The organism is Psychrobacter sp. ANT_H56B, from assembly GCF_008369245.1.
GTDB lineage: Bacteria > Pseudomonadota > Gammaproteobacteria > Pseudomonadales > Moraxellaceae > Psychrobacter > Psychrobacter cryohalolentis.
Genome location: NZ_VOBF01000011.1, coordinates 1 through 89,092, shown reverse-complemented (window position 1 = coordinate 89,092; position 89,092 = coordinate 1). Strand labels below are relative to the sequence as shown.

79 protein-coding genes are annotated in these 89,092 nt (G+C 42.3%); 36 read left to right on the top strand and 43 right to left on the bottom strand.

Annotated features, from left to right (window positions below; all coding sequences use genetic code 11):
* The 5 genes from FQ082_RS11940 to FQ082_RS11920 form a co-directional block, all read right to left on the bottom strand.
* On the bottom strand, positions 1-106 hold a 106-nt coding region (locus FQ082_RS11940), incomplete at its 3' end, for a GTP-binding protein (RefSeq protein ID WP_262498216.1).
* A gap of 220 nt (positions 107-326) precedes the next feature.
* Positions 327-2,453, bottom strand: coding sequence for an elongation factor G (fusA, locus tag FQ082_RS11935; RefSeq protein ID WP_133104816.1), 2,127 nt, complete (start codon positions 2,451-2,453; stop codon positions 327-329).
* Between the two features lie 388 nt (positions 2,454-2,841).
* Complete coding sequence (gene rpsG / locus FQ082_RS11930) at positions 2,842-3,315, bottom strand: 30S ribosomal protein S7 (protein WP_011514497.1); 474 nt, start codon at positions 3,313-3,315, stop codon at positions 2,842-2,844.
* Positions 3,316-3,523: 208 nt separating this feature from the next.
* Positions 3,524-3,898 (bottom strand): 30S ribosomal protein S12, encoded by a 375-nt coding sequence (rpsL, locus tag FQ082_RS11925; RefSeq protein WP_011281154.1) that lies wholly within the window; start codon positions 3,896-3,898, stop codon positions 3,524-3,526.
* A gap of 440 nt (positions 3,899-4,338) precedes the next feature.
* Positions 4,339-5,574, bottom strand: a complete 1,236-nt coding sequence (locus FQ082_RS11920; protein ID WP_149493244.1) for an EcsC family protein — start codon at positions 5,572-5,574, stop codon at positions 4,339-4,341.
* A gap of 642 nt (positions 5,575-6,216) precedes the next feature.
* Between FQ082_RS11920 and FQ082_RS11915 the strand changes: the two genes are divergently transcribed.
* Both FQ082_RS11915 and FQ082_RS11910 read left to right on the top strand, forming a co-directional pair.
* Complete coding sequence (locus FQ082_RS11915; RefSeq protein ID WP_149493243.1) at positions 6,217-7,452, top strand: beta-ketoacyl-ACP synthase II; 1,236 nt, start codon at positions 6,217-6,219, stop codon at positions 7,450-7,452.
* Between the two features lie 3 nt (positions 7,453-7,455).
* Positions 7,456-9,144 (top strand): anthranilate synthase component I family protein, encoded by a 1,689-nt coding sequence (locus FQ082_RS11910; protein WP_149493242.1) that lies wholly within the window; start codon positions 7,456-7,458, stop codon positions 9,142-9,144.
* Positions 9,145-9,258: 114 nt separating this feature from the next.
* Here FQ082_RS11910 and hisC read toward each other — a convergent pair whose 3' ends face one another.
* From hisC to FQ082_RS11870, 8 genes are all read right to left on the bottom strand, one after another.
* Positions 9,259-10,392, bottom strand: coding sequence for a histidinol-phosphate transaminase (gene hisC / locus FQ082_RS11905; RefSeq protein ID WP_149493241.1), 1,134 nt, complete (start codon positions 10,390-10,392; stop codon positions 9,259-9,261).
* 102 nt (positions 10,393-10,494) lie between these two features.
* Entirely contained in the window at positions 10,495-11,793 is a 1,299-nt protein-coding gene (gene hisD / locus FQ082_RS11900; RefSeq protein WP_149493240.1) for a histidinol dehydrogenase, read from the bottom strand.
* A gap of 239 nt (positions 11,794-12,032) precedes the next feature.
* A complete protein-coding gene (gene hisG, locus FQ082_RS11895) occupies positions 12,033-12,728 on the bottom strand; it encodes an ATP phosphoribosyltransferase (RefSeq protein ID WP_149493239.1) in 696 nt (231 codons plus the stop codon).
* Between the two features lie 141 nt (positions 12,729-12,869).
* Complete coding sequence (murA, locus tag FQ082_RS11890; protein ID WP_020444326.1) at positions 12,870-14,138, bottom strand: UDP-N-acetylglucosamine 1-carboxyvinyltransferase; 1,269 nt, start codon at positions 14,136-14,138, stop codon at positions 12,870-12,872.
* A 117-nt stretch (positions 14,139-14,255) separates the two neighbouring features.
* A complete protein-coding gene (locus tag FQ082_RS11885; protein WP_011514505.1) occupies positions 14,256-14,507 on the bottom strand; it encodes a BolA family protein in 252 nt (83 codons plus the stop codon).
* Between the two features lie 161 nt (positions 14,508-14,668).
* On the bottom strand, positions 14,669-15,619 hold the full coding sequence (locus tag FQ082_RS11880; protein ID WP_149493238.1) for an alpha/beta hydrolase: 951 nt from the start codon (positions 15,617-15,619) through the stop codon (positions 14,669-14,671).
* Between the two features lie 245 nt (positions 15,620-15,864).
* A complete protein-coding gene (locus FQ082_RS11875; RefSeq protein WP_149493237.1) occupies positions 15,865-16,710 on the bottom strand; it encodes a BON domain-containing protein in 846 nt (281 codons plus the stop codon).
* A gap of 226 nt (positions 16,711-16,936) precedes the next feature.
* Positions 16,937-17,455 carry a YraN family protein gene (locus FQ082_RS11870; protein WP_149493236.1) on the bottom strand — a complete coding sequence of 173 codons (519 nt, stop codon included), beginning with the start codon at positions 17,453-17,455 and terminating at the stop codon, positions 16,937-16,939.
* A gap of 166 nt (positions 17,456-17,621) precedes the next feature.
* Between FQ082_RS11870 and rsmI the strand changes: the two genes are divergently transcribed.
* Together rsmI and FQ082_RS11860 are read left to right on the top strand one after the other, a co-directional pair.
* Positions 17,622-18,578: a 16S rRNA (cytidine(1402)-2'-O)-methyltransferase gene (gene rsmI / locus FQ082_RS11865; RefSeq protein ID WP_149493235.1), complete on the top strand. Its 957-nt coding sequence runs from the start codon at positions 17,622-17,624 to the stop codon at positions 18,576-18,578.
* A 61-nt stretch (positions 18,579-18,639) separates the two neighbouring features.
* A complete protein-coding gene (locus tag FQ082_RS11860) occupies positions 18,640-19,659 on the top strand; it encodes an adenosine kinase (protein ID WP_149493234.1) in 1,020 nt (339 codons plus the stop codon).
* A 114-nt stretch (positions 19,660-19,773) separates the two neighbouring features.
* Here FQ082_RS11860 and FQ082_RS11855 read toward each other — a convergent pair whose 3' ends face one another.
* Both FQ082_RS11855 and nfuA read right to left on the bottom strand, forming a co-directional pair.
* Positions 19,774-21,078 carry an O-acetylhomoserine aminocarboxypropyltransferase/cysteine synthase family protein gene (locus FQ082_RS11855; protein WP_149493233.1) on the bottom strand — a complete coding sequence of 435 codons (1,305 nt, stop codon included), beginning with the start codon at positions 21,076-21,078 and terminating at the stop codon, positions 19,774-19,776.
* A 224-nt stretch (positions 21,079-21,302) separates the two neighbouring features.
* Positions 21,303-21,986, bottom strand: a complete 684-nt coding sequence (gene nfuA / locus FQ082_RS11850; RefSeq protein ID WP_041753256.1) for a Fe-S biogenesis protein NfuA — start codon at positions 21,984-21,986, stop codon at positions 21,303-21,305.
* Positions 21,987-22,352: 366 nt separating this feature from the next.
* On the opposite strand from nfuA, the gene FQ082_RS11845 reads away from it, so the two are divergent.
* The 4 genes from FQ082_RS11845 (at position 22,353) to FQ082_RS11830 (ending at position 26,934) form a co-directional block, all read left to right on the top strand.
* Positions 22,353-23,312, top strand: coding sequence for an alpha/beta fold hydrolase (locus tag FQ082_RS11845; protein WP_149493232.1), 960 nt, complete (start codon positions 22,353-22,355; stop codon positions 23,310-23,312).
* 206 nt (positions 23,313-23,518) lie between these two features.
* Positions 23,519-24,568, top strand: coding sequence for a bifunctional nicotinamide-nucleotide adenylyltransferase/Nudix hydroxylase (locus FQ082_RS11840; protein WP_149493231.1), 1,050 nt, complete (start codon positions 23,519-23,521; stop codon positions 24,566-24,568).
* A gap of 133 nt (positions 24,569-24,701) precedes the next feature.
* Positions 24,702-26,099, top strand: coding sequence for a nicotinate phosphoribosyltransferase (locus tag FQ082_RS11835; protein ID WP_149493230.1), 1,398 nt, complete (start codon positions 24,702-24,704; stop codon positions 26,097-26,099).
* 4 nt (positions 26,100-26,103) lie between these two features.
* On the top strand, positions 26,104-26,934 hold the full coding sequence (locus tag FQ082_RS11830; protein ID WP_149493229.1) for an SGNH/GDSL hydrolase family protein: 831 nt from the start codon (positions 26,104-26,106) through the stop codon (positions 26,932-26,934).
* A gap of 118 nt (positions 26,935-27,052) precedes the next feature.
* Here the strand turns inward: FQ082_RS11830 and FQ082_RS11825 are convergent, their stop codons facing one another.
* On the bottom strand, positions 27,053-27,334 hold the full coding sequence (locus tag FQ082_RS11825) for a type B 50S ribosomal protein L31 (RefSeq protein WP_011514517.1): 282 nt from the start codon (positions 27,332-27,334) through the stop codon (positions 27,053-27,055).
* A 437-nt stretch (positions 27,335-27,771) separates the two neighbouring features.
* On the opposite strand from FQ082_RS11825, the gene FQ082_RS11820 reads away from it, so the two are divergent.
* A complete protein-coding gene (locus FQ082_RS11820) occupies positions 27,772-28,395 on the top strand; it encodes a YceI family protein (protein WP_149493228.1) in 624 nt (207 codons plus the stop codon).
* 120 nt (positions 28,396-28,515) lie between these two features.
* Here FQ082_RS11820 and FQ082_RS11815 read toward each other — a convergent pair whose 3' ends face one another.
* Complete coding sequence (locus tag FQ082_RS11815; RefSeq protein WP_149493227.1) at positions 28,516-28,950, bottom strand: hypothetical protein; 435 nt, start codon at positions 28,948-28,950, stop codon at positions 28,516-28,518.
* A 610-nt stretch (positions 28,951-29,560) separates the two neighbouring features.
* On the opposite strand from FQ082_RS11815, the gene FQ082_RS11810 reads away from it, so the two are divergent.
* Complete coding sequence (locus FQ082_RS11810; RefSeq protein ID WP_149493226.1) at positions 29,561-31,153, top strand: FAD-dependent oxidoreductase; 1,593 nt, start codon at positions 29,561-29,563, stop codon at positions 31,151-31,153.
* Positions 31,154-31,247: 94 nt separating this feature from the next.
* Here FQ082_RS11810 and FQ082_RS11805 read toward each other — a convergent pair whose 3' ends face one another.
* Positions 31,248-31,925, bottom strand: a complete 678-nt coding sequence (locus tag FQ082_RS11805; RefSeq protein ID WP_133104836.1) for a TIGR00730 family Rossman fold protein — start codon at positions 31,923-31,925, stop codon at positions 31,248-31,250.
* A gap of 343 nt (positions 31,926-32,268) precedes the next feature.
* Here FQ082_RS11805 and FQ082_RS11800 point away from each other — a divergent pair, with 343 nt between their 5' ends.
* Positions 32,269-33,162 carry an alpha/beta fold hydrolase gene (locus FQ082_RS11800; protein ID WP_149493225.1) on the top strand — a complete coding sequence of 298 codons (894 nt, stop codon included), beginning with the start codon at positions 32,269-32,271 and terminating at the stop codon, positions 33,160-33,162.
* Positions 33,163-33,196: 34 nt separating this feature from the next.
* Here FQ082_RS11800 and FQ082_RS11795 read toward each other — a convergent pair whose 3' ends face one another.
* A complete protein-coding gene (locus FQ082_RS11795) occupies positions 33,197-33,901 on the bottom strand; it encodes a putative quorum-sensing-regulated virulence factor (protein ID WP_149493224.1) in 705 nt (234 codons plus the stop codon).
* Between the two features lie 341 nt (positions 33,902-34,242).
* Between FQ082_RS11795 and FQ082_RS11790 the strand changes: the two genes are divergently transcribed.
* Positions 34,243-34,833: a M23 family metallopeptidase gene (locus tag FQ082_RS11790; RefSeq protein ID WP_020444344.1), complete on the top strand. Its 591-nt coding sequence runs from the start codon at positions 34,243-34,245 to the stop codon at positions 34,831-34,833.
* Positions 34,834-34,846: 13 nt separating this feature from the next.
* Here FQ082_RS11790 and phoR read toward each other — a convergent pair whose 3' ends face one another.
* The 3 genes from phoR to dtd all read right to left on the bottom strand — a co-directional run bounded on the left by phoR (position 34,847) and on the right by dtd (position 37,330).
* Positions 34,847-35,917 (bottom strand): phosphate regulon sensor histidine kinase PhoR, encoded by a 1,071-nt coding sequence (gene phoR / locus FQ082_RS11785; RefSeq protein ID WP_149493223.1) that lies wholly within the window; start codon positions 35,915-35,917, stop codon positions 34,847-34,849.
* A gap of 105 nt (positions 35,918-36,022) precedes the next feature.
* Entirely contained in the window at positions 36,023-36,727 is a 705-nt protein-coding gene (phoB, locus tag FQ082_RS11780; RefSeq protein ID WP_011514526.1) for a phosphate regulon transcriptional regulator PhoB, read from the bottom strand.
* A gap of 147 nt (positions 36,728-36,874) precedes the next feature.
* Positions 36,875-37,330, bottom strand: coding sequence for a D-aminoacyl-tRNA deacylase (gene dtd, locus FQ082_RS11775; RefSeq protein ID WP_149493222.1), 456 nt, complete (start codon positions 37,328-37,330; stop codon positions 36,875-36,877).
* 186 nt (positions 37,331-37,516) lie between these two features.
* Between dtd and asd the strand changes: the two genes are divergently transcribed.
* The 6 genes from asd to phoU all read left to right on the top strand — a co-directional run bounded on the left by asd (position 37,517) and on the right by phoU (position 43,918).
* A complete protein-coding gene (asd, locus tag FQ082_RS11770) occupies positions 37,517-38,350 on the top strand; it encodes an archaetidylserine decarboxylase (protein ID WP_149493221.1) in 834 nt (277 codons plus the stop codon).
* Between the two features lie 300 nt (positions 38,351-38,650).
* A complete protein-coding gene (gene pstS, locus FQ082_RS11765; protein WP_011514529.1) occupies positions 38,651-39,805 on the top strand; it encodes a phosphate ABC transporter substrate-binding protein PstS in 1,155 nt (384 codons plus the stop codon).
* 172 nt (positions 39,806-39,977) lie between these two features.
* A complete protein-coding gene (pstC, locus tag FQ082_RS11760; RefSeq protein WP_011514530.1) occupies positions 39,978-40,928 on the top strand; it encodes a phosphate ABC transporter permease subunit PstC in 951 nt (316 codons plus the stop codon).
* Between the two features lie 83 nt (positions 40,929-41,011).
* On the top strand, positions 41,012-41,926 hold the full coding sequence (gene pstA, locus FQ082_RS11755) for a phosphate ABC transporter permease PstA (protein WP_149409983.1): 915 nt from the start codon (positions 41,012-41,014) through the stop codon (positions 41,924-41,926).
* 286 nt (positions 41,927-42,212) lie between these two features.
* Entirely contained in the window at positions 42,213-42,971 is a 759-nt protein-coding gene (gene pstB, locus FQ082_RS11750; protein WP_223145362.1) for a phosphate ABC transporter ATP-binding protein PstB, read from the top strand.
* A 215-nt stretch (positions 42,972-43,186) separates the two neighbouring features.
* Positions 43,187-43,918, top strand: coding sequence for a phosphate signaling complex protein PhoU (gene phoU, locus FQ082_RS11745; RefSeq protein ID WP_133104844.1), 732 nt, complete (start codon positions 43,187-43,189; stop codon positions 43,916-43,918).
* Between the two features lie 104 nt (positions 43,919-44,022).
* On the opposite strand, the gene FQ082_RS11740 is transcribed toward phoU, so the two are convergent.
* The 4 genes from FQ082_RS11740 to fadB form a co-directional block, all read right to left on the bottom strand.
* Positions 44,023-44,652, bottom strand: a complete 630-nt coding sequence (locus tag FQ082_RS11740) for an HD domain-containing protein (RefSeq protein ID WP_149493220.1) — start codon at positions 44,650-44,652, stop codon at positions 44,023-44,025.
* Positions 44,653-44,837: 185 nt separating this feature from the next.
* Positions 44,838-45,413, bottom strand: a complete 576-nt coding sequence (locus FQ082_RS11735; protein WP_011514535.1) for an isochorismatase family protein — start codon at positions 45,411-45,413, stop codon at positions 44,838-44,840.
* 264 nt (positions 45,414-45,677) lie between these two features.
* Complete coding sequence (fadA, locus tag FQ082_RS11730; RefSeq protein WP_149493219.1) at positions 45,678-46,850, bottom strand: acetyl-CoA C-acyltransferase FadA; 1,173 nt, start codon at positions 46,848-46,850, stop codon at positions 45,678-45,680.
* Between the two features lie 143 nt (positions 46,851-46,993).
* The gene (gene fadB / locus FQ082_RS11725) at positions 46,994-49,153 is read right to left on the bottom strand and encodes a fatty acid oxidation complex subunit alpha FadB (RefSeq protein WP_149493218.1); all 2,160 of its coding nucleotides are present in this window, start codon (positions 49,151-49,153) and stop codon (positions 46,994-46,996) included.
* Between the two features lie 725 nt (positions 49,154-49,878).
* On the opposite strand from fadB, the gene FQ082_RS11720 reads away from it, so the two are divergent.
* The 4 genes from FQ082_RS11720 to FQ082_RS11705 all read left to right on the top strand — a co-directional run bounded on the left by FQ082_RS11720 (position 49,879) and on the right by FQ082_RS11705 (position 53,352).
* Entirely contained in the window at positions 49,879-50,916 is a 1,038-nt protein-coding gene (locus tag FQ082_RS11720; protein ID WP_149493217.1) for a polyprenyl synthetase family protein, read from the top strand.
* A gap of 71 nt (positions 50,917-50,987) precedes the next feature.
* Positions 50,988-51,806, top strand: coding sequence for a DUF72 domain-containing protein (locus tag FQ082_RS11715; RefSeq protein ID WP_149493216.1), 819 nt, complete (start codon positions 50,988-50,990; stop codon positions 51,804-51,806).
* Positions 51,807-51,869: 63 nt separating this feature from the next.
* Positions 51,870-52,760: a hypothetical protein gene (locus FQ082_RS11710; RefSeq protein WP_149493215.1), complete on the top strand. Its 891-nt coding sequence runs from the start codon at positions 51,870-51,872 to the stop codon at positions 52,758-52,760.
* The gene (locus FQ082_RS11705) at positions 52,750-53,352 is read left to right on the top strand and encodes a hypothetical protein (RefSeq protein WP_149493214.1); all 603 of its coding nucleotides are present in this window, start codon (positions 52,750-52,752) and stop codon (positions 53,350-53,352) included. The genes FQ082_RS11710 and FQ082_RS11705 overlap by 11 nt, the downstream gene beginning before the upstream one ends.
* Positions 53,353-53,437: 85 nt before the next feature.
* Here FQ082_RS11705 and FQ082_RS11700 read toward each other — a convergent pair whose 3' ends face one another.
* The gene (locus FQ082_RS11700) at positions 53,438-54,067 is read right to left on the bottom strand and encodes a superoxide dismutase (RefSeq protein ID WP_149493213.1); all 630 of its coding nucleotides are present in this window, start codon (positions 54,065-54,067) and stop codon (positions 53,438-53,440) included.
* Positions 54,068-54,524: 457 nt separating this feature from the next.
* On the opposite strand from FQ082_RS11700, the gene rdgB reads away from it, so the two are divergent.
* The 5 genes from rdgB (at position 54,525) to FQ082_RS11675 (ending at position 60,914) form a co-directional block, all read left to right on the top strand.
* Complete coding sequence (gene rdgB / locus FQ082_RS11695) at positions 54,525-55,178, top strand: RdgB/HAM1 family non-canonical purine NTP pyrophosphatase (RefSeq protein ID WP_149493212.1); 654 nt, start codon at positions 54,525-54,527, stop codon at positions 55,176-55,178.
* 446 nt (positions 55,179-55,624) lie between these two features.
* Entirely contained in the window at positions 55,625-56,968 is a 1,344-nt protein-coding gene (gene tig / locus FQ082_RS11690) for a trigger factor (protein ID WP_011514543.1), read from the top strand.
* A gap of 407 nt (positions 56,969-57,375) precedes the next feature.
* A complete protein-coding gene (clpP, locus tag FQ082_RS11685; RefSeq protein WP_133104853.1) occupies positions 57,376-58,071 on the top strand; it encodes an ATP-dependent Clp endopeptidase proteolytic subunit ClpP in 696 nt (231 codons plus the stop codon).
* Between the two features lie 133 nt (positions 58,072-58,204).
* Positions 58,205-59,479, top strand: a complete 1,275-nt coding sequence (gene clpX, locus FQ082_RS11680; protein WP_020444354.1) for an ATP-dependent protease ATP-binding subunit ClpX — start codon at positions 58,205-58,207, stop codon at positions 59,477-59,479.
* Positions 59,480-59,930: 451 nt separating this feature from the next.
* A complete protein-coding gene (locus FQ082_RS11675) occupies positions 59,931-60,914 on the top strand; it encodes a c-type cytochrome (protein WP_149493211.1) in 984 nt (327 codons plus the stop codon).
* Between the two features lie 128 nt (positions 60,915-61,042).
* Here FQ082_RS11675 and FQ082_RS11670 read toward each other — a convergent pair whose 3' ends face one another.
* The 3 genes from FQ082_RS11670 to argS form a co-directional block, all read right to left on the bottom strand.
* On the bottom strand, positions 61,043-62,137 hold the full coding sequence (locus FQ082_RS11670; protein WP_149493210.1) for a PTS transporter subunit IIC: 1,095 nt from the start codon (positions 62,135-62,137) through the stop codon (positions 61,043-61,045).
* Between the two features lie 145 nt (positions 62,138-62,282).
* Complete coding sequence (locus FQ082_RS11665; RefSeq protein WP_149493209.1) at positions 62,283-63,074, bottom strand: SPOR domain-containing protein; 792 nt, start codon at positions 63,072-63,074, stop codon at positions 62,283-62,285.
* A 66-nt stretch (positions 63,075-63,140) separates the two neighbouring features.
* Positions 63,141-64,970, bottom strand: a complete 1,830-nt coding sequence (gene argS / locus FQ082_RS11660; protein WP_149493208.1) for an arginine--tRNA ligase — start codon at positions 64,968-64,970, stop codon at positions 63,141-63,143.
* Between the two features lie 415 nt (positions 64,971-65,385).
* Between argS and FQ082_RS11655 the strand changes: the two genes are divergently transcribed.
* Complete coding sequence (locus FQ082_RS11655) at positions 65,386-65,604, top strand: DUF2788 domain-containing protein (RefSeq protein WP_020444359.1); 219 nt, start codon at positions 65,386-65,388, stop codon at positions 65,602-65,604.
* 29 nt (positions 65,605-65,633) lie between these two features.
* Here FQ082_RS11655 and cmoB read toward each other — a convergent pair whose 3' ends face one another.
* Positions 65,634-66,722, bottom strand: a complete 1,089-nt coding sequence (cmoB, locus tag FQ082_RS11650) for a tRNA 5-methoxyuridine(34)/uridine 5-oxyacetic acid(34) synthase CmoB (RefSeq protein WP_149493207.1) — start codon at positions 66,720-66,722, stop codon at positions 65,634-65,636.
* A gap of 60 nt (positions 66,723-66,782) precedes the next feature.
* On the bottom strand, positions 66,783-67,571 hold the full coding sequence (gene cmoA / locus FQ082_RS11645; protein WP_149493206.1) for a carboxy-S-adenosyl-L-methionine synthase CmoA: 789 nt from the start codon (positions 67,569-67,571) through the stop codon (positions 66,783-66,785).
* A 232-nt stretch (positions 67,572-67,803) separates the two neighbouring features.
* Here cmoA and msrA point away from each other — a divergent pair, with 232 nt between their 5' ends.
* From msrA to FQ082_RS11625, 4 genes are all read left to right on the top strand, one after another.
* On the top strand, positions 67,804-68,325 hold the full coding sequence (gene msrA / locus FQ082_RS11640) for a peptide-methionine (S)-S-oxide reductase MsrA (protein WP_149493205.1): 522 nt from the start codon (positions 67,804-67,806) through the stop codon (positions 68,323-68,325).
* A gap of 216 nt (positions 68,326-68,541) precedes the next feature.
* On the top strand, positions 68,542-69,201 hold the full coding sequence (gene tmpT / locus FQ082_RS11635; RefSeq protein ID WP_149493204.1) for a thiopurine S-methyltransferase: 660 nt from the start codon (positions 68,542-68,544) through the stop codon (positions 69,199-69,201).
* A 12-nt stretch (positions 69,202-69,213) separates the two neighbouring features.
* Positions 69,214-69,927, top strand: coding sequence for a DUF1499 domain-containing protein (locus tag FQ082_RS11630; RefSeq protein WP_149493203.1), 714 nt, complete (start codon positions 69,214-69,216; stop codon positions 69,925-69,927).
* Between the two features lie 268 nt (positions 69,928-70,195).
* Positions 70,196-71,668: a lytic murein transglycosylase gene (locus FQ082_RS11625; protein WP_149493202.1), complete on the top strand. Its 1,473-nt coding sequence runs from the start codon at positions 70,196-70,198 to the stop codon at positions 71,666-71,668.
* A gap of 112 nt (positions 71,669-71,780) precedes the next feature.
* On the opposite strand, the gene FQ082_RS11620 is transcribed toward FQ082_RS11625, so the two are convergent.
* The 4 genes from FQ082_RS11620 to FQ082_RS11605 all read right to left on the bottom strand — a co-directional run bounded on the left by FQ082_RS11620 (position 71,781) and on the right by FQ082_RS11605 (position 75,586).
* On the bottom strand, positions 71,781-72,080 hold the full coding sequence (locus tag FQ082_RS11620; RefSeq protein ID WP_011514557.1) for a hypothetical protein: 300 nt from the start codon (positions 72,078-72,080) through the stop codon (positions 71,781-71,783).
* Between the two features lie 204 nt (positions 72,081-72,284).
* Complete coding sequence (locus tag FQ082_RS11615) at positions 72,285-73,313, bottom strand: DUF4062 domain-containing protein (RefSeq protein ID WP_262498217.1); 1,029 nt, start codon at positions 73,311-73,313, stop codon at positions 72,285-72,287.
* Between the two features lie 200 nt (positions 73,314-73,513).
* The gene (murI, locus tag FQ082_RS11610; protein ID WP_149493200.1) at positions 73,514-74,515 is read right to left on the bottom strand and encodes a glutamate racemase; all 1,002 of its coding nucleotides are present in this window, start codon (positions 74,513-74,515) and stop codon (positions 73,514-73,516) included.
* Between the two features lie 315 nt (positions 74,516-74,830).
* On the bottom strand, positions 74,831-75,586 hold the full coding sequence (locus tag FQ082_RS11605; protein WP_011514560.1) for a DUF1285 domain-containing protein: 756 nt from the start codon (positions 75,584-75,586) through the stop codon (positions 74,831-74,833).
* 640 nt (positions 75,587-76,226) lie between these two features.
* Between FQ082_RS11605 and FQ082_RS11600 the strand changes: the two genes are divergently transcribed.
* Complete coding sequence (locus tag FQ082_RS11600; protein ID WP_011514561.1) at positions 76,227-77,864, top strand: electron transfer flavoprotein-ubiquinone oxidoreductase; 1,638 nt, start codon at positions 76,227-76,229, stop codon at positions 77,862-77,864.
* Positions 77,865-77,982: 118 nt separating this feature from the next.
* Here the strand turns inward: FQ082_RS11600 and FQ082_RS11595 are convergent, their stop codons facing one another.
* The gene (locus FQ082_RS11595; protein ID WP_011514562.1) at positions 77,983-79,479 is read right to left on the bottom strand and encodes an alanine/glycine:cation symporter family protein; all 1,497 of its coding nucleotides are present in this window, start codon (positions 79,477-79,479) and stop codon (positions 77,983-77,985) included.
* Positions 79,480-80,552: 1,073 nt separating this feature from the next.
* Here FQ082_RS11595 and FQ082_RS11590 point away from each other — a divergent pair.
* From FQ082_RS11590 to FQ082_RS11580, 3 genes are all read left to right on the top strand, one after another.
* Entirely contained in the window at positions 80,553-80,813 is a 261-nt protein-coding gene (locus FQ082_RS11590; RefSeq protein ID WP_011514563.1) for a DUF4212 domain-containing protein, read from the top strand.
* Positions 80,814-80,817: 4 nt separating this feature from the next.
* Positions 80,818-82,686: a sodium:solute symporter family protein gene (locus tag FQ082_RS11585; RefSeq protein ID WP_133104866.1), complete on the top strand. Its 1,869-nt coding sequence runs from the start codon at positions 80,818-80,820 to the stop codon at positions 82,684-82,686.
* A 282-nt stretch (positions 82,687-82,968) separates the two neighbouring features.
* Positions 82,969-83,514 carry a hypothetical protein gene (locus FQ082_RS11580; protein WP_149493199.1) on the top strand — a complete coding sequence of 182 codons (546 nt, stop codon included), beginning with the start codon at positions 82,969-82,971 and terminating at the stop codon, positions 83,512-83,514.
* Positions 83,515-83,604: 90 nt separating this feature from the next.
* Here the strand turns inward: FQ082_RS11580 and FQ082_RS11575 are convergent, their stop codons facing one another.
* The 6 genes from FQ082_RS11575 to FQ082_RS11550 all read right to left on the bottom strand — a co-directional run bounded on the left by FQ082_RS11575 (position 83,605) and on the right by FQ082_RS11550 (position 88,716).
* On the bottom strand, positions 83,605-84,210 hold the full coding sequence (locus FQ082_RS11575; RefSeq protein WP_133104868.1) for a rhomboid family intramembrane serine protease: 606 nt from the start codon (positions 84,208-84,210) through the stop codon (positions 83,605-83,607).
* 36 nt (positions 84,211-84,246) lie between these two features.
* Positions 84,247-85,299 (bottom strand): 5'-nucleotidase, encoded by a 1,053-nt coding sequence (locus FQ082_RS11570; protein WP_020444372.1) that lies wholly within the window; start codon positions 85,297-85,299, stop codon positions 84,247-84,249.
* A gap of 165 nt (positions 85,300-85,464) precedes the next feature.
* Positions 85,465-85,683: a dodecin family protein gene (locus tag FQ082_RS11565; RefSeq protein WP_020444373.1), complete on the bottom strand. Its 219-nt coding sequence runs from the start codon at positions 85,681-85,683 to the stop codon at positions 85,465-85,467.
* 144 nt (positions 85,684-85,827) lie between these two features.
* Positions 85,828-87,117, bottom strand: coding sequence for a TRAP transporter large permease (locus FQ082_RS11560; protein ID WP_011514569.1), 1,290 nt, complete (start codon positions 87,115-87,117; stop codon positions 85,828-85,830).
* Complete coding sequence (locus FQ082_RS11555) at positions 87,114-87,641, bottom strand: TRAP transporter small permease (protein ID WP_020444374.1); 528 nt, start codon at positions 87,639-87,641, stop codon at positions 87,114-87,116. The genes FQ082_RS11560 and FQ082_RS11555 overlap by 4 nt, the downstream gene beginning before the upstream one ends.
* Positions 87,642-87,657: 16 nt before the next feature.
* Positions 87,658-88,716 carry a TRAP transporter substrate-binding protein gene (locus FQ082_RS11550; protein ID WP_020444375.1) on the bottom strand — a complete coding sequence of 353 codons (1,059 nt, stop codon included), beginning with the start codon at positions 88,714-88,716 and terminating at the stop codon, positions 87,658-87,660.
* Positions 88,717-89,092: the final 376 nt, after the last annotated feature.

Sequence of the window (89,092 nt, the reverse complement as noted above, 5' to 3'; positions counted from 1 at the left end):
CTACGGTTGCGATTGCAGCGGTAAGGGTGGTTTTACCGTGGTCAACGTGTCCGATGGTACCGACGTTAACATGTGGTTTTAGACGTTCAAACTTGGCCTTTGCCATGGGTATTTCCTCTTTTTTTGGGGTCAACTGCTTAATTTATATAAAGTAATTAAGTGAATACTGACCACATTAAGATAACTGTTAAAAGGGTGCACATACTAATGTGCAGATATTATAAGAAAATCACGAGCAATAACAAGTCTTTTAACCAATTATTGCTCGATTATCTACTGACAATATAAAGATATGTCCTATATTGCCATTATCGATAGATTTTTGCTTATTCGTCATCATCTTTATTGTTGAATTTAGAGATGATAGCTTCTGCAACTGATTTTGGAATTTCAGCGTACTTTTGGAATTCCATAGAGTAAGTTGCACGGCCCTGTGACATTGAACGCATTTGTGTGGCATAGCCAAACATTTCCGCTAATGGTACTTCAGCACGAATCTGCTTAGTGCCGCCAGGTAAGTCTTCCATACCTTGAACCATACCACGACGACGGTTAAGATCGCCCATGATATCGCCCATATAGTCTTCAGGTGTTTCAACTTCTACTTTCATCACTGGCTCAAGTAGCGTTGGGTTTGCAGCCATGAAGCCTTTACGGAATGCGATAGAACCAGCCATTTTAAATGATAACTCATCCGAGTCAACATCATGGTAAGAACCATCATACAAGGTCGCTTTTACGCCAACGATTGGGTAACCTGCAAGTACGCCGTTTTTCATGCGCTCTTGAATACCTTTATCAACCGCACCGTGGAATTCTTTTGGTACCGTACCACCAACAACTTCTTCTTTAAATTCATAAAGAACATCGCCAGCTGGATCCATAGGCTCAAGACGTAACCAAACGTGACCGAATTTACCACGACCACCAGTCTGACGTACGAATTTGCCTTCTTGCTCAACCGTGTTACGAATCGTTTCGCGATAAGCAACCTGAGGTGCACCGATGTTAGCTTCAACACCAAACTCACGCTTCATACGGTCAACAAGAATCTCAAGATGCAGCTCACCCATACCACTGATGATAGTCTGACCAGATTCTTCGTCAGTATGTACACGGAACGATGGATCTTCTTTCGCCAAACGACCTAAAGCGATTGACATTTTTTCTTGGTCAGCTTTGGTTTTAGGTTCAACCGCTAGACTGATAACTGGATCTGGGAATTCCATACGCTCAAGCGTAATAACATTTTGCTCATCACACAACGTATCACCAGTGGTTACATCTTTCATGCCAACCAAGGCTGCGATATCACCAGTACGGATTTCTTGCAACTCTTCTTGAGAGTTTGCCATCATCTGTACGATACGGCCAACGCGCTCACGTTTCATTTTAACTGGGTTGTAAACGCTGCTACCTTGCTTTAGAACACCTGAATAAACACGAACGAAGGTTAAGTTACCAACGAACTTGTCATTCATGATTTTGAATGCTAAAGCTGAGAACGGTGCTTCGTCTGACGCTTCACGAGTGCCTTCAGATTCATCTTTATCATCAAGGATACCTTTAATAGCAGGTACATCCATTGGTGCAGGAAGATACTGAATAACAGCGTCCAACATCTTCTGTACACCTTTGTTTTTAAAGGCAGTACCACAAAGAAGTGGAATGATTTCGTTATCAATAGTCAACTGGCGAATAGCAGAGTTAATTTGTTCAACAGTTAATTCACCGTTCTCAAGATACTCATTCATCAATTCTTCAGTCGCTTCAGCAGCGCTTTCTACTAGATACTCACGATATTCTTCCGCTTTTTCTTGTAGTTCTGCTGGGATTTCACGCTCATCATATTCCATACCTTGAGACGCTTCGTCCCAATAGATGGCTTTCATCGTTACTAGATCTACAACGCCTTCAAAGTCGTCTTCTTTACCAATTGGGATAACCAATGGTACTGGCTTGCCGCCTAGACGAGTTTTAATCTGTTCTACTACGCGGTAGAAATCAGCGCCAACGCGATCCATTTTGTTAATGAATGCAAGACGTGGAACTTTATATTTGTTTGCCTGACGCCATACGGTTTCAGACTGTGGCTGAACGCCGCCTACTGCACAGTAAACCATGCAAGCGCCATCAAGAACACGCATAGAACGTTCAACTTCAATCGTGAAGTCAACGTGACCTGGGGTGTCAATGATATTGATACGGTGTTCGTCAAACTGTTTTGCCATACCTGACCAAAAACAAGTTGTCGCCGCTGAGGTGATAGTAATACCACGCTCTTGTTCTTGCTCCATCCAGTCCATAGTGGCTGCGCCATCATGTACTTCACCAATCTTGTGGCTAACACCGGTATAGAACAAAACACGTTCAGTAGTGGTCGTTTTACCAGCATCAATGTGCGCAGAGATACCAATATTGCGATAGCGCTTTAGGGGAGTTTTACGAGCCATAGTGTTTTCCTAGGGAAATTCGTGTATATATTAATGTGTTGTGTCTCTACCTCTACTCTATGACAAAGCCATTCAGCCCTGCAATATTACTAATCATTGAACCTAATACGGGCAAAAAAGAGTAACTACTAAGAATAGTGCGGCATCAAACTCAGGAGACTTTCTTTACAGAATAGCATCCCTTTTCAGAACAGCATCTTGACAGATGTCCGCCATCTGAAATGAGTGTGTCTGTTATTATCTTTCAATAATTACAAGCAAATCATTTATTAACAATGGCGACAATCAATAGAATAAATAAATTATATCTAGATGACTGGCATACACCAGTCATCCAAAACTACTTTTAAAAAGCTATATTTAAAAGAACAGCTTAATTAAGAGTAGCTTAGAAACGGTAATGAGAGAATGCTTTGTTAGCATCTGCCATGCGGTGAACTTCGTCACGCTTCTTCATAGCATTACCTTTGCCATCAGCAGCATCATTCAATTCGCCAGCTAAACGCAAAGCCATTGATTTCTCAGAACGCTTTGCAGCAGCTTCAGCTAACCAACGCATAGCCAAGGCGGTACGACGGGAGGGGCGTACTTCCATTGGCACTTGGTAGGTTGCACCACCAACACGGCGAGCTTTTACTTCAACCATTGGGCGAACATTTTCCAATACTTCTTCAAAGAAAGAAACTGGATCTTCGATGTTACGCTTTTGGCTTACTGTCTCAAGTGCACCGTAAACGATACGCTCAGCAGTAGATTTTTTACCATGACTCATGACATGGTTGATGAATTTTGCAACAGTTTGGCTACCAAACTTAGGATCCGGTAGGATCTCACGGGTAGCAACGACGCGACGTCTTGGCATAATAAATATCCTTTTCTTCAGGAGTGTCTGACATTCACAATCTCGCACCAATTAATATTGGATGGCGTTATATCGAGTTGTCAGTCAGCCTTACTGCATGGCGGTGTGTGATAAAGGTTAATGACTCATTTGGTCAAAAATTACTCACATCAGACCCATGCACAGTTAATGTTTGATACAAAGAAACTCATTTAATAACGGTTAGTTATTAAACTTTAGGTTTCTTAGCACCATATTTAGAACGACCTTGCTTACGGTCTTTAACGCCTGCGCAATCTAGTGCACCACGAACGGTGTGATAACGTACACCTGGTAGATCTTTTACACGACCACCGCGGATAAGAACAACACTGTGCTCTTGTAGGTTATGACCTTCGCCGCCGATGTAGCTTGATACTTCATAACCTGAAGTCAAACGTACACGACATACTTTACGCATGGCTGAGTTAGGTTTTTTAGGGGTAGTAGTATATACGCGAGTACATACACCACGGCGTTGTGGGCACGCTTCCAACGCAGGAACTTTTGACTTTTCCTTGATGGTTTTGCGACCTTTACGAATCAATTGGTTAGTTGTTGCCATGAGGCATCCTTCTCCCGTTTGGTAAAAAACAAAAAAATAGGGAAACGCACCATCCATCTGACTTTAAAGACAGATTTTGGCACACCCATTTTTAGGACAGTGTATTATAAAGACTTGTTGCTGCTATTTCAACCACTTATGAGCAGTTGGACTTTACAGCAGCGGATAGATATGTATTCAGTCTACTACTATACCACTTTATCTATTTTTAACGGCATAACCGAAAAAACAGCTAACTAAATACGGTATCAAAAGTAGATGCTTACATCATTTAGATAAGATATTTAGAGATAAAAAACAGTCATTTACCTGAGCTATATGGCGATATCGGTTTAATTTTCAATAGAAGTAAGCCTATATCGCCAACATTAAAGATAAATAGCAAATATGTAGAGCTTCAGTATTCTAAAACGAAGTAATCAATAAACCTTAATGGCTTATCATTTACTCGACTTAGCAGCGGCTTTTTTTGTTTTGCTGTCAGAAGATTTATCTGCACTATTCTGCTTATCATTCTTAGTGCTGTCGACTTTCTTTTCACTAGTCTTCTTTTCGTCAGCTATAGCATCAACATCGTTTTCTTTATCGTCAGCTTTTTTCTGAGTATCTTTTGCATCCTCTTTTGCAGCATTAGCGTCTGACTTTATGTTCTTTGATGCTGCATCTTGAGCTTTGTCTTCTTTCTGCTCAGTGCTGCCCGTTGCCTTACTAACCTTTACTTCGCTGCTACTGTCATCAGTAATAGCGCGATTGGCAAGCTTAGCTTCTGGCGCAAAAGTTGCTTGAGCAACGCCAATGACCTCATCAATCAGCTGACTGTTATAGCGCATACCAACGATAACGGCAGTGGCTGGCAGGAATCGACGTATCCATGTTAAGTTAATTTGATCCAAATCAACACCGACCTGACTAGCAATACTGTCCACTTGCTCTGCGTAAAAATTAACTTTTTTATTCTGCAAGCCTAAGTTTTTGAGCTCATTGTGCAAACCACTGCTTTGGGCACTATCCAGTAAACCTTTACCAATACCAATACCTGCCAGCAATGCTTGCTTCTCTTGCATTTTGCTGAGATCTGCATTGGCAAGTAACTCATATGCCATTTTGACGCCTTGCTTACCAGTTAACGGCTTATTATAAACAGCGCCCAATTGATAAACTGTACGCAAAGACACCAATAATAACCATAAGGTATCAGCCAATAAGCCCGGCAAACCTGCCAAACCTGTAACACCGCCAAGCGTGGCCAGCGCACGGTTTTGGTTGGCGATATCGGTCGCTAACGCGTAACGCTGCTCGTCGTCTAAGCTCACAATATTGGCAAAGCGATGCTGATTCGGTAAATCAATTTGACTCCAGTTGTCGGCAAGCTTAGCAATTTGAGCAAAAGCGCCATCAACGGTCGATTCAAAAAAGCTGTTCGGTACCACTTTTTTGGCATATTTACCATAAGCAGTAAAGCGTGTGCCCAATAACTGCTGAGTGGCTTTTAACGTTTGCTCACGGAACAAATCTTGTTGGTAATCTTCATCGCCTAAGTTCACCGCTTTAAATTGACGCGGTTTGCCAGTTTTTGCATTCGCGCTATCAATCATGGCACCCATACGCTCTAGATTGCCACGCGTAAAAGAGCCAACCGTACTAATACCTTTCGATAAAGTGCTACGCTTTCCCATCTTGATATCCTTAATATGATGTTTGTTATAAAGTAATATGGTTAAAGTACTAAGTGTTAAGTGTTAAATCACTATTGTTAAAATGCTGCTCTAACACTCTTTTTATAATAATACGCTGTTTGCCATTCTAGCGAACCCCTATTGTGAGTGTCAGTGCGAACAATGTTATCGCTATCAGCCCTTTTGTATCTAAAAGTGTCATTTATCGATGACAACTTAACCCTCATAGTATATCTATTACATCGGCTCATATTAAAGAAGCTTGTACCATGGCATGCATCGCCCTCATTGTTTGCTTCTTAATAACAAACTGCATAAAACTATAGAATAACCATTGTTGCTGATAAGCCCTATTTTATTATTATTTTGCATTTACTCAAACATTTTGCCACCTCGATACGGTATCATATGCCATAATTCAAAGTACACTTGTACCATTATTTACCTGCACTCTATTTCTCTCAACTCTCTATGAATCCATGATAGCGTTAGAGTCCGCTTCTAGGACTTAAATGCCTTGATATAACAACACATTATATTATCAAAGACAGATAGAGATGAAGTGATATGGTAGAAGTAGATATTTTAAAACGATGATTAAAAGTAATTATCAAAAAAATCGTTACTAATAAGGAATATTGTATGCGCCGCGTTGTTATCACTGGAGCAGGGATTGTCTCTTGTATCGGACATGATTTGGCTACTGTCACAGAAGCTCTTAAACAAGGGCGCTCTGGCATCACATTCAACGAATCTTATGCTGAGCACGAGTTCAAATCACACGTCAGCGGCAGTATTGATCACTCACAGCTTGATACCTCAGCTATTGACCGGAAACTAAAACGGTTTTTTAGTGACGCAAGCCTATATGCTTATGTCAGTGCGTTAAGTGCAATTAAGCACGCTGGACTCTCTTTAGAAACCATCAATAACAATCCGCGTGTGGGCGTGGTCGCCAGCTCAGGCGGCGCGTCAACAGAAAATATCGCCAATGCAATAGATGCCATGCGAGAAAAAGGGTTACGCGGCGTTGGTGCGATGGCTGTACCAAAAACAATGGGCAGCTCAGTATCGGCGGCGCTCGCTACTGGTCTAAAAATCCAAGGTATCTCATACTCATTAACCTCGGCTTGTGCCACGTCAACGCATTGTATCGGTCATGCTGCCGAGCTTATTCAATTGGGTAAAGCAGATGTGATACTCGCTGGTGGTAGTGAAGCAGAACATTGGACTCAGTCTTGTATGTTTGATGCCATGGGCGCAGTCAGCACTCAATACAACGCTACCCCAGAGCTTGCCTCAAGAGCTTATGATAAAGACCGTGACGGTTTTGTTATCGCGGCAGGTGGCGCGATGGTAGTCGTTGAAAGTCTTGAGCATGCCCAAGCACGCGGTGCCAATATTTTGGCTGAAATTGTCGGTTATGGTGCCAGCTCTGATGGCGCAGAAATGGTTGCGCCAAGCGGTGAAGGCGCAGTACGCTGTATGAAGCTAGCACTTGCTGAAGCGAGTTTAGAAAGCGTGGATTATATCAATAGCCATGGTACTAGTACGCCACTTGGTGACATCACTGAGCTTAAAGCCATTGCCAAAGTATTTGATAACGATATCAGTAAAGTGCCTGCCATTAGCTCGACTAAGTCTATGACAGGTCATAGCTTAGGTGCGGTTGGTGCACAAGAGCTGATTTATTGCTTACTGATGTTACAAGACAACTTTATTGCACCAAGTATCAATATTACAGAATTAGATCCAGCTGCCAAAGGCTTTGATATCGTCACTGAAAAACGCGATGTTGAGCTTGAAACCCTTATGAGCAATAGCTTTGGCTTTGGCGGTACCAATGCAACACTAATCATCAAAAAGTTTGACGCTTAAACTATGGTTGTAATAGATACTCATACCACTGTGCAGACAGATTCTGCCCTACCGCCAGCTAGCAAAACTAGCTGGCGTTTTGGTGACTTATCTGCTGCCGAATTAATGCCGCACCTGCAACGACATTTGTTAGAACAAAATAGCAAAGCAAACTGGCAATTGGTTTGGCTCAATAATGATGGGCGACCTGTGATTGGCTTATTACCAAAGACGAGCTGGTGCGTTTATCCTGTGACTAATGACACGCTGCATGCTACTAAACAGGCAAGCCTTTATAAAGTCGAGAAAACACGGCGTGGGCATGTTCACCTTTATAGTAATTCCAGTGATAGTGCTATTACAAGCTATATGAGTTATAGCGACTGGCAAGAGGAATTAATTGCTTATAGTCAGGCTCATGAAAATAACAGTGCTAGCTCACTCTTAATAAGTCAGGATAATCAGTCGCCGAATTATCAGCATGGCTTGATAGGTTTTATCAGTTATGACATTGGCGCTCATGAATTAAGTCCAACTGCCAATATTGAGATGGCAGCACAGCCGTGCGCGTTATTGGGGCATTATGATATTTACCTAACCGCTGATTCAGACAGTCAAAGCAGTTGGCAGCTAAAGGTAAAAAATGATAACAATAATAACTCTGACAGCAGCTCAGTCCAGCAGGATACAAATGCACTAATCAGAGTGCTGACATCTTATTTAGATAGTTTGGATAATCAACTATCGAATGAGAATGTCACTGAAAAATACTCCTGTAAAACGCCGCCTTTATTACTAGAAGCTCAATGGAGCAAACGACACTATCAGCAGGCGTTCCATCAAACGCAAAATTATTTGCAACAAGGCGATTGTTATCAGATTAATTTAACCCAAGCATGGAGTGGCTATTTAAGCACTTATGAAGATAATTCAGTCACAAGCCTCATTGACTATTTACCTGCTTTGCACGCTAATACCCAAGCGCCTTTTGCAGGATATATAGCCATTGATAGCTATAATCATGAAGGTAAAGTAAATACCTCAAACCATCAGTTTGAATTATTAAGCTGTTCGCCGGAATTGTTTTTTACCTTTAGCAAAGATATTGAGACTGGCAAGCATCATATACGTACCAAGCCAATCAAAGGAACGATGCCGCGCGGCTTAACAATCGAACAAGATAATGACTACAAGCAGCAGTTAATCAACAGCGAAAAAGACCGTGCAGAAAACGTTATGATTGTGGATTTGTTACGTAATGACTTGGGTAAATACGCCAAAATCGGTAGCGTAAAAGTGCCTCAGCTATTTGCGATTGAGAGCTTTAGTAATGTACATCATATGGTCAGCACCATTACCGCCGAGCTCAAGACAGATACTCATCCGTTAAGCGTCTTATTTGGCAGTTTGCCTGCAGGATCAATTACTGGCACGCCAAAGAAACGGGCGGTGGAGATTATTGCAGAATTGGAAGCGGCACCACGTAGTGCTTATTGTGGCACTATGGGCTATATGAACTTTGATGGTAGCGGTCAGTGGAATGTACTGATTCGCACACTACAGACAACCAGCACAACAGACAACACTAAACAAGTCAGTTTATGGGCGGGCGGAGGTATTACCGTTGCCTCCGACTGCGATGCTGAATATCAGGAGTGCCTAGATAAAGTCGGTAACCTATTATCTGTCCTTGCTAATACAGCCAACCACTGAGCTTTATATTGAAAAACAGCTTAAAGCGGCGCAAAAGAGCCTGCTAACATCATGTGAGCAGGCTCTTTTTATTACTTATGAAACATTCTTTTAGTACTATAGTTGAGCTAGGTATTAATTTGCCTCGACATCCGCTACAGCCTGTAGCGCTTTTAACGCATCAATTAAACGCTCGTTCTGGGCAGCGGTGCCAATCGTAATGCGCAGATACTCATTAATACGCGGCTTATCAAAATGACGAATAATGATACCTTGCTCACGTAATACTTCTGCTACTTGACTGGCAGCACCATCATGAGGGCGCGCAAAGACAAAGTTGGCATGTGATGGCAGTACGTCATAACCTAAGGCCGTCAACTCAACCGTCAACGATGTACGCAAATCAATGACCTGCTGGCGAATTTTCTCAAAATATTCAACATCTAAGACGCTAGCTGTTGCACCAGCTTGTGCCAACTTATCAAGTGGATAGCTATTAAAGCTGTTTTTCATACGCGTTAATGCTTCAATCAAAGAGGCATTACCAAATGCCATACCGACACGCAGTCCGGCAAGCGAACGCGATTTTGAAAAGGTCTGGGTAACTAGCAAGTTATCAAATTCATTAATAAGGCTAACCGCTGATACTTCTACGTCTGGACTACTCTCTTCTAGCTGAGCAAAATCAATATACGCCTCATCAATCACAATCACTGAGTTTGAGTGCTCGCCTGCAAGCTTACGGATATCAGCAAGCGACAATAATAAACCGGTTGGCGCATTTGGATTGGCAATAATGATACCACTGCAAGGTCGACGATAGGCATCAGGACTGATACTAAAATCTGCTTCTAATGGGATTTGCACAAGCTCTATACCAAAGGTATTGGCATAAACGGGATAAAAGCTGTAGCTAATATCAGGCGCTAAAATTGGACGTTCTTTTAAGAAGAAGCTGGCAAATACCAATGCCAATACTTCATCTGAGCCATTACCAACGAACACTTGATTGATATCAAGATCATAAAGCGTGGCCAATGCGCCGCGCAATTCTTCAGACTCAGGTGCAGGATACAAACGCAAATCATCCGCTTGCTGCGCTAAGACTTTAATAATCGCCTCAGCCACTTTTGGTGAAGGTGGAAATGGATTTTCATTGGTGTTCAACTTGCACAAGTCGTCATGCTGGGGCTGCTCGCCAGGAACATACGGCGATAAATTACGCGCTTTAGATGACCAAAGTCTGTTATCTATCTTTGATTCACTCATAAGTTATCCTACTATTAATCACAGAAATGGTTATTTCCAAAACTATTATTCCAATCATTGTTATCCAAAGACCTGTTATTCCAATCATTGTTTTTGAGAAAATTAGGACTGGTAACGATAACGGGCTGAACGCGCATGGGCTTCTAAGTCCTCATGCTGCGCTAAAATATCTGCCGTCTCAGCCAAAGGCTTACTGCCCGCTTCACTACAATAAATAATGGATGACTTCTTTTGAAAATCATAGACGCCAAGCGGTGACGAAAAGCGTGCTGTACCCGATGTCGGTAGCACATGGTTCGGTCCTGCACAGTAGTCACCGATTGCCTCTGGCGTATGACGTCCCATAAAGATAGCACCTGCATGACGAATACTACCAAGCAACGCGTCTGGATTATCAACAGACAGCTCCAAATGCTCAGGCGCAACGCGATTGATCACCGCTATGCCTTCTGCACGGTCTTTAACCAAGATAAGCGCGCCACGATTTTTTAGCGAATCACGAGCGATATCTGCCTTGGGTAATTCAGCCAAGGCTTTTTCAATTTCAATGGCGACTTCTTTAAGCTGTTTTTCACTTGTGGTCACAAAAATCGCTTGGGCAATACGGTCATGCTCTGCCTGTGATAATAAATCCATCGCTAACCAATCAGCACGGTCTGCTGCTTCGCCTTCTGCATAAACCAGAACCTCAGAAGGTCCGGCAATCATATCGATACCGACTTGACCGAATACCGCGCGTTTGGCGGCTGCAACATATTTATTGCCCGGTCCAGTGATTTTATCTACTGCCGGAATCGTTTCAGTACCATAAGCCAATGCCGCTACTGCTTGTGCACCGCCAATAGTAAAAACGCGATCAACTTGTGCCAAATGCGCCGCCGCTAATACCAAGGGATTGAGCACACCTTTTGGCGCTGGCACAACCATAATGACTTCTTTGACGCCAGCAACTTTGGCAGGGATAGCATTCATTAATACTGAAGAAGGATAAGATGCCAGACCGCCCGGCACATAAATACCGACACGGTCAAGCGGCGTGACCTTTTGACCTAAACGATTGCCGAATTCATCTTCATACTGCCATGACTCTTGTACTTGGCGCTCATGAAAGCTCTGCACACGCGTCGCTGCTGTGGTCAGAGCTCTTTTCACGGTATCATCAAGATTGGCAAATGCTTCAGCGAGTGCCTCTTTGGATAATTCTAAAGCCTGCATCGTCGTTGCTGGATGTTGATCAAACTGCTGCGTCAATTCTAGCACCACACTATCCCCGCCATGACGCACTTTACTAATAATGTCATCTACCGTTTTGAGTAAATCGGCATCATTAACGGTTTCAAAAGCAAGCAGTTCTGTCAACTGACTGTCAAAATCGGCGTCTTGCGTACTTAATTGGCGCATGGCTTTGTCCTATATTTGAGCATGAATACGGCGGTAAAAAGGATGATATGAGGGCTTAAATGCCAGCTTATTTATAACAATCACATTCAGACTATACGGTGCTTCTATTAGCTGAGATGCAAATACAATAAAACCAGTTTAGCACGCTATGTTCTCCTTAGAGCGCTAAACTGGTTTGGAATTTTGTATAACCATGCTTGATATTATCAATCTACGATACGCTTTTATCATGTACTGATTTATGAAGTACTGCTGATACTGTTTTTAAAACTATCCAATATCGGCTCAAGCAATGAAAACTTGCGCTTATAACTGACTTGGTTGACGATAAGACGGGAAGAGACATCACAGATATGATCGCGCGCTTCGAGTCCATTGGCACGTAAGGTATTGCCCGTATCAACGACGTCGACTATCAAATCACCTAAACCAACCAAGGGCGCAAGTTCCATCGAGCCGTACAGCTTGATCACATCAACTTGCTGTCCTTGACTTGCAAAATAAGCACGGGCAACATTCACGTATTTGGTGGCAATACGTAGGCGACGGTTTGGCAAAGGTGTATCTTTTACGCCAGCGGTCATGAGCTTACACTGAGCAATCTTCAGATCTAATAATTCATAAACATGATTGGCGCCATGCTCAAGCAAAACATCTTTACCTGCCACACCAAAGTCCGCTGCACCGTGTTCAACATACGTTGGCACATCGCTTGCGCGTAAAATTAATACTCGGACATTGGGATTTGAGGTTGGAAAAATAAGCTTGCGTGAGGCTTCAGGATCTTCCAATAATTCAACGCCAGCGGCACGCAAAAGTGGCATCGTCTCTTCTAAGATACGACCCTTGGATAACGCCAGTGTTAAGCCTGAAAACTCATCATTTACTTCGTTTAATAAACCACTGGTTGGTAAGCTGTTGGTTACTTCAGTCATAGTGACGCTGGTCCGTGTGCTGATGGTGCTGAAAGTTGTCGCCGTCAAAGGGCATTTTTAATAAAATTACACTAGGCTTAAAATTTATTTTGATTATAACGCCAGTGTTAATACTAGCGTTGTAACTTTTAGCAAGCTCTATTAATCGTTGCTATTAATACGCTCGATATTGACACCAAGCGCACGCAATTTGTCTTCAACGTGCTCATAGCCACGGTCGATATGGTAAATGCGGTCAATTAAACTCTCACCTTCTGCTGTTGCGGCAGCCATTACCAATGACATCGAAGCACGCAAATCAGTCGCCATCACAGGCGCGGCTGTAAAACATTCAACCCCTTTTACCACAGCCGTATGACCGTCTACTTGGATAGAGGCACCCAAACGATTAAGCTCAGGGACATGCATATAACGGTTCTCAAAAATATTTTCGATAAAGGTACTGGTGCCATCAGCCAAACAAGCAATCGCCATCACCTGTGCCTGCATATCCGTTGGAAAACCTGGATGCGGCTGGGTACGAATATCGACCGCTTTTGGTCGACCTTTCATTTGTGCGCGAATCCAATCATCACCCGTAGTGATAATTGCACCCATGTCTTCAAACTTTTCTAGCACAGGTGTTAATAGTAGCGCAGAAGTATTCTTAGTCAATACATCACCGCGTGTCATCAAAGCACCTGCAAGGTAAGAGCCTGTTTCGATACGATCTGGCACGACCGAGTACTCACAACCATGCAAGCGCTCAACGCCTTCAATCGTCATGGTTGCTGTACCAATACCACTGATTTTAGCACCCATTGCGACCAGCATATTAGCCAAATCAACCACTTCTGGCTCAAGCGCACAGTTGCCCAAAACAGTCGTGCCTTTAGCAAGTGCTGCTGCCATGATGACGTTTTCAGTACCGCCTACCGTCACCATGTCAAAGGAGAACTTACAACCTAACAGCTTACCGCCTTTTGGTGCTTGCGCAATTACATAGCCGTTTTCCACTGTAATACTAGCACCCATTGCTTCAAAGGCTTTAAGATGCTGATCAACGGGGCGCGAACCAATCGCACAACCACCCGGCAAGGATACTTCTGCCTCACCGAAACGTGCCAACAATGGACCCAGTACTAAGATTGAGGCGCGCATGGTTTTAACCAAATCATAAGGCGCATAAAAATTATCGATACTCTTGGTATCGCAAGTGACGGTATCACCCTGCTTTTGTATTTTGATACCCATGCCACCGATCAATTCAATCAAAGTGCGCACATCTTGTAGCGATGGCACATTGTGCAATGTCGTCGGCGTCTCAGCCAATATCATAGCCGCAAGCAACGGCAACGCGGCATTTTTAGCGCCTGAAATGGTGACTTCCCCTGCGATACGACTACTACCAGTGATTAAAAATTGATCCATAAAGGTGACAACCTAACGATAAGTATAAAAACAATGAAAAACCGAATCAATTATCAATGGCAAAAATACTTGCTCGTAATAAACAATCCAGTCGTAAATAAAAAGCTTTAACCTAATCTAGCCTTGCGATTGAACATCCCATTCAGCAGGCGTTAACGCTTGAATATTGAGCGCATGAATATCACCACTGGCGATTTTATCATTGACCAAAGCATAAACAGCTTGCTGACGTTGAACGGCGCGTTTGCCCTCAAAACTGGCATCAACCACACGCACATCAAATTTAGTTCCTTGATTGGCAGCTTGAATAAAGGCATCTGGAAAATGCGTTTGTAAAAATGCAATCAAATCATCAGCGTTCATGCTCATAGAATATTCTGCCTTAAGGTTTTAGATAGGGTATAGAGGTAAAGTGACGACATTATAACAAGAGTTTGACCATCTTACAGCACTGTCTTACACAACGATGCTTAACCATTATTAGCCTAAAATAGAATCAATACCCATGTCGGACTTATTAATTGCAACCCTTATTTAAGGGTTTTATCCAAATAACTTAATACTTGTGCGCGTACATCATTGACCCAGCGTAGAGGTGGTGCCATCGCGCCAATACTGGTGGCATGACTGGCACCCGCAATTTCACTTGTCTGCACGGTAACACCTGCCGCTTTTAAAGCCTGTGTCATTTTGATGGTATTGGTCGCATAAACAACTTTGTCTTTTTCAGCTGTCAATAATAAATACGGCGGCTGCTGCCCTTTGATCTGACGATCTGGCATTACCTCATCAGGTGTCGCGTCGGTAGCAAAAGCGGTGACGCTACTAAATTTACGAAAGTCATAACTATAAGGACCTGCAATACCAATCACTGCAGTGATATCTTTTGGCTTAATACCATAAGGCTTTAAAAAATCCTCATTGGCGACCGCAGCAACAGCGTTAAACGCTCCGGCAGAATGACCAACGACTGCAAAACGCTCTGGATTGGCATGGAAACGCTTGGCATTTTTATAGCTCCACGCAATCGCTTGCGCCGTATCTTCGACATAATCAGGATAGACATGCTCAGGGGCTTTACGATAATTAATCACTGCGGTCACATAACCTGCTTGCGCCAAACTCTGCCCGACAAAAGCATATTCTTCCTTACTTCCACTCTCCCAAGAGCCACCATGGACGAATACCACCATCGGATAATCTTGTTTGATGGTGGTATTCGTTTTCATAGCCTGCGCTAAAGGTTTTGGATAGTAAATATCCAAATCTTGTAATGGCTCGTCACCATACAGGATGTCTTTACTAACCCCAATGCCGCCATTTGAAGTAATACCATTAACGATAGCCAGCGCTGATAACGCTTGTGCTTGCTGCGTCGCTAGCGCAATACTGCCCACTGCTAACGCAGTAGTAACCCCTACACGTACGAGTTTGGACATTCCTACCTTAGGTCGCTGTACATCATTATTTAAAGCCTTCATAGCAGTATTCCTGTTATATGTCAGTCAGTTGTAGATTTATAATCTTACCTACACTGCATTAACTATATTTGCGATTAATATTTTTTGACTGTACATATTTTACGGAATAACAGGGAATTTATCGTGCTTCTACTGTTATGGGTATTTAGTGTTCTTGTGAGTGATATTTGGGCTACTTTAAGATAAAACTAGCATTAGATAACAATATCTTATCAAGATTAATCACTCATCTAATTCACTACAATCTATGGGTTTCGATACAGGTCAATGTAAGGGCTGGATGAAGGCTCGGTAACTGGCGAGCCATCTTCGGTCACTATAATAGGTGTGGCACTGATAGTCGCATCCGCTGCGACAGAACCACTGGTATTAGGTATTGCTCTGTTATTCACGACTGCAACTCTAGTTGGATGGGCTAAATTTGCAGCATTAGCCTCATACATGATGTCATCGTTACCCAGCTTTACGCCTCGATCATCGACGACAGTAGTCAGTAGTACCAATTCTGTAACACCAACTGTGCTATTGGCAATATCAATCAGGTGGCTTTGCTGCGTCGGTGTCATACGACCCATGATATAAACCACGCCATTATTGGTCACTGCTCTAATTTGTGATGCTTTCACCCCATCAGCAGCGGCTGTTTTTGCCATCAGCTTTGAGGTGATATAACCGTCATGGACAGTTTGGCTATAGCCTTTTGAAGCACCAACTGTCAACTCATTATAGACTTGACGAACATCTGGCATAGAGCCTACGACTTTACTGACTTCTGCCTTAATTGTTTCAGTCGGCACTTCACCGGTCAGTAATACAATACTATTAAAGCTATCAATACTCATGCGACTGGTTTGCTGCAAATTTTCCTGCAAACCATAAACGTTAATCTTGACGGTATGCTCAATACTACGATCAAGCAGACGCTGCGGAATAGTACGCTCAGTCATGGGCACGCCATAAGTACCTTCCGTACTATTGGTCAAATAATTGGTGGTACAGCCAGTCGTGACAATGCTCGACATTAATATAATGCCTATCGCGTTACGACGGGGTGAGCCAAAAATAGCAGTGCGCAGATTCATCTGTGTCATGATTTACCTCTTTAGTACATGAGTATTCATAATAAATAATAGCAACAGTCAATGGTTGTAATTTTAACAAATATGACAAAAACCTGATTTAATAAAATTATTTTAGTGCCGCTACTCTACTGAATTTTTACTGCTTACAGTTAGGCTTTTGGTAACGACAACTTCATTTAATTTGCTTTGACATTATAAAATTAGCCACGCTTAAATAAATCATAAACAAGTTTTATTACCAAGCTGACGCGATAAATGCGCCTTGTAGCCATTCAGGCTGATTAATTTCTAACCGTTGATTTGGTTGATTGTCCAACATGATATTGGCTTCATTTTTATTTTTTTTATTCATTGTATTATAAGCAATCACATCAAACCGGCATTCATATTTATGATATTGAGGGTTTTGCTGTAAAAAATGACGCGCTGCTTTGATAATTTTACGTTGCTTGGCTGCTGTGACGCTGAATACCGCATCACCAAAATGTGATTGCTGTCTTTGCCGCACTTCCACAAATACCAGTGTCGACCACGCTTGTCCTTTTTCTAACATCACCAAATCAAGCTCACCAACTTTGGGCTGCTGCCAGTTTTGCGCAATCAATATCAGCCCTTGTCCTTGCAAAAATTCACACGCCTGCTGCTCAAAATAACTACCTTGGCGCTGCTTTGGGGAGGTTAACATTAAAGGTTTATCATTTGCCATGACGTCTATAAGTCTGCTCAACATTTCAGAATTATCATAGCACATCATGCTAAACTAACCACTTTCGCGTGCAGATACTGATGTGGTTTTTTAGGCTGTGCTTAAACTTTATTTGATAAGGCAGTTTTGCCTTTAATGTTGAATATTGTTAGCCAGTTTTATCAGTCAGTGCGCCATATCCCTTTACTTATTATCTTAATGACCCGAGGTTTTCATGTCTAGCCCTACCGCGATGCCAGCTTGTCTATATATCGTTGCCACGCCGATTGGCAATCTGAGCGACATGACACCGCATGCCATTGACGTCTTAAAGCAAGTCGCTATCATTGCCTGTGAAGATACGCGCACCTCAGGTAAGCTGTTGTCACACTTTGGCATTAACACCAAAGGTAATAAGGATGATGATACTGAAGAGGTAACCGTACACAATAATAAGAATGATGGCGAAAAAGACTCTGATAGCACGGCTAAACAAAAAGGTCATAATAAGCTTTGGGCTTATCATGAACACAACAGCGCCATTCAAACACCCAAAATTATTGAGATGATTGAACAAGGTCATTCTGTTGCGTTGATTAGTGATGCTGGCACGCCACTTATTAGTGACCCAGGTTATCAATTGGTACAAGCAGCACATGCTGCTGGCGTTCGCGTATCCCCTATTATTGGCGCCTCTGCTGCTATTGCCGCACTGTCTGTTGCAGGATTGCCCTCAGACCGCTTTAGCTTTATTGGTTTTCTACCAGCAAAAACCCATGGTCGTCAAAAGCAGCTGGCAGCATTGCACTCTCGCACTGAAACCTTAATATTTTACGAAGCGCCGCACCGTATTATTGCCAGTTTAGAAGATATGGCGACTGTATTTGGTGCTGAGCGCGAAGTCACGTTTTGCCGTGAATTGACCAAAACCTTTGAGACCGTAAATAAAAGTACGCTTGGCGCTTTGGTTGAATTTGTTAAAGCGGATGACAGTCAGCAGCGCGGCGAAATAGTGGTGGTGGTCGCAGGAGCCAATGTTGCGCAAGACGATGATGACATCAGTATTCATGATAAATTGCTGCAACGGCTACTAGAGGATTTGTCAGTTAAAAAAGCTGCCGCTTTAGGTGCTGACATCACCGGTGTCAAAAAGAATGCGCTCTATCAGCGCTTACTTGAGCTACAAGCATAATAATTTTTGGATATTATAACCAAACAGACGCAGTTATAAATTCTTTGAGGAGAGATAAGCAATGTACGATGTGATGGCGATAGGTAATGCTTTGGTTGACCACGAATATCTGTTATCAGATGCTGCACTAGAAGAAACTGACCTGACTAAAGGTAATATGACGCTGGCAGGTATTGAAGAACAACAGCAATTATTGGCATATTTTAAGCTGGCAGAAATAGAACCATCAAAACAAGCGGGTGGCGGTTCAGCTGCCAATGCCATGTACACGTTTTCAAGTTTGGGCGGTAAACCTTTTTATGCCTGCCGCGTCGGCAACGATAAGCAAGGTGAATTTTATTTAAAAGACTTACATGAAGCAGGTGTTGCCACCTCACCTCAGTCCATTCATGTAGGCGGTGTAACTGGCTCATGTGTGGTTGCAGTAACTGAAGATGGCGAGCGTACTATGCAGACGTTCCTAGGTACTTCAAGCGATATAACCGCTGATAACGTTGACTTTGACGCGTTAACTCAAGCTGAGTGGTTGTATTTGGAAGGCTACCTTGCAATGTCTGCAGGTATTCAGCCAGCGATGGATCAATTGCGTCAGCAAGCGACTGTAAACGGTGCCAAGATTGCCGTTAGTTTTGCTGATCCAGCCGTTGTGAAATTCGCTAAAGAGGGTTTGCTAAATATGCTCGGCAATAAAGTTGCGGTGATATTCTGCAATAGTGAAGAGGCACGTTTATTTACAGATGAAAATGAATACAATTCAGCGGCGCGTGCGCTACTTGAATACTGCCAAATTGCAGTAGTCACTGATGGTGCTAATGGTGCGGTGATTGCACATCAGCCAAATGATGAGTCCGACATTGAGATTTATGATATCCCTACGCCAGCAGTCGATAGTGTCATCGATACCAATGGTGCCGGTGATAACTATGCAGGCGCATTTCTATATGCTTTGTCGCAGCAATATAGTTTGCCAGAATGTGGTCGTCTTGCCAGCGCAGTTGCCGCGCAAGTGATTCAACAGCTCGGTCCACGTTTAGCGTCAGAAGATTATCAGAGTATTGCCAAACGTGTACTGACTGCTTAAAAAATTAAGCCTAATACTTAGCAGTGTTTAGATAGCTTAGAAAATATAGTTTAGAAAATAAAAAAGCCCATATCGATTTGATATGGGCTTTCTGATTTATAAACTATTATTTGATTAAGCCGCTGCCAATGCTTGCTCTAAATCGGCTTTGATATCTTCGATATGCTCAATACCAATTGATAAACGAACCATATCAATGCTGACGCCTGCCTTTTCGAGCTCTTGCTCATTGAGCTGGCGATGGGTGGTCGTTGCTGGATGACAAGCTAGTGATTTGGCATCACCGATATTCACCAAGCGTGTAATCAGCTGCAAAGCATCAATAAAGCGCGAGCCTGCTTCAAGCCCACCTTTTACCCCAAAAGTCAAAATAGCAGATGGCGTCCCTTTCATGTATTTTTTGGCAAGTTCATGCTCAGGATGGTCAGGCAGACCAGCATATTTTACCCAAGCAACTTTATCATGATCACGTAGATACTCTGCAACCGCTTGTGCGTTTTGAACATGACGATCCATACGTAAACCTAGCGTCTGTAAACCTTGCAAAATACTAAAGGCATTGAGCGGGCTTAACGCTGCGCCAGTATTTCGCAGCGGTGCCACACGAGCACGGGCGATAAATGCCGCAGCGCCAACGTCTTTGACGAAGTTTACGCCATGATAGCTGGCATCTGGGGTATTTAATAATGGAAAACGTTCAGGATAATCGCCCCAAGGGAAAGTACCACTATCGACAATAGCGCCACCAATCGAGGTGCCGGTACCGCTCATATATTTGGTCAATGAATGAATGACAATATCAGCACCAAACTCAAATGGACGACATAATGCAGGTGTCGCAACGGTGCTATCAATCACGACTGGCACGCCATATTCATGCGCGATATCACTGAGTGCTTGGATATCAATAATATTGCCGAGTGGATTACCAATACTTTCCGCAAAGACCATCTTGGTCTTATCATCGATTAAATCACGAATCGCTTCAGGATTTTTGTGGTCAAAAAAGCGCACCTCGATACCTTGGCGCGGCAGCGCATGAGCGAATAAATTATAAGTACCACCATATAGCGTCGATACCGCAACGATATTGTCGCCTGCTTCACAAATGGTTTGAATCGCATAAGTGATGGCAGCCATACCAGAAGCCACAGCAAGCGCGCCGATACCGCCCTCAAGCGCAGCAACGCGCTCTTCTAGTACCGCATTGGTCGGGTTCATGATACGAGTATAAATGTTGCCAGCGACTTTTAAATCAAACAAGTCTGCACCATGCTGAGTATTATCAAAGGCATATGAGCTGGTATGATAAATGGGTACGGCGACTGCTTTGGTAGTCGGTTCTACAGTATATCCGGCATGAATCGCCAAGGTTTCAAGGCGTTGATTATTTTGCTTAGCTGGTTGTCCGTCACTCATGTTGTGCTCCTATATATTTATTCGCTATCAAAAAATACTTGTTGATTAAAATAGCTATCGCTAAACGATAGGCATAAAAAAGCTGAGTTAATCATAACTCAACTTCTTTATGAAAAGAATAGCAAATTATCCATCGCTTAATGACAAAAATTCATAAGCAATAAAAAACAAGCATCCTATTCGTACTTATAATCACCGATTAGGTTTTATTAATCAAAGCATTCTTATTTATAATACGCGTTTTCAGTACGAGTATGATCGGTCTCATCAATCACTTGAGTAAGCTCTGGTATTTGCTGTTTTAGTTGCACTTCAACACCTTGACGCAAAGTCATATCAACTGCTGAACAGCCTTGGCAACCACCACCAAATTTTAATACAGCAGTCAAGCCAACGCCTTCTTCATCAATCAATTCAAGCAATTGCACATCACCACCATGCGCCGCCAGACTTGGATTAATCTCAGACTGCAACACATAGTTGATACGCTCTTCCACACTGGCATCAGCGCCCACTTTTGGCACTTTGGAGTTTGGTGCACGGAAGGTCAACTGACCACCAAAACGGTCTTTATTATAGTCAATCACCGCATCTTCTAAATAAGGTACTGATGCCGCTTCAATAAAAGCAGAGAAATTATCGTAGCTGAATTTCAGGTCAGCACTATCCTCTTCGCCTGGCTGGTTATAAGCCATACAGCACTCAGCACGTGGTGTACCCGGATGTTCAACAAAAATACGTACGCCAATACCGTCGGTGTCTTGCTTCGATAACAAATCCGCTAAGTAACCTTGCGCCGCTTCCGTGATGGTAATATTGCTTTTAGCTTCGGTTTGCTCAGTATCAAGCGCTGACTCGTAATCGGCAGCAGGTTCTACTTGAGTATCCGTTGGGTTATGTTCACTCATAATGCGTCCTATCTGTGTTATGACACCAGCGTGCTGTGTACCCGCTTCTTGTGTCGTCAATGCAAGGGAATATGTGTCAGTGACTATCATGCTTATCGTTTGTTGCTTTGACCATGACAGCTATCTATTTATACGGCTCATTATAGCGCACTTAGTCGACTATTCCGACTGCAGCGGTGTGAATTAGCAGTGGCTATCTGTAATGATACTCACTTATAGTGAGCTGACCGTATCTTCATTGTATATAAAGACAGTAAGCTGACTTATCAAGTCTATGATACATTCAGTGTAGTTAAAAGCTGTTACAAGCAATGAGAGCAGCTAAAGAAATTTGCTCAGAAAACCTAAGTCTTAAGAGAGCCCTGTATGTTGACTGAAAATCTAAAATTTGTGAGCACAAGAGATAATGTACAAATCGCTATTTGGCATATTTTTGATAGTAAAAAACAGCATCATTTATCTGATAGCTCTACTCATAAAGCCCAAAATATCTTTTTAACTCATGGTACATTTTCAGACAAAAAAACCTGCTTGAGAATCGCTGAATACTTAGCAATACTCGGACATCACTGTTATATCATGGAATGGCGCGGTCATGGTGCAAGCTCAGCATCAAAAGATAAATTTAATTTTGAAACCATTGCCACTTATGATTTTTCTGCGACGTTTGACTATTTATATCATCAATTAGACCTCGATAATCTGCACTGCGTCACTCATAGCGGCGGCGGTATCGGCTTAACCATGTTTCTCATTCAAAACCCAGACTATATCGACAAAATAAACAGTATCAGCCTATTTGCCTGCCAAGCCTATGGCGCCGCCTTGCACCTTATTAACCGTGTCAAAATATTTATCGCCAAATATCTCAATCGCTTATCGGGCTATATTCCTGCGCAAAAACTCAAACTGGGTCCTGTCAATGAAAGCTACCATACAATGAAGCAGTGGTACGACTGGAACTTACAGCAAAACTTTCACAGCAGCTCTATCAAACAAAGTGATATGACTAAAAGCGATATGAATAATAATGGGGTGCCATATATACTTGCTGATCCTGAGCCTTTTGATTACCGACAGCATATGCCAAAGATTACCATACCCATATATGCTATTAGCGCCAAAGGTGACCAGTTTATCTCCCCCACTTTGGGTTGTCGCGCACTGTTTAATGATTTTAACAATCATGCGAATACCTTTCGTGAGTACTCGCTTAGCAATGGCAATTTAGACGACTATACGCATAGTCGCATTTTAAATAGCCGCTATGCTGCCAAAGAGGTTTGGCCAACAGTTGCGGCGTGGATTGATAAGCATAGCGACTAACTTTATATATTTACCTCTAGCTTGATTGCTCAATAATATAGATACAGCCTTAAACATCTTTACACTTGCCAGCCAGTTGCAGCCTGTGTCAGTATTGATGTCTTTAAATTATTTTGAATTGATAATATTTTGAATCCTAGTTAACAACCAATAATTAAAAAATCCCCATTAATAATTGATAGCAGTACGGCAGGAGCTGGGCGTTTATGAGTGAAGCATCAGAGCAAACTTCAAATAAAAACAATACACACTATCGCTATTTGGTGTTTATCGGGCGTTTTCAGCCCTTTCATTGTGGTCATAAAGCAGTTATTGATGAGGCACTCAAGCGGGCTGACAATGTGATTATGCTCATCGGTTCTGCTAATCTGCCACGTAGTTTGCGAAATCCTTTTAGTGTTGCTGAGCGCGCGGCTATGATTAAGGGTGCCTATTCAGCAGAGGAAGCTGCGCGTATCCACTGCGTTGGACTCGATGATGCACTCTACAATGACACGCGTTGGCTACAATATGTACAAGCTGGCGTCAAATCCGTCACTGGCGACTTACAGACTGATATCGGTCTGATTGGTCACTCAAAAGACAGCTCATCGTATTATTTATCTTTGTTCCCCAACTGGGCATCTGTCTCCGTACCGAGCTATCACAACCTATCCGCTACCCCGATTCGCGATAGCTATCTAATGGGTGCGACCCCGACTCCTGAACGCACGCCTGAGTCGACGCGCAAGGTTCTAAATGATTTCAAAAAGACAGACGAATATCAAAATCTGCACGAAGAAGCGGACTTTATTGATAAATATAAAAGACAGTGGGAATCAGCGCCTTATCCACCAACCTTTATGACAGCAGATGCTCTGATTGTCCAGTCAGGACATATTCTATTGGTTGAGCGCCGCAGCATGCCAGGGCGCGGACTGTGGGCATTACCAGGCGGATTTTTGAATCCAAAAGAGACCTTATTCGATGCCTGTATCCGTGAGCTACGTGAGGAGACTCGCCTAAAAGTCCCTGAGCCAGTATTGCGCGGCTCTTGTCATAGTCAGCATACCTTTGATGACCCATATCGCTCAGCACGTGGTCGTACAATTACTCAAGCCTTTTATTTTCAACTTAAAAATGACCCAAAAGGCTTGCCAAAAGTAAAAGGCGGCGACGATGCAGCCACAGCTTTTTGGCTACCACTCGCTGAGCTTGACGCCACCATGATGTTTGAAGACCATTATGCAATTATCACTAAAATGGTTGGTTTATAGAATTTTATCAGACGATTATCCGATTTTTCATTAACAATTTTCCACGCCCAAGCTGATAGACAGCAAGGGCTAGCCGCCGTAACTGTTCTTTCATTAACGCAGCTACGGCATCTCAAAGCAGAGGAGTTCTGTGATGTATACCAGCAATTTAAACAATTTAATTCTAAATAGCGACAGCTACAAAACCTCACATTGGGTGCAATACCCAAAAGGTAGTGAGTATCTGTCCAGCTACATTGAGGCGCGTAAAGGTGACTACGATGTGGTGTTCTTTGGCTTGCAAGCCTTTATTAAAGAATACCTGAGCACGCCAATCACTCATCAAGACATTGATGAAGCCGAAATGGTCATTCAAGCACATGGTTTGACCTTTAACCGTGCTGGCTGGGAGCGTTTGGTTGATAAACATGGTGGTTATTTACCACTACGTATCGAAGCCATCCCTGAAGGCAGCATCGTGCCAGTATCCAATGTCGTTTGCCAAATTATCAACACTGATCCTGAGTTTTATTGGCTACCAAGCTATATCGAGACTGCCTTGCTTCGTGCCATCTGGTATCCATCAACCGTCGCTAGTGTCTCGCATTATTGCAAAGGCATCATTCGCCAAGCGTTAGAAAAATCAGCAGACAATACCGAATCGCTCACTTTTCGTTTGCACGATTTCGGCTCGCGCGGGGCATCTAGTCAAGAGTCTGTCGCGCTCGGCAGCTTAGCGCATTTAGTGAACTTTGCTGGAACCGATTCGATGACAGCGTTGGTGGCTGCCAGCCGCTGGTACCACATGGATAAAGACATGCCCGCGTTTTCTATTCCTGCCGCTGAGCATAGCACCATGACCGCGTGGGGTCGTGATGGCGAAACCGCTGCTTTTGCCAATATGATTGAGCAGTTTGGCGGCGCTGGTAAGAGTTTTTCAGTGGTCTCTGACAGCTATGACTTATGGAACGCCATTGATAATATTTGGGGCGGCAGCTTAAAAGATGATGTGAAAAATATGGGCGGGACTTTGGTTATCCGACCCGATAGTGGTGAGCCTGCCAAAGTGGTTCGCGAAGCCTTAGAGCGCTTGGCAGTAAAATTTGGAACAACGATTAATAGTAAAGGCTATAAAGTGCTGCCTGATTATGTACGTGTCATCCAAGGGGATGGCATCAGCCCACAAAGCTTAACTAAGATCATTGAGGTGATCATGAAAGCGGGCTTTAGCGCAGATAACGTGACCTTTGGTATGGGCGGTGGTCTATTACAACAAGTCAACCGCGACACCATGAGCTGGGCGATGAAAGCCAGCGCTATCTCTATCGATGGCACATGGACAGACATCTATAAAGACCCGATTACCAGCCGCTCTAAACGCTCAAAGAAGGGACGTTTGGCGCTGGTCAAAAACAGCAATGGACAGCTAAAAACCATCAAGGCTGAAGACCTATCTGCAGACGCAGATAACCTACTGCGTGATATTTATGTCGATGGTAAATTATTAATTGAAGACAATCTCACCACTATTCGGGAGCGTGCAGGATGGTAGCAATATGATAAATAGCAATAAAATCGCCTCGGTGGCAAGAGATGTACTGCTTGCTCCTATTTATCTTTATCAAGGGCGCAAAATTAAGCGTGATACGGTACGTCTACCTGAGCCAAATGGTGAAAGGCACGGGCAAGTTCAATTAAATGACGCGATTGAGTCGCTAAAGGAAGCGCACAAGCGGACATTAAATCTAATGGTCGTTGGCGATTCGGCGGCGGCTGGCGTCGGTAGTGAGACGCAGCAAGAGGCGCTTGTCGGTAACTTAATTCCTGTTTTGACGCAGCAGTCTGCTATCCAAAACCAGTTTGATATACTGAACTGGTCATTGCAAGCAACGACGGGGCATACTAGCTTTGATATCTTGCGTAGGCTTTATGTTCTACCCGCACCTAGCCAGCCTGTTGATGTGATGGTGCTGAGTGTCGGCGTTAACGACACCACATCCAAAGTCTCGGTGGATAAATGGCACCAGCAAATTGAAAGTATCATCGCTATCGCTCAGCGTAAATTTGGCGTGCGAGAGTTGATTTTTTTAAGCCTGCCGCCGATGGCACAAATGCCAGCAATACCTGCTCCGCTAAATAATTTTGTTGGCGCAAAAGCGTCTATTCTTGACGGAATATTGCAGCAAATCTGCATGGCTCATGATAACGTCACCTATATGGCAACGGATTTCCCACGCATGATCGCTGAGCACTCTAACGGTACGCCGATCGATATCAAGGTAATGTTTGCGAGCGATGGCTTTCATCCAAGTAGCCTGATGTATGGCTATTGGGCACAGCAATTGTCAGAGCTGATTGTAGATTTACTTGATTCATCAACCCATTAGCCAAAAGCTAGCACAAAAAAACCGCTGAATAGTCAGCGGTTTTTTATATTCTTAATACCATCACTGTGCATGCTTGAGAGAATACATGCTCAAAATAATATCACACAATACGTGTGAATTATTCTGCAGCGTCAGCATCAGCAGCTTTCTTACGGCCACCAAACGCACCAAAACGTTTGTTGAAGCTTGCAACACGACCTTCAGTAGAAGTTTTACGTTGCTCACCAGTATAGAATGGATGCGACGCACTTGAGATATCAAGTGGGTAGTATGGATATTCTGAACCTTCGTATTCACGAGTGGTTTTGGTTTTAACAGTTGAACGAGTCAAGAAGAACACGTCAGCGTTAGTGTCGTGGAATAAAACTTCTTGGTAATTAGGATGGATATCTTTACGCATAATAAACTCTCTATGTCCGATGTATGTATAACGACTTTGCAAAACAGCATTTTTAACGATGCGTTCAGCAAACGATGACATACGTAACTGAGGCACTAAGGACATTGATAAGTATGGCAGCTGCGTCACTGGCTTATTCCAGCACCCAACACCATTCCTCTGCTCGCTTAGCCTTTCCCCAGCGGGAAAATCAAACCGCGATTTTACCGGTTTTTGGGGTTTGATGCAAGCAGCAGTTGTGAGGGTTATCAGTGCTAATTTGTCACTGCAACATCGATAGTATTGAGGCAGATAGACAAGCTGCGTATAATAATACGTTAGATAATATAATCAATAACTATTAATTTTTAAGATTAATTTAATAATAATATTCAATTAATATTTGTGATTTAATTATCAATATTGGTTGAATACTAACATTTAATGAGGATAAGACAATGAAAGATACAATCGTGAAAAACAGTATAAAAGCTGTTCTATTTGGCTCAGCAATTGCTATGACAACACTGGCAAGTGCGGCGCTGCCAACTCAATGGCAGCTAGATGACGCACATACCCGTGTCGGATTTTCAGTCAATCACTTAGGGTTTTCGACCACCATGGGTCACTTTAATGATGTCAAAGGCATGGTCAATTACAATATTAAAGCACCTAATAAAGCCAATATGAATTTCACTATTGTTACTGACAGTATCGATACCAATTGGGATGCTCGCGATACTCATCTAAAAAAAGATGAGTTTTTTAATGTGGCAAAATATCCAACCATGACTTTTAAATCGACTAACATCACCTTTAAAAATCCACAACAAGCCACGGTCACAGGTGACTTCACTCTACTGGGTCAAACCAAGCCACTGACCCTAGATGTGACTTTGAATAAAATAGCCAATAGCCCGATGACCAAAGAGCCAGTTATTGGTTTTCGTGCCACCGGTATTATTGACCGCGCTGCTTACGGCATGACCGCTTTTGCAAGTGGTATTACGACTGAAGTACCCATTCAAATAGATGGTGAGCTGATTGAGAAAAAAGCGGCGACGAAGAATAAAGCAAAATAGCTTTATACATATCAATGTTATGCTTTTATGAAGTAAGTTTGTAGTTAAAAATATTGCAATAAAAAGCAGCCATTAGATGGCTGCTTTTTTATGGTAAAACTTAGTCTTTATATTCAGACCTTACTTGGTTCTAACGATATGCCAAACACCAAGTTTATTGTCGCCATCTTTATCCCCAACATTGGTGTCATTGGCATAGAAATACAGCGGCTTACCGTTCATGGCCCATTGATACTTGCCGTCTTCACGTTGGAAGGCAGCAAACTGCCCTGAGGCTTTGGCATTGCTAGGTGCCATAAATGCCGGCCAAACTAGCATACAAGCGCTACCACACTCTGATCTATTCATCGAATCTTTATCAAAAGTATACAAAGTCATATGGTTACGAGAATCAACCAACATGCCGTTTTTACTCATGACAGGCGCAGTATTTTTATTGGTTGCTTGCACGTCATGCATACCAGAGTCGTCATTACCGACCATATTGTTTAGCGTTGAACAACCGCTAAGAGCCAACATACCACTAAGAGCGGATAAAACTAAAATATGTTTCATAATAACTTCCTTGTCATTGTCATCATAGATTGTTAATTGTTATTAGATCGTTCTTATCACTCTAGGATTTAAGCCATAATAAATTGCAAGCAAATATCTTAAACCCATTATTGAGATTTTAAATATAGCATAGGATTTATAGCTGTTATTCTTGTCCTCATATAAATTTACAAAAGCCCATAAACATTACAATTTCGCCAAACAAAAATACTTAATACCATCAGTAATTAGCGGTTTTAAGAGAAAGTAAATCTGCTCGTCCCTATGGTAATAATAGGATAACGCTTTTAAATTGAATTAAAGATATTATCTTGATTGAGTAAGTTTATGCCCAATAGAATTGTGGGTTAAACGTTGACAAAAATCATGTATGCACTTACCAATTTGCCATTCTATTCCCCAACGTTTTTTGTAGAATAGCGCTATAGAAATTAAGCATGACTACACAATGGCGAATGTGACCATTGAGATTTATGATCACTGTTGAACTTGACTGCCTCTGCACGCATATCAATATCCATAAGCCACCTCATGCCTATGCCAAGTACCCCTTTAAGTACTGATTTAAGTACCACTTGATGCAAATGCTATTAAGGATATAACCTCGACAATGACTCACTCTCTCATGAATAATCAAGTAATTGCTACTCAACGTGTCGGTATCCTCGGTGGTGGTACGGCGGGGGCAACCATTGCCATTCGATTGGCAGCGTTAGGGCTTGAAACTTATGTGTTCGAAAAAAACAAATCGCTGATTGATGGTCCGCCTATGTGCCATTTGCATGCCGGTGGCAATCTCTATCGCGAAATCCCTGACGAGGACTGCGTCGCCCTTCTCAAACAGTGCATCGATATTTTACGGCTTTATCCTTATACCATTGATGTACGCCCGACCGTATTTGCGGTGCCGACTCGTGATGACGGCTTGCCCGAAGACTTGCTACCGCGGCTTGAGATATTGACCGATGCGTATCGTGAGCTGATTTCTCAAGATGCCAATAACAAAGTACTGGGCGAACCAGAAGATTATTATCAGCTCTACAGCCATGAACAACTGATTGCATTGTCTGAGCGTGAGCAAGTGACTGTGCCAACTACCGTTGATGAATGGATGATACCGGTTGCTAAGTATTTAGATTTAAATAAAGTTAAATTTCCGCTGATTGTGGTACAAGAATATGGCTGGAATATCTTTCGCTTGGCAGCATCGGCGCAATTGGCATTAGATGGTTATGAGCATGCGCATGTCTTTACTGATACTCAAGTAAAGCAGGTCATGCCAGTTGATTGTGAAAACTGCTCAAACGCTGATCATCATGTGACCAAATGGCGTATTGATTATCAGCAAGGCGCTGGTTTAGATCCTGAAGCGCAATCTAATAGCAAAATCGAGTCCATCGAAGTCGATTACCTCGTCAATGCCTGTGGTTTTCGTACAGGGGTTATTGATGATATGGTCGGTGTCAAAGTCACGCGTATGGTAGAATTTAAATCTTCTTATATTACTCATTGGGAAGATACCGGTGGACAGATACCAGAGATTATTGTCTATGGTAATCGCGGTACACCTGAAGGGATGGCACAACTAACCCCTTATCCAGGTGGTTATTTTCAGATACATGGCATGAGTAATTTTATCACGCTATTTAATGATGGCTTGGTGGCTTCAAGCAAAGACAGCGCCCAACCAAAATTGCCGCCGCAATATGTGCACTATATCGAAGATGGTTGGGACAAAGCACCATTACAAGCGCGTAGCCAACAAGCGATCGATTATGTGGCAGAATTTGTACCGACCTTCCATAGTGCCCGTACTGTTGGCAATGCTTTATACGGTGGGCAGCAAATTCCTGGTGAGGATGACACACTGCGGGTCGCTGATGTGAGCTTATACTCTAATATTCGCTATGCCCGTGCTGAAAACGTCAAAGCATCTTCAACTCTAATTGCAGCAGATCAAATCGTTGACGAATTGAGTGAGCTTGGTTTGATTGAACTTGATACGCCCGTGAACCGCAATCGCTATGCTCATGAGTGGGCGTATCTGGCGCACAACGACAGTCTGGCTATTGAGACAGTCGCCCGTGATTTGGCAAAAGAGCGTGGCTTTCCGCTGGCAATGGCAGGCGTCAATCGTGGTATTCGCGAAAAAGCGTTAGAGGATTTAAATATTAATAATAGTTCAGATAATTATAGGACTTAAGAAAGACGTTTTTAATTAACGGACAAAAAAAGGGAAAGAATTGCTTTTTTTAGCCATTCTCTCCCTTTTTTCATATTTGCTTATATATCTGCCTTTAGTTGCCAGCCATCTTTTCTGTATTGACAGCAGCATCTATTTTGACCATCGTCTGCAGTAAATCAATGGCATCACCAATCGTGTTACATACTACCAAGCGCTCAAGATCTTCTTGCTTCATAAAGCCTTGCTCAGTGGTATATTTTAAATGCTCAATCATACGATCATAAAAACCATTAATATTCAAAATAATCATTGGCTTTTCGTGTTGATATAGCTGGCGCCATGTGGCAATTTCCATGATTTCCTCTAAAGTACCAAGTCCACCCGGTAAAGTAATAAAGGCATCAGCATATTCTGCCATCACTGTTTTACGCGTGTGCATGGTATCTGTGAGATGTAAACGGGTCAGCTGCTCATGAGCAATTTCGTGTTTGAGCATAAAGGTTGGAATCACACCGACTGCTTCTGCACCACCTCGAATCACTTCATCAGCCACTGCGCCCATCAGCCCGATACTCGCGCCGCCGTATACCAAACCCATGCCATTGTCTGCTAATGCCACACCAAGCTCTCGTGCGGCTTGCTCATATATGACATCATTACCCAAACGCGACCCACAATAGACCGCAACTAGCGGCATAGTTAACGCTGATTTATCCACGGCTTTTTCGATATTAGTAATATCTTGACTGGTAATCACTTCATACGTGTCATTGTTAATTTTCATTTGCATATAGCTTCCTTAACTTTTATATCAATTGTTTTTATTAAGAACTTGTTTGTTAAAGCATTTTTATCCGTGCATGTTGAATAGTCAAGATAGTTATTCAGTCCAGTCTTAATGGATCATATCATGCAAGGTAAATTGGGATAGAACTTAGAAGTCATATTTGAGCGCCTTCCCTACTGAAATTTATTTTAACATAAGCAATGCTATCACGCGGTCACAACCATTTATCACTACGCAATTACTACATTTTTAAGGCTACACATTGGCAGCTTATTGCAAATTAACACTCTATATTTACTAGCAAAGCTCATTCATAAAAACGATAACAATATAATGAGGTTCAACCATGGAAAAAAGCCCTACTATTACTCAAACAGAGGCTTATTCATTAAGCATTATGACCGATCGCAATCAGGCATTGGCCGCGACTGTCTATCGTCCCAAAACGCCTGTAAAGACGGCCATCATGATAGCGCCAGCGACGGGTATCAAACGTCAGTTTTATCATAACTTTGCCATTTACTTAGCCGAGCATGGCTTTGGCGTACTAACCTTTGACAATGAAGGTATCGGTGAGTCACTCTCAACTGACTTGGCAAAATGTGACGCATCTCTAATCAGCTGGGGTCGCCATGACATGCCAGCCGTCCTTGATACCTTGCAAGATGAATTTACCGATGCCACTTATCATTTGATTGGTCATAGCGCTGGCGGTCAGCTCATTGGTTTGATGCCAAATTCCCAGTCTATTGCTTCAGTATTTAATGTCGCCTGCTCATCGGGTCGCATCAAAAACATGGACATGCCTTATAAGCTTAAGGCCATAGGTTTTATGGAAGCATTTATTCCTCTCACTAACTTGACGCTAGGCTACACGCCATCGGATAAAATCGGCATGGGCGAGCCGCTGCCGCGCGGCGTCGCTCGTCAATGGCGTGAGTGGTGTAATGGCGCAGGTTATATCAAGACCGCCTTTGGGGAAAGTATACACACGCATTTTTATGATGAGATCGATATGCCAGCGTTATGGCTAGGGTTTAGTGATGATGAGATTGCCAATAGCAAAAATATGGATGATATGATTCGCGTTTTTACCAAAATGCCAGTAGAAAAACGCTTTTTAGATCCCAAAGATTTTGGTGTTAGTAGCATCGGTCACATGCGTTATTTTAGCAGCAGGACGAATGCTAAAGCGCCTAAGCTGTGGCAAATGGCGATTGATTGGTTACATAATCAATAGACTTCAGCGCTTATCTAGCAAAGAAGCCGTCTATTTATTCTTTTGCATTGTCTGCCGCTTCTGCCTTGATGCGTTTGGTCAATGCAGAATAAAGCGACGGCTGCATGTTATGGATATTACCCAGCATCCATTTTACATAGCTAATAGGCACCTCTTTAATCACTTTCCCTTTATATTTACCAAAGGGCATTTTACTGACTGGATTGGCTTTATTGGCAATAGCATGCGCTGCTGCAAAATCAGTTGGTGCAATCGCTAAGCGCTCGCAGCAAGCCTGATACAGCAGATAACACATACGAGCATCACCGAGCGCATCATGAGCGGCAATCGTCATCCTACTAGCCTCACCCTTGCCCAATAACTGCTCGATACACTTGGACTGACCATAGGCGCTCCATTCAGGAAACGCGACGCGCGCCAGCCTAACGGTGCAAATTAGCTTAGCGGAAGGACTGCCAATCACCCGCCAATCAAAGCGTACATTATGCCCAATAAGATACTCAGGCAATTCAAACTGCTCAAGCTCAAACCGCTCAAGCCCCGCTACATCGTCATCGGTAATGCCATGGACTCTAATCACAACCGGCGATATCGAGCGCCCACTATTAAAGTATTTCATCCACTCAAAGCCCGTCGCTACGTTAATCGTCGCCACTTGGATAGGACGTGGATCACGACCTTGATCGGTTTCGGTATCGATAATCAGCGCAGTATCGACCATGTTAAAAGCAGCAGCCATAAAAATTTAACCATAGCAAGTTGGACATAAATGACAGGCAGTTTTGCTCGTTTAAAAGGAGCGTTATAATTAATCTACTTTTGAAGGAGCAAAACACTACTGGGGTTAATTATTCGCAGCCTCTGTCTGCGTAGGCACAGCAAGCAAGAAAAATTAACCCCAGTAGTGATTGATAACATTTGTACTTCCTTTATTCAGGACCAACTACATAATAGATGCAATTAGATTCAGTAGCTTTTCATTTATGGGGATAAAAGTCAGATATAACAATGCTATACGAAGAGCCAAAGGTAATATCTATATAATATTAGTGAAAGCAATAACAAGACAAAGAGATGTCGATGCGACCAGATGGCAATCACGAACAACCAAATCCTACGTTTATCAGCCGCGCAATTAGCGTACTTATCAAGGCCGCAGTATTGCTGATGCTATTATTCGTATTTGACAGATTATTACCAAGTATCAGCCAACAAACTCAATCATTTTTCATAGCAAAATGGCAGCAGCTTAGCCTATTGCAACACCCGCTACCAACAGAGAATAGCCTGCCAAATCCGCTACCCAAGCAGCATCTGACTGATACATGGGGCGCTGCTCGTAGTCAAGGTCGCTCACATGAAGGGATTGATATTTTTGCGGCGCGTGGCACACCGATTCAAGCGACGACCCAAGGTATCGTCAGCAAGGTAGGCGAAAATGCGTTAGGCGGTCGCGTCGTTATGATAGTGGGACCAGGCGGCGCAGGACACTATTATGCGCATTTGGAAGACTATGCTGACATTTCTCCCAATGACTGGGTAAATGCCGGTGATACCATTGGTTACGTGGGTGATAGCGGCAATGCTAAAGGCACACCGCCGCATGTTCATTATGGAATTTATATTAATGGTAGCGCGGTAAATCCTTATCCACTTTTGCAAAAGGATTAAAGTGTATCAAGCATTAATTCATTGCGGCAGACCGTACATGGTTATTTGGAAACACGGCACTAAATGTCGAACCAATGCCTTCTACTGACTCAATTTGCAAGCTCGCTTCGTGCTGATATAAGACATGTTTTACAATCGCCAGTCCAAGCCCCGTCCCACCTGTTGCTCGGCTGCGCCCGCTGTCAACGCGATAAAAACGCTCAGTTAAACGGGCAAGATGCTGCGGCGCTATACCGATACCATTATCTTCAACAGCAAATCGGCAGCCCTCAGCAGTCTTAGTCCAGCTAATAGAGATATTGCCACCTTTTGGTGTGTATTTAATCGCGTTAATCACTAGATTGGACAGTGCGCTATTTAGGTACATCTCTGAACCATATAGCCCGTCATAGGTATCAATATGCAAGTGAATCGTATGCTTATATTCTTGATTATACGCCTGCGCATCATCGTAGACATGAGTGAGCAGCTTGGTCATATCGATATCATTAAACGCATGGGTTTCTTCGATTTCGATACGAGACAGTAGCAATAAGTCATTGACCACCCTATTCATGCGTGCCGTTTGCTGAGTCATCAGCTCAAAACCGCGACGCCAATTCGCAGGCATATCTGGCTGATCAGAGAAATTCTCCAGATATCCCATCAAGACCGTCAATGGTGTACGTAGCTCATGCGAGACATTGGCCACAAAGTCGCGGCGCATCGCTTCTAAATGCTGCAAGCGGGTCACATCATAAATGATCAGTAGTTTTTCATCGCCAAATGGCGTCAGCTCACACTTTAAATAACGATTTGGGTCTTGCCAAGAGACGATATGCACACTCTCATCAGCATCGGCATCGATATTAAGCGTCGTTGCCTCCTGATAATACTTAATAAATTCAGGCACTTGAATGAAGTCAAAAATACGCCTGCCTTTATCTGAGGATTGCAACAATAATAAATCCTGCGCCGCTTGGTTCCACCATTCAAGCCCATCATCGTCATTGAGCAAAATCACGGCATCACGTAATGCTCGTAAAGCACTTCTGATTTTTTTAAGTTGGTTGGTGGCACCCTGCTCATTATCTTGGATAGGCATTTTTATTTATCCATTATTTTTTATAATTTTTCTACTATTGGCCGCTCCCGATAAAAGGCGACACTATTAAAAGGTGACACTATACAATATTCATATTACTAGCGATTACCCTTTTTCGATACGGCTAGAAAATCGATAACCTGTACCGCGTACCGTTTGTATCAATGTATCACAATCATGTGGACGTAGTAATGTGCGCAAACGCTTTACGTGAACATCAATGGTTCTATCTTCGATGTAGACGTTACCGCCCCATACTTGATCGAGCAGCTGTGCACGAGTATAAGCGCGTTCAGGATGGCTCATAAAAAACGCCAATAAGCGATATTCTGTCGGACCCATATCGATAATGTCATCACCCACCATAAAGCGTTGGCTTTTGGCATCTAAAGTTAGCCTGCCTATATTGATAGGTTTGTCGCCGCTTAGCGCGTTACTACGTCGCAGTACCGCTTTGATTCTTGAGATAAGCTCACGGGTCGAGAAAGGCTTGGTCATATAATCATCAGCGCCTGCGTCAAGACCATGCACCTTACTGTCTTCTTCACTTTTGGCGGTCAACATAATAACCGGTATCTCGGCGAGCAGCGTATCGCTTTTTAGCATACGGCAAAAATCAATACCACTTTTATCACCGGGTAACATCCAGTCCAATAAAATCAGCGCTGGACGATGATCGACCACTTGTTGGTGCGCCTCTGACACATCCGCTGCCTGCAAACTATCAAAGCCCGCCATCTCTAGGGTCATGACGACCATTTCACGAATGGCATCTTCATCTTCAACAATCAAAATTTGCTCTTTAGACATAATGTATTCTTAATGTTAGAGGACAAAATAGCGTTTATAAAAGCAGTAACAAACGCAAATAAGCGTTTCTTCATTAAAGGGCTTAATTATGACAGCTTAATGACATTTACTCTTAAATTTATAATACTTAGTAGCCATGCTAATGACTTAATGCACTTCTAATAAAAAGTTTAATGGTCCATCATTGACACTCAACACTTGCATATCAGCGCCAAACTGACCCGTTGCAACCGTTAAATACTGCGTCTTTGCATAATCAACCAATTGTGCAAATAAAGCTTGAGCCATATCAGGTGCCATTGCGCTACCAAAGTCAGGGCGGCGACCTTTATCCGTCTTTGCCATCAGAGTAAATTGTGAGACTAATAATAGCCCACCACCGACTTGCTGGACATTTTTATCGAGTTTACCGTATTTGGCTGGATCGTCATCATTATCAAAAAGTCGATAAGTCAAGATTTTATCAATTATGCGCTGCGCACTTTGTAGGTTATCATCGTGTCCCAAGCCGATATAGGCCAGCACACCTTGCTCAATAGCACCAACCTCCTGCCCATCAACGCTGACACTGGCATATTTGACTCGCTGAATAAGAGCTCTCATTGCTTACTTCCTTTAACGATTATGGTCATACAGTCTGCTGCGGACCATGATAAAATACAATTATCTGTGCATGTACTTATGATTATGTTTATAAATAAATCTAGCTATAAAACTGCCTATCTATGATGTTTTAATACAACTTTTTATTTTAATAACTATTTCTAATCCCTACTTTGGTCATCTATTATGAATGTATTTACTACCTTACAGCAATTTGTCCCGCAGCAAAAAATCAGTAAAGTCGCTGGGCGTTTAGCTGCCAGTCGCCACCCTTGGGTTAAGCGTACGTTTATCCGCAGTTTTGCCAAAGCGTATGATGTTAGCTTAGATGAATATGAGCGTCAAAGCCTAAACGCTTATGAGAGCTTTAATGATTTCTTTACTCGTGAGCTCCAAGATAATGCCCGTATTATCGATGCCAGTATCAATGGTATTGTCAGTCCTGCGGATGGCATGATTTCGCAGCTTGGGCAGATTCATGACCATAAGCTACTGCAAGCCAAAGGTCGTGACTATGATATCGGTCAGCTCTTAGCTGATAGCGCAGATGGCGATTATTTTGCGGATGGTAGTTTTGCTACGGTCTATCTTGCTCCAAGCAACTATCACCGTGTGCATATGCCATTTGACGGTATATTAACCAAGACCCGCTATGTACCTGGTACACTATTTTCGGTCAATAATACCACGGCTGCTAATGTACCGGATTTGTTTGCTCGTAACGAGCGCCTCGTCTGTCTGTTTGATACCGCCTATGGCAAAGCGGCGGTAGTGATGGTCGGTGCAATGATTGTCGCTGGGATTGAGACGGTCGCGACGGGTAAAATTAGCCGTACCGATGATATTCAAGAAGTAGGCCATAATATGAGCTTTAAAAAAGGTGACGAGCTTGGTCGTTTTTATTTAGGTTCAACCGCAATTGTAGTACTGCCAAAAGCAGCAAAAACGGATTGGCAAGATACCATGCAGCATGGCTCAATCGTTCAAATGGGGCAACTGTTGGGTAGCGCTAAAACCTAATACCATTTATCTAAGTAAAAAACTTGTGTAATAAGTAATATTGAAAAAAAATGAGCATAGACAGTAATCAGAATACTGCCTATGCTTTTTTTGTGCCCACTCCTTTCTTATGTTTTTTAACACTGTCTTTTTTCAGTCGTTTTTTTTGATAGTAAGGCTTTATGTCATCAAACTGTCATATTTATTTGGCACAATCTCCTTATTAACCGCAGAGCATCATTTCAGCAAACCCCAGAAAACCATTGTCATTGTTATTTATAAATGCTTGATACTCAAAATTGATTAATTTTAGGAGAAATAATGCGTTATTCATTCATGGCAGTAGCAATCGCTAGCACTTTGACATTAGCCGCTTGTAACCAAACGACTAGCAACAACGAGAGCGATAAAACCGACGAAGCAGCCACAACAGCACCATCAAACACTGCTGTGAGTAGCGACGCTAGTGCTAGCTCAGCTGAAAGTGCATCGATGAGTATTACCGGTGCTGGTGCTTCTTTTCCACAGCCTATCTATGCTAAGTGGTCAGATGCCTACAATAAAGCCACAGGTGGTCAAGTGAACTATCAGTCTATTGGCTCATCGGGTGGTATCAAACAAATCGTTGCTAAGACCGTAGATTTTGGGGCATCTGATGCGCCGATGACACCAGAAGAGTTGAACGAAGCCGGTCTGATACAGTTCCCAAGCGTCATCGGTGGCGTGGTACCTATTGTTAATATCGATGGTATTGAGCCCGGTCAGTTAAAGCTCGATGGCAAAATGCTTGCTGATATTTATCTGGGTAAAATCAGCAAATGGAACGATCCTGCAATCGCGGCGATGAATCCTGAACTTAAATTACCAGATGCTGCCATTACCACGGTGTTTCGCTCAGATGGTTCTGGTACAACCTTTAACTTCACTGATTATTTAGCCAAAGTGTCAAGCGATTGGAATGACAGTGTAGGCGTCGATAAGACCGTCAAATGGCCAACGTCGGCTACCGGTGCGGGTGGTAAAGGTAATGAAGGTGTGTCGAGCTATGTCACGCGTATGAAAAACTCTATCGGCTATGTTGAATACGCTTACGCTAAGCAAAACGGTATGGCACACGTCGCCCTGAAAAATGCTGCGGGCAATGTCGTACAACCTTCTGCCAAAACCTTTGCAGCAGCAGGTGACATCGATTGGTCACAGCAAGAAGGCTTTTATAAAGTCATTACCAACTCTGAAACAGCGCAAGCTTGGCCAATCGCCGCCGCCACTTTTATCTTAGTACACAAGCAGCCACAAGATGCCAAACAAGTCGCTGGTGTATTGAAGTTCTTTGACTGGGCTTATGAGCAAGGTGATGACGACGCTATGGCGCTTGATTACGTACCGTTCTCTGATACTGCAGTTGCCTTATTTAAAGCAAAATGGAGTGAGGTCAAAGGCAGTGACGGCCAACCTGTCTATAAGCCTGCACAGTAACCTGTTTATACTAGTGATTGCATAATCACTGTCGAGCCAACCTCTCAAACCACTATTCTCCGGTAGGGGTTTGAGAGGTTTTATCACAGAAAATTTAAAGATTTTTTTAAGTTTGTTGTGATAAAACCTCTTTTACTATTTTGACTTGATTCTATTCAACGCTGAGACACTTATGAATGATTTAAGGTCCCAACTGGCTAAACAAAAACGTTACGATGCTATCTTTGTCAATGCGACTAAAGCATTTGCAATCTTGGTGCTATTGTCACTTGGTGGCATCCTGCTCTCATTAATCGTGGGCGCTTGGCCCAGTATCACTGAATTTGGACTGGGATTTTATACTAGCAATAACTGGGATACAGTGAACGATCAATACGGGGCGCTTGCACCTATTTACGGTACGATTGTCACCTCCCTTATTGCAATCGCTATTGCTGTGCCAGTGAGCTTTGGTATTGCTATCTTTTTGACCGAACTGTGCCCTAACTTCTTAAAAAAGCCATTGGGCATCGCCATTGAGCTGTTGGCAGGTATTCCTTCTATTATTTATGGCATGTGGGGTTTGTTTGTCTTTGCACCGTATTTTAGCGAACACATTCAGCCATGGTTGATTGAAAACATTGGTCCTCTGCCTATTATCGGGCAAGTATTCACTGGTGCACCAATGGGGCTTGGTATGTTTACCGCCTCCTTGGTACTGGCAATTATGATTATTCCTTTTATTGCCGCCACCATGCGGGATGTTTTTTCTGTGGTGCCTGATTTATTAAAAGAATCTGCGTATGGCATGGGTGCGACGACGTGGGAAGTGATGTTCAAAATTATCTTACCTTATACTAAAGCTGGCGTGGTCGGTGGTGTGATTTTAGGGCTTGGACGCGCATTGGGCGAGACGATGGCTGTGACTTTCTTAATCGGTAATGCCTTTAATATCAGCCCAAGTCTGTTTACCTCTGGGGTGACGATTACCTCTGCGCTCGCCAATGAATTTGCCGAAGCATCAAGTGAATTGCATTTGGCATCCCTATTACATTTGGGTTTAATCCTATTTGTTATTACCTTTATTGTCTTGTCCATCTCTAAGCTAATGCTTATGCGTATCGACCAAAAAGCCGGTCACTAAGTAGCGCCAATATCTTGTTATAAAGCAAGCATGTTAATCAACCACTTAACCCAATCCTTCGACCAACAAAGGACAAACGCCTAATGACTTTAGCGACTGTCACGACTGATAACGACCAAACCAGCCAGCCGACTTCACGCTTTGAAGACCGCTACAACAAGCGTTTATATCATAAGCGTCGCCTGATCAATAGATTGGGGCTTGGTTTTGCCATCTCAGCTATCGCTTTTGGTTTGTTCTGGCTGACATGGATTTTGCTGACGCTTTTTGTTGAGGGTTTTCAAGGGTTAATCGAGATGCCGGTATTTATGGCAGATACACCACCGCCTATGGGCGACGGCGGTTTGCGTAACGCCATTATTGGTTCATTGATGATCGCCTTGTTAGGTCTCGCGATTGGTACGCCGATTGGAATGATGGCGGGCATCTATTTAGCGGAGTTCTCACAAGGCAGCTTGTTGGGTAAAGTTACTCGCTTTTTAAACGATATCTTGCTGTCAGCGCCCTCTATCGTGATTGGTCTTTTTGTTTATGCATTGATGGTGAAAGGTCAAAGCTTCTCCGGCTGGGCTGGTGCAGTTGCGCTTGCTTTGATTGTGATTCCAATTGTCGTGCGCACCACTGAGAATATGCTCAACCTTGTACCCAATACTTTACGTGAAGCGGCGTATGCACTCGGTACGCCAAAGTGGAAGCTGATCAGCACGGTCACGCTTAAAGCGGCTAAAGCAGGTCTGACTACAGGGGTGCTATTGGCGTTTGCCCGTATCACTGGCGAGACCGCGCCCTTGCTATTTACGGCGTTAAACAATCAGTATTTCAGCACCGATATGAGCCAACCGATGGCAAACTTGCCAAACACTATCTATCAGTTTGCCATGAGCCCTTATGACAACTGGCATGCATTGGCATGGGCGGCAGCATTACTGATTACCATGACAGTACTGATAGTCAATATTCTCGCGCGCTTTATTGGCGGTAAAGATCACACAAGATAGCTGATTTAAGAATTGACTAAGCAGCCAATTTATAGCGCACGTTTAGTACTTATGTTCAGCACCTATAGACAACATTCTAAAATAATTGGATATGATGATGACAGACTTACTAGAAAGAAAAGCGGTTAAGCAAAAAGTTACGCAAGAGAATAAGCAAAACGTCAGTCAACGTGGTTTATTTGGTCAATCATTTTCCAATAGAGATCAAGGAAGTCAGAAGCCTCAAGGGCAGCAGCCTGACAGTGCTTTTTTGACTCAGCAAACCGTAGCAGATATCCCTCAGCATATGCCACCTGCCAAGATGAGTATTCGAGATCTCAATTTCTATTATGGTGACTTTCAAGCGCTAAAAAATATTAATATTGATATTCCAGACAAAAAAGTGACTGCCTTTATCGGGCCTTCAGGTTGCGGTAAATCCACACTATTACGTACGTTTAATCGTATGTATGATCTATATCCCGGTATGCGTGCAGAAGGTAATATCAACCTCGATGGCAAAAATATCTTGGGCAAAGACATCGATGTGAACTTGCTACGCGCACAAGTCGGCATGGTCTTTCAAAAACCGACGCCATTTCCAATGTCCATCTATGACAACGTGGCATTTGGCGTACGCCTCTACGAGAAGCTAAGCAAAGCTGAGATGGATAATCGTGTCGAATGGGCACTCAAAAAGGCGGCTTTATGGGTTGAGGTAAAAGACAAACTTCGTGCATCAGGATTGTCGTTATCCGGTGGTCAACAACAGCGGCTTTGTATCGCTCGCGGTGTGGCGACAAAACCTGAAGTACTGCTCCTAGATGAGCCAACCTCAGCGCTCGACCCTATCTCGACAGGCGCGATTGAAGAGCTCATTACCGATTTAAAAAATGACTATACGATTGCTATCGTGACCCACAATATGCAGCAAGCGGCACGCGTCTCTGACTATACCGCCTATATGTATTTGGGCGATATGGTAGAGATGGGTGAGACGGATCAGATATTTACCAACCCCGCTCAAAAGGCGACTGAAGACTATATTACTGGTCGCTATGGTTAAAAAAGTTTGTATAAATATAGTCAGTCCTAAATACAATAAGTACAAATATCATAACGCGCTACTAGGATAAATTTTTCTTGCTTGCTGTGCCTACGCAGACAGAGGCGGCACAAAACTTATCCCAGTAGCACTGTGTTTGATTTGTAGTGGATTGACTATAGATGTATTTTTTATGCTTATATCCTATTTAAATCTACAAGAATAAGGAAGCCGCCATGCTAATAACGCAAAAACATTTATCAAAGGGTTTTGATAATGACTTACATGATGTGATTGAGCTGTTTATGCAAATGGGTTACATGGCAGCAGAGCAAGTCATGGTTGCAACCCGCGCTTTGATAGCTGCAGATGAAGCGACCGCGAAAAAAGTGATTGCAGACGACCAGCTGATTAATCAGCTAGATATTAAAATCGATGAGCAAATCATTTTGTTAGTCACCAAGCGCCAACCCGCAGCAAATGACTTGCGTTTAGTGATGGCGGTTAGCAAAGGTATTGTTGACTTTGAACGTGTGGGTGATGAAGCCGAAAAAATCGCTCGTATGGCCTGCAAATTAATTAAAGACGGCGCTTCTCCAAGAGGATATTCAGAGGTTCAGCATTTATCCAACAAGGTGCACGTGATGCTACTTGATGCGATTGACGCCTTCTCGCATATGAATCCTCAGCAGGCATTTTCGGTATTGCAAAGTGATGTGGCGGTTAATGAAGAGTATCAATCTGCCACTCGAGCCTTGCTGACCTATATTATGGAAGACAGCCGCCACGTGTCCAGAGTGATGAATATACTTTGGGTATTGCGCGCCCTAGAACGTGTGGGCGATCATGCTAAAAACATTGCTGAGCTGGTTATTTTTTGCACCAGCGGCAAAGATGTGCGGCATACAAATTTTATGCAAGTAGAAAAAATCGTCCAGCAAACCACGGATGCTAGTAGTAATAAATGACATTTTAAATAGTATTTTCTTTATCGCACACGATGGTCCGTTTAAAACATAGTCCGTTCAAAATAAAAAATACACGCTTTTAGTAATGCGATACTGCTATAAATTTAACCATCAATCAACCAGCCCTGCGCGGTGGCAAATTCAATCTGCCGTGCCTGCCACTCATAAATACTCGGAAAGCTGTCCTTAATAAAGGCATGCGCGCCAGCTACTTGCGAGCGCGTAACATTACCCTCAAGCCACGTTTTTCCGTTGGTATTTAAATTAAGCAAAAATGGCAACAAGCGATCAACCACTTTCAGCAGCTGGGTTTCTTTGCTGCTGCCAGTTTCCTGCTCTTCCCAAATCTCATTTAAATCTTTAATGCCATTACCACGTTCAGCTTGTAAGCGCGCAATACCAGCCCGTTCTTCAACGTGCGCATCAGTGCGTGTATCGGCATATAAAAAAGTATCGCCCGCATCAATTTCACCCAAATCATGCACCAGTGCCATCTTAAGCAATTTTTCATGATTGACGTCCAACTCAAACAATTCAGCGATTGACCAACATGCCATAGCGAGATGCCAAGAATGCTCGGCTGAGTTCTCCAAGCGAGTCGTACCTGTCACATAGCTACGTCGATTGACACGTTTAAGCGCATCCAGCTCTAACAGATAATGAGTGACATGATCTATATCAATGTTTGAGGCAAGCGTTGGGTTAGTGAATGACATGGAATTAGCTGATGACATAATTTTTCTCTTAATTTTTCTACTAATGTATAGCGCTTCATTCTACTTTTACGCATAAGCATTTATTATACATTTTATAAACGCTATACAAGAAGACGCTAACCTATCGTTAATTGGCGTTATCATAAAAATAAAATAGCGCTTATGTTAGTAAGCGCTATTTTATTTTAAATCGAGTGAAAAGACTATTTAATCAAGTTACTAATGGTTTTAAAAGCAGGGTCTTTGCTACTACGGCATAGCTCAAACAAAATGGTTTCAACCGTCGTAATCACCCCGCCAGCACGGCGAATACGGCGAATTGCTTGCTTTTTATCATAAGGAAAACGCGAACCGACGGCATCACCAATAATAACCGGCTGCATACCGTTATCAAGCAAATCAAGCGCAGTTTGTAGCACGCAGACATGTGCTTCTACACCGAATAATAAAATGATGCTTCGATTCTGCTGTGCAAGATGATTCCATGAATCGTCATTGTCGCAGGCACTAAAGGTGACTTTTTCAAAACCTTTGGCATTATCGCCTTCTAATAACTCACAAATTTCAGGCAATGTCTCGCCTAAGCCCTTTTTATATTGCTCATTAAGCATAATGGGAACGTCAAGCGCTTGCAGACCTTTAATCAAAGTCGTTATTTTTTTGAGAATATTTTCATGATCATAGATATGCGGAGTCAGACGTTCTTGGACGTCGATTATCATCGCTTGGGTATTTTCACGGTCAATACGGTAGGTACGATCAGTAATCATGGTGGACATAGTACACTCCTTGTACGGCTGAAGCTGACGGCTCTAAACTGATTTAGAATGAATATCAGACTTAAAATTATAATAGTTAATTACTCTCTTATTTAGTCACAGTTTAGCGAATGCGTCAATGGAGATAAGCGATAGTAACAACTTATGACCTTTTTATTCTAAGTAAACCACTATGATCCCTAAATACAAAAACCCCCAGTTATGATAACTAGGGGTTCATATTAGAGCGCTTAACTATTTTAAAATTATTGCAATACTATAGGCTTAAACACGCTCAATAATAGTCGCGATACCTTGGCCAAGACCGATACACATCGTTGCTAGACCGATTTCAGTATCTGATTGCTCCATGGCATTTAGCAAAGTAACCGTGATACGAGCACCTGAACAACCTAGTGGATGTCCTAATGCAATCGCGCCACCATTGATGTTGACGATGTCTTGCTTGTCCGTCAAGTTCAAGGCTTTAAGTACTGATAAGCCTTGCGCTGCAAACGCTTCGTTTAGCTCGATGGTTTGCATATCATCGATGCTCATGCCAGCACGCTTAAGTGCTTTTTGCGTCGCAGGTACTGGACCGTAGCCCATGATAGCGGCATCACAACCAGCAATTGCCATGCTACGAATGCGAGCACGTGGCTTTAGACCTAGTTCTTTGGCTTTTTGCGCGCTCATAATTAGCATCGCTGATGCGCCATCAGATAATGCAGATGAGGTAGCAGCAGTTACCGTACCGCCTACTGGATCAAAGGCTGGACGTAGCTTTTGCATTTGCTCCATCGTCGCATCAGGACGAATCACTTCATCGACAGTACATAGTTGCAAGCGACCTACTTCGTCATGACCTTCGATACCGATGATTTCATTGTCAAAACGACCTTCAGTGGTAGCAGCCCATGCACGGCGATGTGACTCAAGACCAAAGGCATCTTGCTCTTCGCGAGTGATGTTATTCATACGACCAAGCATTTCAGCGGTCAAACCCATCATGTTTGAGGCTTTTGCATAATGCTTTGACGCTTCAGGATTCAGATCAACGCCATGCATCATGCCGACGTGGCCCATGTGCTCTACACCACCGATGATGAAAACATCACCTTGATTGGTCATGATTTGGGCAGCGGCAGTGTGTAGCGCCTGCATAGATGAACCACATAGACGGTTAACGGTTTGACCGCCCGCAGTCTTTGGGATACCAGCCAGCAGACCGATGTTACGACCGATGTTCAAGCCTTGCTCTAGAGTCTGGTTGACACAACCCCAGATGATGTCTTCAACGTCGCGTGGATCGAAATCGTTACGTTCAACCAATGCACGTACCAATTCAGCAGACATGCTATCAGCGCGAACATGACGGAACATACCGTTTTTAGTTTTACCCATTGCTGAGCGTACACCATCTACGATGACCACGTCTTTTGGACTTAAAATTGTCATACTATATTCCTTTTCAATTTTTATTGTCAGTGGCAGTACTGTAATGCTCGCCTATCTAATTTAGAAGGTTATTGATAATAAATAAATTACCAATCATCTTATCGAGCATGTGTACTGCACTTCATCCTAGTAATGACTGCCTATTACGCGGTAGCGTAAAAGGTCTCGCCTGCTGCTGCCATATCGCGAATTTTTTGCGGGGCTTCATAGGCTTTGCCAAGGTATGCGTATTTTTCACACAATGCCAAGTAGTTATCTAGACCCATTTGGTCGATATAACGGCAAGGTCCACCGCGGAATGGCGGGAAACCAACGCCCATAATCATCGCCATATCTGCTTCTGACGGCGTGCTGACGATATTGTCTTCTAGGCAACGTACAGTTTCATTACAGAAAGCCAGCATGGTGCGGTCGATAATCGCTTGATCTTCAAAGGTCTGCTTGTCGCTATCAGTCGTGGTTTTTAATAACTCATAAGTCGCTTCATCAGCAACTTTTTTAGGCTTGCCGCGTTTGTCCATTTCATACTTATAGAAACCAACGCCGTTTTTCTGACCTAGGCGCTTGTTTTCATATAAATGCTCGATAGCGCCTTTATAATCAGGCTTCATGCGGTCAGGGAAACCTTCTGCCATGACTTCTGCGCCGTGTACGCCAGTATCCAAACCAACGACGTCGATTAGGTAGGCAGGACCCATCGGCCAGCCGAATTTTTCCATGACTTTATCGACATGAGCAAAATCAGCACCTTGTTTAAGTAGCAAATCAAAGGCACCAAAGTATGGGAACAATACACGGTTTACCAAGAAACCTGGGCAGTCATTCACGACGACAGGCACTTTGCCCATTTTTGTGGCCAAAGCAACGGTCGTTGAAATAGCTTCCTCAGAAGATTTTTCACCGCGAATAACTTCTACTAGCGGCATACGGTTTACTGGGTTGAAAAAATGCATACCGACGAAGTTTTCTGGACGCTCAAGCGCTTCCGCTAAGAAAGTAATAGAAATCGTTGAAGTGTTTGACGCTAGGATACAATCGTCTTTTACCAAGCCTTCGACTTCTTTTAGTACCGCACGCTTCACGTTTGGATTTTCTACAACTGCTTCGATGACGATATCAGTTTCAGCAAAATCGCCATAGTTTAGCGTTGGACGGATACGGCTTAAGGTTTCACCCATTTTTGCTGGGGTCATTTTGCCGCGATCGACCATTTTGCCAAGTAATTTGCTGGCTTCACCCATACCAAGGTCTAATTGCTCAGACTTGATGTCTTTCATGATGATTGGCAAGCCTTTGCTGGCTGCTTGATAAGCGATACCGCCGCCCATGATACCAGCGCCTAGTACTGCCGCTTCATTGATTTCATGTGCTTTTTTGCTGTGCTGTTTGGCTAACTTTTTAACCAATTGGTCGCTTAAGAATAAACCAACCAAGCTTTCTGCTTGTGGGGTTTTCGCCGCTTTTGCAAAACCTGCCGCTTCTACTTCGATTGCTTTATCACGTGGTAAGTTAACGTGTTTTTCGATAGCAGCGATAGCTAGTGCTGGCGCAGGATATTGCTTAGGATTGGCTTTGGCAAAGATCATACCTTTTGCGCTGTTAAATGCCATTGCTTGCTCAAGCTGATTTAGCTTAACAGGAACGAGCTTTTCTTCTCGTTTCGCTTGCCAATCAAGCTCACCTGAGATACATTTTTTGACCAAATCAATGGCAGCATCTTGCAAGTCATCAGCAGCAACAGTCGCATCAACCAAGCCTAGCTTTAGTGCATCGAGTGCTTTCTTTGGTGTACCAGTCGCAATCAGCTCAAGCGCATTATCAATACCAATGACACGCGTACTACGAACCGTACCACCAAAGCCTGGGAAGATACCCAATTGAGTTTCTGGTAGACCGATGATGGCTTTATCGCTCATGACGCGATATTCACAAACTAAGGTCATCTCACAACCACCGCCAAGCGCTGCGCCATTGATAGCAGCTACTTTCGGGAAAGGCAAATCTTCAAAGCGATTGAAGGCGTCATTGATATCAATAACCCAATCTTTGATTTCTTCTTCTGATTGCTTAAAAGAAGCCACAAACTCTGTGATGTCCGCCCCAGCAATAAAGACGCCTTTGCTTGACGTGACGATTAAGCCTTTAATGTCATCTGCTTTTTCTAACGCATTAACAACTTCAGCAAACTGCTTATTGGTCTCAGTGTCAAACTTGTTCACGCTCTCATTTTCGGCGTTGTATTGCATGTTGGCGATGCCATCCTCTAGCATTGTCACCGTAATGCGATTTCCTTGGTATACCATTTGGAACTCCTTGCTATATAACGAAAGCTACGTTTTAAAATTAAAATAAATAGCCAGTTATTGTTAGAAAAATGGGTAATAGCACCGCTAACCTGCCCTTTCATCCTAATCAACAATAATGACGTCATTGTGATAATGGTGATAAAAGTGAGCCAAATTGAACGGTGAAGATATCTTTATTATCTAGCGCTTATGCTTGTACCTTTATAGCTATGTACTTATATTATATTACTACTATTGTAGCTATTGACTGAGATTTGGTTTTATAGTCGTTTTTCGATTGATAAATGGTGTAAAAACTCAATTATCAATCGCTAGACCAATTTCACGCCAATTAGTGTAGGGGATTATGCCCCCGACTGTCACAAGCTAATACCATACTCGCAAGTCACTCTTAAATCCACAGCAGCCCTTTACCTGACTAGCAATCTGCCTTAAGTGATTGTTTGTATACTGGAATTAGACCGTGGTGATTAACCTTTAAATGCAGCCTCTTATCAAAACATATTTAACTACTAAGTTAAATCGCCAATGCGTAACGAGGGCTTGTTGCATTATTTCATACCGCTTTTCATATTAAGCTTTCTATTTTTGATCTCAAACCTTCTATTTTTAATATACAACTTTAAAAAATACATTAGGGATTATGCATGTGGCATAAGGAATATAATCTATCATGTTACACTAACGATATTTTTATTATTCACCTGATAGAAGGTTGGGTTATGTCTGTTTCTTCTACGTCGAGCGTTGTTCCTATTAGCTTTATCCCTTTTAATAGTACAGAGCAGTTTCACCATGAGGTGCGCGCGCAATTAGCTAAAGATATCGAAGTGTTATTTGATTATGCTGAGCTGCCAAGCCCGCTGCTTGACGCTTGCCGCTATGTAATGACAGGTACAGGGAAATTGGTACGTCCACTACTGGTTGCCAGCGCTTTTTCCAGCACTTATAACCATAATGACACAATCGTCGATAAAGACAATGCCTTGGCATCTTTGTTAGAAAACGACTCCGATTATGATATGTGCCGCCGTGCAGCGTTGGCAGTGGAGCTGCTGCATACTTATTCGCTGGTGCATGATGACTTGCCATGTATGGACGATGACGAGCTGCGCCGTGGTCAGCCAACTGCTCATATCGTCTTTGAAGAATCGACCGCCCTACTCGCAGGTGACGTATTACAGACGCTAGCCTTTGAAGTATTGACTGCGGAGCTGCCAACCTTTGCGCCTTTTGATTCCGCTATCGCAAGCCAGCTTATCGCTATATTTGCCCCGCGTGCACGGCGCATGGTATCGGGTCAAATGCTTGATCTCAATGCCGAAGCCACCACTGGGATTTCGCAAAACGATTTAGAAGCCATTCACCGTGATAAAACCGGCGCATTAATTGAAGCGGCGATGTTGATGGGCGGTATCTGTGCTGGCGCGACGGTTCCGCAGCGCATGGCTCTACAAGAGTATGCACAGCATATCGGTCTCGCCTTTCAAGTTCAGGACGATATTCTAGACGTAACGACCTCTACTGATACGCTTGGTAAACCTGCCGGCAGTGATGAAAAGTTAGACAAATCTACCTATGTAAAATTGATGGGTGTCAATAATGCGACCAGCTATGCGCAATCGCTATTTGATGACGGGCGTGCTGCCATCATTCGCGAAATGAGTAATGGTGATTTGAACAGTAGCACCGACAACATTGACACAGACAATGACGCGCTATTGGCACTGATTGAGTGGCTATGGTCGCGTAAAAAGTAGCTTGGCAAATAACCGAAGACAAAAGATATCGTAGCAAACTTTATTACCGAAAACGGCAGTGAGTGATCAACATGGACAGTGCCCCTACTCCGCGTATTTACCTCGGTACTGGCGGTTATAGCGATACCGATTTACTCGGTACGCTGTATCCAACGGGTACCAAAAAGACAGACTTCTTACGTGAATATGCCAAGCAATATGGCGCGGTAGAGATTAATAGCACTTTTTACGCACCTATTGGACAAAAAGCCTTTGCTGGTATGGTCGATAAAGCCTATGTGCAAGCAGACAGTGAATTGAAGTTCGCGGTTAAGCTGCATCAAGACTTTACTCATGCGCGTAAGGGCACTAGCGATCACGCGCAAGCGTTTTTAAATGCGCTATCCCCGCTTATCGAAGCCAATGCTCTAGCGCCATTATTATTACAATTCCCGCACGGCTTTGATCGTACCCGTGAGCATCGTCTCTATCTGGCAAATCTGGTCAGTTGGTTTAAAGACTACCCACTCGCTATTGAGTTTCGTCATAACGGCTGGCATACCCCGCAAGTGGTCGATAGTTTTGTCAAACAAGGCTTGATTTGGTGTAGTGTTGATTATCCCAAAGTCAGCGGTCTACCGCCATCAAGGCTGATATTTACCGAGCGCACTGGTTACCTGCGTATGCATGGCAATAATCTAAACTGGTGGGATGCGATGAGTGCGGCTGACCGTCATGATTATCGTTATAGCGAGGCGGAAATGCAGGATTGGGCGCAAGCAATTGCCAATCAGCGTCAGCATTTTGATACGCTATATATCTTCTTTCAAAACACCGTCAATGCGCATGCTTATTATAATATTGCGATGCTCAGAGAGGCGTTGGGTAGGTTTGGGTTTGAGGTGTTATAGTACTTAAAAACAATGATATAGAAATTAGAATCATTAACCAAGCATTTGAGGCTAAATATAACAATGGATCCAGATTTAATATTAACTTTCCCTAAAGCGCATAGACGAACATTCGTAGCACTATTAATAGCTCTATTCACAATTATATTAATATTTGACTGGAAAGTAAGCGAACTATCTTTTTTAGAGGCTTCTCTAGGGTATGTTAGATCAATTGCTGCAGCAATTCTTACAACTCTATTTTTACTATGGGTTATTTCATCTTTTATTCCTCGCCGTATAAAAGGCGCAGGATTAATGGAAATAGAGGCTGCAAAAATTACGAAAGAGTTCGATGAGCTACTTAATTCTGCTACAAGGTGGCGTTATAAAGGAAATTTTGGGCGTTATATGCGTGGGAAAGTATTACCCACCTTAGCCGACAAACAAAATTGCCATATTAGTGCTTGTATCATCGACCCTACTGATAAAGAATTATGTGAGAAACACGCACATTATCGCAGTCAGATAAATTCTATAGATAAAGGAAAAAAGTATGATACTGATGAAGTTGTATTACAAGTTCTCGTGACGATTGTAGTTTGCGCTTGGTATTCTATAAATAAAAGAGGAACCATTGAACTTTATCTGTCTAAATCATTTGATCCGGTTCGAATTGATTCCAACGATGATGCAATGATTTTAACTGTAGAAGACAGACGTAGCCCTGCCTTAAAAGTAACAAAAGATCATTTCTCATACACGCACTTTGAAATGTCTATGGAGTTTACTAGAGAGCAAGGAAGAAAAGTTAATTTAGGAGGTGCTAGACACGGTATAGAGTTGTCTCTGCTTGAAAGTGAGGATATAGTAAACATACTAAATAAAGCAGGCATGTCGGAGCTTTGTCAAAGAATTACACCACAAAAGATACTTCAAACTTGTATTGTTTTGGAAAATCCTTATGCAAATTAATTTTTCAGAATTATTGAAATTCATTTCTCAAAACATTGATGCTTTTTCGTCGAATCTCATTCCACTTTGGCATCCATTAGGATTTGTTTCTTGTGTAATTGAAGATATACCTTCAAATAATACTATACGCTTGCACTATTGGCCTAAAAGGATAAGAAGAGTAAAAAACCCAGACTGGCCTATACACACGCATTCTTATACGTTGAACAGCTTAATTCTCAAAGGTAAAGTAAGAGACTTACAGTATCGTACTGTTTCAGGAATAGGCAAATGGATCTATTTAGTGAATTATTTTGAAGGTGGATCTGAAATCATCAGGACTAAAGATGAAATTCAAGTAATTATCGAATCTGATGAAATAAGATGCTGTGGAGAACAGTATCGAGTCCCGCGTGGCACATTTCATCAAACGCAAGTACCGATTAACGAATCTGCTATTACTATAGTTATATTAAGTAATTATAGTGAAGAACCTCCAAAGGTCTTAGGCGATTGTAAGCTATCAAAAAAATATCCTTATGACCGTATCCCATTCGATCAAATTCATTTTTGGAATGAAGTAAGAGAAGCTTTAAATCACCATTTGAGCTAAAATAATATATTTAGACAAACTCAAACCAAAAAAAAGGACGCCTCTCAGCGTCCTTTTTTCAAATCAAATACTTAGTGGTTAAAGATTACTCTTCAACACCAGCATCTTGACCTTTATATTTAGCATTTGCGTAGTCCCAGTTCACTAGCTTGTCTAGGAACGTGTCGACGTAATCAGGACGACGGTTACGATAATCGATGTAGTAAGCATGTTCCCATACATCACAAGTCAATACCGCGATTTGGTCATGTGCAAGTGGTGTATCAGCGTTAGCTGTTTTGGCGATAGATAATTTGCCACCGACTTTATCAGCGACTAGCCATGCCCAACCTGAACCAAACTGAGTCAATGCTGCATTTTTGAACTCTTCACGGAATTTGTCATAGCTACCGAAGTCTTCTTCGATTTTAGCTTTTAGATCGCCAGTAGGTTCGCCGCCGCCGTTCGTTGGCGTCATGCAGTTCCAATAGAACGTGTGGTTCCATACTTGGGCTGCTTGGTTAAACATACCTTGCTTGCTGTCATTTTTAGCTGTTGCTAAGATGATTTCTGACAACGTTTTGTCTTCTAGACCAGAACCTGGTAGCAATTCGTTAAGCTTAGTCACGTATGCATTGTGATGCTTATCATGATGGAACTCTAAAGTTTCAGCACTGATGTGCGGCTCTAAAGCATCTTTTGCATATGGTAGGTCTGGTAAAGTAATCTTTGACATAGTTATTTTATCCTTGCTGTTTTAGCTGTTATTTTATGGAAACTGAATTTTACGCTATTTTTAACACGCAAAAAACCCTATAAAGTAGCTGGCTAAATTGGCTGAGTTTATTGTTTAAAATGAATTTTATCGATTAATACATTGTATTGCTGAACACAGTATCACGTATTATTATGAATCCAAAATTAACTATTATTCTTTTCTTGCTCTTGGCTCAAAAGCCAAACACTTGACTTTGTCAGCCTTTATTAACCAAATATTCACAAGCTATAAGATATAATTCACTGTAGCTTGGCAACTATTATAGCAATAGTGGCGACAAATATCAGTTACCAAATGTTATGCAAAGCGCAATCAGTATTGCTTGCGAACAGCAAACAAAAAAATTATAAAAATAGCACCTTAATATGAATCACTATTTTTTATTTAGACTTAATTACATGACGGAATATTAACTATGAGTGCTACCAGTACATTGCGACCCTTGAGCCAATCTACATCTCACAAGCAATGGGTACTCGCCAGCAATAATAAAGGCAAGCTTTCTGAGTTCACAAGATTGTTTGCCGAAGCAGATTTGGATGTGACGATTGTCCCTCAAGGTCAGCTCGATATCGACGATGCAATTGAAGATGGCTTGAGTTTTATCGAAAATGCCATTATAAAAGCCCGTCATGCTAGCCGTATTAGTGGATTGCCTGCGATTGCCGACGATTCTGGACTTTGTGTGCCAGTATTGGGTAATGCACCCGGTATTTATTCGGCGCGCTATGCCGGTGAGCATGGTAACGATAGTAAGAATAATGAAAAGCTTATCGCTGACTTGCAGCCTATCCGCGCAGCGCAGCCTGATACTGCTATTAAGGGCATGTTCGTTTGCGTACTAGCGATGGTGCGTCATGCTGATGACTCGCTACCGATTATCGCGCAAGGTTTATGGCACGGTGAGATTTTAGAGTTGCCACATGGTGATGGTGGCTTTGGTTATGATCCACTGTTCTGGTTACCAGAGCTGCAGGCGACGGCGGCAAGCCTCAGCGCTGCGGATAAAAATAGCATCAGCCATCGCGGTCAGGCGATCAAGCAGTTACTGGTGCAATTGCCCTTATAAGACGCTTATCTCTTGTGGTTATCCAATTTGATGCCATTTAATCCTCACATCAGTAAATCAGGCGTAGACATACAAGACGTACTTTAAATGAGATGACTGATATAGTAAATTGATACCGCGTAAACGACAAAACAGATAATTTTTACTTTAATAAACAGATAGATTATACTGTTCTACTTTTAAAATTTTGTTGAAAGCCGTTAATTGTCTGTATTATTCGCCAAAAAGCGTTATTATGCGACCTATTGACGGTTTATTATTGATATTTGATAGTATCGACTAAGATTAAACATGTCGTTTTTCAGAGCCAGCAGCGATTGCTAAAGGCATTGATTTGAGAATGACTTGCTATCACTATCCCCTATTTATTCCAACGGCAACCAGTCGTAAACGCCCGTATTTTGAGGCATGGTTGTCTATTATTTAATCCTAAAGGTGTAATGATCATGGCTACAGATTTACAAGTCACAACCAACAAGCTATCTAACAAAGAAACTCAGTTAACGGTTAAAGTACCCGTTGAAAAGATTCAAAATAAAGTTGAAGGCCGTATTCGCCAAGTAGCGAAAACTGCCAAGATTGACGGTTTCCGTAAAGGTAACGTGCCTATGTCACATATCCGTTCACAGTACGGTGCTGGCATTCAACAAGAAGTGATCAACGACGTCATCCGTGATACCGTTTTTGAAGCGATCAAATCTGAAGACATCCGCGCCGTTGGCATGCCGAATATCGACGACGTAAAACTTGAAGACGATTTCTTGGTTTATCAAGCCACTGTTGAAATCTTCCCAGAAGTTGATGTACAAGGTATCAATGAGATCGAAGTTGAGCGTCATACAGCCAAAGTTGATGAAGCTGATGTTGACACCATGATCGAAAACCTACAAAAACAACGTGAAGAATTCGTTGAGAAAAAAGGTAAAGCGGACAAAGGCAATCAAGTCACTTTTGACTTTGAAGGCTCTATCGATGGCGAGAAGTTCGAAGGCGGTTCTGCTGAAGACTTCAAATTGGTTATCGGTAGCAATCAGATGATTCCTGGCTTTGAAGCAGGCATCAAAGGCATGAAAGCTGGTGAAGAAAAAACCATCGACGTGACTTTCCCAGAAGATTATCAAGCTGAAAACTTAGCGGGTAAAGAAGCTCAGTTCAAAATCAACGTAAAATTGGTTGAAAAATCTAAGCTTCCAGAAATTGACGATGCATTCCTTGAGCTATTCGGTGTCAAAGAAGGCGGCGTTGAGAAGTTAAAAGACGACGTTCGCAAAAACATGGAACGCGAAATCAAAAATGCTGCTCGTAGCCAAGTAAAGCAAGCAACATTTGACGCTTTGTTAGAAAAGAACGAGTTTGACGTACCTAATGCTATGCTAGAGCAAGAAATCGAGCGTCAACGCAACATGATGATGCAACGTTTTTCTCAGCAATTCGGTGCGAATGCTGATAGCTTCGATAAAGATATGCTACCAAATGAGTTATTTGAAGAGCAAGCACTACGTGCGGCACGTCTTGGCATCATCGTTGCTCGCGTTATCGATACCAAAGGCTTAGAAGTTGACCAAGCTCGCGTTGAGACGTTCATCAAAGAAGCGGCTGAAAACTACGAAGATCCAAGTGAGGTAATCGAGTACTACACCACTGATAAGCAACAGCGCGCGAACATTGAGTCTGTAGTACTAGAAGACCAAGTGGTTGATTATCTAATCGAGCAAGGTAAAGTAACTGACAAAGAAGTTAGCTACCAAGACCTATTAGCTGCTCAGCAACAACAGCAGCAAGCAATGTAATCTAGCTAAATCTTTGCCATTAACTGGTACTGACTGCTAAGATTGCTCTAAAAATGCCCTGACAAATTTGTTAGGGCATTTTTATTGGTGGCTTATATGCTATCTTTATGGATAGATTATAGACAGCACCCTTGATAAGTACGCACAAACGCCCTATTAATAGGAAGTCATTTATCATTTGTCACATTAAAAAGTTACTATTACTCTGATAAAAAAGTTACCATTAGCTCAATTATTTTAAGCTAATAGCCTTTATTACCGCTATTTATCAACTATTGATGCGATACCCGTCTCATTTAGCGTAATAGGTTTTATTATAAACCGACAATGTTTACAATGATAAACACCAATAAAAATTTAACGATTTTCTACTTTTTATCTTCTATCTTTATAAACAGGATATTTTTATGACAGATTATGATCGCATCACTGCCAACCCGCATTTTGATATGCTGATGAGCGCACACACTACTGCCCAGAGCGCACAGTATAGTCAAAGCGCAACCCAAGCAGCATTAGTTCCTATGGTAGTTGAGCAATCAGCTCGCGGCGAACGCTCGTTTGATATTTTCTCGCGTCTACTACGTGAGCGCGTTATCTTTTTGACCGGTCAAGTCGAAGACCATATGGCCAATCTTATTGTGGCGCAGCTGCTATTTTTGGAAGCCGAAAATCCTGATAAAGACATTCATTTATATATCAACTCACCAGGCGGCTCGGTCAGTGCTGGTTTGGCCATTTTTGATACGATGAACTTTATCAAACCTGAAGTATCAACCATCTGTATGGGCGGTGCTTATAGCATGGGCTCATTCCTGCTGGCTGCTGGTGAAAAAGGCAAACGCTATGCCCTAGCCAATGCTCGCGTCATGATTCATCAACCTTCAGGCGGCGCACAAGGTCAAGCAACGGATATCGAAATCAATGCACGTGAAATCCTAAAAACTCGTGCGCGCTTAAACGAGATTTTGGCTGAGCGTACGGGTCAGCCAGTAGACAAAATTGAAAAAGATGTTGAGCGTGATTATTGGTTAGATGCTAAAGAAGCCAAAGAATATGGTCTGATCGATGAAGTATTAGAGCGTCGCCCTGCTTCTTTATAATAGCCAGTCTATGAGCAGCTGTATCGATGTAGCTAGTAGCGCTGCTTATGCTTAAGTGCTCTATATTAGGCACTTAAGCATTGATACACACATCAGAATATTTATAAGTATAAAATTTTAGGAGTGCCTGTATATGGCAGAAGATAACACCCCGCAGTGCTCGTTTTGCGGCAAAGAAAAAAGTGAAGTGAAGCAGCTGATTGCCGCTGACGATGCCAATATCTGTAATGAATGTATTGAGCTATGTACAGACCTTATCGCCGACAGTGACGAACATGGTGATGACGATAGCGATATTGATACCTCTTGGGTCAATAAAAAACTGCCAACACCAAAAGAATTGCGCGCCAAGCTTGATGAATACGTCATCGGTCAGGATGCTGCTAAGAAAGCTTTGGCTGTTGCCGTTTATAACCATTACAAACGCCTAAAGGTCAGCCAAACTTTAGCCAATGATAGCAAAAAAGCTAAAATTGGCGCTGATGATGCAATGGTAGAATTGGCAAAGAGTAATATTTTGCTGATTGGTCCAACAGGTTCTGGTAAGACTTTACTTGCGCAAACGCTAGCACGTCTACTTGATGTTCCTTTTGCGATGGCGGATGCCACGACTTTGACCGAAGCCGGTTATGTCGGTGAAGACGTTGAAAACATCGTACAAAAGCTATTACAAGCATCAGATTATGATGTTAGTAAAGCGGAGCAAGGCATCATCTATATTGATGAGATTGATAAAATCAGCAAAAAAGGTGATAACCCTTCTATCACGCGTGATGTGTCGGGTGAAGGCGTACAGCAAGCATTGCTAAAACTTATCGAAGGTACGGTCGCGGCTATTCCGCCACACGGTGGTCGTAAGCATCCGCAGCAAGAGTTGATCCAAGTCGATACCAGCAATATTTTGATTATCGTTGGCGGTGCGTTTGCCGGTCTTGATAAAGTCATTCAGCAGCGTACTGAAAAGACAGGCATTGGCTTTAATGCTGATGTCAGCTCAAAAGATGATAGTCGTCGTAGCTCAGAACTACTGCAACAAGTAGAGCCTGAAGATTTGATCAAGTTTGGACTTATTCCGGAGCTTATCGGTCGTCTTCCAGTACTTGCTGCGCTTACAGAGCTAGACGAAGATGCATTGGTTCAGATTTTGACGGAACCTAAAAACGCCTTGGTGAAGCAGTATAAGTATCTGTTTGATATGGAAGGCGCTGACATTACGTTTACCAAAGAAGCGCTTGATGCGATTGCTAAAAAAGCGATGGCACGCAAAACCGGTGCTCGTGGACTGCGCTCTATCGTTGAAAATGCTCTGTTAGAGACGATGTATGAGCTGCCTTCTATGAAGGATGCTAAGACTGTACTCGTTGATGAGCAAGTGATTAACGAAGGCAAGACGCCTGAAATTGCTTAACTGTTAACTTGCTACATCACTCGTTTTAATTAGCGAAAAGTTAGCTAAAATTTAAAAAAAGCGCTCAAACATGATTTATGTTTGAGCGCTTTTTTATGCTAAATACAAGAACTTCAGTTCAAAAGAAGCAACGAAACACTGATATTATGGCTTCTGTTTTCAATTTTAAAACACTTTACGTATTTGTATTTGATACACTAATGTTACTAGCAACCTACCGCTTCATTCTTTGTTATATTTCAAGCGCTAGAGTTAAGCTGCTGAGCAACTAAGATTGCCTCAAAGACTCGATATTACGTGTTATTTTTATGCTGTTCTAAAGATTATCCTTATTTTTACTGCTCTTAGCCTTTTACTGACACAAAATATCGAGTTGGTTTTACCATTATGGCACCTAAACTAGCATATAAATTTAAATTTCTATATTACTTTTTAAAATAAGGATATTCCTATGAAAACGCTCCCATATCCTAAGCGCTCCGTTTTGATAGCCACTATGTTTGCCATTAGTGCTGTCGGTATTACTGGTTGTAGCGATCACACTGAAACCAAAGCCGTTGACCGTGTCGAAGAAGCGGCAGCATTGGCACGAGTAAAAGATCTCGAAGCACGCGCTGAAGCGATCAAAAGTAACATGCCAGCTGCCAATGACATAACTGCGACCGCAGGTGGCACTGATACGGCAAGTGGCAATCCTACTATTAAGATGCCTGATGAATCTACGATTCCAGATGATGAGTTTGGTGCCGCTGTGCGTCGCGGCTTACAAATTGCCAATCACACTTATAAAGAGATGCCAAATAACGTTGGTAATCAGCTGAACTGTACCAGCTGTCACCTTGGCAATGGTTCAGAGGCTTATGCTGCGCCTTGGAACAATATGCCCAGTGTCTATCCTATCTATCGTACGCGCGCAGGTCGTGTCAATACGATACAAGAACGTATTAACGGCTGTTTTGAGCGTTCGATGAACGGTAAGGCACTTGATCTGGGTTCAGATGATATGAACGCGATGGTGGCTTACATGAGCTGGTTGTCACAAGACATGCCTTTTGGCGTATCGCCTGAAGGTCGCGGTTTTGTCAAAGTGGATAAAAACCTCGAGCCAAACACTGACAATGGCGAAAAGCTATTTGCAGAGAAGTGTAGCGTTTGTCATGGTGCCACTGGTGAAGGTCAGTATAACGACGATAGCACTTACGTTTATCCTGCTGTCGCTGGTGAAAAGTCCTTTAATGATGGTGCTGGTATGGCACGTACCTATACGGCTGCGGCATTTATCAAAGGCAAAATGCCCTTTGGTCAAGGCAATACGTTAACTGACCAAGAAGCCGTCGATATTGCTGCTTACTTTACTCACTTGCCACGTCCGGTAAAAGCCAATAAAGACAAAGATTGGCCAAAGGGCGACGCTCCTAAAGATGTACGTCGCTAATTTAAAAATGTTATAAATGCTAGAAGAATGAAAAGCCCAGCTACCTTAGATAACTGGGCTTTTCGATTTTCCTGAGTTCTTCCTCAAATCTTACTTTTTAAGGAATGCTTTTTATTTTTTAATGAATGTTAAGGCAGTTTCATATCGCCATCGACCAACCAACCAAATCGGCGCATCATATAAGCCACCAGTCCAGCAATCACAGCGGGCAATATAAACATCAATAAAATAATCGCCGTCCATAATTGACCAGTACTCATAATCTCTTTTGACGCTTCAATCACGCCAAATACGCCAACCAGTCCTGCAGTTCCCATACCTGCGCCTGTAGCCGTACATGCTAGCTCAAAGCCGACGGTCGCTATCGGACCGACGATAGCACTTGCTATAACAGCCGGTAATAAAATAATGGGTTTTCTGAGCACATTGGGGATTTGTAGCATGCTAGTGCCCAAACCCTGAGACACCACCCCACTTATGCCGTTGTCCTTAAAGCTGGCGACGGCAAAGCCAATCATATGCGCTGCACAACCGACTACCGCTGCCCCGCCTGCGACCCCGCCAAGACCAATTGCAATGCAAATGGCCGCACTCGATGTCGGCATCGTTAGCAATATACCGACGACGACAGCGATTACGATTCCCATTAATAATGGCTGTAAAGTAGTTGCCGCTTGAATCCCTTGACCAATGGCATTGACCGCAGCAACAACAGGAGGATTGAGCAGCGCACATACGGCTAATGCCACCGCGCAGACCAGTAAAGGTACCAGTAGAATATCAAGCTTGGTCTTGCCTGCAACCCATGTACCAGCGCGATAGGCAAAAACTGACGCCAAATATGCACCGATTGGATTACCCGGTAGCGCAGCAAAGGTGGCCGGACCTGCTTCTTGAGCGATAAACAAATTCCCTGCCATTAATGCTTCAGAGTGAGCGCCCAACATACCAGCGACCAAACAGCTAAGCATTACCAAAGTTGGCGCTTTTAGATAATAAGCAATGCCGACACCGATGCCCGCGCCCATTAACACAGATGCCAATTTTCCGACAGCAATCATTGTTGGAAGATTTAGCCAACCACCGATTTGCGAGATGATAAGACCCGCTATTAAGGTGACAAAAAGCCCCAATGCCATACCAGTAAATGCATCGATAAAGTATTTTTGAAAAAATGCTTTAAAAGGACTGTGCGTGGTTACTGCTGAATTAGATACCGTCATAGCGATACTCTCGGTTAGTGTGGCAATAAAAAATTTCAATATAGTGGGTTAAGCTTAGAAAAAATACGCCGCTATTAGCAAAAAAAACGTATAAAAAAAGCGCCACTGTGACGCTTTTTTTCTAAACAATCAAATCAATCTAAAACTAACGACGTTGTTCAACGATAATAGAATCAATCCCGTTATTTTGCAGGCGCTGCTGAGCAGTAGCAACGGCTTGACGACTATTCATTGGGCGTGAGATCACCTGATAGATAGGCAAGCCATTACCAGTAGTGTTTTTAACGACTTTCGCATCAACACCTGCCATCAGTACTTGCGCACGGCGACGGTCGGCTTCATCAGCATCACCAAAACTGTTAATTTGTAAGATATACGTAGCAGCAGGCTTAGCAGCTTGAATGCTTGCATTGCCAGCATTGGGTTTGTTTGCATTAGTACCCGGATTGCTTGTCGCTGGCGTACCATCGTAGGTCGCATCTTCTTCAATAATAACGATATCATCATTACCAGTAGCTGCGCCAGCATTTGGCGAACTGGTTGTACCTTCAGAAATACTACCCGTACCATCATTAGCACTAGGCACATTACTGTCAGTTTGATTGACAATCACATCCGGTTCAAAATCAATGATTTCACCCAGCTGGTCATTGTCGGTCTTGTCAAATTCTTCATCAGGGACGGTTGCCATTTCTTGATTGGGTAAAATATCATAGAATTCATAATCACCATTGTCAGCATCAGGATCCACTCGTTGCTGTATTTGCTTATTAGGATCTCCAGCCGTATCAGCGGGACTAAAATTAAACCATGGTGATAAGTATAAGAACACCCCAATCATCAGTGTCAACACTGCGCCAACGAACATCCATAATAAGCCTGACGCACTACTTGTTTTGCGCTTTTCAGTGGCACCTCTTGGTTTTTTGGCTAACATGGATCGCATTCTCCCTACTGAATCTATCTGTCATTATTGAATTATTACTGTCAGTTGCCAGCTTTATTACATGCTAGACGGTGCAGACAGCCCTAATAAACCAAGCCCGTTACTGATAACTTGACGTACTGCTTTAGATAAGCGTAAACGAGCTTGCATCATCGCCATCTCATCTGCGCTTGGTGTCTCACCTGAAGTCAGGCTCACAGGCAAGATACGATTGCTGTCGTACCAACCATGGAATAACGCTGCCAACTCTTTAAGGTAATTAGTCAAGATGTGCGGCTCATAACCTGTCGCTGAGCGCATCAAGGTAGCAGGATAAGCGGCAAGCAGCTTAATCAACTCCTCTTCACTTGGTGCAACAAGTAATTCTTGCTGCGCCGCACCTATCGCATCATCCACACTTAAACCGCTGGCTTGTAGTTTTTCTAACACACGGCAAACGCGGGCATGTGCATATTGAATGTAATAAACTAAGTTGTCTTTACTTTGCGATTTCGCAAGCTCTAAGTCAAAATCAACATGTACTTCGGGCTTACGCGCGACGTAATAGAAACGCGCTGCATCATTGCCAACCTCGTGACGTAGCTCACGTAAGGTCACAAATTTACCAGAGCGTGATGACATTTGTACTTTTTCATTACCGCGCCATAATGCGACAAACTGTACCAACACCACATCTAAACGGTCGGCATCGATACCAAGCGCCAATAAAGCCGCTTTTACGCGCGGTACATAACCATGATGGTCGGCACCCCAAACGTTCACTACTTTGTCAAAACCGCGATCGAATTTATTTTTATGATAGGCGATATCAGAGGCAAAGTAGGTGCTTTGACCATTAGCGCGGCGTACCACACGGTCTTTTTCATCACCAAAGTCGGTCGATTTAAACCAGATATTGCCCTCTTTTTCGTAGAGATAGCCTTTGTCTTCTAAAAGCTGCAGTACCGGCTCAATCTCGCTATCGATTGATTTTTCGCTAAACCAGCACTCATAGTTTACGCCAAAATCATTCAGATCATCTTTGATATCTGCCAAAATACTATTTAAGGCTGCATTTAGAAAAAGCTCATAACCATTACCAAGTAAAGCTTTACTATTAGTAATTAGACCATCGATATGGGCTTCTTTATCACCTGATAGCAGTACTTTTTCGCCATCGGCATTTATTTCGAACTGCGCATCTTCTGGCACGTTCTCGGCAATATCTGCGAAACGATGTACGTAAGTATCAGCATGCTGCGTCTTTAATGTCTGAGCAATATCACTGACATAGTCGCCTTGATAGCCGTTGACGGGGAAGGTGACCGTCTCACCATTGGTTTCTAGATAGCGCAAATAAGTACTGGTCGCTAAGATATCCATCTGGCGACCGGCATCATTGACATAGTACTCACGCGTGACATCATAGCCAATCGCCTCAAGCAAGTTTGATACGCTCATACCAAATGCAGCGCCGCGACCGTGACCAACGTGTAAGCTAGAAGTTGGGTTAGCAGAGACAAATTCGACCTGTATTTTTTGTCCGTCAAACTGCTTGCTTAAGCCAAAGCCATCTTGCAAATTGAAGATATCATCTAACACGGCAAACTTGGCTTCAGTATTCAAAAACACATTAATAAACCCTGGACCCGCGATTTCTATTTGGCGGATATCTTGATTCTCAGGCAATGCATTGACGATTTTTTCAGCCACTTGGCGCGGATTGGCTTTGGCAGCTTTGGCCGCAGTTAGGGCAATATTGCTGGCAAAATCACCATGGCTGGTATCTTTAGTACGCGTAATTTGGCTATTATTTTGCCAATCAGCCGGTAATTCGCCGTCATTTTTTAGGACTGCAATCGCACTGTCAAACAGTGAGGTAAGCGTATCGATTTGGGCTTGTGACATAGGACTATAAACTCGGATAAATAAACAATAAAAGTGGTGGAATATAAAATACGATAAAAAGATAAGTAACCTGCAAATATAACAACCTTTACCTGCTATTGCACTATTTGGACCAAAAATAGCGATAAAATGCTATTTATAGCAAGGTGCTAGGGTTTATTTGACGTTTAAGGGTTATTATAATTGGCAGATGGCTCATAGGTCAGAGTTATTGTAGCGTTCCTGTTTCCCAAGGTTGATGAAACATTCATACCTAGCCTATTCCACGTTATAATAACGCCATTTATTGGCTACTTTCTCTAGATATCGTGACGCTTAAATATTTATTCAACTATTTGTAAGTATTTCATTAAAAAGCAATAAAGTAACGAACAGAGAACGTGGTACTTTATGACTTCGTATATAGGATAAAATTATGTTTGCCATTGCTGCCAGTACCGTTACCAGTTGGGGGCTTTACATCTTATTGCCCATTTTTATTGCCTTTTTATTCTTTATCATTTGGGACTTATCAAAACAGTCTGGTGCTGGTCGTGCTGGTACATTTTGGATGTTTTTGGCACTTGGTGCTGGTTTTATCGGTTTTATCTTAAAAATATTGTTAGAAATGGCATTTACACGGTGGTTTATCTAAAAAGCATTGAAGATTTACTGCTTTGCCAATTATTTTTTGGCAATTAGAGTAGCACGCATCGGCGCAGGATAGCCTTCAAGAGTTTTGCTAGCATCATTAGGATCTAAAAAATCTGCTAACGAATGATAGGTCATCCATTCCGTTTTACGCTGTTCTTCCGTCGAGGTGACTGCCACATCGACGCAGCGCACCTCAGTAAAACCAGCTTTCTCTAACCAGCCTATTAATGCGGCAACCGAAGGTAAAAAGTACACATTATTCATTTGAGCATAGCGGTCATGCGGTACCAGTACCGTATTGGCATCGCCTTCTATTACCAAGGTTTCAAGTACCAGCTCACCGCCTTTAACCAACTGCCCTTTAAGCTGTTGCAAGTGCTCAAAAGGTGACTGACGGTGGTACAGCACACCCATGCTAAACACGGTATCAAACAGCTGGCTATTATCCGGTAATGCTTCAAGCGGCACTGGAATATAATGAGTTCGATAACGCCCTGTACCATAAGCATTAGTATGAGCATCTGCGCTACCTACAAAGTGCCGAATCGCCATAAACTGATGATAAAACAAGCACGATGGGTCAATGATGATGACCGTATCGGCGCCTGCCCCTGCCATACGCCAACCATGATAACCAGAACCACCGCCTACATCTAAGACGCGGCGACCTTTTAAAGGACTCAAATGCGGTGCGACTCGTTGCCATTTCCAATCACTGTGCCATTCGGTATCAATCAATATTGGCGCGGCTTGTTTATCTTCATTCTGACCACTATCAATTTGATTTTCGAGCTGACCACCAATTTGAAAAGGCCCTTTGCGCCACGGCATCAGCTGCTTTAATAATGCCATTGTTTGTTTGCGCTGAGACTCACTAAGATTTGCCTCAATCGTCAAGACATCACTGTTCAGATCGACATTATTGACAGTTATATTCGGTAAACGCGCAACCGATGCTTGATAGGCAGGCGCATGCGCGTAATTGGCCTTGTCCTTGATATCATTTAACCATGTTGGCAAGTGCGTAAGCCATTCATAAGCACTTGGCTGCTGTTGCGCTAGTTCTAGCAGGGTTAAATACAGTTCACGTTCGGCGTGGGTAATAGTGTCGTTAAGCATAAAAGCGGATTACTCTGTTGATCAAAAGATAGGATAAAAAAGGTTCTAACAATGTAGCCGTTATTTAAATGCCACAATAGAGACAAAGTTTAAAAATTGAAACCATGTCAGATGACGCTGAAAACCTACTTGCGCCAATCGTGCATGATGCTCATCTAAAGTATCCGTAATAAGGACGTTTTCTAGTGCATTTCGTTTGCCGCTGATTTCCATTTCGGTATAGCCATTGGCGCGTTTAAAATCGTAATAACGTTCAACCAACCACGCATCATACTGCTCATCAAAAGCATGAGTCTTTTCGGTCAATATCAATATACCGCCTTCGCTGAGTGCCGCATAAATCTTTTCTAACACCGCCACTCTACCGGCAGCCGGTAAAAACTGTAAGGTTAAATTCAAAATCACCATATCACATGGCTCAAGCTCAATATCGCGAATATCCGCAGTGATGACCTCTATGTCATGCTCAGGATAATTATCATTCAGTAAGGTAGTCGCTTCAGTGGTCATCGCAGGTGAAATATCAATCGCTTTAATTTGCAAATCTTGCGGCTCAAACTCGCCAGCCAAGGTCATACTTGCAGCACCTAGTGAACAACCCAAATCATAAATACGGCTCACACGCTGACCACTATCACTCTGTTGGCGATATTTACAATGACGACGAGCAAATATGGGTAACATCGCCAATACCTGACCATAACCGGGAACACTGCGTCGAATCATATCCGGAAAACAAGCCACCACTTGCTCATCAAATGAAAAGCGCGCTGCTTTATCTAGTGGCGTGGTGAATAAGGTGTCATGTTTAACAGTGGTAGGCTGAGATTGGCTCATAGTGTGACTCATTCTTTGGTAATTAAACTAAACTTTAACGTGTGTAATCATCTTGACTGATGCTATCAATAATAAGCAGCTGATAATAACGAGCTTTTTAACGTAGCAAAAGCCCATTATAACATTACTATTTGTTACTTATCGCAGGCAACTGCACTGTTAAGCTAAATGTATATCGCCAAGCAAAATAGATTTGTAAAACATGCTTGGCTCATATTTTATAATGATAAGAATAGGAAGAATTATGCAAACCATTATATTAGGCGGTGGCTGTTTTTGGTGCACCGAATCAGTATTTTTATCCGTAAAAGGCGTACAGTCTGTAATATCAGGTTATATGGGCGGCGATTCGGTATCAGCCAACTATGAAGCAGTCTGCGGTGGGGATACTGGTCACGTTGAAGTGATTAAAGTCGAATTTGACGAATCGATTGTCCCATTAGAAGTGATACTTGATGTCTTCTTTGCCACTCATGATCCCACCACAATGGATCGTCAGGGTAATGATGTAGGTAGCCAATATCGTAGCGTCGTGTTCTACACTGATGAAACGCAAAAACCGACCATCGATCGTACCATTAACAAGCTGCGTGACATGGGTATAAATGTGGTGACCGAAGTACATCCTGCGGTTGAATTTTATCAAGCAGAAGAGACACATCAAGACTTTTTTAATCGCAACCCAGGACAGGCTTACTGCAACTTTGCCATACCACCAAAACTTGCCAAACTGCGTAAAGAGTTCAGTCAATATATGGTGAGCTAAGCATCACATTGCCTAACAATTTATTCGTTTCAGACATGTCTTAATTTATTATTTAATAAAAGCCAAATGCTTATAATATAAGTATTTGGCTTTTTTAATTCTTGATAATTTTATTGGAGTTAATGACTTTGACAATATCAAGCGACAAGTTATGATAATGCATCGACTGTAAAAAATAACTGATAATAGAAATTCTTATAACTGAAGGCTAAAGCAATGAATCCAGAATTTTGGCAAGCACGCTGGAAGGAAAAACGCATCGGCTTTAATCAGCCTAAGGTGAATCCTTTATTGATTAAATACTTTTCAGATTTAAAAATGGCCATCGGAAGCCGTATATTTATTCCTTTATGTGGCAAATCTATTGATATGATTTGGCTAGCCAATCAAGGTTTTGATATGGTCGGCGTGGAATTGGTTGAGTCAGCGGTACAGGAATTTTTTGCTGAAAATAATATCTCTTACACGATAAAAGCGTATGATAAAAATTCAAATATTAAATGCTATCAAGGGCAGTTATCAGGACAAACAATAGCGTTATGGGTTGCAGATATATTTATGCTAAGTACTAATGATGTTGGTCGCGTTGATGCGGTCTACGATCGAGCAGCATTAATTGCGATGCCAGCAGAGTTGCGCCCGCAATATAGCCAGCAAGTCATCGACCTCAGTCAAAACGCTCCTCAGTTATTACTGACACTCAATTACGACCAAAATGAGCGAGCAGGACCGCCCTTTTCAATCAGTCATGAGCAAATCCAGCAGTATTATAGCGCTCACTATCAAATTCAAGAGCTTGAGGGCAAACCATCGACTTTGAACGCTGCACCTGAGATGGCGGTGACAGAGCATGTTTGGTTGTTGAATAAACCATAAGCGAGAAATCTAATGAAAATTTTAGTGAGTTTCGTAAGTCTTATTGCTTTCTTATTAGTCGTATTGACAGGCCCTCTTTATAAGTATGACATCATTGAATTAGATACGGTGTTTACAGGATTTAAATATGGCATATTGACTGCTGTTGCAGCGCTTGTGTTGCTCGTATTACAAGTTATATTTAAGCGAAATACACTAACGCTTGCCAATGTGGTAGTCACCATTGCGTTATCCGCCGTTGCTCTCGGATTACCACTTAGTATGCTGAGTAAGGGCAAAACCGTAGCGCCTATTCATGATATTTCAACTGACTTAATCAACCCACCTGAGTTTGTCGCTATTGCTCCGCTACGGGCTGACGCACCCAATCCAGTCGCTTATGCTGGTGAAGCAACTGCCGAGCAACAACGTCAAGGCTATCCGGAACTAAAAACGCTAGTCTATTCACAATCAAAAGCTGAATTGGTGAACGCTGCCGAACAAGTTGCTAAAAATTTAGGTTGGGAGCTTGTCAATATCGATGCTAATAAAGGTATTGTTGAAGCAACAGATACTACGGCGTGGTTTGGTTTTAAAGATGATGTCGTTGTACGTATCAATGATAATGGTAGCGAGCGTCTGGTTGATATCCGTAGTAAATCGCGGGTTGGCGGTAGCGATTTGGGTAAAAACGCAGCACGTATTCATGATTTTATTGAGGAGTTGGATATCATATTAGCGAAATAGCTTTGTAAAACACCTGTAAAATTAATCACCCACATTAAAACCAAAGACTTTCCTAAAATTATGTAATGCTATAATTTTCTAAAACCCTATCCTAACCTCACGCCAACGTCAGCTTATAGTAACCGAGTGCTACGATACCTTTTCTTTACTATTGAGATTGGTTACTCTAAGTAAAATCGACTTTTAATCGCTTTGTTTTACTTTCTAATAACTAATTTCTAGTAACTGTTTTTTTTAACAGCTACTTCGACGCTTATAGGATATTTTTATGCGCTTGAATCACTTATCCACCTTATCTTTATTGACGGCAGCGATTGGCTTAAGTCTTGCCAGCACCGCTCAAGCTGCCAAGCCAGACGCACCAAATTTGTCTAATGCTCAGTTTCAGCAGTGTCTAGATGGTCTAAAAAACTCTAGCAAATTTCGTGATGTTGATAGCTATACCTTTAATAACTATCGTCCCAGTGAGCCTGACCCTAGTGTTATTCAATCGCTAAACTATCAACCTGAATTTCAAAAAGACGTTTGGGATTATTTGTCATCACTTGTTGATACCGAACGCGTAGAAGATGGTATCCGTGCCAAGCGTCAATGGGCGAATACGTTACGTAAAATTGAATCGCGCTATGGCGTTAAAGCCGAGCACGTATTAGGCGTTTGGGGTGTGGAGTCTAACTTTGGGCAGACATTGGGAAAAAAACCTTTGTTTGAATCTTTAGCGACCCTATCTTGCTTTGATCGCCGCCAAAGCTATTTCCAAGGCGAATATGCCAATGCACTAAAAATCGTACAAAATGGTGATATTGCGCCAAGCGATATGACAGGTTCATGGGCAGGCGCGTTTGGTCAGACGCAATTTATGCCAAGTACATTTTTAGAGTTGGCAGTCGACTTCGATGGCGATGGTCGCCGCGACTTGGTCAATAGCGTTCCCGATGCCCTTGCCTCTACGGCAAACTTCTTAGATAAACGTGGCTACCGTTCAGGCGAAGCATGGGGTTATGAGGTAAAACTGCCAAGTGGATTTTGGGCAGCGTCCAACCGTAAAGATAAAAAATCGATGAGCCACTGGCGCAATCAAGGTTTAACCCTTGCTAATGGCAGCCCGCTTCCTTCTGACTTGAGTAGTGCTGGATTATTATTACCAGCAGGTCCTGACGGCCCTGCATTCTTAGTCGGTAAAAACTTTGATACGTTCTATTCTTATAACGCCTCAGAAAGCTATGCACTGGCGATTGCCCATTTATCAGATTTGATTACTCGCGAGAGTAGCAGTAAAACTGACTTTATCACGGCATGGCCAACTGACGATCCTGGTATAGGTCGTCAAGAATCCAGAGCGATTCAGCAAGCATTATTAAATGCAGGATATGATATCGGCGCCGTCGATGGCATTATCGGTGATAATACTCGTACTGCTATCCAGCAGTACCAGTCTAGTCGTGGCATTTTTCCAGCTGATGGACGTGCAGGGCAGAAATTCTATCGTGCCATCGTTGGTAATACGGCGCCTAATACTTCGCAATACGGCAATCCATATAACCAGCCAACAAACAGTCGTCCTTTAAACCCCGCGTCTGCTGATCGTATGGGACAATTAATTCAACAGCAAAATACCGCACCTAATAGCTACTCGCAGCCTACAGCGATCAGCCCATCAAACTCAAGCACAACGCGATATCGCCGTGTAACGGGTGCTGATGGTACTATAAAACTGGTACGTATTGATGAAGGCTCTTGATTAGGTAATGTCTTTTAAGTATTAATAAAAATAAAAAGCCACGCTAATTAGCATGGCTTTTTGATCATGTCAGTTCTGACACAGTTTATATGATATATCTAATTTTTAGACATTAAACGATAGGCGGTGGATTCGGTTTACCATTGTCACCATCCCAGTTTTCACGAGCTTTATCATCTAAATCTGCCGGCGTCTTAGGCTCCCATTTGCCATTTTCTTTCCACGTGGCATCACCCCAATCTGCATCCTCTTCCTTTCTATCCAATTCCTTATAGACTTTGGTCGGATCGATACCGCGGCGCTTCATATCTGCTACTTGCTCTTCTAATGTATGAAACTGACTTGCCTCATGCATGGTTTGCTCTAAGCTATCCAACTCACTTTTTAACGCATCATTTTTAGCATTACTCATTATTTGCTCTCCTTAATCGCTCAGTATTATTATGTGTTCATCTTGATCATTATTACGAGTATCAAAGGGATTCACAACGAGTGCCACGTATACTTTGTATTACAAAACGTAGCCATCAGCAAAAACGTGTTAGTGAATCATGATTTGTATGAGGTTCTAAGATTGGTAGCAAAGATAATGACTGATAATAGCGAAGGCGATAATTTAGCTAGTGGCGGTTGATATAGCAGGATTTTCTATCGATGGATTTTTTGCATCAAGTAAACTTTTTGCATAAAAAGTCAGCTTCCAAAGCTCCTGTGTGACCCGTGTTCCATAGGTAGTTAGCTGTATCCAATTAGCCGCAACCAATTGCCGCTGTAGATGATTGAGATCGTCTTGAGAGATTTGACAACGTGCCACAGCATGGACATTTGGCATCTCGCGCTTGATATCGATCTCAGCTCGCGCAGCGATTAAGCGGTTGATACCACTTTGTAGACCATAGCTTGAAAAAGTAGCTGGCATTTTTATCAGAGTGATTAATACGTCTTGCCATGACAATACCATTGGTCTTGTCACATCGGTTAAATTACCACCCTCATAAGCTTGGGCTTTATAGTGAATCTCAAAGGTCTCTGTCAATACGATTGGCTTACTGACATTATCGTCCATACTCTGACTAGGGACGACAGTAGTCTCTTGCCCTGTCACTCTATTATTTGTCAAAGTAGCCGCTAGAGTCTCAGATGCTGAAGGTTTGTTAGTCTTCATCGCCTCTTCATCAACCCTGATCCATCCCGCAGCTATATTATGGCTAGCAACCATTTTGTAATAGGCTTGGATAAGCAATTGCTCGATGTCGTTTTCTGTCTCGTAATAATAAATCTTATCCGTTTTTGACGTTACTGCAGTGGTAAATTCTTGCAACTGTCTACTGATATTGGCGCCGTTATGATGTTTCTTTATTAGTATCAGTAAAGGTTTGAGCTTCGCTTTAGCATTGAGATAGCTCAAATGCATTTGACTAACACCGTTATTTTGCGTCGTACCGTAGCTATCGCCAATGACCATCAAAGCATAATCACAAGCATCAATACACTGACGCCCATATAACGAAGCTTTGGGTAATCTACTGGAAGCATCATAGGTTAAAAAGGCACGGCCTTGAAAAAATATCGCAATACTATCCAATACCAATAACTGGTCGTTATCAGCACATACAATATGAATATGGTAGCGACGGTTTGGCACGATCACCTCTAATCTCTATTAGCTGGTCGAAAAAGATAAGTTCTCAGAAAAATTATAACAATAAGCAATTAAAATATTCTGTTTGGTAAATACAAGCCTAGCATAATATTGCTAGAATACGTTTACTTTATTTCCAATTCCATTAATATACTACGGAATTATAACAGCTGTATCGAGATTAATCCTAGGAGCCCCTAAGCCTAATACTCAAAATGAGGATGGTATTGTAAATGCGTTTGCTCGCCAAGTAAGCGTGATAGCAGCAAATCCATCTGTTTATCGTATTTGGTCGCATAAAATATCAACGGTGGCTTAATCTGATTGTCACTCAAACTGGCATCTAAAACACCATTTCTATCTAATCCATCTGTAGGCAATGCTGACAAATTATTGGCGATCAACAATTGCTTAACGCGCTCCGCAATTGCTTGACCTGAATCAACCACTTGCATTGATAGTTTTTGCGCTTCAATTGCTTGCATCACAAAATCTTTAAAGAATGGATAATGAGTACAGCCTAATACCAGCTGGTCTACCCCATCCTTTGCAAACACTTGCAACTGTCCACGAAGATTTTGCGCCGTTTCACTGTTTTCCGGCATACCTGATTCTACCCAAGGCACCAGTTGCGGGTCAAAATATTTGGTCACTCTGGTTGCACTTGGACTGGCTATCGTAGCAATGACATCGTTCAGGAGTTTACCGTTTAGAGTCGCTTTGGTTGCTAGTACCGCCACATGACCACTTTTACTGGCCAATACCGCAGGTTTCAATGCTGGTACCAAACCCACAATGGGTAGCTGCGGATAATGGCACCTTGCTGTCTGCAACGCATAGGCTGAAGCACTATTACACGCAATGACAATAAGCTTGCAGCCTTGCTGATATAGCCACTCTACTGCCGTCAATGTTAATGTTTTAATATCATCACTATCTCGATTGCCATAAGGCACATTCAGGGTATCAGCATAGTAAATATAGCGTTCATTGGGCAGTTGCTGGGCTAAATGTAGATAAACAGACAAGCCACCAATACCGGAATCAAATAAGCCAATGGGCGCGCTACGGTCTGGATCTGCCTTTATCCCTTTATTATGATTGTATATCACACTATCGACCATCGCTTCTTCAGCAGTGTTATTATCAGAAATTATTAAGTAAGTATTAACTGTGTTAGTAACAGCACTTGCGGCAGCTTTCATATTATTTCACCGCCATTTTGATAAAAATACCGTCATACCGACCCTATTAATAAATTTAACCAATATTACTTTCGATAATATAGTCAATTCCAAATAAAACAGATACGTTATGTTTCAACGCAGTACTGATATAAATTTTTCTGGCGTGCTGTGCCTACGCCGACAGAGGCTGCGCAAAATTCATCCCAGTCCTACTGTATCGCTTTAATACTGAATTCACTATAGACCCATAAATAAAAAGGGCTATAAGATAGATAACAAGATTTGCTCAAGATCAATAGCAATCACTGCCTAATTATAGCTCATTATTGACCGTTAAATAGATGTCATCGTCAATGTATAAGCATGACCCCCACTTTGCAGGGTTAGCGTGGTTTTATCATCTTGCTCTGTCAATTCGCCAATCTCGGTTAGATGATAAAATACATTGCGACCAATAAGTGCCGTCAATCCATTTCGAACCAGCATATAAGGACGCATTTGTACCTCAGATGTTAATTGTTGGTTTTCCTCTCCGTGACTATTATGAACAGCATCCATATCATTAGAGTGATCATTTCTATTTTCATTACCCTCTACATTAACAGAGTCATAAGGACGTAAAAAAATAGGATGCTCATCATCTAAGCGTACGACATCACCCGTTGTCGTGGTAAATTCAAGCCAACTATTAGTGTCTTCGTTGACGATACCGACATCATTGATTAGTAATGGCGCATCTTCCACTTGGATACGCAATTTCTGTACGGGCGTCTTTAGAAAATACTCAGTCACGCCTTCTTTTTCTTCTTTCCATAAGATAGTGGCAAACAGACTGACTAATGACTCTCGGGTCATGTGTCCGCCTTCATGCCACCACTCGCCATTGGCTTTGATGACCAAGTCCATATCATCAATTTGTTCAGGATGCCAACTTTCTAGTGGCGGTATGGCACGTCCTTCACGTGTCCCTGCCACAGACTTTAAATATTGGCTCAAATTGTCTATAGTATTTAGCTCAGACAGCTTGTCATTAGAGGTTTCAGCATCTTTTACAGTCGTGGCATCGATATCTTTATTATTATCTGTCATCGTACAATCCTTCACGTAGTAATCAAAGTTTGGCAAATCTGTTATTACTATAAATTTTAGTTTCGGGTATGATAAGACAATATCGTCATTGTACCCCCCACCGTCTTAATCTTACCTTAACACTGATGTTGTGAAATGCGTATCGTGTTTGTGGGACTTTTCTTTTATAATAAGTAACGATTTTTTATTTGAAATAGTCTGGTGGGCGTTGTACTAACGACACATTTTACGTTATGTTTTGAAGGTTTTTAAAAACACTTTCATCGTAACGTCGTCAACTGATACCGTAAAGACCCTTTTTATCGGGCAGCCATATGTCTGAGTAAAGTTAGCGCCACAAGCCTTATTATTCAATTGTTAAGCTAATGATGCCCTGAGATAAGCCACTACAAGTTTAGGAGTAGGTATGCAAGAGCAAGACAATCAATCGCCAGTTATTGATGGTGATACTGTAAATATCGACACGCCAATCGTGACAGACACAGCAAATTCAGAGCCAGCAGTGGTAACACCAGAAGTGCTCGCTGAAGAAACGCCCGTTATTGTAGATACGCAAGCCGTTGAGCCAGTTGCTGAAACGGTCGTTGTCGACAAAGCGCCAGAACCTGTTGCAGCAGAGCCTGAAGTAGAACGTGAGTCAATGGAATTTGATGTCATTATCGTTGGTGGTGGACCTGCCGGACTTTCAGCTGCCATCCGTCTACGTCAGCTTGCCATCGCAGCAGGTAACGATGAGTTCATGGTTTGTGTGGTCGAAAAAGGCTCAGAGTTTGGCGCTCATACTCTCTCTGGTGCGGTCATGGAAACACGCGCTTTGGATGAGTTGATTCCAGATTGGAAAGAAAAAGGCGCACCGCTAAACGTTCCTGCAATTGAAGATCGCGTCTATATGCTGGGTTCAGCGACCAAATCCATCAAATTAATGGATTCGGTCATTCCTGCCAGCATGCATAACCAAGGCAATTATATTGTCTCATTAGGCAACGTCGTTCGTTGGTTGGCTCAACAAGCTGAAGAGCTAGAAGTCATGATGTTCCCAGGCTTCCCCGCTGATGAAATCTTATATAATGATGATGGTTCAGTTAAAGGCGTATTGACAGGCGACATGGGTGTGGCTGCCAGTGGCGAAGCGAAACATAGCTTTGAGCCAGGTTATGAGCTGCTTGCTAAATATACTATATTTACCGAAGGTAGCCGTGGTCACTTAGGCAAGCGCTTGATCAGTCGTTTTAATCTTGATAAAGACTGTGACCCACAACACTATGGTATTGGTCTAAAAGAGCTATGGGATATTGATCCTGCTAAGCATGAAGAAGGTGTGGTCATGCATGGTTCAGGTTGGCCTTTGACCGATACGGGTTCAACTGGAGGCTGGTGGTTGTATTTCGCTGAAAACAATCAAGTAAGCTTTGGTCTTGTTATTGATCTCTCCTATTCTAATCCATATATGTCGCCATTTGATGAGATGCAGCGTCTAAAACTACATCCGCTTATTCGTAATGTTCTAGAAGGCGGTAAACGTATCTCTTACGGCGCACGCTCGTTAACTAAAGGCGGTTTAAACTCCTTGCCAAAATTCACCTTCCCAGGTGGTGTATTAGCTGGGGATGACGCAGGTTTCTTAAATCCTGCCAAAATCAAAGGTACCCATACTTCAATGAAGTCAGGAATGCTAGCGGCTGAGGCGATTTTCGAAGCCTTGCAAGAAGATCGTCAACATGATGAAGTGCTGGCTTATACTACGATGTTTGAAGAGTCTTGGTTGTATAAAGACAACTATGAAGCACGTAACTTTGCTCCTGCTATGCACCGTATGGGTCAATGGATGGGCGGCGCGTTTACCTTTTTAGAGCAAAATCTGATGGGCGGCAAAATGCCTTTGACCATTCATGACAATAAAAAAGATTATGATCAGCTTGAGCGTGCGGCTCATGCCTATCAGCCAACCTATGCAAAACCGGACGGCAAATTGGTATTTGATAAATTATCGTCAGTATTTATCTCAAATACCAACCATACTGAAGATCAACCAGTACATTTAAAATTAACTGATCCAACAGTGCCTGTCACTATCAACTTACCACTCTATGCTGAGCCAGCGCGTTTATACTGCCCAGCTGGTGTTTATGAGATTGTAAAAGACGCAGAAGGTGCTAAATTTGTCATCAATGCGCAAAACTGTGTCCATTGCAAAACTTGTGATATTAAAGACCCTTCACAGAACATCACGTGGGTAACGCCAGAAGGCGGCGGCGGTCCTAACTATCCAAACATGTAAATTGTTATTTATATATTGTTTAGATGGTTATTATTTAAAATAAGCTGCAAAAAAATCGCCCTCAGAAGGGCGATTTTTTATTGCAGCTTATTTAATCGCTTATATCTATGATTTCAGCTTAATCTGTCCACGCATCACGATTGGCTTCATCTTTTAATTTCACAAAATCATCAGGATTAAACTTGATTTGATCAGCAGTTTTGCCCTCTTTAATCTGACGCTCATAGTCACGTAATATTCTAAGCGCTACTGGCGACAAGATGATAATAGCCACTAAGTTGACCAATGCCATCAGACCCATGGATAAATCGGCAAAGTTCCAAATAGCTGGCAGGCTGGCGACAGCACCAATAAATACCATGCCCAAGACCATGAAGCGGAATATCATAATCATCACTTTGGCATTTTTCTCACCAGAGATAAATTCAAGATTCGATTCACCATAGCTATAGTTTGCAATGATAGAGGTGAATGAGAAAAAGAAGATAGCAATCGCGACGAAAATTACACCCATATCACCTACATATTGCGACAATGCTAGCTGTGTTAACTGAATACCTTCTTGCTCAACACTAGGATCAACCACGCCAGAGAGAATAATAATTGAAGCTGTCGCTGTACAGATAACTAATGTGTCCAAAAACACACCCAACATTTGCATAAAACCTTGCACTGCCGGATGATCAGGATGGCTTTTTGCAGTCGCTGCGGCATTAGGTGCTGAACCCATACCTGCTTCGTTCGAAAATAGACCACGCTTAATACCATTAATCATCGCTTGCGCAATACCATAACCAATCACACCACCTGCTGCTTGCTCAAAGCCAAATGCTGACTTTACAATCAAAGCAATCGCCGCTGGAAATTCGCTAAAATTGGTCAAGATGACATAGAGTGCCAACAGAATATAAAGAATCGCCATCACTGGTACAACTTTGCCAGCAATACGCGCAACAGATCGTAGTCCACCAAATACTACTGGGGCGACTAGCACTACTAATATCAAGCCGGTCATCCAAGTTGGAATACCAAACGCCTCATTAGTCGCCTGTGCAATGGTATTGGATTGCACACCATTGAACGCCAAGCCAAAAGCGACCAGCAAACATAGCGAGAAAAATACGGCAAGCCAGCGTTTACCCAAACCCTTTTCGATATAGTAAGCCGGTCCACCGCGATAGACATTATCGTTATGCGGCACTTTGTATGCTTGCGCAAGGGTTGACTCGATAAAGCTGGTCGACATACCCACAATCGCTGTCATCCACATCCAAAATACAGCACCCGGTCCACCCAAATAGATGGCAATTGCCACCCCTGCTAGATTCCCCGTCCCTACTCGCGCAGCAAGTGATGTCATCAATGCTTCAAATGAGCTGATACCACCATCTTTACGCCCTTGATTTGATACTCGTAATAACTGCCACATATGACCAAAATGACGAAACTGAATAAAGCGGGTCGCCACGGTAAAATATAGACCTGCACCAATTAAGACGAACATCAGCAGTCCATACCATGGATTGCTGGCAATCAACCAATCATTATTACCCCAAATGATACTCACACCATAGTTTACGATGCTATTAAACCAACCTGCTACGCCTTCGTTCATACTATATCCCCTTCACTAACATTCTATACTTTTAGCATATGTTATAAATTGATGTAACTAATGGCTTTTTATGATGTTTCGTTCTCTCTTTGCTTATTGATCATCATTACCTATTTGAGCAATAAAATGACAAGGAAATCACGTATATCATATGGCGGTATTTTAACTGACTATAGACAATTTAGCTGTTTTTATGCTTTTTTTTAATTATTGATTATTTATAAACTTTTGCTTAGTAATAAGCTAATAGGAATAAGATAATAATTATTATTTATAGTTTATGAAAAAATTTCATACCTAATCAATAGTTATGATATTGCAATTATATTGATGTCATACTTATTCATAATAAAAATAGTTATTTATATAACCGTTATTTTTAAAATAAATGCCGTTTTTTGGTTTTACCAATTAATCTAACGAATATAATAAATCCTTATTACAACTAAGGTCTTAGTATACTATTGTCTCAGAGTTATGATATCTATTGGCTTCTACTAACATAAGTTAGTTATAGTTTCTACAAGACACATATTTAGTTACATAAAGTAAATAAAATTTATTTATTGTTAAATAAGTCAATATTGTATATATTCCTAATAAGTTTATAAAAGCTGCTTGCAATACTTATCGGCATGAATGTATTTCTAATTATTAAAATAATGTCATCGGGAAGATGATAATAATAAGACAGAGGATTGTCAGCGAGTACCGACCCCTCCCTCTTTACACATCATTATTTCCATATAATAAATTTAATCGACTGTCTCAATATCTATCGTTAAATGATTAGATTTTAAGCGACTAACCTCGACTCTTATCCTTTAACTTTTATAACAGTCATATCGAGTAATTTATCCTCGGTGTCTGTATCGTTTACACTGGAAAAGTTGGTTCATATTTTGATAATGTTGGGTTACTTATCTTGATTGATCGCTCTGCTTTAGTCTTTCATCTACCGTTTTTATGGTTGTAAGACACTGTTTTCACAATAAGATAAACACTAAAGCACAGGGACTTGTCAGACTCAGATCAGTGACCTTGTTTTTATGTTAGGCAAAAGGAGTTGTCCTATGGAGAACCACAACGATTCATCAGGTTATTGGCGCGCCAATCTCCGTCTCATTAAAGTCAGCCTCGTCATTTGGGCTTTAGTCTCTTATGGTTTTGGCATCTTGCTACGTCCATTATTGTCAGGTATTAGAATAGGTGGTACTGATATAAGCTTTTGGTTTGCACAACAAGGTGCTCTTATCGTATTTATCGCCCTCATCTTTTTCTATGCATGGCGCATGAATAAACTAGATAAACAATATGGCGTAGACGAGGAATAGCCCTATGAGTCAATTTACGATTAATATCATTTTTGTAGGTCTGTCCTTCGCTTTATACTTCGGTATCGCTTGGTGGGCACGTGCAGGTTCGACCAGTGAGTTTTATGTTGCTGGCGGCGGTGTACATCCTGTTGTTAACGGTATGGCAACCGCCGCTGACTGGATGAGTGCAGCGTCATTTATCTCGATGGCTGGTATTATCGCCACTGGCGGTTATGCAGCATCAACTTATTTAATGGGTTGGACGGGTGGTTATGTTCTACTCGCCATGCTCTTAGCACCTTACCTACGTAAATTCGGTAAATTCACGGTTCCTGATTTTATCGGTGACCGTTTTTATTCTAAAACCGCTGCTATGATCGCCGTTGTTTGTTTGATTATTGCATCAACCACTTATGTTATCGGTCAGATGACCGGTGCTGGTGTGGCATTCTCACGCTTCTTAGAAGTTGACAGTACCACTGGTCTGATTATTGCGGCTGTTGTTGTATTCTTTTACGCCGTACTTGGTGGTATGAAAGGGATTACCTACACGCAGGTTGCGCAGTATGTGGTTCTTATGATTGCCTATACGATTCCTGCCGTCTTTATCTCACTTGAGTTGACGGGTAACCCAATTCCAGGTCTTGGTTTGTTCTCAAACCATGTTGAATCAGGCATTCCTATCCTAACCAAGCTTGACCAAATCGTCGTCGATTTAGGCTTTACCGCTTATACCGCTGACGTACCGAACAAGCTAAATATGGTGCTATTTACGTTATCACTAATGATTGGTACCGCGGGTCTACCTCACGTTATTATTCGCTTTTTCACGGTTCCTAAAGTTGCAGATGCGCGTTGGACAGCTGGTTGGACGTTGGTATTTATCGCGCTCCTATACTTCACTGCCCCAGCAGTAGGTGCAATGGCGCGTCTAAATCTAATTAATACTGTTTATCCACAAGGTGTTGACGCTCCTGCTATCGAATATGATCAACGTCCAGATTGGATGAGAACATGGGAAGAAACCGGTCTTATTAAGTATAACGATCTCAATAACGACGGTCGTATCCAGTTGTATAGTGATAGTGGACTTGGTGCAGCAGAGCTAGCATTGGCTGCAGCAACCACTGACGGCGGCGATGTTGCTGCTGCAACGACTACCGTTGAAAAAGCAAAAGCTGAACATGCTTTAGAACGTGATGGTGTGTTTGTTGATAGAGGTTGGGCAGGTAACGAGCTTGACGTCAACGCTGACATCTTAGTATTGGCTAACCCAGAAATCGCACAGCTACCAGGTTGGGTTATAGGTCTTATCGCCGCAGGTGGTTTGGCAGCAGCGCTATCTACAGCAGCTGGTCTACTACTCGCCATCTCATCAGCGATCAGTCATGATTTGATTAAACGTAACCTTAATCCAAATATCACTGATGCAGGCGAGCTAAAAGTCGCACGTATCACGATGGCTGTTGCGCTTGTGGTGGCTACCTACTTAGGTATTAATCCACCAGGATTTGCTGCACAGGTCGTTGCATTGGCCTTTGGTATTGCTGGTGCCTCACTGTTCCCTGCATTGATGATGGGTATTTTCTCTAAACGTATTAACAACTTGGGCGCCATCGCTGGTATGCTCACAGGTCTAATTAGTATCTTAGTTTATATCTTCATCTTTAAAGGCTGGTTCTTCGTTACAGGTACAGCAAACTTCCCTGATACTGAAGAGTACTGGTTGTTTGGTATCTCACCATTATCATTTGGTGTGATTGGTGCCTTGCTTAACTTTATCGTAGCATTCGCAGTGTCTTATGCGACTGCGCCACCACCAGCACACATTCAAGAATTGGTTGAAAGTGTACGTTCTCCACGTGGCGCTGGCGGCGCAATCGACCACTAAGCTTCGATATAAGCTAGCAAATGACGTATGGTTTTTTACGATAATATATCACTCACAGGCAGCAGCTGCTCGTGAGTGATTTTTTTATCCCAATCTGATCATGGGATATTTTTTACATACTATTCGTCCAATCATGATAATTTTACTCACCCCTCTTAAAAGTAAAAATAATGAGAAAGTTAAGCATGAGTGCCATGATAAATGTGCTTAAAAAGGCTGTACACATGATTTTATTTTTAATAATTGATATGAAATGCGCTGATTGCGTTAAGGAAAAGTCTTATGCTTTTTGAGTTTATCGCAACCATAGCAGCTGGGTTTGGTCTAGCTGGGATAGCACTGGTCATCACTCACCTCAGCAAACTTGCAGGTAAGAAAGCGCCAAGATGGCTTATTCCATTATTTGGTGCCATTGGTATCTTTGGCTTCCAAATAAGCCAAGAATATAGCTGGTTCAGTCAACAGCTTGCACAGCTTCCTGAAGGCGTTCATGTCGTCAAGAAAGTTGAAGAAGGTACGTGGTTTCGTCCGTGGTCGTACGTTAAACCACAGACGTTACGCTTTATAGCCGCTGATAGCGGACACGCTCGTGCTAACGCTGATAACCCAGAGGTGTATTTGGTCAATTTGTATTTGTTTGAGAGACGTAGAAGTGTACAGCAAGTACCGCAAGTGATCGACTGTGCCGCCCCTGCTCGTGCAGACTATGTACTACAAGAAAAAAACAGTAAGTTAAGTATTGATGAGCATGTGAAACAAACGACTGCTTGGCGTCCATTAGAAAAAAATGATCCGCTATATATCAATGTTTGTATCAATAAAAAATAACTCAATCATTGAAGCCACTGTTAGCTGACTTATCGTTATCTTTATGAATTATTGAACAGTCTGTCTAAATATATTTGCCGAAAAATAAGGCTAATAACGATTATTCACTTTCGTATAAGCATGTTTAGAATTGGCACCCAGCAACAAGCCGGCGCATAGACCACCAAAATGCGCCGCAAATGAGATACCTTGCTGCGGTATCAAACCTTGTTTGATAGTCAGCCAATAACCCGTACCCATCACAATACAAGCCAGTAAATAGCCCCAACGCCTAGCGAACACTGCCCCACCTATCATAAATCCAAGCATCGCAAAACACAGCCCTGAAGCGCCAATATGAATCGTCAGTGGCGAAGCTATTATCCAAGTCATTATACCTGAGGCGATGATAAGCTTAAGAATAGTACGATAAGCATTATTTTCAAATAAACCAAATAAGAACAAAATCTGCATCAGTGTCAGCGAATTTCCCACTAAATGTGAGAAATTACCATGCATCGTCCATGAAGCAAATACCCCTATCATACTGCCAATATCCAATGCTCGCGGTACGATACCAAAAATATTCCATAGACCAAAAAATACAGTGTCATTAAGAAAAAACATCACCCACATTGGTATCAGTACAAAAGCATATAGACCAAATACTTGCTTAATGCGTACGATTACAAGCGTCGCCAATTGCTGCCACTTCATCTACTGTTTTATCCTTTTTATCTTGTTAAACGCATGTTAATGACTGGTAGATAAAATCGTCGTTTCTACGGGTTTAAAAGATAGCGATGACGCATCTTTATTGGCAGTTAATATACTACTGGCGTGTAATAGTGAGGTTGAATGATAAGGCACTAGCGCCGTTGGTACAAAGCTACGAGCCGCATCGATATGCTTAACTGAATCATCAAAGAAAATATGCGGCGCAAATGTTTTAAGTACCGAAGTCTTTTCAAGTCCTCCTAGAAAAAACGCCATATCAATATCTACGCCCCAATTACGCAATGTTTTTATCGCTCGTAAGTCAGCTGGGGCATTACGAGCCGTCACCAAGGCTATTTTCATCGGACAAGAATGCAGGCTTGCTGGCAGACGCTCTTGCATTTTGGATAGCTTAATTAATAACTCTGCATAAGGACCTTTTTCTATCGGTAAATCGCGCATTTTGGCTTCACGGTCATGAAACGCTTGCAACCCTTTTTGCTTATAAAGCAGCTCGCCTGAATCATCAAATAACACTGCATCCCCATCGAAAGCAATACGCAACTGCTTGGTATCCAACTCATAAGTATTGACTGGCGTTGCATCTAATATCGCACAAGCACAGATATCAGCATCTGCAACCTGCTGCGCATCTTCAAGATTGGTCGTCAAAAACAAATCCACATTAAAATCTTTGATATAAGGTGCAATAGGGCTGCCAGATATAAATGCTGAGCGCGAAATGGTTAACCCATGTTCACGTATTGCATTTAGGACTTGAATACCTGTATCAGGGCTACTTTTTGAGACAATGACCACTTCTACCAAGGGTGCATTGACACCGTCATTCTTATTATCACAATCATGACAATAATGATTTAAATTCAATAGTGCTTTAATCAGCGGATAACCTGCGCCAATGGTCAACGGGTCATTTTCACGCTCAGTCATATAGTTGCGGAACTCTTTAACGGCATCGTGGGGACGCTGCTGTAAAAGCGATATGAGATGATTCTCAGACTCTGACAAATCAAATAAAGCGGTTGCAGAAATCGCGACTATGAGCGTGTTACTAAAATCGACAGCCATAAATGTTTACTTCTATTCTAAATATTCAAAATGGTAGCGTTTTATTTTACTACATATATAGGCAAGCCGTGTGGCTACTCCTGCTAATCACAACAATCCTCAATATATTTTTTTATGACAAAAAAAAGACTGCAATCGCAGTCTTTTTTAGGTTTTAATCAACACTTAGCTAATATCAGTACTATCATTAATAACAAAGCTTACAATCATAATGACATGATATTTACTGATTTTTCCATCAGTAACCCCTACTTTTTGCTCTTTTATCCAAGCGCCTTCAACATTGTTGACGGTCTTAGAAATCCGCTCAATACCTTGTTGAATAGCATCTTCAAAACTGCTTTCAGAGGTACTACTGATCTCGATATTCTTAGCAATAGTCATAGTATTTCTCGCATCCATGTGATTCTAAAATGAGTGTTTTAAGACAAGCTTATCGCAGAGATGCTACTTCAAAGCGATGTCTCTCAATTATTCTAGCGTTATACATAGTACGCAACAATGCTCCAGTGTTATTTTATGTAGGAATTAACTTAGTAGCACTAAAGATATCGCTGGGAACGCAACCAAAATGACTAAGCGAATCAAGTCAGAGACAATAAAGGGCATCACCCCCTTGAACATATCGGACAGCTTAATATGCGGTGCCATTGCCTTAATCACAAAGATATTCATACCCATTGGCGGCGTGATTAATCCAAGCTCTACGGTCAGTACTGCAATGATACCAAACCAAACCGGATCATAACCTAACGCAACAATGATTGGGAACACCACCGGAATCGTAATCACCAGCATCGCTAGGGCATCCATGAACAAGCCTAACAGAAAGTACATAATCAAAATGCAGATCAATACTATCATTGGGCTGACCGCTAATGTACCAATCCACGTCGCCAAACTATAAGACAAGCGCGATACTGAGATAAAATACCCTAGCGCTTCAGCACCAAGTAACATAAAGAAGACCACTGCAGAGAGGGCAAGCGTCTCAATTAATGATTGCTTAAGCCCCATCATTCGCATGCCTTTGGCAAAAGCATAAGCCCAAGAGACAAACGCCCCAACTGCAGCGCCTTCTGTTGGGGTAAATAGCCCAAAGAAAATACCCGCGATAATCACGATGAAGATAAAGCTAAAGGGAATAAGACCTGTCAAAGAGATTAGCTTTTGTTTCCAAGAAGTAGGCTCCCCACGTTGTGCTAAATGTGGCTTCCAGCGTACCATGATCATAACAGTGATTGAGTACATCACCATGCCGAGCATACCCGGTAAGAAGCCAGCGATAAACATATCACCAACTGACTGCTGGGTTAGGATGGCATAAACCAGCAGTGCAATACTGGGCGGAATCATGATTCCCAAAGTACCACCAGCGGCTAAAATACCGCAGGCAAAGCCTGGCTGATAACCGTACTTCTCCATTTGTGGCAATGCTACTTTGGTCATGGTAGACGCTGTCGCCAATGATGACCCTGAAATGGATGCAAAGATACCGGATGAACCAATACCAGCAATACCTAGACTACCCCTAACGCCACCAAAGATAGTTCGAGTAGCATCAAATAACTTCCCCGCCATACCAGAATGAGAAGCAAAGACACCCATAAGTATGAACAATGGAATAGCACTAAAATCATATTTCGCTAAAACATCAACGGGTAAGTCTTTGAGCATCTGCACAGCACCAATCGGTGCTGTCACCGCACCAAAGCCAACCAAACCAACACCAAGCATCGCAAGTGCAACAGGAACACGCAGCATAACCATCGCAATCATACATAACAAACCAATGGCACCAATAATTTCTGGACTCATGCGCCTGTCTCCTCAGCGTCAAAGAACTCGCCTGTTTTAAAAATGTTGATGGATTCGATCAATGACCGAATGGCAAGTAAAACGCTTAAGAAGGCACTAATAGCGTAAATGGGCATCATAGATATTCGAAGATCTTGGGTGACTTTGCCGTACTCTATTGCATCAAAAGCGCTTTCATAGAGACCCCATGCGAATACAATACCAATGATAAAGAACCCCATCATAAAGGTGCCCATCATGTAACCTTTCAAGGCTTTTGACATTTTTTGAGTGAATACATCGACAATAATTTGTGAGCGTTCAACAAAAGCAGCAAAAGCACCAAGTAAAGCAAAGAGCATGAAGTAAGAGACAATCTCAACACTGCCTTTGACCGTAAATCCAAACTCACCACCGGTGAGCTTAAATACATAGCGGGCAATGACATCTAGCATGGTGGTCAGTACAATGATAATAAGGCTGATACCACCAATGAATTGACATAACCTTGAAATGAGGATGCTCAGTTTAACTAAAAATACCATGCGAAACTCCTTTAGGTTAGACCTTACAGGCTGCACTGGCGGCTTTTGCTTTAGCATAAACGCCATCTGCATCTAGACCTAGCGCTTTAACATCAGCAAGATATTTATTGGTGCCTTTCTCAAGCGGTCCTTTCCAGTTAGGATCATTTAATGGATCAGGGATTTCAACGATTTCATCACCTTTTTTCCTAGCTGCTTCTATTGCCATATCATCATGTTTATCAAATACTTCACCAACCTTATTGGCAAGCGCCATACCTGAATTTTTATCCAGTACCTTTTTCAAATCATCCGGTAAACTCTCATATTTATCTTTATTCATAGTCACCATAAGCGCTGAACTATAAAAAGGAATATTGGTATGGTATTTGGTAATTTCGTCAATTTTAAAGGCGGTAACAGCTTCCCATGGAAAACTTAAACCATCAACGACGCCGCGTTGTAAAGAAGTATACATATCATTAGCAGGTAAACCTACTGGTGAGGCACCCGCACTTTCAATAATGTCGCCAGCGACGGCAGAAGGACGGCGAATACGCATACCCTTCATATCTTCAGGTGTGCGAATTAATTTGTTCGTTGTATGCAACGCACCCGGTCCAGCACCATACATAAACAACATATGCGTATCTTCATATTCACCAGCTAAAGTACCATCTTCATATAGAGTTTGGAGCATACAACCCATCTGAGTCGCTGAGTTTGATAAACCAGGAAGCTCAGTAATCTGAGTTAAAGGAAAACGACCATTGGTATAGCCGTGTGCTTGTGAGCCAATATCTATTGTGCCTTTAGCAGCAGATTCATAAGTAACGTCTGCTTTAGCAAGACCTGCTGAAGGATATAACTCTACTTTTAAACGACCATTAGAATCTGCTTCTATTTGCTTAGCCCAAGGTTCAAAGACCTCCGTACTAATAGATGAGGTTGCTGGCCAAAAATGAGAAAAGCGCAATGTGGTTGTTTCTTGAGAAGTTGCTGCAGAAGCATCAGTACTATCAGAAGCTTGATTAGAACAACCTAGAAGGCTAATAGCTGCCAAGGCACCTATTGAAAAAAGAGGAGCTAACTTCATTATCAATTCCTTTTGATAACCATGGATAGGGTATAAGTCTTTACTAATAAGTTAATTATAAGGTCAATTTCCGTATAGACTCTATAAATGCTTTTAATTAACTAAAGTTGAAATACTCTTTAAAATTAGCAGCTATAACGATATAAGTCAAATCATTTTAAATGAATAACAAGTAATATATTGAATATAAGATATAGCGATTTTCATAACAGAAAAAGCTTATTTGAGCCTTTCAACTGCAAATAAACTCACCCCATCCAAACGTCAGGCAAAAGAAAACCCCCAACGAATTAACGTTGGGGGTTTATCTGGAATAGAGAGCTGACGATGACCTACTCTCACATGGGCGAACCACACTACCATTGGCGCGACGATG

Bases quoted from the DNA above. Each gene is read 5' to 3' on its own strand.
- fusA (WP_133104816.1), bottom strand. From the start codon at position 2,453: ATGGCTCGTAAAACTCCCCTAAAGCGCTATCGCAATATTGGTATCTCT.
- rpsG (WP_011514497.1), bottom strand. From the start codon at position 3,315: ATGCCAAGACGTCGCGTCGTTGCTACCCGTGAGATCCTACCGGATCCT.
- rpsL (WP_011281154.1), bottom strand. From the start codon at position 3,898: ATGGCAACAACTAACCAATTGATTCGTAAAGGTCGCAAAACCATCAAG.
- FQ082_RS11920 (WP_149493244.1), bottom strand. From the start codon at position 5,574: ATGGGAAAGCGTAGCACTTTATCGAAAGGTATTAGTACGGTTGGCTCT.
- FQ082_RS11915 (WP_149493243.1), top strand. From the start codon at position 6,217: ATGCGCCGCGTTGTTATCACTGGAGCAGGGATTGTCTCTTGTATCGGA.
- FQ082_RS11910 (WP_149493242.1), top strand. From the start codon at position 7,456: ATGGTTGTAATAGATACTCATACCACTGTGCAGACAGATTCTGCCCTA.
- hisC (WP_149493241.1), bottom strand. From the start codon at position 10,392: ATGAGTGAATCAAAGATAGATAACAGACTTTGGTCATCTAAAGCGCGT.
- hisD (WP_149493240.1), bottom strand. From the start codon at position 11,793: ATGCGCCAATTAAGTACGCAAGACGCCGATTTTGACAGTCAGTTGACA.
- hisG (WP_149493239.1), bottom strand. From the start codon at position 12,728: ATGACTGAAGTAACCAACAGCTTACCAACCAGTGGTTTATTAAACGAA.
- murA (WP_020444326.1), bottom strand. From the start codon at position 14,138: ATGGATCAATTTTTAATCACTGGTAGTAGTCGTATCGCAGGGGAAGTC.
- FQ082_RS11885 (WP_011514505.1), bottom strand. From the start codon at position 14,507: ATGAGCATGAACGCTGATGATTTGATTGCATTTTTACAAACGCATTTT.
- FQ082_RS11880 (WP_149493238.1), bottom strand. From the start codon at position 15,619: ATGAAGGCTTTAAATAATGATGTACAGCGACCTAAGGTAGGAATGTCC.
- FQ082_RS11875 (WP_149493237.1), bottom strand. From the start codon at position 16,710: ATGACACAGATGAATCTGCGCACTGCTATTTTTGGCTCACCCCGTCGT.
- FQ082_RS11870 (WP_149493236.1), bottom strand. From the start codon at position 17,455: ATGATGTGCTATGATAATTCTGAAATGTTGAGCAGACTTATAGACGTC.
- rsmI (WP_149493235.1), top strand. From the start codon at position 17,622: ATGTCTAGCCCTACCGCGATGCCAGCTTGTCTATATATCGTTGCCACG.
- FQ082_RS11860 (WP_149493234.1), top strand. From the start codon at position 18,640: ATGTACGATGTGATGGCGATAGGTAATGCTTTGGTTGACCACGAATAT.
- FQ082_RS11855 (WP_149493233.1), bottom strand. From the start codon at position 21,078: ATGAGTGACGGACAACCAGCTAAGCAAAATAATCAACGCCTTGAAACC.
- nfuA (WP_041753256.1), bottom strand. From the start codon at position 21,986: ATGAGTGAACATAACCCAACGGATACTCAAGTAGAACCTGCTGCCGAT.
- FQ082_RS11845 (WP_149493232.1), top strand. From the start codon at position 22,353: ATGTTGACTGAAAATCTAAAATTTGTGAGCACAAGAGATAATGTACAA.
- FQ082_RS11840 (WP_149493231.1), top strand. From the start codon at position 23,519: ATGAGTGAAGCATCAGAGCAAACTTCAAATAAAAACAATACACACTAT.
- FQ082_RS11835 (WP_149493230.1), top strand. From the start codon at position 24,702: ATGTATACCAGCAATTTAAACAATTTAATTCTAAATAGCGACAGCTAC.
- FQ082_RS11830 (WP_149493229.1), top strand. From the start codon at position 26,104: ATGATAAATAGCAATAAAATCGCCTCGGTGGCAAGAGATGTACTGCTT.
- FQ082_RS11825 (WP_011514517.1), bottom strand. From the start codon at position 27,334: ATGCGTAAAGATATCCATCCTAATTACCAAGAAGTTTTATTCCACGAC.
- FQ082_RS11820 (WP_149493228.1), top strand. From the start codon at position 27,772: ATGAAAGATACAATCGTGAAAAACAGTATAAAAGCTGTTCTATTTGGC.
- FQ082_RS11815 (WP_149493227.1), bottom strand. From the start codon at position 28,950: ATGAAACATATTTTAGTTTTATCCGCTCTTAGTGGTATGTTGGCTCTT.
- FQ082_RS11810 (WP_149493226.1), top strand. From the start codon at position 29,561: ATGACTCACTCTCTCATGAATAATCAAGTAATTGCTACTCAACGTGTC.
- FQ082_RS11805 (WP_133104836.1), bottom strand. From the start codon at position 31,925: ATGCAAATGAAAATTAACAATGACACGTATGAAGTGATTACCAGTCAA.
- FQ082_RS11800 (WP_149493225.1), top strand. From the start codon at position 32,269: ATGGAAAAAAGCCCTACTATTACTCAAACAGAGGCTTATTCATTAAGC.
- FQ082_RS11795 (WP_149493224.1), bottom strand. From the start codon at position 33,901: ATGGCTGCTGCTTTTAACATGGTCGATACTGCGCTGATTATCGATACC.
- FQ082_RS11790 (WP_020444344.1), top strand. From the start codon at position 34,243: ATGCGACCAGATGGCAATCACGAACAACCAAATCCTACGTTTATCAGC.
- phoR (WP_149493223.1), bottom strand. From the start codon at position 35,917: ATGCCTATCCAAGATAATGAGCAGGGTGCCACCAACCAACTTAAAAAA.
- phoB (WP_011514526.1), bottom strand. From the start codon at position 36,727: ATGTCTAAAGAGCAAATTTTGATTGTTGAAGATGAAGATGCCATTCGT.
- dtd (WP_149493222.1), bottom strand. From the start codon at position 37,330: ATGAGAGCTCTTATTCAGCGAGTCAAATATGCCAGTGTCAGCGTTGAT.
- asd (WP_149493221.1), top strand. From the start codon at position 37,517: ATGAATGTATTTACTACCTTACAGCAATTTGTCCCGCAGCAAAAAATC.
- pstS (WP_011514529.1), top strand. From the start codon at position 38,651: ATGCGTTATTCATTCATGGCAGTAGCAATCGCTAGCACTTTGACATTA.
- pstC (WP_011514530.1), top strand. From the start codon at position 39,978: ATGAATGATTTAAGGTCCCAACTGGCTAAACAAAAACGTTACGATGCT.
- pstA (WP_149409983.1), top strand. From the start codon at position 41,012: ATGACTTTAGCGACTGTCACGACTGATAACGACCAAACCAGCCAGCCG.
- pstB (WP_223145362.1), top strand. From the start codon at position 42,213: ATGCCACCTGCCAAGATGAGTATTCGAGATCTCAATTTCTATTATGGT.
- phoU (WP_133104844.1), top strand. From the start codon at position 43,187: ATGCTAATAACGCAAAAACATTTATCAAAGGGTTTTGATAATGACTTA.
- FQ082_RS11740 (WP_149493220.1), bottom strand. From the start codon at position 44,652: ATGTCATCAGCTAATTCCATGTCATTCACTAACCCAACGCTTGCCTCA.
- FQ082_RS11735 (WP_011514535.1), bottom strand. From the start codon at position 45,413: ATGTCCACCATGATTACTGATCGTACCTACCGTATTGACCGTGAAAAT.
- fadA (WP_149493219.1), bottom strand. From the start codon at position 46,850: ATGACAATTTTAAGTCCAAAAGACGTGGTCATCGTAGATGGTGTACGC.
- fadB (WP_149493218.1), bottom strand. From the start codon at position 49,153: ATGGTATACCAAGGAAATCGCATTACGGTGACAATGCTAGAGGATGGC.
- FQ082_RS11720 (WP_149493217.1), top strand. From the start codon at position 49,879: ATGTCTGTTTCTTCTACGTCGAGCGTTGTTCCTATTAGCTTTATCCCT.
- FQ082_RS11715 (WP_149493216.1), top strand. From the start codon at position 50,988: ATGGACAGTGCCCCTACTCCGCGTATTTACCTCGGTACTGGCGGTTAT.
- FQ082_RS11710 (WP_149493215.1), top strand. From the start codon at position 51,870: ATGGATCCAGATTTAATATTAACTTTCCCTAAAGCGCATAGACGAACA.
- FQ082_RS11705 (WP_149493214.1), top strand. From the start codon at position 52,750: ATGCAAATTAATTTTTCAGAATTATTGAAATTCATTTCTCAAAACATT.
- FQ082_RS11700 (WP_149493213.1), bottom strand. From the start codon at position 54,067: ATGTCAAAGATTACTTTACCAGACCTACCATATGCAAAAGATGCTTTA.
- rdgB (WP_149493212.1), top strand. From the start codon at position 54,525: ATGAGTGCTACCAGTACATTGCGACCCTTGAGCCAATCTACATCTCAC.
- tig (WP_011514543.1), top strand. From the start codon at position 55,625: ATGGCTACAGATTTACAAGTCACAACCAACAAGCTATCTAACAAAGAA.
- clpP (WP_133104853.1), top strand. From the start codon at position 57,376: ATGACAGATTATGATCGCATCACTGCCAACCCGCATTTTGATATGCTG.
- clpX (WP_020444354.1), top strand. From the start codon at position 58,205: ATGGCAGAAGATAACACCCCGCAGTGCTCGTTTTGCGGCAAAGAAAAA.
- FQ082_RS11675 (WP_149493211.1), top strand. From the start codon at position 59,931: ATGAAAACGCTCCCATATCCTAAGCGCTCCGTTTTGATAGCCACTATG.
- FQ082_RS11670 (WP_149493210.1), bottom strand. From the start codon at position 62,137: ATGACGGTATCTAATTCAGCAGTAACCACGCACAGTCCTTTTAAAGCA.
- FQ082_RS11665 (WP_149493209.1), bottom strand. From the start codon at position 63,074: ATGTTAGCCAAAAAACCAAGAGGTGCCACTGAAAAGCGCAAAACAAGT.
- argS (WP_149493208.1), bottom strand. From the start codon at position 64,970: ATGTCACAAGCCCAAATCGATACGCTTACCTCACTGTTTGACAGTGCG.
- FQ082_RS11655 (WP_020444359.1), top strand. From the start codon at position 65,386: ATGTTTGCCATTGCTGCCAGTACCGTTACCAGTTGGGGGCTTTACATC.
- cmoB (WP_149493207.1), bottom strand. From the start codon at position 66,722: ATGCTTAACGACACTATTACCCACGCCGAACGTGAACTGTATTTAACC.
- cmoA (WP_149493206.1), bottom strand. From the start codon at position 67,571: ATGAGTCACACTATGAGCCAATCTCAGCCTACCACTGTTAAACATGAC.
- msrA (WP_149493205.1), top strand. From the start codon at position 67,804: ATGCAAACCATTATATTAGGCGGTGGCTGTTTTTGGTGCACCGAATCA.
- tmpT (WP_149493204.1), top strand. From the start codon at position 68,542: ATGAATCCAGAATTTTGGCAAGCACGCTGGAAGGAAAAACGCATCGGC.
- FQ082_RS11630 (WP_149493203.1), top strand. From the start codon at position 69,214: ATGAAAATTTTAGTGAGTTTCGTAAGTCTTATTGCTTTCTTATTAGTC.
- FQ082_RS11625 (WP_149493202.1), top strand. From the start codon at position 70,196: ATGCGCTTGAATCACTTATCCACCTTATCTTTATTGACGGCAGCGATT.
- FQ082_RS11620 (WP_011514557.1), bottom strand. From the start codon at position 72,080: ATGAGTAATGCTAAAAATGATGCGTTAAAAAGTGAGTTGGATAGCTTA.
- murI (WP_149493200.1), bottom strand. From the start codon at position 74,515: ATGAAAGCTGCCGCAAGTGCTGTTACTAACACAGTTAATACTTACTTA.
- FQ082_RS11605 (WP_011514560.1), bottom strand. From the start codon at position 75,586: ATGACAGATAATAATAAAGATATCGATGCCACGACTGTAAAAGATGCT.
- FQ082_RS11600 (WP_011514561.1), top strand. From the start codon at position 76,227: ATGGAATTTGATGTCATTATCGTTGGTGGTGGACCTGCCGGACTTTCA.
- FQ082_RS11595 (WP_011514562.1), bottom strand. From the start codon at position 79,479: ATGAACGAAGGCGTAGCAGGTTGGTTTAATAGCATCGTAAACTATGGT.
- FQ082_RS11590 (WP_011514563.1), top strand. From the start codon at position 80,553: ATGGAGAACCACAACGATTCATCAGGTTATTGGCGCGCCAATCTCCGT.
- FQ082_RS11585 (WP_133104866.1), top strand. From the start codon at position 80,818: ATGAGTCAATTTACGATTAATATCATTTTTGTAGGTCTGTCCTTCGCT.
- FQ082_RS11580 (WP_149493199.1), top strand. From the start codon at position 82,969: ATGCTTTTTGAGTTTATCGCAACCATAGCAGCTGGGTTTGGTCTAGCT.
- FQ082_RS11575 (WP_133104868.1), bottom strand. From the start codon at position 84,210: ATGAAGTGGCAGCAATTGGCGACGCTTGTAATCGTACGCATTAAGCAA.
- FQ082_RS11570 (WP_020444372.1), bottom strand. From the start codon at position 85,299: ATGGCTGTCGATTTTAGTAACACGCTCATAGTCGCGATTTCTGCAACC.
- FQ082_RS11565 (WP_020444373.1), bottom strand. From the start codon at position 85,683: ATGACTATTGCTAAGAATATCGAGATCAGTAGTACCTCTGAAAGCAGT.
- FQ082_RS11560 (WP_011514569.1), bottom strand. From the start codon at position 87,117: ATGAGTCCAGAAATTATTGGTGCCATTGGTTTGTTATGTATGATTGCG.
- FQ082_RS11555 (WP_020444374.1), bottom strand. From the start codon at position 87,641: ATGGTATTTTTAGTTAAACTGAGCATCCTCATTTCAAGGTTATGTCAA.
- FQ082_RS11550 (WP_020444375.1), bottom strand. From the start codon at position 88,716: ATGAAGTTAGCTCCTCTTTTTTCAATAGGTGCCTTGGCAGCTATTAGC.